General features: G+C 61.2%; 102 protein-coding genes and 1 pseudogene. 40 read left to right on the top strand and 63 right to left on the bottom strand.

Annotated features, from left to right (window positions below; all coding sequences use genetic code 11):
• Window positions 1–73 precede the first annotated feature (73 nt).
• Together HB676_RS26980 and HB676_RS26985 are read right to left on the bottom strand one after the other, a co-directional pair.
• Window positions 74–817, bottom strand: coding sequence for a hypothetical protein (locus tag HB676_RS26980; RefSeq protein ID WP_213741525.1), 744 nt, complete (start codon window positions 815–817; stop codon window positions 74–76).
• 26 nt (window positions 818–843) lie between these two features.
• A complete protein-coding gene (locus tag HB676_RS26985; RefSeq protein WP_213741526.1) occupies window positions 844–1,821 on the bottom strand; it encodes a tripartite tricarboxylate transporter substrate binding protein in 978 nt (325 codons plus the stop codon).
• Between the two features lie 169 nt (window positions 1,822–1,990).
• Between HB676_RS26985 and HB676_RS26990 the strand changes: the two genes are divergently transcribed.
• The 7 genes from HB676_RS26990 to HB676_RS27020 all read left to right on the top strand — a co-directional run bounded on the left by HB676_RS26990 (window position 1,991) and on the right by HB676_RS27020 (window position 9,630).
• On the top strand, window positions 1,991–2,806 hold the full coding sequence (locus tag HB676_RS26990) for an alpha/beta hydrolase family protein (RefSeq protein ID WP_213741527.1): 816 nt from the start codon (window positions 1,991–1,993) through the stop codon (window positions 2,804–2,806).
• Between the two features lie 421 nt (window positions 2,807–3,227).
• Window positions 3,228–4,529 carry a beta-propeller fold lactonase family protein gene (locus HB676_RS26995; protein ID WP_213741528.1) on the top strand — a complete coding sequence of 434 codons (1,302 nt, stop codon included), beginning with the start codon at window positions 3,228–3,230 and terminating at the stop codon, window positions 4,527–4,529.
• Window positions 4,530–4,589: 60 nt separating this feature from the next.
• Complete coding sequence (locus HB676_RS27000; RefSeq protein ID WP_213741529.1) at window positions 4,590–5,366, top strand: cyclase family protein; 777 nt, start codon at window positions 4,590–4,592, stop codon at window positions 5,364–5,366.
• Window positions 5,367–5,617: 251 nt separating this feature from the next.
• Window positions 5,618–6,388 carry a glucose-1-phosphate cytidylyltransferase gene (gene rfbF / locus HB676_RS27005; protein WP_213741530.1) on the top strand — a complete coding sequence of 257 codons (771 nt, stop codon included), beginning with the start codon at window positions 5,618–5,620 and terminating at the stop codon, window positions 6,386–6,388.
• Window positions 6,373–7,461: a CDP-glucose 4,6-dehydratase gene (gene rfbG, locus HB676_RS27010; RefSeq protein WP_213741531.1), complete on the top strand. Its 1,089-nt coding sequence runs from the start codon at window positions 6,373–6,375 to the stop codon at window positions 7,459–7,461. Before rfbF ends, rfbG begins: the two co-directional genes overlap by 16 nt.
• Window positions 7,462–7,471: 10 nt before the next feature.
• On the top strand, window positions 7,472–8,701 hold the full coding sequence (locus HB676_RS27015) for a class I SAM-dependent methyltransferase (protein ID WP_213741532.1): 1,230 nt from the start codon (window positions 7,472–7,474) through the stop codon (window positions 8,699–8,701).
• 20 nt (window positions 8,702–8,721) lie between these two features.
• Complete coding sequence (locus HB676_RS27020; protein ID WP_213741533.1) at window positions 8,722–9,630, top strand: Gfo/Idh/MocA family oxidoreductase; 909 nt, start codon at window positions 8,722–8,724, stop codon at window positions 9,628–9,630.
• Window positions 9,631–9,758: 128 nt separating this feature from the next.
• On the opposite strand, the gene HB676_RS27025 is transcribed toward HB676_RS27020, so the two are convergent.
• Window positions 9,759–11,936 (bottom strand): tetratricopeptide repeat protein, encoded by a 2,178-nt coding sequence (locus HB676_RS27025; RefSeq protein WP_213741534.1) that lies wholly within the window; start codon window positions 11,934–11,936, stop codon window positions 9,759–9,761.
• Between the two features lie 7 nt (window positions 11,937–11,943).
• The gene (locus tag HB676_RS27030) at window positions 11,944–14,265 is read right to left on the bottom strand and encodes a tetratricopeptide repeat protein (RefSeq protein WP_213741535.1); all 2,322 of its coding nucleotides are present in this window, start codon (window positions 14,263–14,265) and stop codon (window positions 11,944–11,946) included.
• Window positions 14,266–14,595: 330 nt separating this feature from the next.
• Between HB676_RS27030 and HB676_RS27035 the strand changes: the two genes are divergently transcribed.
• The 5 genes from HB676_RS27035 to HB676_RS27055 all read left to right on the top strand — a co-directional run bounded on the left by HB676_RS27035 (window position 14,596) and on the right by HB676_RS27055 (window position 21,323).
• A complete protein-coding gene (locus HB676_RS27035; RefSeq protein ID WP_346347439.1) occupies window positions 14,596–16,383 on the top strand; it encodes a tetratricopeptide repeat-containing glycosyltransferase family protein in 1,788 nt (595 codons plus the stop codon).
• A 279-nt stretch (window positions 16,384–16,662) separates the two neighbouring features.
• Window positions 16,663–17,922, top strand: coding sequence for an ABC transporter substrate-binding protein (locus HB676_RS27040; RefSeq protein ID WP_213741537.1), 1,260 nt, complete (start codon window positions 16,663–16,665; stop codon window positions 17,920–17,922).
• A gap of 115 nt (window positions 17,923–18,037) precedes the next feature.
• Window positions 18,038–18,913 carry a branched-chain amino acid ABC transporter permease gene (locus tag HB676_RS27045; protein WP_213741538.1) on the top strand — a complete coding sequence of 292 codons (876 nt, stop codon included), beginning with the start codon at window positions 18,038–18,040 and terminating at the stop codon, window positions 18,911–18,913.
• A 2-nt stretch (window positions 18,914–18,915) separates the two neighbouring features.
• Window positions 18,916–19,842 (top strand): branched-chain amino acid ABC transporter permease, encoded by a 927-nt coding sequence (locus tag HB676_RS27050; protein ID WP_213741539.1) that lies wholly within the window; start codon window positions 18,916–18,918, stop codon window positions 19,840–19,842.
• A complete protein-coding gene (locus tag HB676_RS27055; RefSeq protein WP_213741540.1) occupies window positions 19,842–21,323 on the top strand; it encodes an ATP-binding cassette domain-containing protein in 1,482 nt (493 codons plus the stop codon). Before HB676_RS27050 ends, HB676_RS27055 begins: the two co-directional genes overlap by 1 nt.
• A 40-nt stretch (window positions 21,324–21,363) precedes the next feature.
• Here HB676_RS27055 and HB676_RS27060 read toward each other — a convergent pair whose 3' ends face one another.
• Window positions 21,364–21,612, bottom strand: a complete 249-nt coding sequence (locus HB676_RS27060) for a hypothetical protein (RefSeq protein ID WP_213741541.1) — start codon at window positions 21,610–21,612, stop codon at window positions 21,364–21,366.
• 291 nt (window positions 21,613–21,903) lie between these two features.
• Window positions 21,904–22,632 carry a cyclic nucleotide-binding domain-containing protein gene (locus HB676_RS27065; protein WP_213741652.1) on the bottom strand — a complete coding sequence of 243 codons (729 nt, stop codon included), beginning with the start codon at window positions 22,630–22,632 and terminating at the stop codon, window positions 21,904–21,906.
• 323 nt (window positions 22,633–22,955) lie between these two features.
• On the opposite strand from HB676_RS27065, the gene HB676_RS27070 reads away from it, so the two are divergent.
• On the top strand, window positions 22,956–23,267 hold the full coding sequence (locus HB676_RS27070; protein ID WP_213741542.1) for a hypothetical protein: 312 nt from the start codon (window positions 22,956–22,958) through the stop codon (window positions 23,265–23,267).
• A gap of 281 nt (window positions 23,268–23,548) precedes the next feature.
• Window positions 23,549–24,394, top strand: coding sequence for a CHAD domain-containing protein (locus HB676_RS27075; RefSeq protein ID WP_249780495.1), 846 nt, complete (start codon window positions 23,549–23,551; stop codon window positions 24,392–24,394).
• A 4-nt stretch (window positions 24,395–24,398) separates the two neighbouring features.
• On the opposite strand, the gene HB676_RS27080 is transcribed toward HB676_RS27075, so the two are convergent.
• The 4 genes from HB676_RS27080 to HB676_RS27095 all read right to left on the bottom strand — a co-directional run bounded on the left by HB676_RS27080 (window position 24,399) and on the right by HB676_RS27095 (window position 28,289).
• Window positions 24,399–24,857 (bottom strand): RidA family protein, encoded by a 459-nt coding sequence (locus tag HB676_RS27080; protein ID WP_346347434.1) that lies wholly within the window; start codon window positions 24,855–24,857, stop codon window positions 24,399–24,401.
• A gap of 120 nt (window positions 24,858–24,977) precedes the next feature.
• Window positions 24,978–26,657, bottom strand: a complete 1,680-nt coding sequence (locus tag HB676_RS27085; protein ID WP_213741544.1) for an AMP-binding protein — start codon at window positions 26,655–26,657, stop codon at window positions 24,978–24,980.
• 301 nt (window positions 26,658–26,958) lie between these two features.
• Entirely contained in the window at window positions 26,959–27,792 is an 834-nt protein-coding gene (locus HB676_RS27090; RefSeq protein WP_213741545.1) for an alpha/beta hydrolase, read from the bottom strand.
• Window positions 27,789–28,289 (bottom strand): MarR family transcriptional regulator, encoded by a 501-nt coding sequence (locus HB676_RS27095; RefSeq protein ID WP_213741546.1) that lies wholly within the window; start codon window positions 28,287–28,289, stop codon window positions 27,789–27,791. The genes HB676_RS27090 and HB676_RS27095 overlap by 4 nt, the downstream gene beginning before the upstream one ends.
• 302 nt (window positions 28,290–28,591) lie before the next feature.
• Here HB676_RS27095 and HB676_RS27100 point away from each other — a divergent pair, with 302 nt between their 5' ends.
• On the top strand, window positions 28,592–29,767 hold the full coding sequence (locus HB676_RS27100) for an ABC transporter substrate-binding protein (RefSeq protein ID WP_213741547.1): 1,176 nt from the start codon (window positions 28,592–28,594) through the stop codon (window positions 29,765–29,767).
• Window positions 29,768–29,817: 50 nt separating this feature from the next.
• Entirely contained in the window at window positions 29,818–30,273 is a 456-nt protein-coding gene (locus HB676_RS27105) for a cupin domain-containing protein (RefSeq protein WP_213741548.1), read from the top strand.
• A 248-nt stretch (window positions 30,274–30,521) separates the two neighbouring features.
• Here HB676_RS27105 and HB676_RS27110 read toward each other — a convergent pair whose 3' ends face one another.
• The 4 genes from HB676_RS27110 to HB676_RS27125 all read right to left on the bottom strand — a co-directional run bounded on the left by HB676_RS27110 (window position 30,522) and on the right by HB676_RS27125 (window position 36,244).
• Window positions 30,522–31,772: a flavin-dependent oxidoreductase gene (locus tag HB676_RS27110; protein ID WP_213741549.1), complete on the bottom strand. Its 1,251-nt coding sequence runs from the start codon at window positions 31,770–31,772 to the stop codon at window positions 30,522–30,524.
• Window positions 31,773–31,843: 71 nt separating this feature from the next.
• A complete protein-coding gene (locus HB676_RS27115) occupies window positions 31,844–34,195 on the bottom strand; it encodes a bifunctional salicylyl-CoA 5-hydroxylase/oxidoreductase (RefSeq protein ID WP_213741550.1) in 2,352 nt (783 codons plus the stop codon).
• A 315-nt stretch (window positions 34,196–34,510) separates the two neighbouring features.
• The gene (locus HB676_RS27120) at window positions 34,511–35,347 is read right to left on the bottom strand and encodes an enoyl-CoA hydratase family protein (RefSeq protein ID WP_213741551.1); all 837 of its coding nucleotides are present in this window, start codon (window positions 35,345–35,347) and stop codon (window positions 34,511–34,513) included.
• Window positions 35,348–35,482: 135 nt separating this feature from the next.
• Window positions 35,483–36,244 carry an SDR family oxidoreductase gene (locus HB676_RS27125; RefSeq protein ID WP_213741552.1) on the bottom strand — a complete coding sequence of 254 codons (762 nt, stop codon included), beginning with the start codon at window positions 36,242–36,244 and terminating at the stop codon, window positions 35,483–35,485.
• Between the two features lie 163 nt (window positions 36,245–36,407).
• On the opposite strand from HB676_RS27125, the gene HB676_RS27130 reads away from it, so the two are divergent.
• Window positions 36,408–36,857, top strand: a complete 450-nt coding sequence (locus HB676_RS27130; RefSeq protein WP_213741553.1) for a cupin domain-containing protein — start codon at window positions 36,408–36,410, stop codon at window positions 36,855–36,857.
• 175 nt (window positions 36,858–37,032) lie between these two features.
• Window positions 37,033–38,286, top strand: a complete 1,254-nt coding sequence (locus HB676_RS27135) for an alpha-hydroxy acid oxidase (RefSeq protein ID WP_213741554.1) — start codon at window positions 37,033–37,035, stop codon at window positions 38,284–38,286.
• A gap of 108 nt (window positions 38,287–38,394) precedes the next feature.
• Here HB676_RS27135 and HB676_RS27140 read toward each other — a convergent pair whose 3' ends face one another.
• From HB676_RS27140 to HB676_RS27175, 8 genes are all read right to left on the bottom strand, one after another.
• On the bottom strand, window positions 38,395–39,132 hold the full coding sequence (locus HB676_RS27140) for an ABC transporter ATP-binding protein (RefSeq protein WP_213741555.1): 738 nt from the start codon (window positions 39,130–39,132) through the stop codon (window positions 38,395–38,397).
• Window positions 39,122–39,898 (bottom strand): ABC transporter ATP-binding protein, encoded by a 777-nt coding sequence (locus HB676_RS27145; protein ID WP_249780496.1) that lies wholly within the window; start codon window positions 39,896–39,898, stop codon window positions 39,122–39,124. Before HB676_RS27145 ends, HB676_RS27140 begins: the two co-directional genes overlap by 11 nt.
• Window positions 39,895–40,854 carry a branched-chain amino acid ABC transporter permease gene (locus HB676_RS27150; RefSeq protein WP_213741556.1) on the bottom strand — a complete coding sequence of 320 codons (960 nt, stop codon included), beginning with the start codon at window positions 40,852–40,854 and terminating at the stop codon, window positions 39,895–39,897. Before HB676_RS27150 ends, HB676_RS27145 begins: the two co-directional genes overlap by 4 nt.
• Window positions 40,851–41,732, bottom strand: a complete 882-nt coding sequence (locus tag HB676_RS27155) for a branched-chain amino acid ABC transporter permease (protein ID WP_213741557.1) — start codon at window positions 41,730–41,732, stop codon at window positions 40,851–40,853. Before HB676_RS27155 ends, HB676_RS27150 begins: the two co-directional genes overlap by 4 nt.
• Window positions 41,733–41,871: 139 nt before the next feature.
• Window positions 41,872–43,116, bottom strand: a complete 1,245-nt coding sequence (locus HB676_RS27160) for an amino acid ABC transporter substrate-binding protein (RefSeq protein ID WP_213741558.1) — start codon at window positions 43,114–43,116, stop codon at window positions 41,872–41,874.
• Between the two features lie 127 nt (window positions 43,117–43,243).
• Complete coding sequence (locus HB676_RS27165) at window positions 43,244–45,637, bottom strand: xanthine dehydrogenase family protein molybdopterin-binding subunit (protein ID WP_213741559.1); 2,394 nt, start codon at window positions 45,635–45,637, stop codon at window positions 43,244–43,246.
• Window positions 45,634–46,119 (bottom strand): (2Fe-2S)-binding protein, encoded by a 486-nt coding sequence (locus HB676_RS27170; RefSeq protein WP_346347435.1) that lies wholly within the window; start codon window positions 46,117–46,119, stop codon window positions 45,634–45,636. The genes HB676_RS27165 and HB676_RS27170 overlap by 4 nt, the downstream gene beginning before the upstream one ends.
• Window positions 46,116–46,997, bottom strand: coding sequence for a xanthine dehydrogenase family protein subunit M (locus HB676_RS27175; RefSeq protein WP_213741560.1), 882 nt, complete (start codon window positions 46,995–46,997; stop codon window positions 46,116–46,118). The genes HB676_RS27170 and HB676_RS27175 overlap by 4 nt, the downstream gene beginning before the upstream one ends.
• Window positions 46,998–47,182: 185 nt before the next feature.
• On the opposite strand from HB676_RS27175, the gene HB676_RS27180 reads away from it, so the two are divergent.
• Genes HB676_RS27180 through HB676_RS27190 form a run of 3 tightly spaced genes read left to right on the top strand, consistent with a single transcriptional unit; the run spans window position 47,183 to window position 50,250 of the window.
• Window positions 47,183–48,289, top strand: coding sequence for an LLM class flavin-dependent oxidoreductase (locus HB676_RS27180; protein ID WP_213741561.1), 1,107 nt, complete (start codon window positions 47,183–47,185; stop codon window positions 48,287–48,289).
• 54 nt (window positions 48,290–48,343) lie between these two features.
• On the top strand, window positions 48,344–49,222 hold the full coding sequence (locus HB676_RS27185) for a polysaccharide deacetylase family protein (protein ID WP_213741562.1): 879 nt from the start codon (window positions 48,344–48,346) through the stop codon (window positions 49,220–49,222).
• Between the two features lie 38 nt (window positions 49,223–49,260).
• The gene (locus HB676_RS27190) at window positions 49,261–50,250 is read left to right on the top strand and encodes a Gfo/Idh/MocA family oxidoreductase (RefSeq protein WP_213741563.1); all 990 of its coding nucleotides are present in this window, start codon (window positions 49,261–49,263) and stop codon (window positions 50,248–50,250) included.
• Window positions 50,251–50,598: 348 nt separating this feature from the next.
• Here HB676_RS27190 and HB676_RS27195 read toward each other — a convergent pair whose 3' ends face one another.
• The 5 genes from HB676_RS27195 to HB676_RS27215 form a co-directional block, all read right to left on the bottom strand.
• Window positions 50,599–51,285 carry a TetR/AcrR family transcriptional regulator gene (locus HB676_RS27195; RefSeq protein ID WP_213741564.1) on the bottom strand — a complete coding sequence of 229 codons (687 nt, stop codon included), beginning with the start codon at window positions 51,283–51,285 and terminating at the stop codon, window positions 50,599–50,601.
• Window positions 51,282–51,851 (bottom strand): flavin reductase family protein, encoded by a 570-nt coding sequence (locus HB676_RS27200; RefSeq protein ID WP_213741565.1) that lies wholly within the window; start codon window positions 51,849–51,851, stop codon window positions 51,282–51,284. The genes HB676_RS27195 and HB676_RS27200 overlap by 4 nt, the downstream gene beginning before the upstream one ends.
• A 9-nt stretch (window positions 51,852–51,860) precedes the next feature.
• Window positions 51,861–53,018: an acyl-CoA dehydrogenase family protein gene (locus HB676_RS27205; protein ID WP_249780501.1), complete on the bottom strand. Its 1,158-nt coding sequence runs from the start codon at window positions 53,016–53,018 to the stop codon at window positions 51,861–51,863.
• Window positions 53,019–53,136: 118 nt separating this feature from the next.
• A complete protein-coding gene (locus tag HB676_RS27210; protein WP_213741567.1) occupies window positions 53,137–53,631 on the bottom strand; it encodes a VOC family protein in 495 nt (164 codons plus the stop codon).
• 99 nt (window positions 53,632–53,730) lie between these two features.
• Complete coding sequence (locus tag HB676_RS27215; RefSeq protein ID WP_213741568.1) at window positions 53,731–55,023, bottom strand: glycoside hydrolase family 3 N-terminal domain-containing protein; 1,293 nt, start codon at window positions 55,021–55,023, stop codon at window positions 53,731–53,733.
• A gap of 263 nt (window positions 55,024–55,286) precedes the next feature.
• On the opposite strand from HB676_RS27215, the gene HB676_RS27220 reads away from it, so the two are divergent.
• From HB676_RS27220 to HB676_RS27255, 8 genes and pseudogenes are all read left to right on the top strand, one after another.
• Complete coding sequence (locus tag HB676_RS27220; RefSeq protein ID WP_213741569.1) at window positions 55,287–56,171, top strand: NAD(P)-dependent oxidoreductase; 885 nt, start codon at window positions 55,287–55,289, stop codon at window positions 56,169–56,171.
• Between the two features lie 235 nt (window positions 56,172–56,406).
• Window positions 56,407–57,654, top strand: coding sequence for an ABC transporter substrate-binding protein (locus HB676_RS27225; RefSeq protein WP_213741570.1), 1,248 nt, complete (start codon window positions 56,407–56,409; stop codon window positions 57,652–57,654).
• 57 nt (window positions 57,655–57,711) lie between these two features.
• A complete protein-coding gene (locus HB676_RS27230; RefSeq protein WP_213741571.1) occupies window positions 57,712–58,578 on the top strand; it encodes a branched-chain amino acid ABC transporter permease in 867 nt (288 codons plus the stop codon).
• Window positions 58,575–59,501, top strand: coding sequence for a branched-chain amino acid ABC transporter permease (locus tag HB676_RS27235; protein WP_213741572.1), 927 nt, complete (start codon window positions 58,575–58,577; stop codon window positions 59,499–59,501). Before HB676_RS27230 ends, HB676_RS27235 begins: the two co-directional genes overlap by 4 nt.
• Complete coding sequence (locus HB676_RS27240) at window positions 59,498–60,253, top strand: ABC transporter ATP-binding protein (protein ID WP_213741573.1); 756 nt, start codon at window positions 59,498–59,500, stop codon at window positions 60,251–60,253. Before HB676_RS27235 ends, HB676_RS27240 begins: the two co-directional genes overlap by 4 nt.
• Window positions 60,243–60,962, top strand: coding sequence for an ABC transporter ATP-binding protein (locus tag HB676_RS27245; RefSeq protein ID WP_346347436.1), 720 nt, complete (start codon window positions 60,243–60,245; stop codon window positions 60,960–60,962). Before HB676_RS27240 ends, HB676_RS27245 begins: the two co-directional genes overlap by 11 nt.
• Window positions 60,963–60,980: 18 nt before the next feature.
• Window positions 60,981–61,883 (top strand): annotated as a pseudogene (locus HB676_RS34295) (NAD(P)-dependent oxidoreductase); the annotation flags it as partial.
• A gap of 56 nt (window positions 61,884–61,939) precedes the next feature.
• Complete coding sequence (locus HB676_RS27255; RefSeq protein WP_213741576.1) at window positions 61,940–63,013, top strand: amidohydrolase family protein; 1,074 nt, start codon at window positions 61,940–61,942, stop codon at window positions 63,011–63,013.
• Window positions 63,014–63,206: 193 nt separating this feature from the next.
• Here HB676_RS27255 and maiA read toward each other — a convergent pair whose 3' ends face one another.
• From maiA to HB676_RS27320, 13 genes are all read right to left on the bottom strand, one after another.
• Window positions 63,207–63,866: a maleylacetoacetate isomerase gene (maiA, locus tag HB676_RS27260; protein ID WP_213741577.1), complete on the bottom strand. Its 660-nt coding sequence runs from the start codon at window positions 63,864–63,866 to the stop codon at window positions 63,207–63,209.
• A gap of 144 nt (window positions 63,867–64,010) precedes the next feature.
• On the bottom strand, window positions 64,011–64,985 hold the full coding sequence (locus HB676_RS27265) for a quinone oxidoreductase (RefSeq protein ID WP_213741578.1): 975 nt from the start codon (window positions 64,983–64,985) through the stop codon (window positions 64,011–64,013).
• A gap of 280 nt (window positions 64,986–65,265) precedes the next feature.
• On the bottom strand, window positions 65,266–66,540 hold the full coding sequence (locus HB676_RS27270; protein ID WP_213741579.1) for a CoA transferase: 1,275 nt from the start codon (window positions 66,538–66,540) through the stop codon (window positions 65,266–65,268).
• 219 nt (window positions 66,541–66,759) lie between these two features.
• A complete protein-coding gene (locus tag HB676_RS27275; RefSeq protein WP_213741580.1) occupies window positions 66,760–67,188 on the bottom strand; it encodes a GNAT family N-acetyltransferase in 429 nt (142 codons plus the stop codon).
• 80 nt (window positions 67,189–67,268) lie between these two features.
• Window positions 67,269–68,156 (bottom strand): hypothetical protein, encoded by an 888-nt coding sequence (locus HB676_RS27280; RefSeq protein WP_213741581.1) that lies wholly within the window; start codon window positions 68,154–68,156, stop codon window positions 67,269–67,271.
• 8 nt (window positions 68,157–68,164) lie between these two features.
• Window positions 68,165–69,529 (bottom strand): MBOAT family O-acyltransferase, encoded by a 1,365-nt coding sequence (locus HB676_RS27285; protein WP_213741582.1) that lies wholly within the window; start codon window positions 69,527–69,529, stop codon window positions 68,165–68,167.
• A gap of 162 nt (window positions 69,530–69,691) precedes the next feature.
• Window positions 69,692–70,093 (bottom strand): phage terminase large subunit, encoded by a 402-nt coding sequence (locus tag HB676_RS27290; RefSeq protein ID WP_213741583.1) that lies wholly within the window; start codon window positions 70,091–70,093, stop codon window positions 69,692–69,694.
• The gene (locus HB676_RS27295) at window positions 70,056–70,319 is read right to left on the bottom strand and encodes a hypothetical protein (RefSeq protein WP_213741584.1); all 264 of its coding nucleotides are present in this window, start codon (window positions 70,317–70,319) and stop codon (window positions 70,056–70,058) included. Before HB676_RS27295 ends, HB676_RS27290 begins: the two co-directional genes overlap by 38 nt.
• On the bottom strand, window positions 70,312–70,491 hold the full coding sequence (locus HB676_RS27300) for a hypothetical protein (protein ID WP_213741585.1): 180 nt from the start codon (window positions 70,489–70,491) through the stop codon (window positions 70,312–70,314). The genes HB676_RS27295 and HB676_RS27300 overlap by 8 nt, the downstream gene beginning before the upstream one ends.
• A 333-nt stretch (window positions 70,492–70,824) precedes the next feature.
• Window positions 70,825–72,393, bottom strand: coding sequence for a hypothetical protein (locus HB676_RS27305; protein WP_213741586.1), 1,569 nt, complete (start codon window positions 72,391–72,393; stop codon window positions 70,825–70,827).
• Between the two features lie 55 nt (window positions 72,394–72,448).
• The gene (locus tag HB676_RS27310) at window positions 72,449–73,576 is read right to left on the bottom strand and encodes a hypothetical protein (protein ID WP_213741587.1); all 1,128 of its coding nucleotides are present in this window, start codon (window positions 73,574–73,576) and stop codon (window positions 72,449–72,451) included.
• Window positions 73,577–73,823: 247 nt separating this feature from the next.
• Window positions 73,824–74,963, bottom strand: coding sequence for a hypothetical protein (locus HB676_RS27315; RefSeq protein WP_213741588.1), 1,140 nt, complete (start codon window positions 74,961–74,963; stop codon window positions 73,824–73,826).
• A gap of 104 nt (window positions 74,964–75,067) precedes the next feature.
• A complete protein-coding gene (locus HB676_RS27320) occupies window positions 75,068–75,535 on the bottom strand; it encodes a hypothetical protein (protein WP_213741589.1) in 468 nt (155 codons plus the stop codon).
• Between the two features lie 428 nt (window positions 75,536–75,963).
• Here HB676_RS27320 and HB676_RS27325 point away from each other — a divergent pair, with 428 nt between their 5' ends.
• On the top strand, window positions 75,964–77,253 hold the full coding sequence (locus tag HB676_RS27325) for a divalent metal cation transporter (protein WP_213741590.1): 1,290 nt from the start codon (window positions 75,964–75,966) through the stop codon (window positions 77,251–77,253).
• Window positions 77,254–77,261: 8 nt separating this feature from the next.
• On the opposite strand, the gene HB676_RS27330 is transcribed toward HB676_RS27325, so the two are convergent.
• Window positions 77,262–79,100: a potassium transporter Kup gene (locus tag HB676_RS27330; protein ID WP_213741656.1), complete on the bottom strand. Its 1,839-nt coding sequence runs from the start codon at window positions 79,098–79,100 to the stop codon at window positions 77,262–77,264.
• Between the two features lie 417 nt (window positions 79,101–79,517).
• On the opposite strand from HB676_RS27330, the gene HB676_RS27335 reads away from it, so the two are divergent.
• Window positions 79,518–79,757 carry a hypothetical protein gene (locus HB676_RS27335; protein WP_213741591.1) on the top strand — a complete coding sequence of 80 codons (240 nt, stop codon included), beginning with the start codon at window positions 79,518–79,520 and terminating at the stop codon, window positions 79,755–79,757.
• A 753-nt stretch (window positions 79,758–80,510) separates the two neighbouring features.
• Window positions 80,511–82,106 (top strand): porin, encoded by a 1,596-nt coding sequence (locus tag HB676_RS27340; RefSeq protein ID WP_213741592.1) that lies wholly within the window; start codon window positions 80,511–80,513, stop codon window positions 82,104–82,106.
• Between the two features lie 147 nt (window positions 82,107–82,253).
• On the opposite strand, the gene HB676_RS27345 is transcribed toward HB676_RS27340, so the two are convergent.
• From HB676_RS27345 to HB676_RS27395, 11 genes are all read right to left on the bottom strand, one after another.
• Complete coding sequence (locus HB676_RS27345) at window positions 82,254–83,555, bottom strand: MFS transporter (protein ID WP_213741593.1); 1,302 nt, start codon at window positions 83,553–83,555, stop codon at window positions 82,254–82,256.
• Window positions 83,556–83,736: 181 nt separating this feature from the next.
• A complete protein-coding gene (locus tag HB676_RS27350; protein ID WP_213741594.1) occupies window positions 83,737–86,145 on the bottom strand; it encodes an EAL domain-containing protein in 2,409 nt (802 codons plus the stop codon).
• 133 nt (window positions 86,146–86,278) lie between these two features.
• Window positions 86,279–87,472, bottom strand: coding sequence for a DUF1501 domain-containing protein (locus tag HB676_RS27355; RefSeq protein ID WP_213741595.1), 1,194 nt, complete (start codon window positions 87,470–87,472; stop codon window positions 86,279–86,281).
• A 33-nt stretch (window positions 87,473–87,505) separates the two neighbouring features.
• Window positions 87,506–89,011, bottom strand: coding sequence for a DUF1800 domain-containing protein (locus tag HB676_RS27360; protein WP_213741657.1), 1,506 nt, complete (start codon window positions 89,009–89,011; stop codon window positions 87,506–87,508).
• 1,178 nt (window positions 89,012–90,189) lie between these two features.
• Window positions 90,190–90,879 carry an antibiotic biosynthesis monooxygenase gene (locus HB676_RS27365; protein ID WP_213741596.1) on the bottom strand — a complete coding sequence of 230 codons (690 nt, stop codon included), beginning with the start codon at window positions 90,877–90,879 and terminating at the stop codon, window positions 90,190–90,192.
• A gap of 243 nt (window positions 90,880–91,122) precedes the next feature.
• On the bottom strand, window positions 91,123–91,452 hold the full coding sequence (locus tag HB676_RS27370; protein WP_213741597.1) for a putative quinol monooxygenase: 330 nt from the start codon (window positions 91,450–91,452) through the stop codon (window positions 91,123–91,125).
• 97 nt (window positions 91,453–91,549) lie between these two features.
• Window positions 91,550–92,914: an ATP-binding protein gene (locus tag HB676_RS27375; RefSeq protein WP_346347437.1), complete on the bottom strand. Its 1,365-nt coding sequence runs from the start codon at window positions 92,912–92,914 to the stop codon at window positions 91,550–91,552.
• On the bottom strand, window positions 92,901–93,587 hold the full coding sequence (locus HB676_RS27380; RefSeq protein ID WP_213741598.1) for a response regulator transcription factor: 687 nt from the start codon (window positions 93,585–93,587) through the stop codon (window positions 92,901–92,903). The genes HB676_RS27375 and HB676_RS27380 overlap by 14 nt, the downstream gene beginning before the upstream one ends.
• A gap of 602 nt (window positions 93,588–94,189) precedes the next feature.
• Window positions 94,190–94,351 (bottom strand): Flp family type IVb pilin, encoded by a 162-nt coding sequence (locus HB676_RS27385; protein WP_213741599.1) that lies wholly within the window; start codon window positions 94,349–94,351, stop codon window positions 94,190–94,192.
• 317 nt (window positions 94,352–94,668) lie between these two features.
• On the bottom strand, window positions 94,669–95,289 hold the full coding sequence (locus HB676_RS27390) for an SCO family protein (protein WP_213741600.1): 621 nt from the start codon (window positions 95,287–95,289) through the stop codon (window positions 94,669–94,671).
• 15 nt (window positions 95,290–95,304) lie between these two features.
• Entirely contained in the window at window positions 95,305–96,405 is a 1,101-nt protein-coding gene (locus HB676_RS27395; protein WP_213741601.1) for an MBL fold metallo-hydrolase, read from the bottom strand.
• A 162-nt stretch (window positions 96,406–96,567) separates the two neighbouring features.
• Here HB676_RS27395 and HB676_RS27400 point away from each other — a divergent pair, with 162 nt between their 5' ends.
• Window positions 96,568–98,001, top strand: a complete 1,434-nt coding sequence (locus tag HB676_RS27400) for a multicopper oxidase domain-containing protein (RefSeq protein WP_213741602.1) — start codon at window positions 96,568–96,570, stop codon at window positions 97,999–98,001.
• Between the two features lie 22 nt (window positions 98,002–98,023).
• Here HB676_RS27400 and HB676_RS27405 read toward each other — a convergent pair whose 3' ends face one another.
• On the bottom strand, window positions 98,024–98,509 hold the full coding sequence (locus tag HB676_RS27405) for an SRPBCC family protein (RefSeq protein WP_213741603.1): 486 nt from the start codon (window positions 98,507–98,509) through the stop codon (window positions 98,024–98,026).
• Window positions 98,510–98,519: 10 nt separating this feature from the next.
• The gene (locus tag HB676_RS27410) at window positions 98,520–98,882 is read right to left on the bottom strand and encodes a metalloregulator ArsR/SmtB family transcription factor (protein WP_213741604.1); all 363 of its coding nucleotides are present in this window, start codon (window positions 98,880–98,882) and stop codon (window positions 98,520–98,522) included.
• A 173-nt stretch (window positions 98,883–99,055) separates the two neighbouring features.
• Between HB676_RS27410 and HB676_RS27415 the strand changes: the two genes are divergently transcribed.
• From HB676_RS27415 to HB676_RS27425, 3 genes are read left to right on the top strand one after another with little or no spacing between them, the layout of a single operon-like run.
• The gene (locus HB676_RS27415; RefSeq protein ID WP_213741605.1) at window positions 99,056–100,048 is read left to right on the top strand and encodes a tripartite tricarboxylate transporter substrate binding protein; all 993 of its coding nucleotides are present in this window, start codon (window positions 99,056–99,058) and stop codon (window positions 100,046–100,048) included.
• Window positions 100,049–100,103: 55 nt separating this feature from the next.
• Window positions 100,104–101,051 (top strand): NAD(P)-dependent oxidoreductase, encoded by a 948-nt coding sequence (locus HB676_RS27420; RefSeq protein WP_213741606.1) that lies wholly within the window; start codon window positions 100,104–100,106, stop codon window positions 101,049–101,051.
• Window positions 101,052–101,972 carry an amidohydrolase family protein gene (locus tag HB676_RS27425; RefSeq protein WP_213741607.1) on the top strand — a complete coding sequence of 307 codons (921 nt, stop codon included), beginning with the start codon at window positions 101,052–101,054 and terminating at the stop codon, window positions 101,970–101,972.
• Between the two features lie 68 nt (window positions 101,973–102,040).
• Here the strand turns inward: HB676_RS27425 and HB676_RS27430 are convergent, their stop codons facing one another.
• From HB676_RS27430 to HB676_RS27450, 5 genes are all read right to left on the bottom strand, one after another.
• Window positions 102,041–102,220 carry a hypothetical protein gene (locus HB676_RS27430; RefSeq protein WP_213741659.1) on the bottom strand — a complete coding sequence of 60 codons (180 nt, stop codon included), beginning with the start codon at window positions 102,218–102,220 and terminating at the stop codon, window positions 102,041–102,043.
• 218 nt (window positions 102,221–102,438) lie between these two features.
• Window positions 102,439–104,004 carry a SpoVR family protein gene (locus HB676_RS27435; protein ID WP_213741608.1) on the bottom strand — a complete coding sequence of 522 codons (1,566 nt, stop codon included), beginning with the start codon at window positions 104,002–104,004 and terminating at the stop codon, window positions 102,439–102,441.
• On the bottom strand, window positions 104,001–105,278 hold the full coding sequence (locus HB676_RS27440) for a YeaH/YhbH family protein (protein ID WP_213741609.1): 1,278 nt from the start codon (window positions 105,276–105,278) through the stop codon (window positions 104,001–104,003). The genes HB676_RS27435 and HB676_RS27440 overlap by 4 nt, the downstream gene beginning before the upstream one ends.
• A 25-nt stretch (window positions 105,279–105,303) precedes the next feature.
• Window positions 105,304–107,247, bottom strand: coding sequence for a PrkA family serine protein kinase (locus HB676_RS27445; protein WP_213741610.1), 1,944 nt, complete (start codon window positions 107,245–107,247; stop codon window positions 105,304–105,306).
• Between the two features lie 564 nt (window positions 107,248–107,811).
• Window positions 107,812–108,183, bottom strand: a complete 372-nt coding sequence (locus HB676_RS27450; protein ID WP_213741611.1) for a cyclic nucleotide-binding domain-containing protein — start codon at window positions 108,181–108,183, stop codon at window positions 107,812–107,814.
• A 474-nt stretch (window positions 108,184–108,657) separates the two neighbouring features.
• On the opposite strand from HB676_RS27450, the gene HB676_RS27455 reads away from it, so the two are divergent.
• The 3 genes from HB676_RS27455 (at window position 108,658) to HB676_RS27465 (ending at window position 111,870) form a co-directional block, all read left to right on the top strand.
• Window positions 108,658–109,977, top strand: a complete 1,320-nt coding sequence (locus HB676_RS27455; protein ID WP_213741612.1) for a TAXI family TRAP transporter solute-binding subunit — start codon at window positions 108,658–108,660, stop codon at window positions 109,975–109,977.
• A gap of 39 nt (window positions 109,978–110,016) precedes the next feature.
• On the top strand, window positions 110,017–110,778 hold the full coding sequence (locus HB676_RS27460) for a DUF4239 domain-containing protein (protein WP_213741613.1): 762 nt from the start codon (window positions 110,017–110,019) through the stop codon (window positions 110,776–110,778).
• 252 nt (window positions 110,779–111,030) lie between these two features.
• Window positions 111,031–111,870: a cyclic nucleotide-binding domain-containing protein gene (locus HB676_RS27465; protein ID WP_213741614.1), complete on the top strand. Its 840-nt coding sequence runs from the start codon at window positions 111,031–111,033 to the stop codon at window positions 111,868–111,870.
• Between the two features lie 34 nt (window positions 111,871–111,904).
• Here the strand turns inward: HB676_RS27465 and HB676_RS27470 are convergent, their stop codons facing one another.
• Window positions 111,905–112,195: a hypothetical protein gene (locus HB676_RS27470; RefSeq protein ID WP_213741615.1), complete on the bottom strand. Its 291-nt coding sequence runs from the start codon at window positions 112,193–112,195 to the stop codon at window positions 111,905–111,907.
• Between the two features lie 301 nt (window positions 112,196–112,496).
• Between HB676_RS27470 and HB676_RS27475 the strand changes: the two genes are divergently transcribed.
• The gene (locus HB676_RS27475) at window positions 112,497–112,682 is read left to right on the top strand and encodes a hypothetical protein (protein ID WP_213741616.1); all 186 of its coding nucleotides are present in this window, start codon (window positions 112,497–112,499) and stop codon (window positions 112,680–112,682) included.
• An 87-nt stretch (window positions 112,683–112,769) separates the two neighbouring features.
• Here HB676_RS27475 and HB676_RS27480 read toward each other — a convergent pair whose 3' ends face one another.
• The 3 genes from HB676_RS27480 to HB676_RS27490 all read right to left on the bottom strand — a co-directional run bounded on the left by HB676_RS27480 (window position 112,770) and on the right by HB676_RS27490 (window position 115,107).
• Complete coding sequence (locus HB676_RS27480; RefSeq protein ID WP_213741617.1) at window positions 112,770–113,003, bottom strand: hypothetical protein; 234 nt, start codon at window positions 113,001–113,003, stop codon at window positions 112,770–112,772.
• A gap of 134 nt (window positions 113,004–113,137) precedes the next feature.
• Entirely contained in the window at window positions 113,138–114,109 is a 972-nt protein-coding gene (rocF, locus tag HB676_RS27485; RefSeq protein ID WP_213741618.1) for an arginase, read from the bottom strand.
• A 158-nt stretch (window positions 114,110–114,267) separates the two neighbouring features.
• Entirely contained in the window at window positions 114,268–115,107 is an 840-nt protein-coding gene (locus HB676_RS27490; RefSeq protein WP_213741619.1) for an outer membrane beta-barrel protein, read from the bottom strand.
• Between the last annotated feature and the right edge of the window lie 236 nt (window positions 115,108–115,343).

The following is a 115,343-nucleotide window of genomic DNA, read 5'->3' on the forward strand; positions in this document are numbered from 1 at the left end:
CGCGGAAGCACCCCCACCCCGGCCCTCCCCCGCAAGCGGGAGGGGGAGTGCACTTCCGTCGTTGCTACACCGACTACTTCACCACCGAGAGCGTTCCGCCGACCGCCATCAGGTCGGCCTTCACCCCGGCGTCCGTCACGATCTCCGTGGCCTTTGCCAGATAGCTGAGGATTTGCTTGCGGTCGTCGGGCAGCAAATACGTTGCCCAGATATCGCGCGTGTCCTTCAGCGCGGCGCTCATCAGGCGCGCATTGTCCGGCCCCACTCCTTGCGCCACGATGCCGATCGCACTGGCCAGCAATTCCGCGGCGCCGCTGCGGGCCTTCAACAAGCCGGCTTCGCGGACCGGCGTGCGCTGTTCCGGCGTCAGCGCTTCCATGAACAGATCCAGCGCACGCGACTCGCGCGCCGCCACCCGGATCATGAAATTCATCGCCTGGGCATATTGGTTCTCATATTCCTTGAGATTGCGCAGCACGGTCATTTCATCGGGATCCGGGCCGGGCTTGGTGCCGAAATAGACGATCTGCTTGTTGGCGAGGCTTGCCGCCGTGAACCACTGCACCAGCCAGCCGACATCGGAAGCCGTGGGCGGCGGCAGCGCGCTCAGTTGCGCCAGATCGAAGACTTTTTGCAACAGATCGGATGCCGGCGGCTTGGTGTAATCGGGACGGCCGCCCTCCTTGGCGACACCGTCGAGATAGACCTGCAGCGCCTGCGCGGCTTCTTTCGCACTGGCCGCGCCTTGCGAGCCATCCTCCGCGAAGGCCGGCGACAGCAGCGCGATCAATAACACCAGGGATCGGAGAATCGGCATGGATGATATTTCCAACAATCAGGACTTCAGATCGGCGTGATCTTCGCGAACCTGACGACCTTAGCCCACTTCTCGGTTTCCTCGGAAATAAGCGAACCCAGATCAGACGGCGAGCCGCCCAGCATCGCGCCACCGAGATCGGCGAGCTTCGCCTTGAATGCCGGGTCGGCCAGCACCGTATTGGTCTCGATGTTGAGCCTCTCGATGATTGCGGCCGGCGTGTTTTTGGGTGCGCCGAGACCATACCAAGTGCTCATCTCATAGCCCGGCACGAAATCGACCAGCGGGGGAATATCGGGCAGCGTCGCCGAGCGCGTCGTCGTCGTGACCGCCAGCGGCCGCAATTGACCGGCCGCGATATAGCCGATCGACGAGGGAATGCTCGCGAACACCACCTGCACCTGTCCGCCGAGCAGATCGGTCAGCGCGGCGGATTCGCCGCGATACGGCACATGCGCCAGATTGACCTCCGCCAGCATCTTGAACAATTCACCGGCCATATGGACCGGACCGCCATTGCCGCCGGAACCCATATTGACCTTGGCCGGATTGGCCCTTGCATAGGCGATGAACTCGGGAACGGTTTTGGCCGGCACCGACGGATGCACCAGCATGACATTGGGCGCGCGCAATAGCCCCACGACCGGCATGATGTCGCGCGCAAAATCGAAGCCGAGCTTGTCGTAAAGCGTCGCATTGACCGCGTTCGCGGTTGTCGTCAACAGCAACGTGTGTCCATCGGCCGGCGCGTTCACGACGGTCTCGGTGGCGATGTTGCTTCCGGCGCCGGTCCTGTTTTCAACGACAAAGGGCTTGCCGAGCCGCTCGGCCAGCCCCTGCCCGGTCAACCGCGCGACAATGTCGCTGCCGCCACCGGCGTTGAAACCGACGATCAGCCGCACCGAGCGCGACGGATAGGCTTGCGCCGATGCCCGCCGCGCGAGCGCCGGCAGCGCAACGGCGCTGGCAGCGAGATGGAGAAACTGACGGCGCGGTAATTTCATGACGCAAACCTAGCCCAATCGCCCACGGATGCGAAAGGGTCCGTGACCACAGGGCTGCGGCGCTCTGCAGGAAGTGACATTCGCGAGGTAGACGATCACCGCTTCGCTCGGTATCGTCCCGCGCCAGTGTGGAAGGCCTGCAACAGAAAAGGCCAGCGAGGAAATGCCCATGTCTGAAAAAGACGCCAGTAAAGATTTTGAAATAACCCGCCGGAGCGCTCTCGGCGCGATGACTGCTGTAAGCGCCATGATCGCGAGCGGCGCCGCGCAGGCTCAAGCTGCCCCAAAAACCTTCGTGCTTGTTCACGGCACCTGGCACGGCGGCTGGTGCTGGCGCCGCGTCGCCGATGCGCTGGAGCGCAAGGGGCATAAAGTCTATGCGGAATCGTTGACCGGGCTTGGCGACCGCTCGCATCTCCTGACCAGGGACGTCAATCTCACGACGCATGTCAACGACGTGGTCAATCTCATCAAATGGGAAGACCTGAAGGACATCGTGCTGGTCGGTCACTCCTCAGCGGGGTTCGTGATCACGCAGGCCGTCGAGCAGATCGCCCCGTCCGTGGCCTCGATCGTCTATCTCGACGCCTTCGTGCCGCAGCCCGGCGACAATCTGATCTCGCTCGCCAACCCCGGGCCTCGCAAGGCGCTCGAAGAAGCCGTCGCGCGCGGCGATCTCGTGGCGAAACCTGTTCCGTCGGCGGCCTTCAAGGTCAACATCAAGGATCAGCCCTGGGTCGATGCCAAATGCACGCCACACCCATTGGCGGCCGTGGCCGAGAAAGTTACGGCCGTCGGTGCCCACGAGACAATCGCGCGCAAGACCTACATTCGCGCCAGGGGTTTCGACAGTCCGGTGTTCGACCAGACATTGGCGAAGATGAAGACGATGCCCGGCTGGAAAACCTATGAAGTGCCGTCGGGCCACGATGTGATGGTCGATATGCCCGACCGGTTGGTCGAAATCCTGCTCGAAGTAGCGTAGCGCCGTTATCGCGCATTTCGGAAGGGAAACCTCATGTCGCTCCGATACCGGACCGCAATCGTCGGATTGTTCGTATTGACCGGGAGTCTTGCTCTCGACATCGGATCTGCCTTTGCGGCCGATCTGCCGCTGATCCCCCGGCATTCCCGAACGCAACACAAGTCCACACCTGCAGCCGACACGGGCCGGCTCGAGGATTTTGCGAAAGGAGCCAACGCAGGCTGCACGGCGTGGACCGATGACTGCCGTTCGTGCGGCAAAAATCCCGAGGGTGTGGTCTGCTCGAATGTTGGTATCGCGTGCCTGCCGGCCCGGCCGCACTGCACGCGACCGTAACGCCGCATGCCTCGTCTGTCGGGAACGGCGTTGCGTGAGTTCGCCTGCGATGCAAATCTAAACAAAAATAACAACGGAGGAAAAAATGGTCGACCGTCGTACCTTCACCACCCTTCTCGCCGGAGCAATTATCGCCGCACCGAAAGCCTCGTTCGGACAGGGCGCCATGACTTCAAAAGCCATGACTTCCAAATCTGCGAAATCCAAAGATGTGTTTTATGCCAGCACCGGACCCGAGCTGACGCTCTATGACGTCGATGTCGATGGCGCCACCCTCACCAAGCGCGGTACGGTATCGACCGCGGCGAATATCCAGTACGCTTGGCCGCATCCGTCGAAACAATATCTTTATGTCGTCTCCAGCGATGGCGGCCCGGGCTCAGCAAGCGCGGTGGGCATGTCGGCGGGCGCCGTCGGCAACAAGCATGTCGCGACTGCCTTCAAGATCGATCCGGCAAGCGGGGCGCTGACGCCCCATGGCTCAACAGTGGCGCTGCCTTCGCGCCCGATTCACACCAGCGTCAATTTATCAGGCGAATATCTCCTGATCGCCTATAACAATCCCAGTAACGTCACCGTACATCGCATCAACAAAGATGGCACGATTGGCGACCGCGTCAACCAGCCCGAGGGTCTCGACACCGGCAAAATCGCTCACCAGATTCGCGTCACGCCGGACGACAAGAACGTCATCCTGGTCACGCGTGGCAATAACGCGGCGACCGACAAGAACATCGATCCGGGCTCGATCAAGTTTTTCAATTTCAAGGACGGCGTACTCTCCAACGTGGCCGCGATCCAGCCCGGCGATGGCATGCATTTCGGACCACGGCATCTCGACTTTCATCCGACCCAGCCATGGGTCTATGTCTCGATCGAGAGCCAGAACAAGCTCTATGTCTACAAGCGCGATCCCGTGACCGGCCTGTCGCGCGATCCTATCTTCATGACCGAGACGCTGGCCGATCCCGCATCGAAATTCGAACAGCAGGCGGGACCGATCCATATTCATCCCAACGGCCACTTCGTCTATCTCACCAACCGCGCCTATACGACTACGGAGGTCGAGGGCAAACAGGTGCTCGCGGGCGGTGAGAACTCAGTGACAGCGTATGCCATCGACCAGAAAACCGGAGAGCCGAAGCTGCTCAAAAGCGTCGAAGCCCACGCCAATTACCTGCGTACTTTCGGGATCGATCACAGCGGGCGTTTGCTCGTGACCGCTTCGGTCTGGCCGATGCCGCTGCGCGACGGGACGACCCAGCCTGCTGCACTCGGCGTGTTCCGGATCGGCGACGACGGCAAGCTGACCTTCGTACGCAATTACGAGGTTGACGCCTCGGCGAAGAAACAGCAGTTCTGGTCCGGGATGGTCACGCTGGCTTAAGTCGACAGCGGCGCGGACGGAATTAAGAATAGACTTTCAAGGAACCGCTAGGGAACCACTATGGCCAGACGCCTGATCGATATCTCCGTGCCGCTGCAAAACGATGTCCCGGCGGATCCGCCGGGCATCAACCCGCGTATCGAGTACCATGACCACCAGCAGAGCCTGCCGCGAATGCTGGGTTTCTTCGACGGTCTCAAGGCTGCCGATCTGCCGGAGGGACAGGCCTGGGCGATGGAAACCGTCCAGCTCTCGACCCATAATGGCACCCATCTCGATGCGCCCTATCACTATCACCCGACCATGAATCGCGGCGAGCGCGCCTGGACCATCGACGAGGTGCCGCTGGAATGGTGCCTGCAGCCGGGCGTCAAACTCGACTTCCGCCATTTTGCTGATGGCTATGTCGTGACCGCCAAGGATGTCGAGGCCGAACTCAAGCGCATCGGCCACACGCTGTCGCCGCTCGAAATCGTGGTGGTCAACACCAGCGCCGGCGCCAAATACGGCCAGCCGGATTTCGTCAATTCCGGCTGCGGCATGGGCTATGAAGCCACGATGTATCTGTTGGAACGCGGTGTGCGGCTGACCGGCATCGACGGTTGGAGCTGGGACGCGCCCTTCGTCTATACCGCGAAGAAATTCGCCGAAACCAAAGACGCCAGCCTGATCTGGGAAGGCCACAAGGCCGGGCGCCACATCGGCTATTGCCACATCGAGAAGCTGCACAATCTGGAACAGCTTCCCTCGACCGGGTTCACCGTGTCCTGCTTCCCGGTCAAGATCGAACGCGCCTCGGCGGGCTGGACCCGGGCGGTCGCCATCATCGACGGATAAGGTTGCCGTACCCGCCGCAGACGCCTGCCAGCAGCTTCGTCTGCTAGAGCCCTATCGGTTCTGACTAAATCAGAACCGATAGGGCTCTAGTCTTTTGTTTTGACGCGTTTTCTACCGCAGATAAGTCTACGCAATCTGCGTGAACTTGATTGCTATGCGAACCGGCGTCCACTTCGCTCGAAAACGCTCTAGTATCGCGCATCGCCACGCGCTGATTCGCGGTCCAGGCGTCTCACAACGGCGGCATCCGCATGAAGATCGTCATTCTGGCCGGAGGTCTCGGGACCCGGATTTCCGAGGAAACCGCGGTCCGGCCCAAGCCCATGATCGAGATCGGCGGCAAGCCGATCCTCTGGCACATCATGAAAATCTACAGCCATTACGGCTTCACGGATTTCATCATCTGCCTCGGCTACCGCGGCTACCTGATCAAGGAATATTTCGCGAACTACTTTCTGCACACCTCCGACGTGACCTTTCATCTGGCGGAAAACCGCATGGAAGTTCACCGGGAGACCGCCGAGCCGTGGCGGGTGACGCTGGTCGAAACCGGCGAACACACCCAGACCGGCGGCCGCGTCAAGCGCGTGCTTCATCATGTCGAAAAGGACGAGATCTTCGCGCTGACTTACGGCGACGGCGTCGCCGATATCGATATCGCGGCGCAACTGGCCTTTCACCGCGCCCATGGCCGCAAGGCGACTGTGACCGCGGTGCGTCCGGCGCGGCGCTTCGGCGCCATCGCGGTCGAGGGCGACCGGGTCCTGACGTTTCAGGAAAAGCCCGAAGACGATGGCGGCTGGATCAATGGCGGATTCTTTCTGCTGTCGCCTCAGATAGGCGAGTTGATCGCCGACGACGCGACCGTGTGGGAAGACCTGCCGATGCAGTCGCTCGCGCGCAGCGACGATCTTCGCGCCTATGTCCATCGCGGCTTCTGGCATCCGATGGACACCATCCGCGACAAGAACTTCCTTGAACAATGCTGGGCGTCGGGCGACGCCAAATGGAGAAAATGGTGATCGACCGGGCGTTCTGGCGCGGCCGGCGCGTTCTGCTGACGGGCCATACCGGATTCAAGGGCGCATGGGCGACGCTCCTGCTGCGTATGCTCGGCGCCGAGGTCTGCGGATTTGCGCTGCCGCCGGAATATGATGACGGGCTGTTCAACGTGGCTGGAATTGCCAACGATCTGCGGCACACGATCGGCGATATCAATCATGCCACCGCGCTGCCGCCGCTATTCGCAAGCTTCCGCCCCGAGATCGTGCTGCACATGGCGGCGCAGTCGCTGGTTCGACGCTCCTACCTTCAGCCGGCCGAGACCTACATGACCAACGTCATGGGCACCGTTCATGTGCTGGAAGCGATCCGGCACGCCGACAGCGTGCGCGCGGCCGTCATCGTCAGCAGCGACAAATGCTACGAGAATGCCGGCCTTGCACGCGGCTATGTCGAGAGCGACCCGCTCGGCGGATCGGACCCCTATAGCAGCAGCAAGGCCGGCACCGAGCTGGTCACGCAGAGCTATCGCCGCAGCTATTTTTCCGATGCCTCCGGGCCGCAAGTCGCCTCCGCGCGCGCCGGCAATGTGATCGGCGGCGGCGACTGGTGCGCCGACCGGCTGGTACCCGATGCCATCCGCGCGTTCCGCAACGGCGAAACGCTAAATATCCGAAACGCGCGCTCGGTCCGGCCCTGGCAGCACGTGCTGGATCCCTTGCTCGGCTATCTCCTCCTCGCCGAAGCGCTGATCAAGCAAGGGCCGCGCTTTGCCGAAGGCTGGAATTTCGGCCCGGGCCCCCGGAGCGAAGTCACCGTCGGCGAAGTCGCCGATCATCTCGTGCGCCGCTGGGGCGCTGACGCCAGTTGGGTCAGAGACACCGGCGAACATCCCCATGAAGCCGCGTATCTGCGCCTCGATTGCACCAAGGCCAATACCCAACTCGGCTGGAATCCCACCCTCCCGCTGGAACAGGCGCTGGACCTGACGGTCGAGTGGTACAAGCGCTTCAACGAGGGAGCTTCGATGCGCGATGTGACGATCGCGCAGATCAATCGGGTTCTGGATCGTTCAGAAACACCACCATCATGAAAAGCAACCGATGACCCATTCCGGCCTTACCGAAATCAGCCGATGCGAAGTGTGCGGTTCTGCAGCGCTGCGGCCGGTGCTCGATCTCGGCCGGCACCCGATGTGCGACGACCTCGTTGCGATCGGCGACGATCGTGTCTGCAGGGAATATCCGATCGAAATCCTGTTCTGCGATACCTGCCGCACCGCGCATCAACGGTTTCAGGTTCCAAAGCAGGATCTGTTTCCATCGACCTATCATTACCGCTCTCGCCAGACGCTCGACGTACTCAATGGCATGCGCCGCCTGGTCTCAGCCTGCGTGGAAAGATACGGCGACCTCCGGGCCAAGAAAGTGCTGGATGTCGGCTGCAACGACGGCAGTCTTCTTTCGATCTTCGCCGAGCATGGCGCCGAAACATTCGGCATTGAGCCGACCGGGGCCGCAGCGGATGCTTCTGCGGCGGGGCATCAGGTTTTGAATGCGTTTTTCGGCGAGGATGTCGCAGCCAGCTTTTCCGCTCAATTCGGGCAGCCTGATATTATCACTTTTACAAATGTGTTTGCGCATATCGAGGATCTCGCCGCCGTGATCCGCGCGCTGCGCATCCTGACCAAGCCCGCGACCCACATCGTGATCGAGAACCATTATCTTGGATCGATCATCGCCAAGCGGCAATTCGACACGTTCTATCATGAGCATCCGCGCACCTACAGCGCGACGTCCTTCGAGTTCATCGCACGGTCGCTCGGCATGTCCGTGTCGCATGTCGAGTTTCCCGATCGCTATGGCGGCAACATCAGGGTGTTTCTCAGCCGCGCGGAACACGACGGCGAAAGCAACAGCGCGCTGTTCGAACGCGAGCGCGGTTATGGCGACGAGCTGTCGCGGATGCCGCAGGAGATCGCGCGCTGGCACACCAAAAAGCTGGATGAAATCAAATCCGCCGTCGCCCGACATGGCCCGCTGGCCGGCAAGGCGTTTCCCGGCCGCGCGGCGATCCCGATCAAGATGCTGGGCCTCGATCGGAATCTTATCGACGCGGTCTATGAAAAGCCGGGTTCGGGCAAAATTGGACAGATGGTCCCGGGCACACGGATTCCCATTCTTTCGGATGACGCCTTTCCGGCCGCGAACCGTGCCCTGCCCCTGATCAACATGGCCTGGCATATCGCCGAGGAAATCGAGACCTATCTGCGCGGCCGCGGTTTTAGCGGAGAGATCATCAACATCATCTCGCCCCGCGATTTCGCCGCATGAATGGCGCGATGAAAGCCGGGATGAACGTTGCGATTCTTGGTTCCGGCTTTGGACTCTATGGCTACCTCCCTGCCCTCGCGGCGCTGCCATGCCGCGTCCTGCTCCCCGAGCGCTATCGCGCTGTGGTCGCGACCCGCGCGGAATTATCGGGCTTTGCCGCCGGGATCGATTGGGTCGCGGACGAGCACGCCGCGATCGATCGCGCGCAAGCCCTCGTCATTGCGCGCCGGCCCGCCGACCAGGCCGGCCTGATCGCGGAAATTCTCCGCCAGGACAAACTGGAGCGCCTGCTGCTGGAAAAACCGTTGGCGCCGACGCCCGCGCTTGCCGCGCAGGTGCAAGACCAGATTGAAGTCTCCGGGAAAATGCTTCGCATGGGATATATGTTCGGCTTCACCGATTGGGGCCGCGATCTCATGGGTCGATCGCCGACCGGCAACCTTCAGATCAAATGGACATTCCGCGCGCATCACTACAAGGCTAATCTGTCGAACTGGAAACGATCCAGTGCCGAAGGCGGCGGCGCGTTACGGTTCTACGGCATCCAGCTCATCAGCCTGTTGGCCGATTTGGGATTTGATCGCGTATTGGCGTCGGGTACGGTCGCCGCGCAGCCTGATGAAGCTGAAGTCTGGCGCGCGACGCTCTCGAACCACCAGGGCGCGCGCTGCGAGGTTGAGGTGGATTCGAATTCCGCACAGACGGAATTTTTGGTCCGTGCGCCTACGCTTTCCCTGGCGATATCGCTGCCCGACCCGTTTGGCGAAGCGTCTGACGCCACGCAGGATCGGCGGGTGCCGATCCTGTCGTCGCTGTGCCGGGATCTGCTGACATCAGAGCAAACGCCACATTTCTCCTATCGGAAAACAATCGCGCTGTGGCAGGCGATCGAGGACGTCACGGTTCACAGGATCGGTGAGCGGGGATAGAATGTCTGTGTTACTTCATGGTTCGAGACGCGCGAAGACGCGCTCCTCACCATGAGGTCCGAGTTTTTCCTGGCTCAGACCTCATCCTGAGGAGCAGCGCGAAGCGATGCGTCTCGAAGGATGGAACATCACCCCCTCGCTGGCTGCTTCGCGCACCAAGCCTGCCACATGCCGCGATAGGCGGCTTCCATATCGCGGGCGAAGGCCGGGTAGTCCATGATCGGGCTGTCGCTCATTTTTTGCCGCAGATCGTGCCTGATCGCCCGCAGCCGCGACGGATCGGTCGCGAGGCCCGCCGCGATGTCGATGTAGGCCTTCTCGTCCGCGGCCGACAATTCCGGCAAGCCCATATTGTTCATGATCGTCACCCCCATCCGCGCCGTGAAGTAAGCCCCGGCAAGCGAGACCACGGGAACGCCCATCCACAACGCGTCCAGCGACGTGGTGCCGCCGTTGAAAGGGAATGGATCCAGCGCGATGTCGATCTTGTTGTAGAGAACGTATTGGTTGGAAGGCTTGCGTGGCTCCAGGATCACGCGATCGAGCGGCAGGCCGAGACGCGCCAGACGCGCCTCTGTCTCGCTGCGAAATTCGGCGCCATCGATACCGGGAATCTCCAGCAACAGATGCGCATCGGTCACGCGCTTGAGGATTTCGGCCCAGCACCGCAAGGCCCCGTCGGTGACCTTGGTGAAATTGTTGAAGCAGCCGAATGTCGTAAATCCGTTGTCGTCGCGCGGCGGATGGTCTATCGGATCGGGGATGCCGGCACGGGGCTGATAGCAGCAGAATGTCGCCGGCAGGCGCCACAGTGTCTCGGTGTTGAGATGTTCGGTCATCCCGGGCGGATCGGCGTAGATATCGGTGATCCGGTAGTCGATCGCCTGAACACCCGTTGTCGTGGTGAAACCAAGCCACGTCGCCTGGATCGGTGCCGGCTTGCGCGCGAATACCAGTATCCGGTTGCGGAAGCTGTGGCCGGACATGTCGATGAGAATATCGATGCCGTCGGCCTCGATCAGATCGGCTGCGGCGTCATCGTTCAGCCCGCAGATATCGCGCCAATGGTCGAAGTGCGGCTTCAACCGCGCGGTGACCCCATCCTCGGCAGGCATATTGGCATAGGCAAAGAATTCGAAATCGTCTTTCCGGTGATGCGTCAGCAGCGGTTCAAAGAAATAATTGACCGCGTGAGTGCGAAAATCGCCGGACACATAACCGATCCTTAAGCGCCGGGCGGGATCTAGCGTGTTGGTGAAGGCGCGCGTTCGCAACAGCGGCGCCGCGACGGCAACGTTGAACTGGCGCGCCTGATCGACCAGCACTTCGTGCGGCACCTCGGCCGAATAGCCAAGCGTCATGACCAGATTGCTGTGGGCAAGCAAACAACCGGGATCGAGGCGCAGCGCGGTTCGATAGTTTGCGATCGCCTCCGTGATCTTGCCCTGAGCTTTGAGCGCGTTGGCCAGGTTGTTCCAGCCCATCGCGTAGTCCGGATTGAGCGCAAGCGCCTCCCGATAGTGCCGGATCGCTTCGTCCAGTCTGTTGGTCTCCATCAACGCGTTGGCGAGGTTGTTATGGGCTTCCGCGAGACCGGGATCCTGACGCAGCGCGGCGGTTGCGTGCGCGATGGCTTCAAGCGGCTTGCCCAGATCGTTCAGAAGCATACTCAGATTGTTATGCGCGTGGACATGCTCGGGATTTTGACGAAGCGCCGCGGTCAACTGAGCCAAGGCTTGGGCCGGGCGGCCCAGATCGATTAAAAGCGCACCGAAATTGGCCTGCGCGTCCGCTACGTTGACGCCAGCCGCGATCAATTGATCGATCATGCGGGAACTCTCGACATGACCGGGATCCGCCGGCAAGACCGCGGCATAAAGCTTTTCGGATTCCGCCGAACGCCCCTCTCTTTGCAGCGTCAGCGCATTCCAATAAACATTGGCGCGGTCGATCCGGGGTTTCAGTGCGTCCATCTCAGGCGATGAAAACCCGCGCGTCGCCGCATTCTCGAAGATCGTCCGGGCATCGCCGGCCTGACCTGCCAGCAGCAACGCTTCCGCGAACGAAAGCCAGTGCTGGCCCCGTTGCGGGTCCGCCTTCAGCGCCGCGGTCAGGAAGGCAATCGCGGATTTAGGCTTGCCTTGCCGGACCACCAAAGTGCCAAGCGCGTGATTGGCCTCGGCGTTACCGGGCTCCGATTGCAGGACGCTACGGAACAGCCGCTCGGCGCTGTCGGTGCGCCCGGCCTCGAGATGAGCCAGGCCCTTGCGAACCGCCTTATTGCCGGGGCGAGCGTTCATGTTCATCCGCGGCTCACGCTTTCTCTGATTGTTTTGTGCACCAGGCCTGCCACATGCCGCGGTAGGCGCTCTCGATATCGCGGGCAAACGCCGCGTAATCCATGATTGGGCTGCCGCTCATCCTTTGCCGCAGATTGTGCCGGATCGCCCGCAGCCGCGACGGATCGGTCGCGAGGTTCGCGGCGATGTCGACGTAGGTCTTCTCGTCCGCGGCCGACAATTCCGGCAAGCCGATGTTGTTCATGATCGTCACCCCCATTCGGGCGGTGAAATATTTCCCGGCCAACGACACGACGGGAACGCCCATCCACGTGGCGTCCAGCGTGGTCGCGCCGCCATTGAAGGGAAATGGATCGAGCGCGATGTCGATCTTGTTGTAGAGCACATACTGGTTGGATCTCTTGCGTGGCTCCAGGATCACACGATCGAGCGGCAGGCCGAGACGCGCCAGCCGTGCTTGCGTCTCCGCGCGGAATTCCGCGCCGTCGATGCCGGGGATCTCGAGCAGCAGGCGCGCATCGCCGACACGTTGGAGGATTTCGGCCCAGCACTCCAATGTGCCGTCAGTCACCTTGGTGAAATTGTTGAAACAGCCGAATGTCGTAAACCCGTTGTCGTCCCGTGGCGGATGATCGATCGGGTCGGCAATGCCGGCGCGGGCCTGATAGCAGCAGAACGTCGCCGGCAGGCGCCACAATGTCTCGGTGTTGAGATGTTCGGTCATCCCGGGTGGATCGGCATAGATATCGGTGATCCGGTAGTCGATCGCCTTGACGCCCGTCGTCGTGGTGAAGCCCAACCATGTCGCCTGAACCGGCGCGGGCTTGCGCGCGAACAGCAGCATCCGGTTGCCGGCCATATGGCCGGACATGTCGATGAGGATATCGATGCCATCGGCCTCGATCAGATCGGCGGCAGCATCGTCGCTCAAGGCGCGGATATCGCGCCAATGGTCGAAGTGCTGCTTCAAGCGCCCCGTGACGTCATCTTCGGCATGCATGTTGGCATAGGCAAAGAACTCGAAATCGTCTTTGGCGTGATGCGCCAGCAACGGCTCGAAGAAATAATTGACTACATGATTGCGAAAATCGCCGGAGACATAGCCGATCCGCAACCGCCGGCCCGGGTCAGGCACGTTCGCGAACGCGCGCGTCCGCAACAGCGGTACCGCGACGGCGTCGTTGAACTGGCGCGCCTGTTCGACCAGCATTTCGTGCGGCACCTCGGCCGAATAGCCGAGCGTCATGATCAGGTTGCTATGGGCCGGGAAAAAACCGGGATCGAGGCTGATCGCAGTCCGGAAGTTCGCGATCGCCTCAGTGAGCTTGCCCTGGCTCTTCAGCGCGTTGCCGATATTATTCCACGCTGGCGCATAGCCCGGCTTGAGCCGGAGCGCTTCGCGATAATGCCGCAGCGCTTCATCGAGCCGGCCGGTCTCCCGGTAGACATTGCCGAGGTTGTTGTGCGCTTCTGCGAGGTCGGGATTCTGACGCAACGCTTCCATGCCGTGGACCGCCGCTTCGTCCAGCCGGTTGAGATCGAACAGCAGCGCACCGAGGTTGTTATGGGCGTCAGCGGTATTCACGCCTGCCGCGATGACGGCGCTGTATCGCCTGATGGCTTCGTCGACCTGGCCGAGCGATCGATAGACATAGCCAAGACCGGTCTGGGCTTCGGGACTGCCCGGCTGCAGCGCGAGCGCGCGCTCAAAGCATTGCTTGGCCTCTTCGAGGCGCCCGGACTCGGCCAGCACGATGCCGAGACTGCAATGAAATTCGGCGACATCGCCCTTCAGGCGGATCGCCTCGCTGATCAACCGGATGGCGGCCTCGGCGCGGCTGGTCTGATGCGCGAGCTGGCCGAACATGTGAAGGCTATCGGCGTGACCGGGATCGGCCGACAGGATCGCGGTATAAAGCTTTTCGGCCTCCGTAAACCGCCCGGCTTTGTGGTGATCGCGCGCATGATGATGAAGTTCGGCGTGGTCGATCCGGATTTTCAAGGCGGGCGATGAAAATCCGCGTGCGATTGCACGGTCGAGAACAGCGCGCGCGTCGCCAACCGCGCCGGTCAGTAATAGCGCTTCCGCAAAGGAAAGCCAGTGCTGGCCCTGTTGCGGGTCCGCTTGCAGCGCCGCGGTCAGGAACGAAAGCGCGGATTGCGGCTTGCCCTGCCGAACCGCCAAGGCGCCGAGCGCGTGGTTGGCTTCAGCGTTACGGGGTTCGGATAGCAGGACACCGCGGAACAGCCGCTCCGCGCTGTCGATGCGGCCGGCCTCGAGATGAGCCATGCCTTTGCGAACCGCCTTGTTGCTGATGCGAGCGTCTGCGGTCATCCGCGGGGCACAACCTGTCGAAAACGATGCGCCATGCTTATCACTGATTCGGCAGCGCTTGATCTTCACACCCGTTCATGCCTGTGAGGTGGCTCCCGGCAAATATGACGATGGAAACACCTGCCGGTGTTGCCTCGCGCCAAACAACTTTTCCGGCGGAGGAGAATCATCTAGAGGTTGTCGTGCGGGAAACGTTGAAATTTACCGATGAATCGTCTTGAACGCCGGGCAGCCGCTCGCAAATCCGGGGCCGGTTCCAGCGGTAGCACCCCAACTATACCTGCTCCAAATATACCTGCTGCAAATACGCCCGCCGCAAATACGTCTGCCATAAGTACACCTGCTGCGCTTTGCGAGGCTGGCCTCAATCACATACGGGCCGGGCGCTATCTCGACGCGCAAACCTGCTGCCAGCAAGCGCTCGCCATAGATTCCAATCACGCAGACACCCTCTATCTGATGGGGCTGTTATCCTTCCAGGCCAAACAATACGATTTGGCCGTAGAGTGGATCGCCCGCGCCATTCGGCAGAATCCCCAACCGAAATTTCTTCTGACGCTCGGCGCGGCATTATGGCAGTCGGGGCGACGCGAAGAGGCCCTCAAGGCCTACGAGAAAGCGGCGCAGATCAACCCTGAAAATGCCGATTTGTGGAAGAATCTCGGCGATGCCCTCGTCGAGGCAGGGCGTCCGGCGGACGCGCTGCTGAGCTTTCAGCAGGCGCTCAAACTCGATCCCCATCGTTGGGACGTAATGCAGAACAGCGCAATCATCCTCCACAGATTGGGGCGGCTGGAAGAGGCGCTCTCCTGCTTCAATCTGTGCGACGCGTTGCAGCCAAACCACGTTCCGACATTGAGCATCCGCGCGATGTGCCTGTACGGCCTCAAAAGGTTCGCGGAAGCCTTGACCGACACGCGACGAGCGCAAGCGCTCGATCCGACCAATGCCGAGCCATGCAACAATATCGGCATTCTCCTTCGATCGCATGGCCGGGATGAAGAGGCGCTGGAATGGTTCGACCGGGCGCTCGTGCTTCGTCCGAATTTTCCGGATGCTCTTCACAACAAAGCCGTCGCGTTCACACAGACCAGGCGGTTCCACGACGCTTTCGCGATCTATGACGGTTTAAAGGCAGCAGATCCGAACGATGCCGTGGCGCATTTGGGGTCGGCCCATCTTCACATGCTGACCGGAAATTTCGAAGCCGGCTGGGCGGGACGCGAGGCGCGGTGGAAGGTTCCGCCGCTCTCGACCACCTATCCCAAATTCTTGCAACCCCTGTGGCTCGGAGATGGAGCCATTGAGGGCAAGACCATCCTCGTCGCCGCGGATGAGGGATTTGGAGATACAATCCAGTTCGCGCGGTACCTGCCGATGCTGGCAGAACGCGGCGCGCGCGTCGTGTTTGTTGTCCAGGACGCGTTGCGCCTTCTGTTGTCGGATCTCCCCGGAGTTTCCCACTGTATTGCGACCTCAACGATGAATACGTCAGCCGTGAATGCGCTGCCGGCGTTCGACATCCATTGCCCCATGATGAGCTTGCCTCTGGCCTTCGGGACCCGGCTCGACACCATTCCGTCGCCGGCATCGTATCTGCCTCGCCCTGCGGAGAGCCGCGTGCAAGCCTGGGAAGAGCGCCTTGGCCGGCACGACAAATTGCGGGTCGGCCTGGTCTGGTCCGGTAACCCAAACCACGCGAACGACCATAACCGGTCGCTACCCCTGCGCGCGCTGGCGCCTCTTTTCGACGTCGACGCAACATTTGTGAGTCTGCAAAAGGACCCGAGACCTGCGGACAAGGCGACGCTGCTCGAACGGGCCGACATTATCGACCTGACCGCTCATCTTACGGATTTCACCGAGACGGCTGCCTTGGTGTCCTGCCTTGATCTGGTGATTACCGTGGACACCAGTGTTGCCCATCTCGCCGCCGCCCTTGGATGCCCGACCTGGATTCTGCTGCCTTACACGCCCGATTATCGTTGGCTGCTCGATCGTGACGACAGCCCCTGGTATCCCGACGCGCGTCTGTTCCGGCAGACGAAAACCCGCGATTACGGCGAAGCGGTCGGCCGGGCACGCGACGCATTGCTCCCGCTTGCTTTCGCCCAATAGACCTTTCGTGGTTGCGGGAATTTTCCATCTTCGTGCAAGCATTTGAAAAATATCAACAAAACATCCACCGCTCGCTATTGCCTGTAAAATACCCACCGCTCTGCAGCGATTTCCCGCGCTAACGAATGCTCGACCGCGCCTCCCTACTTTAGTTTCGCCGACATGAACGAGCCGCCGCGGTGTTTCGCTTGCTGAGGACGCAGGCACCGCTAGAATGCCCCCAACATTAATGAACAAGGCCGATCAACAAGGCCATCAGTTACAGTGGAGAGAAACGACATGACAAAAACATCCCGATCGCCCCTATCCCGGTCCTTGTCGAGGCTGCTCGGCGCGACCGCGCTGGGCCTGCTCGCGACGGCGTCCGGTCAGGCCCTGGCCGCGGACCCGATCAAGATCGGCGTCATCGCCGAAGCGCAGGCCATCGCCGGCGCATCGATCCCGCAGGCCGCGCAGATGGCCGCCGACGAAATCAACGCCAAGGGCGGCGTCGACGGCCGCAAGATCGAAATCGTCACCTATGACAACCACTCCTCCTCGGCCGACTCGGTTCGCGCATTCCAGCGCGCGGTCAATGAGGACAAGGTCCACATGGTGATCGCCAGCTACATCAGCGAAGTGGTGCTGGCGCTGGAGCCCTGGGCGTCGCGCCTCAAGACGCCGTTCATCACGCCGGGCGCTGCGTCCAACGAGATCAGCAAGAGCGTCCACAATGATTACGAGAAGAACAAATACACCTTCCACGGCTATCTGACTTCCGCCGCGCTGGCGCTGTCGGTCTGCGACGCCGCCAAGGAGTTGCTGGCCGAGCAGAAGAACATGAAGACCGCCGTCATCATGAGCGAGGACGCCGCCTGGACCAAGCCGCTCGACATCGGCTACGAGGAATGCCTGCCCAAGGCCGGGCTGAAGGTACTCGATCACATCCGCTTCTCGCCCGACACCACCGACTTCACGCCGATCTTCAACAAGATCGAGGGCTCCAAGCCCGACGTGATCATCACCGGTATTTCACATGTCGGCGTGCAGCCCACCGTGCAGTGGAAGAACCAGCAGGTGCCGATCCCGATGCTCGGCATCGCCTCGCAGGCCACCAACGAAACCTTCGGCAAGGACACCAACGACGCATCCAATGGCGTGCTCTATCAGGGCGTCTCCGGCCCCGGCGTTCCTGTGACGCCGAAGTCGATCCCCTTTGCCGACGGCTTCAAGGCCAAGTTCGGCAATTATCCGTCCTATGCCGGCTACACGGCCTATGACGAAGTCTATTTTATCGCCGACGCCGTCAAGCGCGCCGGCACCACCGACGCCGACAAGCTGGTCGACGCGCTGGAAAAGACCGACTGGGAAGGCACCATCGGCCGCGTCCAGTTCTACGGCAAGGACGACCCGTTCACCCATTCGATCAAATACGGCAAGGGCCTGATCACCGGACTGATGCTGCAGTGGCAGGATGGCAAGCAGGTCAGCGTCTGGCCCAAGGAAGTCGCCAAGGGCACGCTGAAGTTCCCAAGCTTCATCAAGGTCACCTCGAACTGAACTCCGAACGATCATGCTCCCGGGTTTTTCCCCCGGGAGCTTTTTCGTATGTGCAGCTTTCCCCGGAAGTGAGGCAGCGGTGCTGCGGCCAATTTAGATGCTTGGGCCAATTTAAATGCTTGCCTTTCAGATTCTGATCGATGGTTTTGCCATCAGCGCTTTGTACGCGCTGGGCGCGACCGGATTCACCCTCATCTTCGGCGTCTCCGGCGTGCTTAACCTGTCGCACGGCGCCATCATGGTGCTGGCGGCGGTGGCCGCATGGGCCGCGGCCAGCGTATTTCATGTCAACACCTATGCCGGCGCGCTGATCGGCGTCGGCGTCGCGCTGATCGCCGCCATCGTCACCTATTTCGCGGTGGTGCAGCCGATCCAGAAATCGACGCGGATTCCCAACGAGGAGAAAGAAATCTTCGTTCTCACCGGCACACTGCTGTGGGGGATCATGATCCAGGAACTGATCGCGTATTTCTTCACCAACAACGCCAAGACGGTGCTGCCGATCGTCGAGGGCGTGGTCGCGATCCTCGGTGTGCGCACGCCGCGCAACGAAATCTTCACCGCCGTGGTCTGCTGCCTCGTGATCGGCCTGCTGTGGCTACTCGTGAACCGCACCCGCACCGGCAAGGCGGTGCTGGCAGCCTCGATGAATCCGCGCGGCGTCACGCTGCTCGGGCTTGAACTCACCAACATCTATGTCGTGGTCTGGGCGATCTACGGCATCCTGGCCGGTATCGCCGGCGTATTGCTCGGCATGTTCCTCGGCGTCAGCTCCTACAGCGTCGGGCCGCTGACCGCGAGCGCGTTCTCGATCGTGGTGCTGGGCGGCCTCGGCAGCGTGTCCGGCTCGCTGATCGCGGCGTTTGTCGTGGGCTATCTCGAGACCTTCACGGCCTATCTGATTTCGCCGGCCTACCGGACCATTCCGGCGCTGCTGCTGCTGGTCATCGTGATGTACATCCGGCCGCAAGGCCTGCTCGGGAGGCGATGAGCGTGGCGAATTTCTTCAAATCGCGATTGTTCTTTATCTCGCTCATTATCGTGATCATCGCCTCGACGCTGCCGCTTTACGTTTCCGGCTACATCCTCGGCCTGCTCACGGTCGCCTATTATTTCGGCGTGTTCGCGATGGCATGGGACCTGCTGTTCGGCTTCGCCGGTGAAGTCAATTTCGGCCCGACCTTCCTGATCGGTGTCGGCGCCTACACGGCCGGGATTCTCAACAATCAATATGGCTGGTCGGTTTATCTCTGCATTGTGCTCGGCGCGCTGGCCTCGGTCATCGCCGGCTTTGTGCTGGCGCTGCCGGCGCTGCGGGTGCGCGGGCCTTATTTCGGGCTGACCACGCTGGTTGCGGTGCTGATGCTGCAGAACTTCATCGTGGTGTTCGCTGATCTGACCGGCGGCGAAATCGGTCTCACCATTCCCGATGTCATCTCGATCGACGCCGGCGTCAATTACTGGATTGCGCTCGGTTTCATGACCATCAGCGCGATCATCCTCTACGGGCTGTCGCAATCGCCGATCGGTCTGGTGCTGCAGGCCAGCGGACAGGACCCGGTTCAGGCCGGCGCGCTCGGCTTCAACATCGTCAAGCACAAGCTCGCGGCCTTCATCGTCAGCGCTTTCTTCTCGGGGCTATCGGGCGCGCTGTTGGTGTTTTACTTCGGCACCGCCTCGGTCGGCACCGTCGTCGACGTCGCGGTCGGGGTCAACGTGATCGTCGCCGCGGTGCTCGGCGGCCGGCGCACGGTTCTGGGCGCCGCACTCGGCGCGATCTTCCTGATCGTGGCCGGTGAATTCCTGCGGCCGACCGGCGAACTTGCGACCTTCATCGTCTCGGCGGTTGCGCTATTGGTGGTGCTGTTCTTCCCCGGCGGCTTCCTCGGAGCGGCCCTGTCCCGCGAGGCGCGCTCGTGATGGACGCTGTGACCAACAATCCGCCTGTGCTCGAAGTCCGCGGCCTCGTGAAACGCTTCGGCGGCCTCACCGCCGTGAAGAACCTCAGCCTCGATCTGCGCGCCGGCGAGATTTTTGGCCTGATCGGGCCCAATGGTTCCGGCAAATCGACCGCGATGAAGTCGATCATGGGGATCGAACGCCCGACCGCGGGCGAAGTGATCTTCCAGGGCGAGAACGTCGCCGGCCTGCCCGCGCACAAGATTGCGCGCAAGGGCTTTGGGATGGTGTTCCAGCACTCGCGGCCGCTGAACCGGCAGACCGTGCTGGAGAACATCATGGTCGCGCTGTTGCCGGACAGCCTGTTCATGCTGTTCGCCGACAAGGCGCTGACCGAGCGCGCCAGATGGATCGCCAACCGCGTCGGTCTCGGCGCCGTGATAGATCGCCGCCCGCCGACCTTGCCGTTTGCCGATTTGCGCCGGCTCGAACTCGCCAAGGCGATCGCGCGCGACCCGAAAGTCGTGCTGGTCGACGAGCCCTTTGCCGGGCTGACGCTGGCCGAAGTCGGCACGTTCTCGGAACTGATCAGAAGTTTCCGCGACGAGGGCCGCGCGGTGTTACTGGTCGATCACAACGTCAAGAGCGTCGCCGCCCTGGTCGATCGCGTGCTCGCGATGTATCTCGGCGAGGAAATCGTCACTGGCCGCGCCGACGAAGTGATGCGCAACGAAACCGTGCGGCGGGTCTATCTTGGCGGCGCGATCGAGACGTCGGCGCGTCCGGAAACCAGCTTCAAGGACAAGGTGCCGCTGCTGCAGGTCGAGAATGTCAGCGTGCACTACGGAAAGGCGCAGGCGCTGGAGAACGTATCGATCCATGTCCATCAAGGCGAGTTCGTCTCGGTGGTGGGATTGAACGGCGCCGGCAAGACCACGCTGTTCAATACGATCTCTGGCTTCCTGCCCTATAGCGGCGAAATCGTCCGCGACGGCGAGAAACTCCGCGGCACCAGCCCGGCGCGGATCGCCCGCAGCGGTATCGTGCAATGCCCGGAATCGCGCGAATTGTTCGGCGAGATGAGCGTGCGCGAAAATCTCGATCTCGGCGGCCAGCACCTCACGGACGAGGCGCGGCAGAAGCAGCTCGAATGGCTGTTCGACCTGTTCCCGATTCTCAGGGAGCGCCAGGGCCAGATGGCGCAGACGCTATCCGGCGGCGAACAGCAGATGCTGGCGATCGGCCGCGCGCTGATGATGCAGCCGAAAATCCTGATCCTGGACGAACCGACGCTCGGCCTGGCACCTGTCATTCTCGAGCTGTTGTCGAAGGCGCTGGAAAAGCTGCGCCAGACCACGCCGATCACGGTACTGCTCGGCGAGCAGAACGTCACCTTCGCGCTGCCGCATGCCGACCGGGTCTATGTGCTGGAACATGCGCGGATCGTGTGGGAAGGCGATCCCGGCCGTTTCGCCGCCGAAGCCGGCGAAGGCTATCTCTGAAAAATTTAGTAAAACTTGGATGGTTCGAGGCCTTCTAGCCTCAATAGGCTTTGACGGTCCGGATTTCCATGGCCGGCCGCGCGAGCTGTGTTGGACCGGAGTCCGGCATCGCATAGACACCCGCAAATTCCGATTGCGCGGCTTCCGATATCCATTTGGATGAGGCCGGCTCCAGGATCGCCAGCGCGATTAGCGCCGCCGCCAGCACCACGGGGAACACAAAGAACCCGATACGCCAGCGATCGGAGAAACTCTCGCTCTTGCCTGATCTCTCGAACGAACCGTGCATGGTCGCCTCCACATTGAGGATGTACCCCACGCATGTCTAGCGCATGACGCGCCGGATGAATGTGAGATGCTTCACACCGAGGGAAATCAATGGTTGCCGCGAACCAGCGAATGCCCGCTGCTCCATCCTTCGAGACGCATCGCTTCGCGATGCTCCTCAGGATGAGGACCTCAGACCCTCAGGACGAGGTCTTTAATCCTCATGGTGAGGAGCGCTTCGGAGTTTATCATCGGGCCGCGCTTCGCGCGGACCCGTTGGCGCGTCTCGAACCATGAGAGCCACCGTCTCCCGCTAATCGTCTTCCCCGCCGGCACCGGCCAGCGTCAGCAGCGACTCGGCATCCAGCACCACGATGGCGCCGTGCTCGAGGCGGACCCAGTTGCGGGCGGCCCAGGCGCGCAGTTGCTTGTTGATGCTTTCCCGGGTCATGCCGACCATTTCGCTGATTTCCTGCTGGGTGATCGCGATGGTGCGGCCTTCGGGCGCGAGCTTGTGTTTTTCGGTCAGGCGAATGAGCGCACTGGCGAGCCGGCCCGGCAGATCCTGCAGAATCACCTGTTCGACCTGATCGCTGGTCCAGCGCACGCGCGCGCATAACAGCTCGATGAATTTCATTGCCAGCGCCGGCTGGCTGCGCACGAAGGGAATAAATTCGCGGCGGTCGATCACGAAAATCTCGCAAGAGGAATTGGCGGTGGCGTCGGCGGTTCGCGCCAGGCCATCGAGCAGCGCGACTTCGCCGAAAATCTCGCCGGGGCCGATCAGGTTGAGGATCGCACTGCGGCCCTCGGCCGAGGAAATACTGATCTTGACCGTGCCGCGGATCACCGCGATCAGGCTGTTGCCGGGGTCGCCCTTGGAAAAGATTGTTTCACCGCGCTTGAGCGTGGCGTGCTTGGCATAGCGGCAGAGCTGGTCGAACGCCTCGGGATCGAGGTCGCAGAAAATCGGGTGCTTGCGCAGCACCGTCAACTTGTTGCCCGAGCTTCCCCGCGCTTCAGCCGTCTTGTCCTGGGCCACGCCCATCAAATCTCCAGCAGCAAAGCCGGCACGACTCCGCAAAAAAGGGCAAATCACCGCATTCGGGCAGAGATGTGGGGCAGCACGCCGATGTTGCCGTTATCCAAACCCTAGACTAGCGAAAGATCATGACCGGACAAGCGTTTGGACGTTGCTCGGGCGCCGAATGGCAAAGTATTCGCAAATCATCAACCATGAATTTCGCGGGATAAATACTATTAAAAGTTGTTTTGATTAAATTTATCTATCTTGAGAGAGCGGGGACGGAAACGTCGTATTCATCAAGTTGGGGCAGCGTGCTTTTGCTTTACGGAGACAGCACGATGCCGCAGATCTGGATGACATATGACGAGATCGCGGGCCTGCTCGGCTGCTCCGCGGACGCGGCCCGCGCCAAGGCGGTGTATCGATCACTCGATCGCAAGAAAAGCCGCGATGGCCTGACGCGGGTCAAGCTCGATACGGAATGGATCGCACATTTCGTGGCCGCAATCCGCGGGAGCGATCCGGCGCTGGACCAGGCCGTCCGCGGCCTGCACACGATCCATGGCGAAATGGCCCGCGACGCCGGCCGGATCGCCGGCCTGGAAGCTGCACCCGATCAGGCCGGCTTTGCCGCCAAGCACGGCAGGTGACGCAAGGCTTGCGATAAAACAAGGCCGGAATAAAACCCGGATATCATCTCTCCGGGTAAAGCCTTAAAGCCCCACTCGTGGTTGCCGAATGGTTGCCAAGCCTTTTGGTGATAAAGCTTTTGGTGATCAGGTTACCAAGCGTTTTGGTTGCCAAGCTTTGGGCAAACGGGCAATTTACCCTCATGGTGTCGTCGCCATCGCGAAAACCTGCCGCCAAATCCCCTGCCCGCGCCACGCGAACACAACCGCGGCGTCCGCTTGCTGTGCGGCTCGAGGCCACAATGCCATGCGACGCGGCTTTCCGGGTTATCACGCGCCGCGGCCTGAAGGATTTGACCACCCATCACGCCGCGACCTGCTTGGGCGACGCCGACGCCTTGCATCACATGCGGATTGCGGTCACACGGTTGCGCACCGCGATGTCGTTCTTCTCGCCGATGGTGGCCGGCCCGCAACAGACGCGAATACGGGATGAGTTGAAGTGGTTGAACTCCCATCTCGGCGTCGTGCGCGACCTCGATGTCGCGATCGAGCGGCTAAAGGAAATCAATCAACAAAGCCAGCAGGCGGACGATCGATCCTGGAAACGGGAACGCGCCGTAAGCCAGCGGCATCTGGCGCGTGTGCTTCGATCGACCCGCTATCAGCGGCTGGTCAAAAGCACCGCCGCCTGGGTCGAAAAGGGAGCCTGGTGCAGGAAGACCGGCGCGCAAGCCGCCCAACAACGCGCCTGTCCGGTCGCCGACTACAGTACGCGGCAATTGGCGCGGTGGCAGAAGAAACTCGTGAAGAAGAGCCGCAAGCTGCGGGAATTCGGCACCAAAAAACGCCATCGGCTGCGCCTCCTGAACAAGAAGCTCAATTACGCCATCGAGTCCGTCACCGATCTGATTTCGGGCGATGAGATCAAGAAGCAGCAGGCGACGGTGAAATGCCTGCGCGAGGCGCAAAAATCCCTCGGGCAGTTGAATGACGATGCGCGGGGCCGGTCGCTGGCGGCGACGGTGGGGCGCGGCGGGGCGCTGGCGTCGGAGCCGTTTCTCAGCCCCAAGCGCGAGAAACGCCTGCTGCGAAATGCGGCTGCGGCTTACAAGCGACTTGCTGAGTTGAAGCCGTTGCGGATTTGAGAAGCTAACGCGGCACCACCGCGGTCGCCTCGATCTCGACCTTGGCGGTTTTCTCGACCAGCCGCACCACCTGGACCAGCGCCATCGCCGGATAATGCGCGCCGAAAATCTCGCGATAGATCGCGCCGAGCGCCTTCAGGCTCCCGAGATATTCGTCCATGTCGACGACATACCAGGTGAGACGCACGAGATGTTCGGGCCGCGCGCCGCCCTCGGCGAGGATGGCCGAAATGTTGCTCAGCGCCTGACGGACCTGCGCGATGAAATCCGCCGGCAAATGTCCCAGAACATCCCAGCCGATCACGCCACCGGTCACGACAAGGCGGCCATCGGCGGCGATGCCGTTGGCGTAGCCTCTCGGCATCGGCCAGCCACTCGGCTGCAGGATCTGCAAGCCCGTGGGCGGCGTCTCGTCCTTGGTCGCAGGCCGGACAGCGAGGCTGGGCCCTTTCGGCATGCTCACGGGTCATTCTCCTTCATTCAAGAATTCCGCCATTGCGAGCGCAGCGAAGCAATCCATCTCTCATACACAAAGGTTATGGATTGCTTCGTCGCTTCGCTCCTCGCAATGACGATCAAAAAATCATTCCGCGGCCATGCCGGATGAGGACGCACCGGTCTGCGCCATCTGCCGCAGCGTAAATCGCTGAAGCTTGCCGGTTTGCGTCTTCGGCAACTGGGTCACGAATTCGATCGCACGCGGATATTTATAGGGCGCGATCTCGCGCTTAACGTGATCCTGCAGCGCTGTCGCGAGTTCAGCATCGCCTGTGACAGTTGCGGTCAGCACCACATAGGCCTTGACGATCATGCCGCGCGCTTCGTCGGGCGCGCCGACTACGCCGCATTCGGCCACCGCCGGATGGGTCAGCAACGCGGCTTCGATTTCGGGACCGGCGATGTTGTAGCCCGAAGAAACAATCATGTCGTCGGAGCGGGCCACGAACGACAAACGTCCCTGCGCGTCACTCACGAAGGTATCACCGGTCAGGTTCCAGCCGTCGCGCGCGTAAGTCGTCTGCCGCGCATCCGCCAGATAACGGCAACCCGTGGGGCCACGCACCGCGAGCTTGCCCGGAGTGCCCACGGGCAATTCCTTCATCTCGTCGTCGACGATCTTCGCTTCATACCCCGTGACCGGACGACCGGTGGTGCCGGCAGCGGCATCACCGATCCGGTTGGTGATGAAGATATGCAGCATCTCGGTGCTGCCGATACCATCAAGAATGGTCTTGCCGGTCTTGCGGGTCCAGTCTTCGAACACCGGCGCCGGCAAGGTCTCGCCGGCCGAAACCGCCAGACGCAACGACGACAGATCCGCGCCCTTGTCCATCGCGCCCATCATCGCGCGGTACGCTGTTGGCGACGTAAAGCAGATCGTTGCTTTATAATTCTCGATGATCCTGACCATCTCGGCCGGTGACGCGTTTTCGAGCAGCGTCGCGGTAGCGCCGAAGCGCAACGGAAAGATCGCAAGCCCCCCGAGCCCGAACGTAAAGGCCAGCGGCGGCGATCCCACGAACACGTCGTCCGGCGTGACGCCAAGGGTTTCCCTCGCATAGCCATCGGCGATGATCAGGAGATCGCGATGGAAGTGCATCGTCGCTTTCGGTTCGCCTGTCGTGCCCGAGGTGAATCCCAATAGCGCGACATCGTCGCGGCCGGTCTTGACGGCGTCGAACTTCACGGATTTGCCGAGCGCAATCCGGTCGAGTTCGGCGTCATGGTTCGAGGTGCCGTCGAAATTCACGACTTGTTTGAGAAACTTGCTGGTCTTGGCGCAGGCCACCAGTTCATCGGCGATGCGGCTGTCGGTCAGCGCCAGCGCGATCTCGGCCTTGTCGATGATCTTGGTCAATTCGCCGGCGCGCAGCATCGGCATGGTGTTGACGACAACGGCGCCGGCCTTGGTCGCGGCCAGCCATGCGGCCACCAGCGCCGGGTTGTTGCCGGAACGGATCAGAACGCGGTTGCCGGGCTTGACGCCGTAATTCTCCACCAGCGCATGCGCCAGGCGGTTCGACCAATCGGCAAGTTCTTTATAGGTGCGCTGGCGGCCGTTGCCGATCAGCGCGACACGATCGCCATATCCCTTTTCGACGATCCGGTCGGTCAGTTCGACGCCGGCATTGATATAGTCGGGATACTGAAACTCCGGCCGGTCCAGCAGCAAGTCCGGCCATTGCTCGAACGGCGGCAGATTTCGCCGCGTGAAATCGTCGACATGCCCTGATGGGCCCAAGCTGGAAGTTTTACCCGACATTTCGCTCGTCTCCATCGTCCCGTCATTTCAGGATCAAAGGCTCAAGAAATCCAGGGCGTCCGGCAGCGCTCCATAGTCAATCATTTTATACTTAAAGTAATTTTGCGCAATGGGCCAAATCCGGCCGATCACACGCTTTTTGGATCGCAAATTCGCATTGCTTCCCATCCTTCGAGACGGCCGCTCGCGGCCTCCGCAGGATGAGGACCTAAGGTGTTGAAACAACACGCACCCTCATGCTGAGGAGCGAGCATCGCGAGCGTCTCGAAGCATGGCAACGGGCGGTTTATTGAGACTTGTACTAGCCCGCCGCCAATTCGCGCAGGCGCGAGACCATCAGCGATTCCGGATCGGCCAGCGGCGCAATCGCGGTGAAGTGATTGGCGCCGGGAACCGTGCCGAACCGGGTCGCAATCCCGGCCTTGCCCCAGACATCGACGACGGTCTGGCTCTGGCGGAAATATTCCGCGCTTTCATTGCCGCCGACCACCGCGTCGAGGCGGCCGTGTTTTGGCGCCGGCCACAACAGCGGACTCGCGGCCCTCGCCGTGGTCTGGTCGAGACCCAGCGCCTTGTTGATGGAAGTGCCGACCAGCGGTCCCAGATCAAACAGGCCCGAAATCGAGTAGGCTGCAATCACGAGATCGGCCGGCAATGACGCATCGAGCGCCGGCCAGTCGGTCGCCAGCATGCAGCCCGCCAGATGGCCACCGGCGGAATGGCCGCTGATGACCAATGGCCGCCCCAGCCGCGCCAGTTCACGCGTCGCCATCCGCATCTGTCCGATGATGTCTGCGACACTCACCTGGGGGCAGAGATCGTAACCGGGAATGGCAACGTCGATGCCATGGGCGTTCAGCCCAATGGCCAGATGACTGAAAAACGAAGTATCCAGCGATTGCCAGTAACCGCCATGGATGAAGACGACGATCGGGGCATTATTGCCTGCGGGGCTTTGGCCATCGCCGGCAAAGAAATCGATAAGGTTGCGTGCGCTCGGGCCATAGGACGTGGTGCGCGGCGCATGTTTGTCACGATAGGCGGCGGCGTCCTTTGCCCACCCCGCGATCAGCGCCGGATTTTCCGGAACCCGCGCCCGGTTGTTGTATTCGACCTCGTAATCGATGCCGGTCACGCGATGCCCGCCCGCTTCTGCGCGGACTTCTGCGCCGAGGCCTTGGTCTTGGCCAGCAGGCGCATCAATTCGCGGACATCCTTGGGGCCGAGATCGGCGAAAAGATCAGCGATCCAGCTTTCATGTTCGGTGGCCATCTTGCGAAATTCGGCGCGGCCGGCTTTGGTCAGCCGGATCACCTGGACGCGGCGATCGGTATCCGACGTGCGCCGGTCGAGATGGCCGGATTCAACGAGCCGCTCGACCAGCCCGGTGACATTGCCGTTGGAAACCATCATCCGCTTCGAGACATCCGACAGCGTCATGCCTTCCGGCACCTTGTCGAGCTGCGCCATCAGATCGAAACGCGGCAGCGTGACGTCGAAGCCCTCGCGCAGCCGGCTGCGCACCTCGCCCTCGATCAGGGTGGTACAGGTCAGGAGCCGCAGCCACAGCCGAAGCTCGTTGCCGTGATCTTCCGGGAGTTCGACGGCCTTGGTCTCGGAATCAAGGATCATGTTGCAATCATACCTGCTTCGAACCGAAACGGGGCCCGGAACGATCTTTTGACCTTCAAATAATTCAGGGGATGCCGCAAGTCAAAACGCCGTTGGGCAGCCCCGATTGACGGGGTGAACAGCGGGTTTCCCAGTTGCTTTAAGGTTCAAACAATTGGCGCGCCGCTTGCATGGTTTACCCCAGACTTCGCAAGGTGGCGGCGCTGCTTGCGGCGACCGCCATCCTCAGAATAAGCTTCCGGCCCGAAGGCCCGGATCGTGTGACGCGGACCCGGCCACCTCGGCCGATCAGGAGAGAGATCATGAAACAGCAGTTGGGATTGGCCGGATTTGCGCTCGCGTTCGCTCTATCCGCCCATGCGGCGGCTGCGCAGGAAAAGATCAAGGTCGGCGTGATCCTCACTCTGTCCGGTCCGGCCGCAGGGCTCGGCCAGCAGGCCCGCGACGGCTTCGCGCTCGCGGTCAAGGATCTCGGCGGCAAGATGGGCGGCCGGGATGTCGAGGTCGTGGTGGCCGACGACGAACTCAAGCCCGACGGCGCGGTGAGCAAGGTCAAGGGCCTTCTGGAACGCGACAAGGTCGATTTCGTGGTGGGGCCGATCTTCTCCAATATCCTGCAGGCGATCCACAAGCCGGTGACGGACAACAAGACCTTCCTGATCAGCCCGAATGCCGGTCCCTCAAGCTATGCCGGCAAGAACTGCAACCCGTATTTCTATGTGACTTCGTACCAGAACGACCAGGTGCATGAGATCCTCGGCAAGGTCGCGCAGGATCGCGGCTACAAGCGCGTCTACATCATGGTGCCGAACTATCAGGCCGGCAAGGATTCCGTCGCCGGCTTCAAGCTCGACTACAAGGGCGAGATCGTCGAGGAATCCTACATTCCGCTCGGCACCCTGGATTTCCAGGTCGAGCTCTCAAAGATCGCCTCGCTCAAGCCCGACGCGGTGTTCACCTTCATGCCGGGCGGCATGGGCGTGGGTCTGGTAAAACAGTTCAAGCAGGCTGGCCTCGCCGATCAGATCCCGGTGCTTTCCGCTTTCACCGTCGATGAATCGACGCTGCCGGCGCAGCAGGATGCGGCGGTCGGCATGTTCGGCGGTGCCGACTGGGCGCCCAATCTCGACAATCCGCAGAACAAGAAATTCGTCGCGGGCTATGAAGCCGCCTATAACAGCGTGCCCGGCACCTACGCGATGCAGGGCTATGATGCGGCCTTGCTGATCGATAGCGCGGTCAAGGCGGTGAAGGGCGACCTGTCGAACAAGGATGCCGTGATCGCGGCGCTGAAGAAGGCCGACTTCACCTCATTGCGCGGCGGCTTCAAGTTCAACACCAACGGCTATCCGATCCAGGACTTCTATCTGACCAAGGTGGCCAAGCGCCCCGACGGCAAATTCCAGACCGAAATCGTCCAGAAGGTGTTCGAGAATTACGGCGACCGCTACGCCAAGGAATGCACACCGGGCAACTGAACAGGACAGCGCTTTTTGGCGTCCAGATAAATGATTGGAAGGGAACATCAATGAAGAGCGAAATCACCGGCATCACCCGGGCCAATGAGGGCATGCAGGGCATTTCCTGGAATATCCTCGGCCAGACCTATGTGCCGAAAAGCTGCACCGATCATTCCTTCTCCTGGCACGCGACATTCCCGCCCGGCACCTTCGTGCCGCCACACATCCATCCCGACCAGGACGAATATCTCTACATACTGGAAGGCAAGCTCGACTTCATGCTGGCCGGCGCCGAAGCGCAGGCCACGCCGGGCGATCTCATTCGCCTGGGAATGGGCATCCCGCACGGCATTTTCAACAAATCGGACCAGACCGCGAAAGTGCTGTTCTGGGTGTCGCCGAGCCAGAAGCTGTACGATCTGTTCTGGGCCCTCAACAACATGAAGGAACAGAAACCGGACGAGGTGGTGGCCTTGGCCGCCGAATACAACATCCACTTCCTGCCGCCCCCTCCGGGGGCGTGAGCGATCCCGTCATTCCGGGGCGATGCGCAGCATCGAACCCGGAATCTCGATATTCCGGGTCTGGTCCTTCGGACTATCCCGGAATGACGGCTTAGAGATTGAAGATCGTCATTGCGAGCCAACGGGTCGCGCGAATGCGCGCCCGATGATAAACTCCGCGAAGCAATCCATCGCGCAGCGTATGACGATGGGTGGATTGCTTCGTCGCTTCGCTCCTCGCAATGACGAGGAGCGAGTAACGCGAAAGCCTAAGCCCTCACCGCCGCCAGTCCCGGCAACGCCGCAAATCCCGCCTTGCTCGCATAGCCCTTCACAATCGCTTCACGCTGGCTGTAGCTCAGCACTTGGTCGATATCGGTGAATCCATCCGGCGCGATCTGTTCGACGGCGTCGATCACGCCTTCGGGGCCGCCGCGGCGGTTGGAGCGGACGACTTCCGCGGTCATCGGCAGGCGCTTTTGTTCGTAGGCCAGCAAGGCCTGGCGCGGATGTTCGGAGCGGGCCAGCAAGTCGGCGAGGCAACGCGCATCGAGAATAGCCTGCGAGGCGCCGTTCGAGCCGACCGGATACATCGGATGCGCGGCGTCGCCGAGCAGCGTGACGCGGCCGCTGGTCCAATAAGGCAACGGATCGCGGTCGCAGGTCGGATATTCGTAGAATTCGGACGTCGCCGAAATAAGACCGGGCACGTCAACATAAGGCACCGAGAACCGCGCGACATGCGGCATCAATTCGTCGCGCCGGCCCGGCCGCGACCAGTCCTCGCGGCGCGGCGGCGGCGTGTTGCTGTCGCCGACCTTCACCAGCACGGCCCAATTGGTCAAGCGGTTGGACGGGCTCGAGCCCTCCGCGATTGGATAGACCACGACCTTGGCATTGAGACCGCCGGCGACGATCATCGATTTTCCGGTGAGGAATTTCGGCCAGTCGCGTGCGCCGCGCCACAGCATCAGGCCGTTCCAGCACGGCGGGCCTTCGTTCGGGAATAATGTCTCGCGCACCCGCGAGTGAATGCCATCAGCACCAATGAGAATGTCGCCGCGCACGGTCGTGGTATGGCTGCCGGTGCGATCGAAGAAATGCGCGGTAACACCGCCCTCGTCCTGGCTGAAGGCGCCGAGTCGGCAACCGGTGTGGATCGCGTCAGGTCCGAGACGTTCTTCGACAGCGCTGTGAATCACGCTCTGCAGGCGGCCGCGATGAATCGAGAATTGCGGCACGTCATGGCCGGCATCGACGCCGCGGGATTCACGCCAGACTTCCTGGCCGTGGCGATTGAGATAATACAGATCGTCGGTACGGATCGCGATGTCGTCGAGCTTCTGCAGAAGACCGAGCCCGGCGAGTTCACGGATCGCATGCGGCAGCGTGTTGATGCCGACGCCGAGTTCGCGGATGGTGTCCGCCTGCTCAAACAATTCGCATCCGATGCCGCGGGCTCGCAGCATCAGCGCCGTGGTCAGGCCCCCGATACCACCTCCGACGATAATCGCCTTCATCGCACTACTCCACTCATACTTAACGCGCGCCGACAGGGCCTTTATCTTCTATGGTAAGTTCGCATAGCGCCTTACTCCGCCGCAAGCGGCTTTGTCGCCTCCGCCTTCAACTCCGCGCGGGTCTTGGGCTTAGCCTTAATTTTCAGGTCGTCGAAGTCCTGCCGATCGCGAACGGAGTTGCGGAAAATCTGCTCCTTGCCGGGCAAATAAGGCGGCGGGCAGAAAATATCATCGGCGCGGTACCACGCCGCCGCTTTCATCGTAAACGCGGGGTCAACGAGATGCGGCCGCCCCAGCGCCACCAGATCGGCGCGGCCGGCCGCGAGGATGGTGTTAACCTGATCTGATGTCGTGATGTTGCCGACGCACATGGTCGCGACGCGGGCTTCGTTGCGGACTTGCTCGGAGAATGGCGTCTGGAACATGCGGCCATAGACCGGGCGGGAATCACGCACGGTCTGCCCGGTCGAGACATCCACCAGATCGACACCGGCTTCGGCGAAGGCGCGCGCGATCTGCACCGCGTCGTCGCCGACGATGCCGCCATCGGCCCAATCGGTCGCGGAGATGCGCACCGACATCGGCTTGTGCGAAGGCCACACCGCGCGCAGCGCCTCGAATATTTCGAGCGGAAAGCGCAGACGATTTTCCAGCGAGCCGCCGTAATCATCCGTGCGCGTATTGGTGAGCGGTGAAATGAAGCTCGCCAAGAGATAACCGTGCGCGCAATGCAGTTCCAGCATATCGAAGCCGGCGCGCTCGCCGCGTTCCGCGGCCTGCACGAATTCCGCCTTCACGGCCTGCATCGCGGCGCGGTCCATCTCGCGCGGCACTTGGCTGTCCGGATAATAGGGAATCGGCGACGCCGACAGCACGTCCCAGCCGCCTTGTTCGAGCGGACGGTCCATGCCGTCCCACATCAGTTTGGTGGCGCCCTTGCGCCCGGCATGGCCGAGTTGCAGGCAAATTTTTGCCGCGGAATTAGTATGAACGAAATCGACAATGCGCCGCCACGCGGATTCCTGCTCGTCATTCCACAGGCCGGTGCAGCCGGGCGTGATGCGCGCATCGCGGCCGACGCAGGTCATTTCGGTGAAGATCAACCCGGCGCCGCCGATCGCGCGCGATCCGTAATGCACCAGATGGAAATCGCCGGGCACGCCTTCGGTCGCGGAATACATGCACATCGGCGACAACACGGCGCGGTTGGCGAGCGTCATCTCGCGCAATTTCAACGGCTGGAACATCGGCGCCGCGGGCTTCTCGACATCTACGTCGAGTCCGCCGGCGCGAACCTGTTTGGCAAAGGCCTTGTCGACCTCGCCGACGAAGTCCGGCGCGCGCAGCATCAGATTGTCGTAGGTGATCGCCTTGGCGCGCGTCATCACGCCGAAAGCGAACTGCACCGGATCGAAATCCCAGAACCGGTCGACATGCTCGAACCAGACCAGCGAGACATCTGCGGCGTGCTGGGTCTTCTCGACCTCCTCGCGCCGCCCCTCTTCATATTGCTTCAGCGCGGCCTCGACCGTCGGCGCGCGCAGCATCGCATCGGATAGCGCGATGGCGTCTTCCATCGCCAGCTTGGTACCCGAGCCGATCGAGAAATGCGCGGTCGCCTTAGCGTCGCCGAGCAGCACCATGTTGCCCTTGACCCAGCGCTTGCTGCGGATCATCGGGAAATTGCGCCACATCGAGCGATTGGTCAGGAGCGGATGGCCCTCGAGGAACCAGCCGAAAATCTCGGCCATGCGATCGGCCGATTGCTTTTCGCTGAGGCCCTTGAGCCCGGCGCGCTCAAAGGTTTCCGGATCGGTCTCGAAGATCCAGGTCGAGCGTCCGGCCTCATATTGATAGGCGTGGGCGATGAACGGGCCCCACTCGGTCTCCTGAAAGATGAACGTGAAGGCATCGAGCGGCCGGGTCGAGCCCATCCAGGCGAACACGTTGGAGCGCATGTCCACTTCGGGCTGGAAATGCTCGACATATTTGTCGCGGAAGCGGCTGTTGATACCGTCAGCCAGCACCACCAGATCGGCGTCGGCAAAGCGCGCTTCATCGTCGATGTCGGCCTCGAAGATCAGCGTGACGCCGAGTTCGCGCGCCCGCTGCTGCAGGATCAGCAGCAGTTGGCGGCGCGAGCAGCCGCAAAAACCGTTGCCGCCGACCCGGTGCACGGTGCCGCGGAAATGCACGGCGATATCGTCCCAATAGGCGAATTCCTGGGTGATGCGGCGATAGCTCGGGGAATCGTATTTCTCGAAATTGTCGAGCGTGGCGTCGGAGAACACCACGCCGAAACCGAAAGTATCGTCGGCGCGGTTGCGCTCATAGACCGTGATCTCGGCTTCCGGCCGCTGCTTTTTAAGCAAAATCGCCGAATAAAGACCCGCCGGTCCGCCACCGATGATCGCGATCTTCATGAGAGCCTCCGGTGCATCAGTTGAACCGTCCGAGATATTTTAAACCTAAAACAATTTCCCGGCAAGCCCCTTTGCCTGCAAGTTCTTCACCTGATTGTAACCGGCCGGAAGGCACCGGCGAAGATGGTTCGAGACGGCGCTATCGCGCCTCCTCACCATGAGGGAGGGGTGGGTGTGCCCCTGTAACAGCCCGCAAGTTGCTCATCCCACGACAGGTCCTCATCCTGAGGAGGCCGCAAAGCGGCCGTCTCGAAGGATGGCCGCAAACTCATGGTTCGAGACGGCGCTACGCGCCTCCTCACCATGAGGAGCCCCTCAATTCCCCTGAAACGCCGGTTTCACCTTGTTCGAGAACGCCTCGAAGGCGCGGGCGAAATCGGCTGTGGTCATGCACAGCGCCTGCGAGATCGCCTCGGCCTCGATCGCCTCTTCGATCGACATGGCCCATTCCATCGCCAGCATCCGCTTGGTCATGGTGTTGGCGAAGGTCGGCCCTTCCGACACCTGTTTGGCCAGAAGCTGCGCCTGCGACAGCACATGCTCCGGCGCGACGATGCGGCTGAAGAAGCCCCAGCGCTCGCCCTCCTCCGCGGTCATGAAGCGGCCGGTGTAAAGCAGTTCCGAAGCACGCGACTGGCCGATGATGCGCGGCAGGATCGCGCAGGCGCCCATGTCGCATCCCGCAAGCCCCACCTTGTTGAACAGGAACGCAACCTTGGCGCCCACAGCCGCGAGGCGCATGTCGGAGGCCATCGCGATGATGGCGCCGGCGCCGGCGCAGATGCCGTCGACCGCCGCGATGATCGGCTGCGGCGCGGCGCGCATCGCCTTGACCAGTTCGCCGGTCATGCGGGTGAACGCCGTGAGGCCTTTGGTGTCCATTTTCACCAGCGGGCCGATGATCTCGAACACATCGCCACCCGACGAGAAATTGCCGCCCGCGCCGGACACCACGATGGTCTTGACCTGATCGTCGAACGCGCAGGCGCGAAAGAAATCCGACAATTCGCGGTAGCTCTCGAAGGTCAGCGGGTTTTTTCGCTCGGGCCGGTTCAGCGTCACCGTCGCAACGCTGCCATCCACCTTGAGCAGGAAATGCTGCGGCGAGAAATCTGCCAGCGGCAGCGTGACGGGATTGGCTGGTTTGGTCATGGGATTTTCCTTCCTTCGATTCTTCCCGTCATTCCGGGGCGATGCGAAAGCATCGAACCCGGAATCTCGAGATTCCGGGTTCGTGCTTCGCACGCCCCGGAATGACGGTTGTTATAACCCGCGCACGACGCGCTCTTATACCTCTCCGCCGGCCACCGCGATCGCCTGTCCGGTGATCGCGCCGGCGCCCTCGCCGCTCAGCCACAACACGGTATCTGCGACTTCCGCCGGTGACACCAGCCGCCCCTGCGGATTGTGTTTAGCGAGTTCAGCCACCGCCTGCTCATGGCTGCGGCCGGTTTTTTTCATGATGTTCTCGATGCTGCCGGCGACCAGATCGGTATCGGTGAAACCGGGACATACCGCATTGACCGTCACCTTCGTCGTCGCGAGTTCCAGCGCCAGCGAACGCACCAGGCCGACCACCGCGTGCTTGGCCGCGCTGTAGGCGCTGACGTAAGCGTAGCCTTTCAGCCCGGCCGTCGAGGCCACCGCGACGATGCGGCCATAAGGACGCTGGCGCATCGACGGCAACACCGCCTGAATGGTGTGCACCACGCCCATGAAATTGACGTCGATCATGCGCCTGAACAACGCCACGTCGGACTTTGCGAAGGGCGCGGATTCAGCGGCTCCGGCATTGGCGACGAGAATATCGATCGGCTGCCGCGCGGCGGCCTGCGCGATCGCCGCATTGACGGCGGCCTGATCCGCGACATCGGCCACCACTGCGAAATGCGCCGCGCCCTGGGCGACCGCGTCATCCAGCGTGGCGCGGTCGCGGCCGAGCACCGTAACGGTGACGCCGGCGCGCGCCAGCCCGGCTGCGATCTCGCGGCCGATGCCACGTCCACCGCCGGTGACGAGCGCATGCAGGGAATGCGGCAGTGCGGGCATGCGCAGTTCTCCCCGAATGAATTCACCGGTGCGACGATTTTGCAGCGGACCGGATTGCATATATTTTAAACTTCAAGCTTTTGCAACTTGCAAGCTTTTGCAACTTGACAGCCCCTGCCCCGCAGGTAGCTTTTGCGCAGGTACGCAACAAGGGAGGACGATTATGGCGGCTCTCGAAAAAGGCATCACCAAGAACGGCACCGGTTATTCCGGCAAGACCTGGAATATCCTCGGACAGGTTTATTTCCCCAAGGCAGTCACCGATTCCACCTTCGCATTCGAGACCAATAGCGATCCCGGCCAGTTCGTCCCGGTCCACATCCATCCCACCCAGGAAGAATTCATTCTGGTGCAGGACGGCATTCTGGATCTGAAACTGGACGGCGTCTGGGTGCAGGCCCAGGCCGGCGATCTGGTCCGCCTGCCCCGCGGCATTCCGCATGGCTATTTCAACAAATCGGACAAGCCGGCACGGGCGCTGTTCTGGGTGTCGCCGACGCAGAAGCTCGAGGCGCTGTTCAATCGGCTGCACAATCTGACCGACGTCGCCGAAATCGTCCGCATCTCGGCCGAGCACGAAGTGAACTTCCTGCCGCCGGAGGCCAACGAGTAATACGTCACACGCGCGCCGCTGGCCGCCTGTTGTTGCTTGATATGACGAGTGGCCCCTTAACCGGGGCCATTTTTATGGGGCATTGCCGCCAAGACATTGCTTTCATGGCTTCCGGGCGCCCTCACCGGCTGCTATCGTCTCCCGATAATAAAAACAGTTCAGGGAGAAACTTCCAATGACAACCGTGCGCGACACCAACCGCCGCCGCTTCCTCCAATACCTCGCAACCAGTCCCTTGATGGCCTCCGGCGCTCTGTCGGCCTACGGCGCGGAAACCCCGTCCAAACTGCCCGATCCGAGACTGTGGGCGCCGCCCGGCAGCGGCGACCTCATCAAAAGCCCGAAAGACGCGATCAACGTGTTCGAGTTCGAACCGGTCGCTTTCCAGAACACCCCACCGGCGCATTTCGGCTACATGGCGTCCGGTCTGGACGACGAAGTCACGCTGCGCGCCAATCGCGAGGGCTTCCAGAAATTCCAGCTCAATCCGCGCCGCCTCGTCGACGTGTCCAAGGTCGATATGAGCGTCGAATTGTTCGGCATCAAATATGACTCGCCGATCTTCGTGTGCCCGACCGGCGGCAACCAGTTCTTTCACCCGGATGGCGAGATTGCGGTCGCCAAGGCGGCCAAGGTCGGCAATCACATGCAGATGCTGTCGACCTCGTCGAACTATTCGGTCGAAGACGTCACCAAGGCGCGCGGCGCACCGATCTGGTTCCAGCTTTATGCGTCGCCGCGCTGGGAAGTCGCCCAGGCGCTGATCAAGCGCGCCGATGCCGCCGGCTGTCCGGTGCTGGCGGTCACGGTGGATCGCGTTGCGGGCCGCAATCAGGAAACCATGTTCCGGCTGCGGCGCACCGATACGCGCGAATGCTCGGATTGCCACGACCGCAGCAGTTTTGCGGGGCGCTCGAACCGGCGGCATAATTACGACGGCATCGATCTCTCCGGCATTACCGGCGGCGGCGAATCCTCGAATCTGAACTGGGATACCGTCAAGCGGATGCGCGACGTCACCAAGATGAAGATCATCCTCAAGGGCATCGTAACCGCCGAGGATGCCGAATTGGCCGTGCAGAACGGCATGGACGGCATTCTCGTCTCGAACCACGGCGGTCGCGGCGAGGATTACGGCCGCTCCACCATCGATGCGCTGCCGGAAATCATCAAGGCGGTGAACGGCCGCTTCCCCGTGATCGTCGACAGCGGTTTTCGCCGCGGCACCGACGCGGTCAAGGCGCTTGCGATGGGCGCACAGGCCGTCGGCATCGGCCGGCCGTATCTGTGGGGTCTAGGCGCATTCGGCCAGGAAGGTGTCGAGCGCGTGCTCGAACTCGTCCGCACCGAAACCCGCGCCGCCATGCAGCAATGCGGCGTGCGCTCGGTGAAGGAGCTCAACCCGAGCTTTGTGCGCCGGACGGCCTGAGGCGTTCAGGCTGCTCTATGCTCGTCATGGCCGGGCATAGGCGAGCGGTAGCGACGCCGTCCTTCGGACGGCAATGCCCTGCTATGACAATGCGAGACGCGCCGTCTTTTAGACGACCCCGCCGAGATAAAGCCGCTTGACGATGTCGTTGCCCTTCAATTCATCGACCGAACCGGCCGCAACGACGATCTCGCCATGAACGATGATGTAACCGCGATCGGCAATCCGGATCGTCTGGTTGAAGTTCTGCTCCGCCATCAATACCGTCAGGCCAAGCTGCTTATTGAGTTCGCCGATCTTGGTGATGGTCTGCGAGACCAGCAGCGGCGAAAGGCCGACCGAGGGCTCATCGACCAGCAACAGCCGCGGCGACGACATCAGCGCGCGTGCGATAGCCAGCATCTGCTGCTGCCCGCCCGACATGGTGCCGGCGAGCTGGCCCTGCAGGCCTTTGAGGGTCGGGAACGTCTCGAAGGCGAGCGCAAGATTGCGGTCGATATTACGCCGGGCAGCCTTGCGGAAGGCGCCGAGCATCAGGTTTTCCAGCACGGTCTGCCGCGGAAACAGCCGCCGTCCCTCGGGCACCATCGCGACGCCGAGATCAACGATCGCCTCGGCTGACAATTTGGTCAGATCGTGCGCTTCGCCGTCGATCGTGAGCACCATGCTGCCGCGCTGCGGCCGGACCAGGCCCGCGATGCATTTCATCAGCGTGCTCTTGCCGTTGCCGTTGGTACCGAGCAGAGCGACGGTTTCGCCGGCCTCGACATCGAGCGAGACGCCGCGCAGCGCCTTCACGGCGCCGTAGCCTGCATCGAGGTTCTTGATGGCGAGGCTAAGTGCCAAGATAGGCCTCCTGCACGCGCGGGTTGGCCATGACTTCTTCAGGCTTGCCGATCGCGATGATCTTGCCGGCTTCGAGGCACATCACCCGGTCCGAGAAACGCATCACCGCCTGCATGATGTGTTCGATCATGATGATGGTGATGTTCTGCGCCGCAAGGCTCATCAGGAGATCCAGCACCTCGTCGACTTCCGAATTGGACAGGCCTGCCATGGCCTCGTCGGAAACCAGGAGCTTCGGGTGCGTCGCCAGCGCGCGGGCGAGCTCCATCTTGCGCAATTCCACCTGACTCAATTTTGCGGTCGACACATCGGCCTTCGAGGCGAGACCCATCCGCGTCAGGATCGACATCATGGTGTCGCGTTCCCGCCCGGCCGAGACCACCTCGTCCGCGCGCCCCGCAAAATCGAGCCCGACCATCAGGTTTTCGGCGACCGTCATGCTTCGAAACGGCCGCGGAATCTGGAAGCTGCGCGCAATGCCGCGGCGGGTGCGGATATGCGGCGGCAACCGCGTGATGTCCTCGCCACCGAATGTCACGGTGCCGGGCTCGGTGCGGAACGCGCCGGAAATGCAGTTTATCAGCGTGGTCTTGCCCGAGCCGTTCGGGCCGATCAGGCCGAAGCGCTCGCCCGGACGAATGTCGACGCTCACATTGTCGAGCGCGGTGAAGCCACCGAATTTCTTGGTCAGCGCGGATATCCGCAGCAGCGGCGGCTGCGCTTCAGATGTCTTGGCTTCAGGTGTCTGGATCTCCGGGGACATCATGCTTCGCCCTCGCCGCGATTGCCACGCGCCTTCCGGATGAGGCCGATAATGCCCTCCGGCGCGCCGACCACGAACAACACCAGCATCACGCCGAGTATCAGTACGTTCACCTCCGACGAGATGGTCACGGTCAGTAATTGCTGTGTCGCGCCCAGCAAAATTGCGCCAATGATCGGCCCCGCCCAATGCGCGGTGCCCCCGATCAGCGACATCGCGAGCACCGAGACCGAGTAATTCAGATTGAACGCCGACGACGGGTCGGCATATTGCAGATACATCGCGGCAGGCGCGCCGGCCGCGCACATCAGCGCTCCCGAGATCACACAGGCCAGCAGCTTCAGCCTCAGCGTCGGCACGCCGGTGCATTCGGCGGCGAGTTCGTCGTCCTTGAGCGCCTGCAAGCCGCGGCCGATCCATGAATTCTGAATGTAACGCGAGATCGCGACCGCCAGCACCACGAGCAGCGCCTGGACGAAAAACAGCATCTGGACATAGCTGGTGAACGGCGCCATCGGCGCCGGCTGCTGCATCTGGATGCCGGCCGCGCCGCCGACATATCGCCAGTTGGTGATCGCGGTCTCGATCACGATGGTCAGCGCGATCGTCGCGATCGAAAAGAAGATACCCTGCATGCGCAAAGTCAAAAGACCAAGCGCGAACCCCATCAGCGCGCCGACGATGGCCGCGGCGGCGATCTGGACGACGAGCGGCGCGCCAATCGACTTGAACAGAAATACCGCCGTGTAGACGCCAACGCCGAAAAACGCGCTGGTGCCGAAATTGACGTAACCGGCATAGCCGCCGAGCACATTCCACGCGATCGCGAGCACGATAAACTGCAGAATCACATAGCAGGCAAAGAACGGATATTGGTTGCCGATGAGCTGCGTCATCGCAAAGGCGGCGGCGAGAAACAGGATCGCCCCGATCCAGAAAGTGGTGCCGCCGCGATTCATGATCGTCTTCCGAACAGGCCCTGCGGCCGGACGGCGAGAACGCCGAGCAGCATCGCGAACGAAATCGCCGGCGCCCAGGAAGCGCCGAACATAGTCAGGACAACAGCCTCGACGACACCGAGGATGATCGCGGTGACGAGCGTCCCGCTCATGCTGCCGAGCCCGGCCATCACCACGACGCAGAATGTCCGCCCGATATAGGAACGGTCGAGGGTCGGATTGACGGGCGCGACGATGATCAGGAGCGCACCCGAGATCCCCAGCACGGCCGTTGAGATGCCGAACGCCCATTGCTTGATCCGGATCGGGTCGGCGCCCATCAGTCGCAGCGCCTCCTGATCCTGCGCCACCGCGCGGATCGCCCGTCCCATGAATGTTTTCGACAGATACAGTGTCAGCAGGATCGTCAGCCCGGCGGCGACCGCGAACGCGACCAGGAGCCGGTACGGAATCCGCATACCGGCGATCCGCCAGGCCTTGCCGATATAGGACGCGGTGACCGATTGCTGGTCCACGCCGAACTGCAGGATCAGCAGCACCTCGATGATGAAGGCAATGCCGAAGAAGAAGGCGATGCCGCGCACGCCGGCGTCGCTGCCGCGCTTTTCGAACGTCTCGTAATACAGCCGGTAGGCGACAAGGCCGAACACGAACAGCAGCGGCGTGATCAACAGCCCCGCCAGCAGCGGATCGACGCCAAATTTGTCATTGAGGTAAAACACGCCATAGGACGCCATCACCAGAAAAGCCGGATGCGCTACGTTGGGCACATCCAGCAGGCCAAAGGACAGCGACAGACCAAGGCTTACGGCGGCATAAAAGCAGCCGAGCAGCACGCCGCTCACCAGCGCATCCTGCAGCAGGTCAAGTGAAAACAAGTGAGGTCCCCCGTGACCTGATCTTACGCCGCTTCGCCGCGTTACGCACGCCCGACAACCCTAATTCCCGTGATGTAGGACGCATGGTGCGGCCAACTCCCAAGTCAGCCGTACCATGGTCAGAGATAAACCGTGAAGTCTAGTTCCGCGCAGCTTCAAACGGCGTAATCAGTTCGCCGGACTTCAATTTCGCCGGATACAGGATCACCTGTTTGCCCGACTTGCGAAACTGATCCATGTTCTTGTCGACAATGCCACGGAACTGGGCTTGCAGCGTCGCGTTTTCCTTGCGTTCGCCGTCCGCGGAAAATGCGATCGGGCCGACGATGGTTTGGTGGGTATTCTCGCGCAGATATTTGGCGATCGCCTTCTGGTCCAGCGATCCCGCCGCCTTGACGGCCTGCTCGATGAGCTGACCGCTGGCGAAGCCGAACGGCGCCAGATAATAGCCGAGCGGATCGACCTTCGCTTCCGGGGCCCGCTTCGAATAGGTTTCGAAGAACGCCTTGGTGCCGTCGAAAAACATCGTCGGTTCGGGGAGCCATGAATTGTAATTGACCACGCCATTGAGCAGCGAGCCCAAATTTTCCATGACCGCGCCGAATTGCAGGCCAACCATGCCGCCGCCGAAAATCTTGACGTTGTCGCCGACCCCGATCTCGTTCACGGCGCGCAAAATTCCGGCCGAATCCGGCGGATAGGACGCGACATAGACGATATCGGGCTTGGCGGCATTGAGCGCGCGAAGAATGCCGGAGAATTCCACCGTCGTTGGCGGATAGGATTGGTCGAACACGATCGGCATGTTCATCTTTTTCGCGACGTCGCGCGCGGTCAGTGCCAGGTTCTGGGCGAATTCCTGGTCCGCCGCGAGAAGTGCTACGGTCTTGCCGCCGGCCTTCTGGCCGAGATCGAGGAACGAGGCGGCCCAGCTGTCGGCCGGCCCCCATGGGGCGACGTTGAACCACATGTCGTGGCCCACTTTGCTGTTCACCTGGAACGCAAAATTGCCGATCAGGACCATGCCGCGTTGCTTGACCAGCGGCATGATCGGCGCGGTCGGCACGGTGGCATAGGGCCCGAACAACAGATCGACCTTGTCGACGTCCAACAGCTTCGAGTAGATCGCGGGCGTTTCCGAGGCGCTCGATTTGTCGTCATAGACGACAAGCTCGACCTTGCGGCCGAGCAGACCACCCCGGGCGTTGATATCGTCCCGCCAGATCTCGGTGCCGAGCAGCGAGGCCTTGCCGCCGCCCGCCAGACCGCCGGTCAGGGCCATGCTCATGCCGATCTTGATCGGCGCCTGCTGCGCGCCGGCGCCCGAGGTCAGCCCAAGCGTGGTGACGGCGATCGTTCCGCCGAGAAATGTCCTGCGTTTCATTGATGGTCCTCCCATTTGTCCCGTTTCTTGAGGCTATATTGGATGAACAAAGCGGACATCACAACATACCCTTGATCCCCTTTGGCCCCCTGAGCCCTTAGCATTTGGTTTACTGGCATGGGCCGCGTCAAATTCGCCCCAACGCCGACAGGATAACCTGCGGCGTCAGGGGGATCTCGGTAATAAAGGCGCCAAACGGCTTCAGCGCATCGTTAACTGCGTTGGATACCGCCGCCGCGGCCCCCGCGGTGCCGGCCTCGCCGGCCCCCTTGGCGCCAAGTTCGGTCTCAAAGGTCGGCGAAACCACGTGGCCGATATCGATATCGGGCATCTCGCCGGACATCGGCACCAGGTAATCGGCCATATTGGCGTTGGTGAGCTGGCCGCGCTCGTCATAGATGCATTTTTCGAACAGCGCAGCGCCGAGCCCCTGCACCACGCCGCCCCGGATCTGCTCATCGACCAGTTGCGGGTTGATGATGGTGCCGCAATCCTCGACCACCCAGTGCCGCAGCAGCTTGACGAATCCCGTATCGGTATCGACCTCGACCCAGGCCGCCTGCACGCCATTGGTGAAGGCGAACGGATATTCACGGGGCACGAAATGGCGCGTCGCCATCAATTCGGGCTGGATGCCCGGTGGCAGCGTATCAGGACGGAAATAGACGATACGACACAGTTCGCGCAATTCGATGCGCACAGCGCCGTCGTCCAGATTCACGATCGCATTGTTGACGATGTCGAGTTCGGCCGGCGAGGCCTGCAGGATCGCGGCGGCTACATCGAGAACATTCCGGCGCAATACTTTGGCGGCCTGCAGCGCGGCCTCGCCGCCGATCCCGGCCCCGCGCGAGGCCCAGGTTCCGCCGCCATAGGGCGTATTGTCCGTGTCGCCGAGAATGACGCGGACTTTTCCCATCGAGACGCCGAGAACGCTGCCGACGATCTGCGCGGTCAGCGATTCCGAGCCCTGCCCCTGTTCGGTGATGCTGGTCTGACAGATCACCGAGCCCTGGGCATCGAGCCGCACCGCAACGCCATCCTGCGAGGATATTTTTGCGCCGCCGACGCCGTAAAACGCCGCGCTGGGATTGGTGACCTCGATGAAGCTCGCAATGCCGATGCCGCGGTGAATGTTCTTCTTGCGCAGCGCCGCCTGCTCGGCGCGCAGTGCGTCGTAATTCATCATGCCGATCAGCTTGTCCATGGAAGCATGATGCGACAATAGCTCGAATTTCAGGCCCGACGGCGAGGCGCAGGGATAGGCATCATCTGCAATGAGATTGCGGCGGCGGATTTCCACCGGGTCCATGTCGATCTTCATCGCCGCGAGATCGACCAGGCCCTCGGTGACCGAGCAGGCGATGGGATGCCCGACGCCGCGGTATTGGCACATCACGTTTTTGTTCTGGAACACCACACGCGTGCGCGCGCGATAATTTTTGGTCGTGTATTGCCCGCCGACGAGATTGACGACCTGGTTGGCCTCGATCGCGCTGGTGCGCGGATACATCGAATACGGCCCGATGCCGGTGATATCGTCGATCTCGAACGCCATGATGGTGCCGTCACGCTTGACGCCGATCTTGCCTTTGCAGCGATGATCGCGGGCATGAATATCGGTATTGAAGCTCTCGATCCGGTCGGCGACATATTTGATCGGCCGGCGCAGCAACTTGGTCAGCGCATAGGTGGCCATTTCATCGGCGTAAACGTGAACTTTTATGCCGAAGGAGCCGCCGACATCCTTGCACACCACGCGAATCTGCGACTCTTCGAGGCCCAGATGAAGCGCCGCGATGTTCTGCACCATGTGCGGCGCCTGGGTGCCCTGATAGATCGTCAGCCGCGAATCTCCAGGATTCCAGTCTGCGACGACCGCGCGCGGCTCCAGCGTCACGCCGGTGTGGCGACCGAACACAAACTCCGCTTCGACCACCGCATCGGACTCGGCAAACGCCGCATCGACGGTACCGGCATCGAGACTGCGCTCGAACGCCAGATTATCGCCGAGCGAGGCATGAATCACCGGCGTCTGCGGATCGAGCGCGGTGCGCATATCCGTCACCGCGTCCAGTTCTTCATAGTCAACGGCCACCAGTTCAGCGGCGTCTTCCGCGACCGCGCGGCTGGTCGCGACGATGGCCGCGACGGCTTCGCCCTGCCAGCACACCCGATCGATCGCGATCGCGCTTTGCGGCGCGGATTTAAGGCCCTTGAGATGCGTGAGTACGCCGACCCATGGCGTGATGACGGCGGCAAGCTCCGGGCCGGTCACCACAGCGATGACGCCGGGCAATTGCTTCGCGGCAGCCGCGTCGATGCCGATAATCTTCGCATGGGCATAGGGCGAGCGCAGATACACCACATGGGCCATGCGCGGCAGTTCCATGTCGCTGACATAAAGCCCGCGACCCTGCGTCAGCCGATCGAGATTGGGCCGCGGGACCGTTTTGCCGATATAGGAATTCGGCCGGTCGAGCACCGAGAGTGTTTCGGGATTGGTTGTTGTTGACGTCATGCGCCGCGGCCCGTGCGCGCCCGCGCGGTGGACGCAACCGCATCGACGATGGCCTGATAACCGGTACAGCGGCAGTAATTGCCGGAGAGATGCTCGCGGATACGCTCGCGATCAGGTTCGGCTTCCTGCAGCAGCAGGTCCTGCGCCGTCACCAGCATCCCGGGGGTACAGAAGCCGCATTGCAGCGCGTTACGCTCGCGGAACGCGGCTTGCAAATCTGATATTTCGCCGCTGTCGGACAGTCCCTCGATGGTCTCGATCGAGGCGCCATTGGTTTGCGCCGCCAGCATCAGGCAGGAGCGAACGATGTCGCCGTTGACGCGCACCGTGCAGGCGCCGCACACGCCGTGTTCGCATCCGACATGCGTGCCTGTCAGCTTCAGATGCTCGCGCAAGAAATCCGCCAGATTAAGCCGCGGCAACACATGCGCCTCGATGCGCTCGCCGTTCACCTGTAACGAGATCGACACAGCCGGGATCACAAGACTTCCCCCGCGCTGAGTTCGGGACGGCCCAGCAGCGTGGCGACGCAGCGCGCCAGCAACACCTTGGCTAGATGCCGGCGCATCGACACGCTGGCTTGTTGATCTTCCTGCGGATCGAGCTCTTCACCGAGGGTCTCAGAAGCTTCCAGCAGCACCGCCGGCGTGACGGCAACGTTGAGCAGTTTTGTTGCCGCCATGGCCAATACCGGCCTGTCGCCAACCGAAAAATAGGCCAGCCGCAGATCGGTCAGGATATCGCCATCGACGACCGCCTGTGCGGCGAGGCCGACGATGCCGTAATCGCCGTGCCGTCTTGCGAACTCGGAGAAGTAATGCGCGGAATTCCGTTGCGCGACGGGCACCTCGACGGCCACCAACAACTCATCCACCTCCAGCGCCGTCTCATAAATCCCCGTAAAGAAATCCTCGGCGGCAATTTGTCGTTCACCCGCCGGGCCTTCGACGATAATTGTAGCCTTCAACGCCACCATGGAGGCCGGCAGTTCCGCCGCGGGATCGGCATGCGCGAGGCTGCCACCGATGGTGCCGCGATTTCGAATCGCGGCATGCGCGACATGGGTGATGGCTTCGCTGATCAGCGGCGCGTGTTTGGCCACATCTGCCGAGTTCAGGAGATCGACATGGCGCGTCAAGGCGCCGATCCGCAACCTGTCGCCGGTCACGGCAATGCCGCGCAGTTCCGTGAGGTCGCCGATATCGACAATGAGTTCCGGAGAAATCAGACGCAGATTCATCGCGGGCATCAGGCTCTGGCCGCCCGAAAGCACCTTCGCCCTATCGCCATGCTCTGCGAGCAACTCGATCGCGTTTACAACACTGGTTGCACGGGCGTAGCTGAAAGCCGAGGCTTTCATGGATGTGACCTCCCCGGCCGAAAATTGGGTGTATTTTTTGTGATTAGACGGCGGTGCCCCCCAAAGGTCAAGTTTGTTTATCGAACGATTATTTCTGATGACTCGACTTTCGGATTAGTCATAATGTCGCAAACGCGCGCACGCTTTGGCGCACCGTAAAATTGGCTCCAGGGAGGAGCAGGCTCATGAATCTCGGTTTCTTTACCATGCCGATCCATCCGCTCGACAAGGATTGGCGGCAGTCGCTGCGCGAAGATCGCGAAGCCTTTCTGCTGGCCGACGAACTCGGGTTCACCGAGGCCTATGTCGGCGAACACGTCACCGACAAGGCCGAGAATATCACCTCCTGCGTCGCGTTCCTCGCCTGGATCGCCGCGGCCACCAAGCAGATCAAGCTCGGCACCGGCACCATCAACATGCCGAACACCCATCCGGCCACCATCGCGTCCAGCCTGGCGATGCTCGATCACATGCTCGACGGACGGCTGATTTTCGGAATCAGCCCCGGCGGATTGCTGTCGGATGCCGAATTGTTCGGCAATCTCGACGCCAACCGCAACGAGATGTTCCTGGAATCGATCAACCAGGTTCTGGAAATCTGGGCCAGCGAGCCGCCGTATAATCTGAAAGGCAAATACTGGAACGTCTCGACGGAAAGAACCCTGATCAAGGAAATCGGCCAGGGCTTTATTGCGCGCCCGCTGCAACGGCCGCATCCGCCCATCGTCGTCACCGCCGTGGCGCCGTTCTCCAAGGGCGTCACCGAAGCGGCCGTGCGCGGCTGGGAGCCGATTTCGGCGAACTTCCTGATGCCGGCCTGGGTCAAAAGCCATTGGCCGAAATATGTCGAGGGCTGCGAGCGCGGCGGCCGCCCGGCCGATCCCGCCAACTGGCGCGTGGCCAAGAGCGTGTTCGTCGCCAAGGATGCCGCGACCGCCAAGGCCTACGCGACCGACCCGGACGGGCCTTATTATTATTATTATCGCTCGCTGTTCACCAAGCTGAAGAGGAACGGCCGCATCGAACTGTTCAAGACCCGCCGCGACCAGCCCGACGAGGAAGTGACGCTGGAAATGGTCTGCGACAAGCTGATCATCTACGGCACGCCGGACAGCGTGGCTGATCAGTTGCTGGCATTCCAGGAAGAAGTCGGCCAGTTCGGCACGCTGTTGTATGCCGGCAAGGACTGGAAGGATCGCGAGCTTGGACGCCAGTCCATGATCCTGATGGCCGAGAAAGTCCTGCCGCAGATCAACGCCGGCGCCTCGAAAAAATCCAACGCGGCGGAATAATTCGCTAGCCGAAAATCCGCATCCAAAGAAACCATCTCACAAAGAAGATCAGCCGTGGCCCTTACCGATCGCATTCCCTATCAAGCGCAAATCGACCGTCCGAAACTGAAATTGCCCGGTGGCAAGAAACTCGCGGTGTGGGTCATCCTCAATGTCGAGGAGTGGCGGATCGAGAACGCGATGCCGCGCACCGTGCTGAGCCCGCCGATGGGTCAGCCGCTATTGCCTGACGTGCCCAACTGGTCCTGGCATGAATACGGCATGCGCGCCGGCTTCTGGCGCCAGTTCAAGGCGTTGACCGACCGCAACATGCCGGTGACGCTGGCCGCGAACGGCAGCGTCTGCACGTCCTATCCGCGCGTCGCCTCGGCCGCGCTCGAGGCCGGATTCGAATTCATGGGCCATGGGTTCCTGCAGGGCCCGATGCACAAACTGGAGAACCAGGGCGACGCGATCAAGCGCGCCGTTGACGCCATCGCCAAGTTCACCGGCAAGCAGCCGCGCTCCTGGGAAAGCCCGGGCCTGACGGAGACCAACGACACCATCGATCTGTTGCGCCTCAACGGCATCGAATATCTGGCGGACTGGGTGATCGACGACCTGCCGCAGGATATCGCCACACCCCATGGCACCATGACCACGATCCCCTATTCGGTCGAGACCAACGACATCGTGATCCATGCGCTGCAGCATCTGCCGTCCGAGCAGTTCCTCAAGCGCTGCACCGATCAGTTCGACCGGCTGTATCTGGAAGGCGACAGCAACGCGCGGATCATGGCGATCTCGGTGCATCCCTACATCACCGGTGTGCCGCACCGGATCAAATATCTGGAAGCGCTGCTAGACTATGTCATCAGCCATGACGGCGTGGCGTTGATGACCGCCAGCGAGATCGGCGACTGGTACCGCGCCGAAATGTCCAAAGCCAAATAGACATAATTGGAAAAACTATCAGGGATGGGAAACTGCGCATGATCAATGCCGCCGTGATCGGTTTGGGCTGGTGGGGACAGAACATCCTCCGGAATCTGCGCGACAGCGAGGTCATCAGGCCCATACTGGGCGTCGATCCCCTGGACTCCGCGCGTGCCTCGGCCGCGGACATCGGCGTCGAGACCGCGGCTAGTTTCGAGGACGCGCTGGCCAATCCCAAAGTTCAGGCCGTCATTCTCTCGACGCCGCAGGAACGCCACGCCGAACAGATCATCGCGGCTGCCAAATCAGGACGTCATGTGTTCTGCGAAAAGCCGCTGTGCACCACATCAGCCGATGCGGAAGCCGCAATCGCGGCCGTCAGCAAGGCCGGCGTCCAACTGGGCATCGGCCACGAGCGCCGGTTCGAGCCTGCCGTGATCGAGATGCGCAAGCGTTTCGCGGCCGGCGAATTCGGCAATCCGCTACTGGTGGAAGGCAATTTCAGCCAGGACCTGTTCCTGAAACTCCCGCCCGACAATTGGCGGTTATCCAAGGCCATCAATCCGGCCGGGCCGCTGTCGGCCACCGGCATTCACGTGGTCGATCTATCGATTGCGCTATTGGGCCGGCCGACCAGCGTCTGGGCGCGGCTGGGGCAACTCGGCAGCCATTTCGAGAACGGCGATACGCTCGCGATCACGATCGGTTTCGAGAACGGCGCCACCGCGCTCCTTGGCGCCGTGCTGGCGACGCCGTTCATGGGACGGCTGGCGCTGCTGGGCTCGAAAGGCTGGATGGAAATTCGCGACCGCAGCCATCCGCAGAACTCGACGGGATGGGACGTAACCCGCGTGCTGCAGAATGCCGAGCCGGTCACCTCGTTCTTCGGGCCGCATCCGGCAGTGCGTTCCAACCTCGAGGCCTTCGGCCGCGCGATAGCGGGTGAAGCCGCCTATCCGGTGACGCATCAGGAGATGCTCTCGAACGTACGCAGTTTTGAGGCGATCCAGCGATCGATCGTGAGCGGGAATATCGAGAAGATTTGAGGTCGCTGCTTGCTCCGGGGCCTTCATGGTTCGAGACGCGCGAAGACGCGCTCCTCACCATGAGGGTCTGACATTCACCCCAGTTCGAAGCTGACGCAAACTCCGGCCTCATCCTAAGAGCCTGACTGATAATTCGCAGGAGCCACCGTGTGTGGCTTTAAGTACCGGTTCCCGCGTAACTTTAGAATCGATTAGCGTGTGGTTCTGAAATTTTAGAATCAAGAGAAGCGAAGCCAAATCGACTGCCGCAGGACAAAAATGCCAAAGTGCGGCCGTCCTGCGAATTATGAGTCAGACTCTAAGGAGCGCGCACTTGCGCGCGTCTCGAAGGATGCAGCAACCGGGCTCCTACCCCACCACTTTCACCGGCGCGCGGCTGATCGCTACCGTGGCGCCGAACACACGCTCGAAGCCGGCCAGGAAGGCATCCAGCGCGTCCGAGATCATCTGCTCTTTGCTTTCAAGCACGGGCGATTCGTAGATGTATTTGCGGACGCCGTAATAGAAAATTCCGCTGTGAAACACCCAGGCCATTTCAAGCTCGGCCGCGGTCGGCTTGGTTTGCAGCGGCATGCCCGCTTCGTGACGGCATTCCCGGACGATGCGGGTCAGAATCTTGTCCCTGACGACGCCGACATACCAGCGGTTGATGTCGAGGCCCTTCAGGCCCGAATAGAGATAGATCCGTAGCCATTTGCGGTTGAAGATAACGTTGGTGTAGGCGTTGTAGAATTCGTAGAGCCGGTCGCGGATCGGCTTGGAACGATCGGCCAGCAGCTTTTCCCATCCGGTATCGAACGGCTCCAGATAGACCGTGCGATAGACTTCCTTGATCAAGTCGTCCTTGCTCGGGAAATAGCGATACAGCAGCGGCTGGGTCACGCCGAGCCGGCGCGCCAGATCGCGGGTGCCGCCGCCAAATCCCTCTTCCGAGAAGAATTCGGTGGCCTTGGCGACGAATTCCTTGCGGCGATCGTCCGGCGATAATCGTTTCTGCTTGGTACGCGCGCGCTTGGGCGTGGCTTTCTTTTTCATGATCCCGAAGTCACTGGAAAATTGTCCGCTCCAATAAATCGCCCGTAACCGCCGCGGGCAAACAAGAGCGGCTCCTGCTTATTATACGCATAGGCCTCGACCGCGCCGAGGAAAATGACATGGTCGCCGCCGTAATAGCGGCTGGCGGCACGACACTGGAAATTGGCCACACAGTCGGCCAGCAGCGGCGCATTGCCGAGGCCCGGCACCCATTCGACACCCTCGAACTTGTCCGCCGAGGATTTGGCGAACTTGTTCGACAGCGCTTGTTGCGACGCACCGAGAACATTGACCGCGAAATGGCTGGCGTTCTGGAAGATCGGCAACCCCTGCGAAAACATGCCGAGGCTCCATAGCACCAGCGGCGGATTGAGCGATACTGACGCAAACGAATTGCAGGTCAACCCGTAAGGTTTTCCATCCGCCGTCATCGCCGTGATGATGGTGACGCCGGTGGCATAGGTGCCGAGCGCGTTGCGGAAATCCCGGGGATCGATCGCCGAAGCGTCGCTGGACAATTCATTGGCCGGATCGGGCGTAATCGGATGCTTTGAGGCGTCGTTCATTCCCGGGCCTCAAAGCGTCAGGTTTTCGGATGGCAGGCCGAGCGCGACCCGTCCGTAATTGGTGCCGGCGGCGTCGAAGTTGAACGCAATGTGCGAATTGATCGCATGGGCATCGCGAAATTGCCGCTGCAACGCGCCTGATGTCGCGAGGCCCCGCGCGCCGCTCGCTGCAAACAGCAGCGACACGGCTTCGGTGCACAGATTGACCGAGAAAGCGCCGTCGCGCCGCATCCGGGTCTTGGCGGCGGTATCGGGCACATGGCCGCGCCGCGCATCGGCCATCGCGGCAATGCAGGTCGAGCGCATGATCAGGCGGGCGGCGTCGATCTTGGCGGACGCCTCGGCGATCTTGATTTGCGTGCTCTGGAGATCACCCAGTTTGGCGCGATTATAGGTCGAGGCGCGATGGCTCGCGAGTTCGACATAATCATCCAGACACGCCTGCGCGTTGCCTAGCGCGACGCCTGACAGCACATAGGGAAACAGCGAGAACACCGGGAGCGCGTACAATGCATTCGGATTAACGGCGCTGCCGGGTGTTGGGCCGCCGGCGAGTTCATGCACCCCGATCGTCATCGGCTCGGCCACGAAGGCGTCATTGACCTCGACGTCGTTCGAGCCGGTGCCGCGCAAACCCGTCGCGTTCCAGGTGTCTTTGATGGTGTAGTCGCTCTTGTTGAGCAGAAACACGCGGTATTCGATGCCGTCGGCCTCGTCATCGGAAGAGACCACGCTGGCCAGCATGTTCCATTCGCTGGAATCCACCCCCGACGAGAACGGCCAGCTTCCGCTCAGCACATAACCACCATCGACCTTCCTGGCGCGGCCGGCGGGAAAGATAAAGGACGACGCGATCAGCGCATTGGCGTCCTTATTCCACACCAAATCCTGCGCGCGCTTGTCGAACATCGCGAGCATCCAGTGATGGCTGGAGAGGTTGGCAAAATTCCACGCCGCTGACGCATCCGCCTGCCCGATCGCATCGGCGCAATCGACCAGGGCGACGTAATCGAATTCGGAGCCGCCGACGCGCTTGGGCTGCAGGATTCGAAAAAGACCCGCCTCGTGCAGATCGCGCTCGGTCTCGGTCGGCAACCGGCGCAGATCCTCGGTCCTGGACGCGCGGTCGCGCAGTTGCGGAACGAGTGCCCTGGCCTTGGCGATCATGGCCGCATAGGCGCTGCTGCCGGCGTCCGTTGCCGACGGCAGGCTGGAATTTGGCTTCAGACCGGTACCTGCCATCTCAGGCTCCCGCAATTACGCTCGCTTCCCTAAGCTCGCTTCCCTAAGCTCGCTGCTTGGCCTTCATATGCGGCCGATCCAGATAAAGCGAGGCCGCCAAGCCTTCCTGGTCCTGTTCGGCAAACTCCGTCAACAGCTTCATCTCGGGAATCCGCGAACGATCCAGCGTATTGACGTCGGGCCAGTCGATCTCGATCAGGTTACCCGAGGGGTCGCGCAAATACATCTGCACACAGCCATCCGGAAGCTCGTTGACCGGATTGCGAAAGGCCTTGGCGTCCAGCGCGCCCATCGCCTTGGCGGCGTCATAGGCGGCATGGAAATCATCCACATCCAGCGCGAAGTGCTGGTAGAGCGGAACCTGGTCCTCCAGCTCGAAGATATGCAATTGCAGATCGCCGCAGCGCAGATATTTGGTCTTGAAACCGAAATTGTAGCTGGGAATGGTCTGCATGCCCAACACGGTTTCGTAGAACTTGACGGACTCCGCGAGATTCTTGGTGCCGATCGACAGATGATTGAAGCCCGTGACTTTCATTATTCGCTCCCTTTAACCGTTGTTTATCGACCGATCACTTATTAAGGCGCGGTCCGCGATATCAGTCAATGAAATTCGACAGCGGGAACAACCGGTGCGTCAATCCGCCGGCAAAGCCTGCTTCAATCTGACCTCGCTGTCATGCAGCATGGCCATATCGAGACCCTGCCGGTCCAGCGCATCGGACGCGCACGTAAAAAGCCGATAGAACTGGGAGCCGTCATAGGCAACCAGCAATAAATCCACGCTGGCGTTAAGGGCCTCCACCACGGCCATGCAGACATTGTGGTTGTAAATCGCGCCCATCACCAGATCGTCTGTGATAACGACACCCCGGAAATTCCATTTCTGGCGAATGATGCCATCGACAACGCGCTTGGAGTGCGATGCGGGACGATCCGGGTCGATCGCCGTCACGGTGACGTGACCGATCATCAACTGCGCGTTCGAGCCTGCCAGAACTTCCCGGAACGGCCGCCAGTCGAACGCCTCCAGTTCCGCGAGCGGCGCGTCCAGATTGGCGCTGAAATGATGGGTATCGGCGCGCACACGGCAGAGGCCCGGGAAATGTTTCACGGTGCCGCGCACGCCCGATGCCTCGAGGCCCCGCACATAGGCCAGACCGATCTCAGCCACCGTGGCCGGGTCATCGGATATTGCGCGCTGGCCGGTCAGCGTGTTGAAATCAAGCCGGTTGCGCGTGGCTGCAGGCCGAAGATCAAGCACCGGGGCAAAATTCTGGTTCACACCGATTTGCGCCAATTCCTGCCCGTGGATATGCCCAAACGCTTTTGCTTCTTTCACCCTGATATCTGGCGGACGACCGGCCAACGTGGCCAGGGCCGGCAGTTCCGTCAAAGGCGGCGACAGATGCGAGACGATGCCGCCCTCCTGATCGGCAGCCACGATCAGAGGCGGCAAGCCCGCGACCCGCCGCCGCTCCTGAAGCGCTGCGATCTCGGATTTGAGCGTATCGGTCGTTCGCCCTGTGATATTGTGCCGGGCGACATAGATGCCGGCGATCAGGCCTTGTTCGGCGAGCGGCGCGACTTCGTCGAAGGACGTATAGCCCACCACAAAATGCGGCCCCAGCAAGTGTGCCTGCGCGACATCCGTGTGCAGGACATTTCGCTTGCAGACTTCAAACGCGGCGTGAGCGTAGAGCATCGACGGGAATGGCAGGCACCACAGCAGGATCAATAACCGTCCCGCTTTGCCGGCGCGCCAATAGCCCCGCCTGATCAGAAAATAGACAGCGAAGCCTGCGATCAGGAAAATCGCGACAGCGACGCCGTGCAGAAAATTCACATAAGGCTCGTGAATATTGAAGCCCGCGAAAACAAAAGCCGCACCGAACAGCCAGAGCGCGAGGGTGCCAGCGGTTTTTATCATCTGAACGAAACGATCATGGGGGCGAGGTTTCAGCGGATCGATCGCCGGTACCAAACCTGTTTGCGCGGCGCCAGTGCATCGGGGGCGACTGCACGGTAATTGCACAAAACTTCCGGCATTCTCCGAAAACCTCGACAGCATCTGCACATCTGCGAGCGATCTTCGATCACGCGATGATGATTGCGCATCGTCCGATCACTGGCTATTCAGGAATTGGACACGGCGTCCCAAGACAGCGATCAGGTTTGCAAGGAGAGATTTTCATGGACAAGACCGTTGGAATTGTCGGGCTTGGCATCATGGGCGGCGCGATCGCCGTCAACCTGATTGAGCGCGGATGGCGGGTAATCGGCTTCGATACTGACGCGGCCAAGCGGGCCGAGCTGGCGGCCGCCGGTGTTGTGATTGCTGACGACGTGGCGCATGTGGCGCGCGATACGCCGATCCTGATGACGAGCCTGCCCACGCCCGCCGCGGTCGAGAAGGTCGCGCAGGCCATCGCCGATTCCGGGCAGACGCCGCGGATCGTGGTCGAGCTGTCCACCCTCACCCTCGCCGACAAGCTGCAGTTTGAAACCATCCTGAAAAAAGCCGGCCACGTCCCGCTGGACTGCCCGCTGAGCGGAACCGGCGCGCAGGCCAAGATGCGCGATCTCATCGTCTATGCCAGCGGCGACAGCGCGGCCATCGCCCGCTGCACGCCATTGTTCGCGGATTTTTCCAAGCAGAGCGCCGATCTCGGTACGTTCGGCAATGGCAGCCGGATGAAATTCGTCGCCAATCATCTGGTGGCGATCCACAATGTCGCGACCGCCGAGGCAATGGTGCTGGCGGAACGCGCCGGGCTCGACCCGAAGATGGTGGTCGACCTGGTCGGCCCCGGCGCCGGTGGCTCGCGGATGTTCCAGATGCGCGCGCCGATGATGGTCAAGGGCGTCTACGAACCCGCCACCATGAAAGTCTCGACCTGGAAAAAGGACATGGCGATCATCGCGGAGTTTGCCGATGATGTCGGCTGCGTCACGCCGTTGTTCACACTGACACAGCCGGTTTACACCCAGGCGATGGCGATGGGGCTGGCCGATCAGGACACCGCCTCGGTGTTCGAGGTGCTGAAAAAAACCATCGTTAGCACGCCCAAATCCTAGCGGCCTAAGGCCGCATCCCAGCGATACCGCACTGCATCAAAAGCGGATTTGCAAGCAGATTGCGAGTGATCCGGCGTGATGGACACCCATAACCCCGGACCCGCAAGGCCGAAGATATCGACCGATTGCGTGGTTATCACTTGATCATTTAAGACTTCCGTCCGATAAATCGGTCGTCAAAAAACAAGAGCGACAAAAAGCCCAATCCAGTTTCAGCGTCCCGGGGGGAGTATCCATGACGATATCACGACGACAATTTGTCAGCGGTGTTGCAGGTGCAGGGTTCGCCAGCCTGGCGGCGCCAAATCTCGCTTTCGCGCAAGGCGCCGGGCCGATCCGGATCGGGCTTCTCGCCGCCAAGACCGGCCCGCTCGCCTCCGGCGGCATCGACATGGAACTGGCCCTGACGATGTTCCTAAAGGAGCGCGACAGCACGCTCGCCGGCCGCAAGGTCGAACTGATATCGGCGGATACCGCCGGCGTTCCCGCCACCGCGCGCACCAAGGCGCAGGAGCTGGTCGAAAAGAACAACGTCCATTGCATCATCGGCCCGCTCGCGGCCTTTGAGGCGCTGGCGATTGCCGACTATCTCACCGAAAAGGAAATCCCGACGCTTGGCGTCGCCGCGGCCGAGGACATGACGCAGCGGCACCCGAGCCCCTGGTTCGCCCGGGTCAGTTCGACCTCGTCGCAATGCGCCTATCCGCTGGCGGAATATTCGGTCAAGGAATTGAAGTACAAGAAGATCGTCACCATCGGCGACGATTTCGCCTATGGCCACGAAATGTGCGGCGGCTTCCAGCGCGTGTTCGAGGACAATGGCGGCAAGATCATCCAAAAGATCTTCACGCCGCTGGCGACGCCCGACTACGGCAGCTACGTCGCCCAGGTGAAGAGCGCGGACGCGATCTTCCTCGCCACCGCCGGCTCCAACGGCTTCCGCTTCCTGCGCCAGTTCATCGAATACGGCCTCAAGGACAAGATGGCCGTGATCGGCGGCATGACCGCGCTCGACGAATCCGTGCTGCGCAACATGGGCGACGAGGCGCTGGGGATCGTCACCACGAGCTGGTATTCGGCCGAACTCGACAATCCCGCCAACAAGATCTTCGCGCCGGCGTTCCGCAAGCAGTTCAAATACGACCCCGGCTATTACGCCGCCAGCACCTACGTCTCGGGCGAGGTGCTGGAAGCCGCATTGAAGGCCACCAAGGCCAATGTGGAAGACAAGAAGGGGTTGATGACGGCGATCCGCGGCAGCACCGTGAACACGGTGCGCGGCACGATCAAATTCGACGAATTCGGCGATGCGATCGGCGACGTCTACATCCGCAAGGTCACACGCAGCGACGGACGGCTGGTCAATTCGGTGATCAAGGACTATCCGAATGTCAGCCAGTTCTGGACCTACGACAAGGCCGAGTTCCTGAAAAATCCGGTCTACTCGCGCGACTTCCCGCCGGCCAAGAATCTGGAGCCGTAAGCCTGCTTTCGTTGCGGGCCGACCACCTCGCAACTTTTCGAACGAGATCGGCCGCCGATGCAATTTTGGATTATCCAGGGTCTTAACAGCCTGTCGCTCGGCGGCCTGCTGTTTCTGCTCTCGTCGGGCTTCTCGCTGATCTTCGGCCTGATGCGGCTGGCGAACCTGACGCATGGCGCGTTCTTCATGCTCGGAACCTATTTCGGGGCGATCTCGCTGCGGAATTACAGCGGGCTGAATATCTGGGTGGCGGCGCTCGGCGCCGGCATCGCGGTCGCCGCGATCGGTGGCCTGTTCGAGCGGCTGATACTGACCCGGCTGAAGACCAATCCGCTTGGGCAGGTGCTGGTGACGCTCGGCATGTCCTTCATCATATCCGATGCCTGCCTGATGTTCTGGGGCGGCGATTCGATTCCGGTGCCGACGCCGCAGAGCCTGCAGGCGCCGACCCGGGTATTCGGTTTCGTGTTTCCGACCTACCGGCTGGTGCTGGTGGGATGCGCCATCGCGGCTGCGATCGCGCTGTACTTTCTGCTGGAGCGAACACGTTTGGGCGCGATGATCCGTGCTGGCGTCGATGACCGGCAGATGGCGCGCGCGGTCGGCATTCCCGTCTCGAGATTGTTCACGATCGTGTTCTGTCTGGGCGCTGGAATCGCCGGCGCCGGCGGCGTGCTCGGTGGCCCGATCCTGTCGGCCTATCCCGGGCTCGACGGCGACATGCTGCCGCTGGCGCTGATCGTCGTCATTCTCGGCGGCATCGGCAGTCTTCTTGGGGCCTTTGTCGGCAGCTTCATCATCGGCTTCATCTATACGTTCGGCTCGGCGCTGTTTCCGGAGCTGGCTTATATCATCCTGTTCCTGCCGATGATCTTTGTGATCGCGTTCCGGCCGCAGGGTCTGTTTGGGCGTGTTGGCGCATGAAGTGGATTGCCGCTGCCCTGCTCGCCGTCGCGCTCGTACTGCTGCCATTTTTCGCGGGCGATTTCTACGTCAACCTAGCGAGCCAGATGCTGATCGCGGCGATCTTCGCGCTCAGCCTCAATTTGCTGGTCGGTTATGGCGGCATGACCTCGCTCGGACACGCCTCCTATCTCGGCGTCGCGGCCTATATGTCCGCGCTGCTGACGTCTCGATATGGCTGGGGGCACGGCGCGTCTGCCGTGTTCTCGATTCTGGGCACCACGGCGATGGCAGGTTTTTTCGGCGTTATCGCGCTGCGTGCGACCGGGCTCGGCTTTCTCATGATCACGCTGGCGCTGTCGCAGGTGCTGTGGGGGCTGGCCTATCGCATGTCCGGCGTGACCAACGGCGATAACGGTATCGGTGGCCTTACCCGCCCGATGCCGTTCGGCATCTCGCTCGATAGCGCGGCGGCGTTCTACTGGTTCGCGCTAATTGTGGCGTCATTCTCGTTCCTGATGATGACGGTTTTCGCGGCGTCATCGTTCGGCTCGTCCCTGAAGGGCGTGCGCGACCAGCCGCGCCGGATGGCGGCGCTCGGCTTCAATCCCTGGATGATCCGCTGGATCACCTTTGTCTATGCAGGTTTTTGGGGCGGCGTGTCCGGCCTGCTCTACGTCTATTACAACAAATACATCCATCCGACGTCGCTCTCGACCACGAGCTCGGCCGAAGCGTTGCTCGGCGTGATCGCCGGCGGATCGGGTACAGCAGCCGGTCCCGCCGTCGGCGCGGCGCTGGTGCTGCTGTTGAAGAATTACGTCTCGGCCTATCTCGACCGCTGGAACATGCTGCTCGGCGCAGTGTTCGTGTTCATCGTACTGGTGATGCCGACGGGCATCGTTCCCGGCCTGACCAAGCTGTTGCAAAGGAGGCCGCGATGACCTCCGTTGCGGCTGACCATGCGCTCGAAGTCATCAACCTGAAAAAGGCGTTCGGCGGCCTTGCCGTGACACAAAACGTGTCGCTCACGATCCGGCCCGGCGAACGCCGCCTGATTATCGGCCCGAACGGCGCCGGCAAGACCACGCTGTTCAACCAGATCAGCGGCGACATGCGGCCGAACTCCGGCCAGATCAAACTATTCGGCAACGACGTCACGACGCTGGCGCCCTATCAGCGCGCGCATCGGGGGTTGTCGCGGACCTACCAGATCATCACGCTGTTCGCCGGCGATACGCTGGAGCACAATGTGACGCTCGGCCTGCTCGGCCTGCGGCCCTCGCGCTGGCAGATGTGGCGGCCATTGGCGTTCTACAGCGATCTCGCCACCGAAGCGCGCCGGACCCTCGATGCGGTGGGACTGCTGCATCTGGCCGATCATCCCATCTCCGAGATCGCTTACGGTGAAAAACGCCGGGTGGAGCTCGCAATGGCGCTGGCGCAAAAGCCGCGCGTGCTGCTGCTGGACGAACCGCTGGCGGGTCTTTCCGACACCGAGCGCTCGACCGTCAAATCGCTGATCGCGTCGATCTCAAGGGAAACCGCCGTGATCATGATCGAACACGACATGGATACCGCGCTCGACCTGGCGGAGACCGTGACGCTGTTGAACTATGGCCGGGTGATCGTCGATGGGGAGCGCGATACCGTGATTGCGGATGAACGAACGCGCGAGGTCTATCTTGGCGTCTGACGCACTCAGCCTGACCAACGTGCATGCATTTTATGGCGACAGCCATATCCTGCACGGCGTCAGCTTTTCGCTGCGGCCGGGCGGCGTGCTAGCGCTATTGGGACGCAACGGCGCCGGCAAGACCACCTGCATCTCGACTGTGGTGGGTTTTCTCACCCCCCGAGAAGGCGAAATAAAATTGTTCGGGGAATCGATCGCTGGACTCAGCCCCGAGCGCATCTCACGGCTCGGGATCGGATTAGTCCCGCAAGGACGCCGAATCTTTCCCTCGCTGACGGTTCGGGAGAACCTGATCGTGGCGGGGCAGCGCGAGAACAAAAGCGAAAAGCCGTGGAATATCGAGCGGATTTATTCCATGTTTCCCCGCCTTCAGGAACGTCACACCCAGCTTGCGGGTACGCTTTCGGGCGGCGAGCAACAGATGCTGGCGATCGGACGCGCTTTGATGGGAAATCCCCGCGTGCTGCTGCTCGACGAACCGTCAGAGGGCCTGGCGCCGCTGATCGTCGCGGAAGTCGGCCGCACCATCAAGCGGCTGAAGGAGGAAGGGCAATCCATCGTGCTGGTCGAACAAAATCGCCAGCTCGCGCTCGAGGTCGCGGATCAGGCGGTCATTCTCAACACCGGACGCTGCGTGTTCGCCGGCGAGGCCAGCGAACTCAACGAAGATCTGATTGCGCAAAATCTCGGCGTCTTTCGCGCGCATTAAAACAACTATCCATCCCTTGAGGGCAGCAACATGAAAATCGGCGTATGCGGAACTGGACGAATGGGTGCGGGAATCGCGCAGCGATTGATTGCGGTCGGCCATGAAGTCGGTGTCTGGAATCGCGACGCCAAAAAGACCAAACCGCTGACCGACGCCGGCGCGAAGCTCTACGCTTCGCCGGCCGAACTCGCCGACGGTTGCGAGACCGTGGTCGTGATGTTGCTGAACGATGCCGCGGCCGAAGCGGTCTATCGTGGGCCGAACGGCCTGCTGAAAGCCGAACTTGGCGGCAAGCTCATCATCGACATGAGCACGTTGCGCCCGGACACCATGATCTCTCTCGGCGCAGCCGCAACTCAAAAAGGCGCGGGTTTTGTCGACTGCCCGGTCGGCGGCAGCACCCTGCCGGCCAGGGAAGGCAAGCTGCTCGGCCTGCTCGGCGGCGCCGACGCCGATGTGGCAAGGGCGATGCCGCTGCTCGAGCAGCTATGCCGCCGCATCGAACATGTAGGCGCGCTCGGCGCGGGCTCCACGATTAAACTAGCCGTCAATCTCCCGCTATTGGTGTATTGGCAGGCGTTGGGTGAATCCCTCACCATCTGCAAACCGCTCAATCTTCCGGCCGACCGGCTGATCGATATCCTCACGGACACCTCCGGCGCACCGCCCGCCATGAAAGGCCGCGGACCGGCGATCGCAAAGGCATTGGGCGGCGCACCTTCAGGTGAAACCGCATTCTCCCTCAGCGGGGCCAAAAAGGACCTCGCCACTGCCGTGCAATTCGCGGCCTCGATCCATGCGGAATTGCCGGTCGCGGCGAGCGCGCTGGCGTGCTTTGAGGAAGCCGAAGCCGCCGGCCTTGGCGACGCCGACGCCACCACCGTTTCCGTTCGCTGGCCCCAGCGTCCGGCAAAAAAATAATTGATGCCCGTTCCGTAATCACCCCCGAACAACAACGCAACAACAGAGAAAATTCAATGATCGACAGCATGAACCGCTACGGCCGCACCGCCGCCCGCAACCACGATGCCGACGGCCTCGCCCGCCGTCCCTCCTCCATCACGATCGATATCCACGCCCATATCGTGGTGCCGCAGGCCGCCAAGCTGGCGCAGCCGCATGTCGATCTCAGCCGCGTTCCGCTGGCGCATTTCGCCAACGCCGAGACCAAGGCCATCAACGCCCAGCAGGAAAAGGACGTCGGCGAGGTCATGACCACGATCGACCGCCGCCTGTTCGATCTCGACAAGATGGGCATCGACATCCAGGTCGTCGCACCAGCGCCGCCGCAATGCTATTATTCGGTCGATCCCAAAATCGCCGAACAGGCGCATCGCCTTGCCAATGACGGCGTCGCGGAATATTGCGCACGCAAGCCGGACCGCTTTGTCGGACTCGGCGTGGTGACGCTGCAGGAGCCCGAGATCGCGGTTCGCGAGCTCGACTACATCATGAATAACCTCAAGCTGAAGGGCGTCGAAATCCTGACCAATGTCGACGGCCAGGAATTGTCCGATCCGAAATTCCGTCCGTTCTGGGCCAAGGCCGAACAGCTCGGCGCCTTCGTCATGATGCATCCGAATGGCTTCACGCAGGGCGATCGCCTGACCGACTTCTATTTCAACAACGTGCTCGGCAATCCGCTTGAGACCACGCTGGCGCTGCACAAGCTGATCTTCTCGGGAACGCTGGCGCGCTTCCCCGATCTGAAGCTGATGGCGGTGCATGGCGGCGGCTATCTGCCGGGCTATTCAGGCCGCATCGATCACGCCTGGGGCGCGCGCAAGGACTCGCACGCCGATTTGCCGCTACCGCCGACGACCTATCTGCGGCAGGTCTATCTCGACACCGTCGTGTTCAGCTATCACCAGCTCGCCTATCTGATCGACGTGTTCGGCCCGGATCGCATCGTGATGGGAACTGATTATCCCTTCGACATGGCCGAATACAATCCGATCGGTCACGTCGCCGGCGTGCAGGGCATGGATGAGATTACGCTGGCCCAGATCGCCGGCGGCAATGCTGCACGGATTCTTGGATTGGATGTGTAGGCCGGGTTAGGCTTCCCGCCAGATGGTTCGAGACGCGCGGCGGCGCCGCGCTCCTCACCATGAGGGAATGGTGGATATCATCCCGAAGAATCCACGGACCTCATCCTGAGATACCCACAGTCCTCATCCTGAGGAGGCGCTCTTGCGCCGTCTCGAAGGATGAAGCGACAGTCACGCAAGACCGCCGGCGCGCTCAATGCTGCGCGCTGGCGGTCTTGTATCCCTCCTGCTCGAACGGATGCGACGACTTGAATGCCGGGATCGCAAAGCAGCGGTCGGCAAGACCGGCGACCAGCGGAAAATCCGTCAGTGGAATTTTGAGAAAATGCGCGCTGACCACCTGGCCGGCGATGCAAATATCAGCCAGACCCGGCTCTGCCCCCAGCGCAAATGGCGCCGGTGCGCGGCGCGCGAGCAGCCGTTCGTAGGTCGCGAGACCCTCAATGGTCCAATGCTTGCCCCACTCCTCGATCGCGTGGGCATCGGCGCCAAAGGCCTTGGCGAGATGCTTGCGGACCCGCGGCACCACCAGCGGATGGGCATCGGCGACCGTCATCAGCGCCAGCGAGCGGGCATAGGCGCGCTCCTTGGCGTCCTCGGGCAACAGCCGCGGCTTGGGCTGGATATCGTCGAGATATTCGATGATCGCGAGCGATTGAAACAGCGAATGGCCGTCGTGAATGAAGGTCGGCACCACGCGTTCGGGATTTACGGCCACATAGCCGGGCTCGAATTGCTCGCCGACGAGAATGTCGATCGGGGTTTCCTCGAACGGCAATCCCTTGAGTTTCAGCGCGACCCTGATGCGAAATGAAGCAATCGACCGCCAGAACCCGTAGACCTGTATGCTCATCGAAGAGACCTCTTAAATGCCCGACATTCAGCTTCGAAGCATTCATAGGCCAAAACCAGCCATCAAGGCTAGCCAGCTTCACAACACCCATGCCGGCTCGATCAATAAGCCGGCACAGGTCTTTTTCGAAAGACGCGCGCAGCCCTAGACCAGCAGCACCGTCGAGCCCGTGGTCTTGCGCGCCGCGAGATCGGCATGGGCCTTGGCCGCGTCCTTGAGCGGATAGGTCTGGTTGACTTCGATCTTCACCGCGCCGGATTGCACGACATCGAACAACTCCTTCGCCATCGCCACCAGGCTCTCGCGCTTGGCCGCATAAGTGTTCAGTGTCGGACGGGTAACGTACAGCGAGCCTTTTTGGGCCAGGATGCCGAGATTAAGCGGATCGACAGCGCCGGAGGACTGACCGAACAGCGCGGCGACGCCGAGCGGGGCCAGACAATCGAGCGATTTGAGGAAAGTGTCCTTGCCGACGGAGTCGTACACCACCGGCACCTTCTTGCCATCGGTGATCTCCTCGACGCGCTTCACAAAGTCCTCGCGCGAATAAACGATGGTGTGTGCAGATCCATGAGCCTTGGCGAGCGCGGCCTTCTCGTCACTGCCGACGGTGCCGACGACGGTGGCGCCGAGATGCTTGGCCCATTGACCGAGGATGAGACCGACGCCGCCGGCGGCAGCATGGAGCAGGATCGTGTCACCGGCTTTGACGCGGTAGGTCTGGCGGATCAGATATTGCGTGGTCAGACCCTTCAGCATCATCGCGGCCGCGGTCTTGTCATCGATCCCGTCGGGCAGCTTGAGCAGCCGATCGGCCGCAATCAGCCGCGCTTCGGAATAGGCCCCGACCGGGGCGGCGCCATAGGCCACACGGTCGCCCGGCTTCAGATCCGTGACGCCAGGACCGACTTCCTCGACCACGCCAGCCGCCTCGCTACCCAGGCTGCCTGGCAACTGCGCGGGATAAAGCCCCGAGCGATTGTAGATATCGACAAAGTTCAGTCCCACCGCGGTATGACGGATCCGCGCCTCGCCGGCTCCCGGCTTGCCCACGGGGACTTCCTCCCAAACCAGAACTTCGGGCCCACCGGTTTTGTGATAGCGGATGGCGTGCGTCATGAAACTACTCCTCACCTGAGATGACAAAAGCGAAAGACGTCTAAAAGCTGAAGACACGGCAACCGAACGGTAGCCGGCAACCCTGTGTACAATATGTCCCCGGTAGCGGCTACATCGGTGTGCCGGCGATTGCCTCATGTAGCGGCGGCCCCGCATGCGTTGTTCTACTGCACGCCCCTTAAACGCAAAAAAAGCCCGATGGCCGTGAGGCCACCGGGCGGATTTCACTATGTCGAAAATTTGCTACACGGCCTTGTGAAGGCCGGATCAAACACTCAGATCATCCACTCGTTCCTGAGCCCGATTTCGCACCCGCACTAAAAACGCCGGCCTTGGCGAGTGCTGCAATGCGGCCTTCGTCATAACCGAGGGTTTTGCGCAGGACGTCGCTGGTGTGTGCGCCCAGCATGGGCGCCGCGACGGGGTCCGCGGCCGGTGTCAGGCCAAGATGGATCGGCGTTTCGATGTTGGGGACGAAGCCTGCGGCCGGATGCGGAATCTGGCTGACGCGACGGCGCTCGCGAACTTCCGGAGAATTGAAGGCTTCCTCGACGGTGCGAAGATAGCCGACGGGAATATTGGCCGCCTTCATCCGTGCCATCCAGTTTTCGCGCTGATCCGAAGCAAAGATCCCGTTGAGGATCGCGCGCAACTTGTCCTTGTTGGCCGAACGCAACCGCCGGTCGACGAATTCGCCGCTGGCGAGGTCGGGACGGCCAAGCACCTCGACGACAAGACGCCGATACAGCCGGTCGTTGGCGCAGGCAATATAGAATGGCGCATCGGAAGCTTCGTAGAGGCCGACCGAGGGCGAGCCGTTCGGCGAATTGCCCTGACGGCTCGGATTCTTTCCGGTCATCAAATAGGCCATGCCGTAAAACTGGGTCATCGCTACCGCGATATCGAACAGCGCGACCTCGACATGCTGGCCGCGGCCGAGCCGATCGCGCGCATACAGCGCCAGCAGGATCGCGTTGCAGGCGGCCATGCCCGTCATCATGTCGACTGCGGGCGGTCCGGTCCGCACCGGCGGTCCATCCGAAAAGCCGTTAAGCGACATGAATCCGCTTTCGGCCTGCGTGATCGGATCAAAGCCCGGGCGCGTGGCGGACGGCCCCTGGCGGCCATAGGCCGAGATCGAGCAATAGACCAGGCGGGGATTGGCCGGCGCAACCGATGCGTAATCGAGGCCATACTTCTTCATCACGCCGGAGGAGAAATTTTCCACCACCACATCGGCCCGCGCGATCAGTTCGAGTGCAACCTCGCGCGCTTCGGGTTTGGTGAGATCGAGCGCAATGCCGCGCTTGCCGCGATTGAGGCTGATATAGGCAGCGCTTTCGCCGGCGAGATCGGCGTGTTCATAGTGCCGGGAGTCATCGCCGCCCTCGGGGTTTTCGATCTTGATGACCTCCGCGCCGAAATCCGCCAGCGTCTGCGTACAGGCAGGACCCGCGACGACCCGGGTAAAATCCACCACCAGCAATCCGTCAAGCGCGGTCGGCGCTCCCTTTTTGCGTGGCACCCGGTCCGGCAATGGCGGTCTGGCAGTCATGATCGGCTGGTCCCTTCCCTGCATCGATTGACGGCCGTCGAGGGCCATCTTTGACCTTCCGGAAGCGATGGGCCACCGGCGGTGATCCCATATACAGCCCTTTGTGATTTCGCCCAAAAGACTTATGCCGTCAAAATCGAAGGGTGGTTACAGCCTTTTTGAATAGGTGCCGTCGAGGGCATGAAACCAATCTCACCGCCGCGCCGGTAGGATCGAACATCAAGCGATCATCTTGCGCCAATACAGCGTATTCGAATAGGCCCATGGACAGGGCGGCAGATACAACCGATAGCCGGCACGGATGAAATTATTGGCTGAAGCCGGATTGTCGATCGTATCCGAAACCACGCAACGCCAGCCATTGTACCGCGACCGTGACTCCATCGCACGCATCAGCCGTAATTGAAGCCTGTGTCCGCAGTGCTTTTCCAGCACGCCGACACGGCAGATGTATCCCGCGTTATGAGCATGTGTTGAGGGAACGAGGCCGGCAAAGGCCACCGGCGTCGCGCGGTGAAAGGCGAGCCACCAATGCCCCCAATCGAAATCCGGAAGGCCAGCGCCGTTGAAGAACGTTAGTTGATGCAGATCCCGCAACGTATCGGCGATGTCATCGTCCTGACCGTCGACCTCACGGATCTTGTACATGGAGGTTCCAGCCAAAGATGGAGCGGCCGGCAAACAATTCGGCATGATGTCGCCCCACATCGCGAGCAGCTACTGAAAATTTATTTCGATCCGAGAAGTGAAGGCAGGGTCCGATCGATCGATTGCGCCAGGATCACCGCCGAGCGTTCATCGAGATGAACGCCGTCCGCCCAGCGCAAATCGTTTCTGGCATATTCGATAGGCAGCCATCGATCGGGCGCTGGAAATCTGGCGTGAACGATCGCGCGGGTATTCTTCGCCAATTGCGACTCTTCGAGCGGCTGCGAATAGGGAAGCTCAAACAGCAATACGCGCGATCCACGCCGCTCAATTGCCGCGATCAATTGCTCAAGCCGGTTCACATTGGCTTGCGTGACGTTGGTCGAATCCTGGACGTTGAACTGTGCAAGCGCTCGATCGGCATAGATCCGATTGTCGAAATCACTCGGTGGTTCCTTCAATAGCCGCTCAAGCCCGGCGGAGACCTGCGCATGCGTCAATGGGGCATGAAGCCAGTTCTCATAGGCCGCGACCGCGGCCCTGACGGGACGAAAAAACAGCGGCTCGGCATCACTGCGCCTGGAGTATCTCTCGACCACCGCGTTGTCCGGCGCTTTCGCCAGAACATTCGTCTCGATCAGGATGAGCATGGGAAGACGCGGCTGGTTGGCCACGATCTCCAGCCCGGTCAGGGGGGACCCTCCGGCCAGCGCCAGGTTTCGGAGACGAGGCGTCGTGAAATATTCCTCCTTGAGCCGGAAGGTCAGCGAGCTGCCGACAAAAACAATATCGGGAATGGGTTCCCGGGCATACCGGTTCAATGTGATCAGCGTGCCGTCGCGCGTTGTCGTCGCCGGCAACTGCAGATTGTTTCCGAACAAGGCGGTCGCCAGGCCGCACGCCAGCAACAATAACGCGGCACTCACAGCGCATTTTGCCAACCAGCGAACCGCAGACATCTGATCCATGCCCGCGCTCAAAACTGGAAATAGATGAAGGAGGTTTCGGGACCGGCCTCAAGATACATCAGCGCAGCCATCGATCCATACAGATACGGCTCCGCGCGGCGCAGCGACCGCTCGAATACCCCGCCCGATATAAAATGCTGAACAATGACCGGCAGTGAATAGAGCAACGCCAGGCTATAAAACAGCTTCGGCGGACTTGGATTCGTGCTCGCCGCAAACATGCCGGAGAGATAGCTGACCGCATGGTCGAAATTCGGCAGCTTGAAGAAAATCCAGAGCATGCTTACGCACATGAAGATGAAACACATGCGGGCCGCCCGAAACAGTGTGGAATTGATCAACTCAAGCGGCGCCAGCAACGGCCGCTCGATCACAAGCAGCACGCCGTGCAATAGTCCCCACACCAGATAGCTCGGGCCGGCGCCGTGCCAGAGGCCGCCGAGCCCCATCACGATCATCAGGTTCAGGCAGGTGCGCAGCACACCATGGCGATTGCCGCCCAGTGGAATGTAGAGATAGGTACGCAGCCAAGTCGATAGCGAGATATGCCAGCGGGTCCAGAACTCCGAAAACGATTTCGATATATACGGCAGATTGAAGTTGACCGGCAGGCGATAGCCGAACAGCAATGCGAGGCCGATCGCGATCGCCGAATAGCCGAAAAAATCAGCATAGATCTGGTAGCTGTACAGAAACACCAGCAACCAGCGATCCTGGGTCTGCAGCGTCTCGTAGAGCGGGAAATCCATGTAGGATGTCATCTCGTCGAGATTGTTCGCGACGTACAGCTTGAAAAAGAATCCCGTCAGGATCCATTTCGCGGCCTCGACGAATACGACGTCCCCGAGATATTTCGGCACAATCTGCGGCATGAACATTTCGGCGCGCGTGATCGGTCCCGAAACCAGCTGCGGAAAGAAGATGATGTAGAGGAAGACGCTGGTCAGATCCGGCCGCGGACCCTGGCGCCGGGTCAGGTCGACCAGGAGGCTGATATTGTGAAAGACGAAAAACGAGATTCCGATCGGCAGCGGCAATCGCAGCAGAAAATCGACAGGCGCAACGCCGCTCAGGTTCGACGCGCCCGGATCGAAAAACAGGAATTTGTATTTGAAGAACGCCAACAGCGCGAGGTTGAAGGCGATGCCGACCGGCAGCCAGAGCCGGCGATTTCGCAACGCCTGGATCAGGAAAAGATAAGTCCCGAATACGGCGACCGCCAGAAGCGGCAAAAGCTGGGGCTGGCCATAGCCATAAAAAAACAGGCTCGCGATAACCAGCCATTGGACCTGGAGCGTCCGGAGCGGCGGAAGATAATAAATGGCGAATACAATAGTTACGAATACGCCGAATTGCCACGATGTGAAGGTCATGCCGCCCCGTTGGTGAGGACAGCGAATCTAACACTCCGCCTGGATCGGGTACAGCCTGAACCACAGTATCGACGGCAGGAGGCCGACGGCACAACCTTAACGCAAGTACGCCGAACCGCAGTCAGCCGGGCAATTTGAGGTATCGCCTCGCCACCAAGCGTGTCATTTGCCAAGCATCGCCTTGACGCCGAGCCATACCGCCCCGACGAATCCGCTGACGATGATCGTAATGACGGCCTTGAAAGTATAACCCTGAAGGCCACGGAAGATGATCACCCCATCGCCGGGCGTTGCGATCTTGTCGCTGAACACCTTGAACCGATGCCGCAGGCCAAGACCGGCGATCTTGCTTTCGATCAGCCGCTTGGAGGATTGCGCCAGCGTCTTCTGCGCCTCGCGAATGCACACCGCCGAGGTGCCGCGCTCGGCCTGGCAGATCTCGACCAGAAGCTCGCCGAAGAAATGCGATTTTCCCGATCCGCGCCCGCCATGCACCGCCTTGTAGCGGGCCGGCGCCAGCAGTGGCTCAAATATTTTTGCTGTCGGAATTTTCAGGATGGACAATGATGCGCTCGATTTTGTGAATCAGTTCAAGAGGGCCTTCGCCGCCATTCTCGATCGCCTGAACGGCCTTGCCCCAGCCGCGGTCCAGGATGGCATTGGCGGCGGTCACCTTCGCGGCCGCCGTCGCGTCCTTGCTGCGCATCACACCGACCAGAACGTTCAGCGCGGTGCGCGTATGGCTTCGCGCCAGCGAGCGGATTTCGGTGACAGCTTTGGCTCTAGGCATGGATGTTCTCGACGAATACGGCGTCGCCTTCTTCAGGCGCGACGTATTCACACGGCGCGGTATCAGCGTGATCCATCACGAGATCGTCCGGCGGCGGCGCCGGGATTGAAAAGCCTATCGTGTGGCGTTTTCGATCTCGGCGCGGCACGAATGGAATGATCAGGGCATTCATGGCATGGCCTCCCACAGCGCGATCGCGAGCAGACCAGCCAGAGCAAGCGATATCAGATACGCGGTCATTTCTGGTTCTCTCGTGATCGCTGGCATGAAGGTTCGGACGGCGGCGCGCTTGCGGACGCGTCTTGCGACAAGGCGCTGACATGGGGAGATGCTGCGTCCCGAATGCGGCCGCCGCCCGATTCACAAATTTCGATTTAAAGGAAGATGCAAAAAGCCCGCGGCCGGTTTCCCGGCGCGGGCGCGATTGGTGCGGTCAACTGCTGCGAGACTGACACTATGCCGGTGATTTGCCCGACATAGCAAGACTTACGATCGGCGTCGGAGATTAGCGCCGAACGAACCACGGCTGCGTCGGATCATCGCGGTAATATCCGCGCAGTTCGTCGTCTTGTGGCGGCGGCGCGAACTGGTCCGGGTTCGAGGGGTCGACACCCATCAAGGCGGCGAGCCGGCCGGGAAGGCCGCCCGATAAATTTGCATCAGCGGCAGGAACCAGCGGCGCGGCCGGCGCACTTGTGTCGAACGCGGATGCTTGCGGTGGGCTGGCATCCAGTTGCTTGCGATATTCGAGATAGGCATCCATCAAGGAAAGCGGTCCCTGGGGATTCTGCAGCGGCGGTGCCGAAGCGGCGCCACTGAGGCCGCCAGTGACACCATCCGGGGAAACAAACGGCACCGGCGGGGCGCCGGTATCGAACGCGGAAGCACGGGATGGGTTGGCCTCCAACGGCTTCAGACGTTGAATATAATCCATGATGAGGGAGGCCGGCGATTTCTGGGGTGGCTGCGCAGTCAACCCCGGCGGAATAATCCCGGCACCCGAACCGCTTTCCGGAGAAGCGGCACCATTGCTGAAGGACTCTTCACCATCAAGAACAGACGGTGCCGCCGGCGCACCCGCGGATGCTTTCGATTTTCCGCCACCCCATAAGAGGCCTCCCAGCATCGCGAACCGGTTTTGATCACCAACCGCATCGGAACGATCGCGCGTGTCGAAGATCGGTGGCGGGGTCGTCCAGAGCGGCATCGGCTTGCCGCTGAAGATTCCAAGAGGACTTCCAGGTAGGTTCTCGGCCTCCTGCGCCGAAACAGGTAAATTTCGATTGCGCGGGGAAATGCCACGAGGCGAAGAGGTCTGATTTTCGAACAGGCCTCCCGATGAGCCTTGGCCATCGCACGAAACGACTGGCATCGTGGGTGATGCGTTGGCATTTACACGGACCAATCTCCGCACCGGGCTGCCGTTGGTCAGCGGTAACGACGTTGGCTGTGCAAAATTCACGGGATCGACGCCGTCGGCAGATGAAGCTGAATTACCGACATCGCTGTCGCTGCTGTTCTGCGCGACGACGCGCCTGCCCAACATAGGCACGGTCCGGGCCTCGTTGGCCGAGCCGGACTGCTCCGCCACTACTCGGTTATCGCCATTGAGCGCCTGCGCTTGATAGGTATTTGCACCCGCGCCATTGGCGAAATTGATAGCGAGATTGGTCCCGGGCCCGAATTGCTGCGCCCAAAGACAGCCCTGTGCAATACCTCCCGTTTCTATCTGTCGCCCAGCAGTTCGATCCGCTTCGTATTGAGTTTCGTACCTTGAAGGTGGCACCGGTAGCCCGGCATAAGAGGGATCGTCTCCTACTTTTTTATATGCGTCCCCAAGCTCGTGAGCGAACGCGTTCAGTCCTTCTTCGTCGCGCGGAGGCCCGTACATCGCGCAGACATACGCCCTGTCTTCCGGGTCTGCGAATTCAATTCGATAAGCATAAGAAGGCTGCCCGGAATCGGGATTGAGCAACTCCGACTTTCCATATGACAGCGTAAATTCGATGGTTCGACCAGGAGAATTCTCGTTTGGAAATCCACCGCCCGTGGAAAATTTCTTTGTCGTTGCCATTATGCTCTCCAGATAAATGCGAAACTTTCAAGGTTGATCCAAGCTCCATCCGGCGTCACTTGATTTCGACGAGGTACGGCCCCCGAGGCGTTGCCGTAACCGAGCTTCTTCGCGCAAAATCCAGGATCTCTGGATCCCTGGCGACGGCCGCAGCCACATCCTTCTCGACGCGTTCAGAGACGCAATCCTCCGGATCGCAATAGATGATGCTCCAGCCCTCGAAGTCCTGGAGACTGACGCCAGAACAACGCAATCGAACGGTTACGGCGGGATACGATGAAGAATCATCTGTCATCGCAAACGTATGTTCCCGATCGCAATATTTGTTTTTCACGTCGGACCAGATCATCGCATCCGGAGGGTCCACAGATTCGCCGACGATCACGGCAGACCGCAGCGGACCGGTGGGGATCGAACCGCCCGGGCTCCGCGACAAACTAATCTGGCCTGACGGCAAAACCCTCGATTCAGGCAACTCGTACGGCGCGACAGTGAAGACGTCGAATTCGCCGGGCGGCGGCACACAGCGGGATATTGCTTCCATCAAAGGATGACCAGGAGACCTCTGACTCCGAATCCAGGCGCGAAATTCTGCCGCGTCAACCGTTCCAAATGAGGTCCATTCCACAGAAGCGAGCGCGTGCAATACAGAACCTTTTTCGTAGATCAAAGGCAGCGCCGCCAGCGAAATTGTGTCGGCATCTTCCGATTCCGGTTTATCGCCGGAAGGAGGCAGCGGCTTTGCAAAATATGCATTCATTCTGGCTGCACGTCCTATCACTTCATCATTAGGCAGGGAGCGCTGCAGGATGCCTTCCAGGGCTTGCGTGCAAATCGATTTTTCGCGTTCGATCTGGCGGGCCGTACTATTCACCGTCAGAAAGACACGCAGATCAGGTAAACGATAAGTTATTGGGACAGCGCTGCATAATCCGCCGGTTTTCCCAGGCACTTCCTCTAGAATGGTACCTGCCCACGTCTGCGAAAACACCAGGTGGCGCTGGATGGCCACGCGGTCCTGAAAGTCAGGTGGATTGAGCGCGATATGAAACAACCCGACGAATCGCTCATTCGGTTGCAGGTTATGGGTGCCATTCCGGGGGATACATTTTCCCTCCTCCGACAACGACGAACTCGCCGTTGCGAAAAATCCGAGCAGCGCCAGCGCCAATATTTTGAACACAAAATCTCCCCGCACGCGCCGCCTCCAATTTGTCTGCCGACGCGACCGCTCGCGTGCATCCGCTCAAAAATACCCGACCTTCGGCTTTTCAGTCTCGCACCAAGCATAGTCTAACTTGCGGTGGGAAAACGACCAACAGGTCGGCCGGTTCGTGTCGAGGAGGCCAAACGGCGTCAGCTATCGCCGATAATTCGAGGAGTTTCCGTGCAGAGGCAGCGACGCAAATTTCATCGCCATCTCCCGTCCTTCATTCGGGTGGCTCGCACTGCTGAGGCAGCAGAACATACAGGCCCTTCGATCCCTCCAGGCTGCCCCGCACCAAAGCGGCCACATCCGCATCCCACGTCAGGTCTTGCACCTGCCGGCAAAAATTCTCGTAGCTGGAGCTTTCCGACTTCCTTACAGCCAACCCCAACCAGAGATCGCCAAACAACAAAGAAGTGTCGCAGAATAAGCCGGAGATCGCAGGGGTGGCGGACCTGGCACCGAGAGGAGATGGCTTGCTCGTATCGCAAGCGAGGCGATCTCCCAGTTGCGGATCAAGCCTTTTCGGATCGCCGGGGTTGAGACTCAGCATGATGAGGGCCGAAACCCCGTGATGTTCACTGTCGAAAAACAACACGCCGGCAGGCACGCGCGACGACTTCAGGGGAGTGACCAGTTGCAAAATCATCGGGTCCGGCACCGGAAGGCCCAAAGACTCGAGCAGCGCACCTCTTCCTAAAAACGTGATCAGCTTTCGCTCCCGGCTGCGCTGCAACCACACATCAAATTCATCAAACGGAAGGTTGGAGAAATCGTCCGATCCAACCGAGTGGATTTGCTGGAGCGTGGAGTATTTTTCGTAGATTTTTTGAAGGGCCAGCGGCTGCGCATAGATATAGGCAGGCCACCCATATAATTCATAATAGGCCTTATTCTTGCGCGTCGATCGAAAATCGCTTTCATTGATCGTTTGCCGAAGCAGATAGTCGATGGCACCGCGAAGGCATTCAAGACGCCGGACCGAGTTCGGGTGGCTCACCCGGATTGAAAAATCCCCGAACACATCACCTCGTTGCACCCTCCAATCGCACGACCGGAGCCTCGGCGACTGATTAAGGGGGTTCCGCAACAGCGCGGCCAGGACTTCCTGATTGATGTACTGCTCGCGGATCGATGATCTCTCCGGCATCGCCAGATGAAATGCAATCCAGCTTTCCTCGATCTCCGGAGATTGTCGCTCGGCGGCGATCTCGGTTGGTGTGTTGAGTGACGGGACTTGCCGAGATAGCGACCGCGCCTCAGTGCTCAGAAAAACGAGCGAGGCCGCAAGCGAGGCTGGAAAAATAATGCTTCGCAACGTCGGCTTCTTCCTTGGCGCCATCGCTGATTCATTTCGAGCCATGTGCCGTCTCGCCTTGGGTACCTTTTCTGTCGATTTTGACAGGCAAGGCGTCGGGCCACATTACAAATGAGTAGCTAACCTGGCCCATTCAACACCCGAATCTATTAAAAGCCATGGCGCGACGGTTCGATGACGGGTCCGAGGGAAGTCGGCCTCACTATGGTGGTGAGGCCGTGGCCAACATACAGGACGATAATATCCCTCGCGGGCACATCCAGAATCATGAGCGCCTCTTTACAGGGGATAGCGAACTCAAAAACGCGACCTAATTCATATTTGAAAAACGTCGGACAGACATCTTTATCGCACGCCGCACTTTCAACGCGGGTGATCGACATCGCGGCGGCGCCGAGCTGAAGCTTGATGGACTTGATCGGCACCCTCGCGTCTGGTTTCAATCCGAGCAATTGCGTCCAACGCGCCACCTCTTCCGGCGTCGCAGGATTAAATGAGTTGATGCCCTCACTGAGAGCCACGCAGGGGCTGGAGCTGATCACCACAGCAAAACCGCGAGGGCGCGGACAAGGATTTTCACTTGCCTGCCAACACGTGACATTCTGGTAGCCGGCCAATTTCCGGTTTCATAAAACTGATCACGCTCGGGGGACATGGCCTCTCACTCCGGTTGTTACAGTTGCGTCAAACATTGCCTCGATGATCAGTATATATGCTCAGGATGTTTTTAAACCACGTCCCGCGTAATCTTCGCGCACGTGCAGCGCGTTAGTCGCAGATAATTCGAGGAGTTTCTGTGCAGAAGCAGCAGCGCAAAACGCCCGCGGCCGGTTTTCCGGCGCGGGCGCGATCGTCGCGGTCAATTGCTGCGAGGCTGACAATGTGCCGGTGATTTGCCCGACGTGTCAAATTTTTCTCCGGGCCACGTTGGCACCGCGCCGGAACCTATCGGTGCCTCACGAATTTGCTTGATCGATACTGCAAAACCGCGAATGTTCCGCGGTATATTTCCGCTGGTCATACCGACCCGGCGCCAAAGGAATTTATGGCCAAGCCCGTCCGCCCGCAGCCCGAGAAGCCCGCAAACATGCTGTTTCGGCTGCTTGGTCCGGGTCTGGTGACCGGCGCGGCCGACGACGATCCCTCCGGCATTGCCACCTATTCGCAGGCCGGCGCGCAGTTCGGCTACGGGCTGTTGTGGACGGTGTTTCTCACCACCCCGTTCATGATCGCGATCCAGCTCGTCAGCGGGCAGATCGGCCGGGTCACCGGCAAGGGCCTCGCCGCCAATGTGATGAAGCTGGCGCCGCGCTGGCTGGTGCTGGCGCTGGTGTTTCTGCTGGTCGTCGCCAACACCTTCAACATCGCGGCCGACATCGCCGCGATGGGCGAAGCGCTGTCGCTGGTGATCGGCGGTCTCAATCACGAGCACGCGCTGATCTTCGCGTCGACCTCGGTGCTGCTGCAGGTATTCGTGCCCTATCGCCGCTATGCGCCGGTGCTCAAATTCCTCACGCTCACGCTGTTTGCCTATGTCGCGACCGCGCTGACCGTGAACATTCCCTGGAGCACGGCGCTGCTGGCCGCGATCTGGCCCAGGCCCACCCTCAATACCGACTACTTCCTGATGGTGGTCGCGGTGCTCGGCACCACCATCAGTCCCTATCTGTTTTTCTGGCAGGCTTCGCAGGAAGTCGAGGAAATGAACCAGGGCAAGATCGATCCCCCGCTGCGCGATATGCGCAAGGGCGGCGATCCGGAAATCCATCGCATCCGGATCGACACCACGGTGGGCATGATCTTCTCCAACGCGATCGCCTTTTTCATCATCCTGACCACCGCGGCGGTACTCAACGCGCACGGCGTCACCAACATCAATTCGGCGACGCAGGCCGCCGAGGCGTTGCGGCCGCTGGCGGGCGATTTCACCTTCCTGCTGTTTGCGCTCGGGATCATCGGCACCGGCATGCTGGCTATCCCCGTGCTGGCCGGCTCGGCCGCCTATGGCGTGGCCGAAGCGTTCGGGTGGCACGCGACGCTGGAAGCCAAGGCGCCGGACGCCGTCGGTTTCTACACCATCATCGCGGCGGCCACCGCGATCGGCTTCGGCCTGACGTTTACCGGCATCGACGCCATTCACATGCTGGTGTGGAGTGCGGTGCTCAACGGTATTGTCGCGGTGCCGATGATGGCGATGATGATGGTGATCGTCACCAACGCCGAACTGATGGGAAGATTCCGGGCCAAGCCGCGGCTGGTCGCTCTGGGCTGGATCGGCACCGGCATCATGGGGCTGGCCGTGATCGCGCTGTTGTGGTCATCGGTCGCGGGATAATCGCTTCTCTAAATCGCCACCTGCCGCCCGATCTCGACGACCTGGTCGTTGGGCAGGCTGAAGAAGTCGCTGACATGAACCGCATTGCGCTCCATCACCGCGAAGAACCGTTCCTGCCAGCCCGGCAGTCCCAGGCCGTCCTCGCGGCTGACCACCGTTTCGTGCCCAACGTAATAGGTGACATCGCCGACGTCGACCGTACAACCCAGCGATTTGCTGTTCAGGAGCAGAGCCGGAATATGCGGCCGCTCCATGAATCCAAACCGCGCCTCCGCGCGCCAGAAATTCGGCGCGACTTCCGTAAGCGCGATCCGGTTGCGCGACGACACCCAGGGCACCGGCAGGATTTCGACGCGCAGCACGAACACATGCTCATGCAGCGCGCGGTTATGCCGGACATGCCAGATCATGACCGGCGGCGTATCCTGCGCGGTCCGGGTCAGGAACACCGCCGTTCCGGGCACCCGCGGTACATTGTTGGCGACAAGCCCGGCCATGAATTCCGGCACCGGGATCAATTCCTCATGCATGCGCATCGAGGTCGCGACCGCGCCGCGATGCCAGATCCACATCACGCCATAGACGCAGATCGCGAGAACCAGCGGCACATATCCGCCCTCGGCAACCTTGGTCAAATTCGCAAGGAAGAACGCGCTGTCGACCACCAGAAAGCAAACCGCGACCGAGCCCGCCGCGAGCAGGCTCCAGTTCCAGATCTCTCGCATCGCGATAAACAGCAACGCCGAGGTCATCAGCATCGTCAACGAGACCGCGATGCCATAGGCCGCCGCCAGATTATCCGATTTGCCGAACGCGATGGTCAGTCCGACGGTCACGATCATCAATAGCCAGTTGACGACGCCGACATAGATCTGGCCATAGCCATCCGAAGAAGTCTGCTTGATCTGCAATCTTGGCAGCCAGCCCAACTGGATCGCCTGCCGCGTCATCGAGAACGCGCCGGTGATGATCGACTGGCTGGCGATGATGGTCGCGATCGTCGCCAGCACGATCAGCGGGATCAGCAGCATCGGCGGACAAAGCCGGAAGAAGATGTTGCCGTCGGTCGGCGCCCCCTCCAGCACCAACGCGGCCTGCCCGGCATAGTTCAGGATCAGGCTCGGAAACACGATGCCGAACCAGGCCATCTTGATCGGCCCGCTGCCGAAATGCCCCATATCGGCATAGAGCGCCTCGGCGCCGGTGACACAGAGAAACACCGCGCCCAGCACCAGAAAACCGGTCGCGCCATGCGAGAACAGATAATGCAGGCCATAAAGCGGATTGAGGGCCGCGAATACGCCGGGATGCTGCACGATGCCGGCGATGCCCATCACCGCGATCACCAGAAACCACAAAAGCATGATCGGTCCGAAAAAGCGCCCGATCGCGGCGGTGCCCTGCGACTGGATCGCGAACAGCGCAAGCAGGATGGCGACCGCGGCGGGCACGACATAGGGCTGCAGCGCCGGCGTCGCCATGTTCAGTCCTTCCAGCGCCGACAGCACCGAAATCGCCGGCGTGATCGCGCCGTCGCCATAGATCAACGCCGCGCCGAACAGGCCGACCGCGACGATGGTCGGCCGCTGTTGCTTCTTGACGCCGAGCAGCGCCATCAGCGCAAGGATGCCGCCCTCGCCGTCATTATCGACCCGCATCGCGAACGAGACGTATTTGATCGTGGTGATGATGACCAGCGTCCACACCACCAGCGAAAGCGCGCCCAGCACCGTCGCTGGGTCCGACGGGGATGCCGCCGTGCCCAGAATGGTCTTGAACGTATAAAGCGGACTGGTGCCGATATCGCCGAACACGATGCCGAGCGCGGAGAGCGCCAGCACCGGCATCTTGCCCTGGGGCAATTCCCGCGCCGTCTTGCCGATATCCGTAGCCTGAATGTCGCTCACCAATGGGTCATCCGATCGGGGGATATCCTGTCTTACAAACTATCGCGGCAGATTGCGACACCCAAACGACCGGACAGGAAACGACCGGACAGCGACCTGACCGGCGCTCGGACGCCCGCGCAAGCCACAAGGCGGCCTCTCCTCATCATCGGGGCCGTTTGATTCGCGCCAGCGCAAAGATTCGCCGTGCTGAGCTTTCGTCGCGGGAGCCCGGCTGATCGTCGTTTTCAGCCGCATCAGCAACAATCAGTCACAAAACCGTCAACATAAACCGGCGCGGGAATTTCGGGGGGCCCTGGCGGAGTCTTTTCAATGCGAACCTGCAACGGCTTCGCCCACACGAACGGAGAAGACCAAATGACCAAGATCAAAACGCTGAGCGCGGTGATCATTTTTTCCGCCGCCATTGCCACGCCCGTGTTCGCCGGAGACGTTACTCCGATAAAGCCGCATCGGACCCATCATGCCCGGGCTCACGCGGTCTATCGCGGCGCCTTCAATCAGGCGAGCGAGACCACGATTGTCACCCCGCACCGGGACGTGTTTGGCTATGATGGCACCGAACAATACCCGCGCCTTCTCTACTCCGGAAACTAATGCCAGCCGGAGGACAATGGGGAGCACCTCGCAAAGAAGTGCTCCCCGTGCCCTTTGCCTGAAGCCAAACAATTCCGATTTTTTTTATAGACACCGCAAAACCGCGAATGCTTGCGCCGGTCGCATTGGCCTGCGCCGCGATGAGCTACGCGTCGGCAGTCAGCGGCTTCAATCCCAGTACGCGCTGATTTTGGCATCGACATCGCTTTGCTGCGGGTTCCCGGCGCCCTATCGCCGCGATGCGCCGGCAACTCCAATCCCATACACTCGTCTTCGCTTATATTGCAACCGCGCTGACGGTTGGACATTTCGATGCGACGCACCGCAATTTGATACGTCGATTTGAGTCAAAAATTATCCACGAAAACCGATCACGAAATTTTTTTCGAGATCGCGGGAATTTTTTTGGGTCCTGGCCGAGTCTGATCTTTGCGAACCGGAGATCGGTCTCGCGCGCATACGCGCTTACACGACAAAATGGGGAAGGCCAAATGACCAAAATGGAAACGCCAAGTGCTGTGACAATTCTTTTTGCCGCCGTTGCCGGACCATGCGGCGATGACCGGACGCTGCGTCACGCGGGCTAACTCAGCCCGCCGAACACGACACAAGACACTGCAAACGACACTGCGACACGGCGCAAGCCGGTGATCCCGCGCGTCCTTGTATCAAGCGTCCTTGTACCAGGTGTCCTTGCACGAAGCAGCCTCAATCGTTTCGCGGAGATTTGTTCCGCATTTTTGGAGAACCAAAGTGAGAAAGACTTTATTGTCAGCCGCCGCCGTACTGGCTTTTACGGCACCGGGTCACGCCGATGAGCTATCGGATATCCGGACGCAACAGCTTATCGACCAAAATCAGGCGTTGACGAAGCGTCTTGCCGATCTCGAAAAGCGTCAGCAGAAGCTTGAAAAGACCTCCGTGGCGCAAACCCAGCCCGTCGCCGTGAAGGGCAATATCGGCGATGCCATGGCCGCCGACCTGCCCTACAAGGCGGTCGTCAAGGCTCCCCCGCCGGCGAATGACGATCTGTGCTGGCGTGGCGTTTGTCTGTACGGCAACATCGACATGGGTCTGTCTTATGAAAGCCACGGCGCTCCGCTGAGCGCTCTCGCCGGCGCCCCGCTGGACTATCTGGTCTCGAAGAATGCCGGCGGCTCGTATTTCGGCGTCGGCCCCAACCAGATGAGCAATTCGTATATCGGCTTGCGAGGCAAGCAGGAAATCGCGGATAATCTGTATGCGGTGTTCAACCTGCAGACGCTGTTCAATCCGGAAAACGGGACGAACACCAACGGCGTTGGCTCTATTGCGCAGAACAACGGATTGCCGCTGGCCTTGCAGAACTCGTACGGCGACTCGTCGAAGGCCGGACAGATGTTCAACAATGCGGCCTACGCCGGTATTAGCTCGCCGATTTACGGCACGCTCACCTACGGCCGGCAATCTGCGCTGAGCTCGGACCTGGTCGTCAACTACGATCCGATCTCCGGCTCGAACGCCTTCTCCGTGATCACCTTCCAGGGCGCAAACGGCGGTGGCGGCGACACCGAAGATCGTGTCTATGACAACTCGTTCGAATATCGGGTCAATGTCGGCCCGGTTCGCTTTGCCGTGGAAACCCAGCTTCGAAACGGCGGCAATAGCGGCACCGGCAACGCCTTCCAGGGCAATGTCGGCTTCGACTACATGGGCCTGTCGATGGATTTCGTCGGCGGCAAAACCTATGACGCGGTGTCCTCAGCGCCCCTCAGTGCTGCGCAGGTCAGCGGTGTCGGTGGGCTGAGCACCTTCTCCGGACCTCAAGGACTGGGAGCTGTGGCCGCGACCATCTCCGACAACACCGTGTTCCAGCTTGGCGCCAGATACACCATCGGGGCGTTCAAGTTTTTTGCCGGCTATGAGTATATCGACTACGCCAATCCGAATAACCCGCTTTCTCCCGGCGCCTTCATCATAGGCGGTTACACGGTGTTCGCGCCCAACAACACCAACTTCACGACCGACAAGGTCCTGCAGACGGTGTGGGTCGGCGGGAAATATTCGGCCACAAAAGATCTCGATCTGACGGCGGCCTATTATCATGAAAGCCAGAACAGCTTCATCATCGGCAACGGCAGCAATCCAACGGGCACATGCAGCAGCGCGGTTTCGGCGGGCTGCAGTGGCCAACTGGATGCGGTGTCGTTTGTTGCCGATTGGCGCTTTGCGAAGCACTTCGACGCCTATGCCGGTGTGATGTGGTCGCAAGCGCGCAACGGTCTGATCAACGGCTTCCTGCTCGCTACACCGGGCGTGAGCAAAATATCGGTCTACGACCCCGGCGTAGGCCTGCGCTACCAGTTCTGATGTAAATTCCGATTATCGGTAGCAAGAAGAAAGTCAGGGACATTTTGAAATCGATCTCCCGCGATTCCAGAATGTCTCTGACTTTTTTGCTCTCCTTTTCGCCGGAATACGGTTGGTGCCGGCAAAGCCCGTCACCTCTCAAGTCTACTAGCCGCCATCCGCCGTCGCGGTCAGGCTCCTGGGCACCAGCAGCAGTGCCGGCAGGATCATCGCGTAGACGATCGTGATTGCGATGACGCATACGGTGAAGCCGCCATAGTGATCGTAGAGATTGGTCCCGAGCACATCGCCAAATCGCGTAACCGCGAAATAGAGACTGCCGCACATCATCAGCATCGAGCCCTGCAGGCCGCGGGGACATGACCGCATGATCAGGTCCAAATAGGCGCCGGTCGCAAGGCCGCCCATCAGGCCGATCGGAACCGCGGCGATCAGCGCCCCTGTCACCGAGTTGATGAACAGCAGCGGCACCATCTGCGGGACGGCCGCCACCGTGCCCCACAGCAGCAGCTTTTTGAGCGGAAACCGGCGGCAGAGCCATCCATAGAGGATGTAGGCCGGAATGAAGGAGGCCGCGAAGATCGCGTTCCACTGCCCCCACTGGGCGTCGGTGGCATGCAGCGCGTTCTGCAAGTGATATTGCAGCGGCGTGGTCGATCCCGGCGCGAAATTCCACAACAGCCAGATCAACAGCGCCGGATAGATCGGCCAATGGCCGAGCAGCCGTTTCATGTCCTTGAGCGGTTGACCATAGGCACTGTTCTCGACACTGACATTGTCGAACACGTCCTTTGGCTTCCACAGCGCATAGAACGCGATCGCGGCCATGATCGCCGCACCGACCAGAAACAGGATGCGGATCGCCCGATCGGGGCGCTCAGTTTCCAGCATGCCGCTGAGCACGCCGCCCATCAATAGCGCGCCGACGGTCGGGACCGACAGGAACACGTTCCACACCGCGCTGATCTGACCTGTCATCGCATGCTGCTGGCCGATCGTCGTCGTCAGGCCCTTCTGGGCGCTGGCGACGAACAGAAACGATGCCGTGAGCAGCACGACCGCGACGATCAGCATCGAATAGGTCGTCGGCGTAAAGGCGAAGATGACATAAAGCAAAGCGGAAGTGCCGCCGAACAGCAGCATGAAGCCGCGGTCGCGCATGCCAAAGGGATTCCAGACATCGCGGATGAACCCGAACACAAAGGACAGATAGAGCGGGATCGCGGCGATGAGGCGAAAATGCGCGACCTCATGCGCTTCCAGGTGCAGGCGGTTCTTGAGCAGGAAGCTGATCGGAATATCGATCAGGCCGCCTGAGGGGTCGCCAAAGGCCAGCAGCACGATCAAGAGGCCGAGATAAAGGAAGATGGTTCGGCGCGCGGACGGCGACAAAGGGCTGGGCGAGGTTACGACGTCGATGGCGTTGTCGGCGGCACGGTCCATCGTCATGACGCGAGATCTGTCCTCTGGCGGCGGCAACGCGAGATTTTAAGGGATGGTGCGTTCCGAGCGCGGCATCGTACTGGCTTGGCGTGCGCTTTAACAGGGCTGGAGTTCTAACCGACGTCCTCTCGCCGGAGCGAGATGGTGCTCCCTCGCCCCGCCTGCGAGGAGAGGTTTAAGTTCAGCCCTACGCGCTTTTCGCTGCCGGCACGATGACATCATCGCCGGCATCCAGCACGACATCCGAATGGGTGTATTGGCGGAAGCTGCCGATGGCGGCGGGGCGTCCGAGCAGATAGCCCTGCACCTCGTCGCACATCTCCGCCTTGAGGAATTCCAGCTCGTCACCGGTCTCGACACCTTCGGCGAGTACCGGCAGGCCGAGGCCGCGACCGAGGCCCAACACCGCCCGCACGATGGTTGCGGCCTGTCCGTTCGAATTGACCGACTTGATGAAGGAGCGATCGATCTTGATCCGGTCGAACGGAAACGCCCGCAGGTTGGACAGCGAGGAATAGCCGGTGCCGAAATCGTCCATCGCGATCGCAACGCCCAGCGCCTTGATCTGCCGCAGCATCGCCAGCGCCCGGTTGAAATCGCGCACCAGCGCGGTTTCGGTGATCTCGATCTCGAGGCGCCGCGGCGACAAACCAGTTTCGATCAGGACCTGATGCAGCTCCTGGAAGAAGCTCGCATTGTAGAGCTGCACGGCCGACACGTTGACCGCGATCTTCAGCGGCTGTGGCCAGGATGCCGCCTCGCGGCATGCGGTGCGCAATACCCAATCGCCGATCTGCAGAATCGCGCCGGTTTCTTCCGCAATCGGGATGAACACCGCCGGCGAAATCTCGCCGCGGATCGGGTGCTTCCAGCGCAGCAACGCCTCGAATCCGACCACGGCGCCGGTTTTGGCGTCCTGCTGGGGCTGATACGACAGCCGCAATTCGTCGCGCGCCATCGCCAGGCGCAGATCGTGCTCGAGCAGGCGGCGCTCGCGAACCTCGGCGCCCATCCTGGCTTCGAAGAAGCGGTAAGTGTTGCGGCCTTCGGTCTTGGCGCGATACAGCGCCGTATCGGCATGCGAGAGCAGCGACTGGCGATCGGGCGCGTCGTCGGGGCAAAGCGCGATACCGATGGAGGTCGCGATGTGGCTGTCGGACGGCTCGCCCGAACCCGGCGCACGAAGCGCTTCGAGAATGGTCTCGGCAAACCGGCCGGCCGCCGCGGGATCTGCAATGTCCGGCATCACGATGGCGAACTCGTCGCCGCCGAGGCGGGCCAGCATCTGCCGCTCGCCAAGCACCGCGGAGACGCGCGAGGCCACCAGTTGCAGCACCCTGTCGCCGGTGGCGTGACCGAACAGGTCGTTGACTTCCTTGAAGCGGTCGAGATCGAGACACAGCACCGCGAGGCGATGGCCCGGGGCCAATGCCGCGATTTCCTGATCGATCCGCGCGTTGAAATGACTGCGGTTGGGAAGCGAGGTGAGCGCGTCGTGATGCGCCAGAAAATAGATATGCTCCTCGGCGTCCTTGCGGGCCTTGAGATCGCGAACCGCGACGACGTGATGCGGACGTCCGGCAAAAACGATCGGCCGCAGGATCAATTCGACCGGCGTCAGCGAGCCGTCGCGGTGACGCAACTCCATCTCGACGGGCTGGTTCGGGCGTGACAGCAATTCGGTGCGGCCGGCCTGATCGGGAAAGCAGCTTTCGAGTGTCTTGCCGGCAAGATCAGCCGTCGTGAAACCGGTCAGGCTGGAAAAGCTCCGGTTGACCAAGACGATCATGTCGCCGTCGCACACCAGAAGTCCTTCGACCGAGGCGTCCGCAAGATCGCGCATCCGGTCGGTTTCCAATTCAGAGCGGCGATGGTCGCGGATATCGAGTACCACGGCTGCCAGCGCCAATCCGATCAGGGCTACGCTGGCGACCGCCACGCCGATCGCCAGCAATGCAGCCGGTATCGCCGATTGCGAAACCTCGATGCTCGGATAGGGAATGATCGACACCGCACCCATCGCGGTGAAGTGGTGGCTGCAGATCGCCAGCGTCAGCAGCAGCGCGCCGCCGATCTTCCACTTCTCGTGATCGCCGTGCAGCCCGACCGGCAGCGCGATAGCGCCGATGGCGACGCCGAGCACGATCGATGTGATGACAAGCACGGGATCCCAGAACACGATGCCCGCGACCTCAAACGCGGCCATGCCGGTGTAGTGCATGGCAGCTATACCGCCGGCAACAATCGCGCCACCGATCCACGGCCCGTGACGCCAGTCCGGCGTGAGCGACACGGCGAGACCCGCACCGGTCAGCCCGATGGCGGCGACCAGCGACAGCAGGGTTAACGTAATATTGTAGCCGCTCGGAATGCCCGGCGTGAACGCGAGCATCGCGACGAAATGCGTCGCCCAGATGCCGAAGCCGGTGGATATCGCAGATACCGCAATCCAAAGGCTTCGCATGCGTCCCTGGGATTTGCGGGCATGACGAAGCAGGTTGATCGCGGTAACCGACGCCAGCACGCAGATGAATGCCGCGAGGCCGACGAGCCTCAAATCATGCTCGGTGGCGATGCAATTGTAGACCTTCAACATCGGACGGCTCCGCAACGACGGAGAAAGCTCCGACACTGCGAGCACTAGCCGCCACTCTGTGAAGGTCGCGTGAAATTTTGCGGTTAAGCAAATCCTAGCCCAATTACCGGGCACACATCTGTAAGTGTACGTTTTAAACCAGCCCCAACTCCGCCGGGTGGACACCGGTAAAGATGCGCTGGACGCTTGCGGTCTCCAGTCCGAACATGCGCTGGAACAATCCGCCGAACATTGCGCGGTAATCGGTCAGCACCGGATAGTCGCGGTTCTGAAACAGGCTGGCCTGATCGACCTTGGCCTGTTCGCCGACCAGGCGGCCGCCATTGATGCCGCCGCCCATTACCCAGTAAACGCTGCCATGGCCGTGGTCGGTGCCGCGATCGCCATTCTCGCGAAAAGTGCGGCCGAACTCGGAGATCACCACCACCACGGTGTCGCGCCATCCGGCCGGGCCGACTTCCTCGGAAAAGCCCGCTAGCGCACGGCCGAGTTCGCCGAGGCGATCGGTGAGATAGCCGGTCGCGGCGCCCTGGTTGACATGGGTGTCCCAGCCGCCGACATCGACAAAGCCGAGGTTGAACTGCTCGCGCATCAATTTGCCGATCCGCCGCGCCGACAGTTCAAAGCCGCGCGGCGACACCGCGCCACGATTGGCCGCGGTCATTTCCTCCGAGATCGAGCGATAGACATCGTCGCGGATTCGAAACCCTTCCGACACCGAGGATGCGAGGTCGCTCTGCGCATACATCTCCTTGATCAGCCGGGCCTGGCGATCGTCGACGCCGGGCTTGCCGACGCTGTTCATGCCGATATTGGGGACCTGCGACTTGCCGCGAAAGATCAGCGGCAACTGGTCCGTGAAGGAAATCGGTTTGACGCGCGTGAGCTCACTGGCAAGCCGGCTCATGAAGCCGGAGCGATAATCGCGCGAACCGCCGGCGGCCTGACCGAGCTCGATCGTGTCCTGAGTCTCGAAATGGCTGCGCGTCAGATCGTCCGACGTGCCGGCAAACGGCACAAATGCGATCTCGCGCCTGGCCCACAACGGATAGATGCTGTCACGCAGAGATGGATGCAGTCCCCAGTCCGCATCGAGCGACAAAGCGGCGTTGGGATTGCCGGTTTCGGGCTTGGCGATGCCGAGCGTCGGGCGCGACGCATGATAGAAATCACTTCCGACGGGCACCACGACATTGGCGGCGTCATAGGCGCCGCGCAAAAACACCACCAGCAATTTGGCGTCGGTGGCAGGTGCGGCCCAAACCCGGCCCGCGACCGTCAGCGGCGTCATCGCAGCGAAAGCCTTGATCAGATCACGGCGGTTCATGGTGTGATCTCCTCGGTGTGCTTGAGCGCGATATCAACGCATGAACTCGGGCGACGACAAAAATAAAGTATTCCAGTCCTGCGGCGAAATCGCCTGATCGAGCGCGGCCAGCGTGGCCGGACCCAGCGTCTGGCGCAGGCCGCCGAAATAAAGCGAATTCTGAATCAGCGGAAATGCCGGCTGATCGACCGCGTTCGGCACATCCGGCTTGAACAATCCGGACGAACCCGAGCCGATCTGGCGCGCGATCTCAAATCGCAGCGTCATCTGTCCCGGCCCGTTCCAGGAGGCGGATGCCGTGGCGTAACCATCCGGCGTCTCGTGGTTGAACAATCCCTCGCCCAACCGATTGAGCCAGCCTTGAATGGGGTTGGTGTTGAGGATCACCTTCTCGTCGTAGGCGAGGCGGACCGCCGAGAACACATATTGCACGGGGTCCTTGAACTTTACGCCGGGCTTTAAGGACGCCGTGAACTCCGGCGCATGCACCATCGCTGCCAGCACCGCGGCGATATCGCCATCGGTGGTCTTGAAGATTTGCGCCATCCGCTGCACCAGCGCCTCGGGCGGATTGTCCGAGACGAAATAGGCCGCGATCTGCCGGCACAGATGCGTCGCGGTCGCCGGATGATGCACCAGAATATCGATGGCGTCGTCGACTTCGGCGAGCCCGCGCCCCTGGATGGGATGGCCGAGGAAAACCTTGTCGCCGTAATCATGCCGCGCCGGATTGAATTCGAACGCGCCGTCGCGCACGAGCTGCGATTGCAGTTCCGGCTTGAGCTTGGGATCTTCCGGCTTCAGATCGATGCCGACGCCGGTCAGGATGCGGGCCAGCGCCTCGACATCGGCCTGCGTATAGCCGGAGCCGACGCCCATGGTGTGCAGTTCCATGATCTCGCGCGCGTAGTTCTCGTTCAGATGTCCCGCCGCGTTATCGGAATTGTCGAGATAGCGCAGCATCGCCGGGTGATGCAGCGTGGCCATCAGGAGACCCCGGAATTTGCCGAGCGCCAGCGGGCGAATGGCGCGGTCCTGATAGTCGCCGATCAGAATGCGGATGTTGGCCTTGTATTGATGCACGTTGAAATGATTGAACCAGAACCACGCCATCCGCTCGCGCAACTGATCCGGCGCATAGAGCGCGTACAGGATGGTGCGCGCCGCGGCCTGCTTCCCGCGTTCGTTCATCGCCTGCTGATAGACCTGCTGCGCGGCTTTCTTCTGCTCGGGATCGATGACTTGATTGGCGCTCTTGGCCTGCTGGTCGAAAGCCACCGCGATATCGAACGGCAGTCTGTGCACATCGGCCATCGCCTCGATCTGGTTGCGGACGGCCTCGGGCAATGTAGTGGTGGAAGCCGGATGCAACTGCTCGTTAAGCCAGCGCTCGGCGCCGATGGCCTGGAAATGCGCGGCACTTGAGGCGTTGATGCCCCAGGTCAGGCGATCAATCAGGATCATGTCGCGCGGATTCAGCTCGGTGGCGTGAGCGGAGGTGATACCGAGAATCGCGGCCGCCAAAACCCCGATGGACATGACAAGCGCGGACACGACAAGCGCCACGCAATGGAGCGCGGCCGCCGGACAGCCAAGACGGAATCTCTTTGCAGTTTCCTGTTCCATCCGATTTTACCGAAGATCGCAGCCGCACGCGCGATGTTCCGCACAATCTGCCCGGGAGCGCATGAATATGTTCTGAACAGAAACAATAGAAATCGCGGCGGGTTCCCGCATCTTCGCCCTGCAAACGATCGATTAACCGGTCCCCAAGCCCATGCGTCCGCCTCTGCCGCGACGCAAAGCGCCCGGGTTGTGTCAAAATCATCCGCCCGTGAGGGCGTGGGGAATGCCGGGTGCTCGCGCACCCGCAGCCGCGCGTGGTGTGTAGGTAACACGCGCGTTAGTCACCACGGATACGCCGAAACACCCGGCATTCCCGCACGCAATGGTTTTAACGGCTTATATTCGTGCTCTCCCCGGTGATCGGGCTTCCTTGTCACCGTCACCCGCGTGATGCGAAGCATCATCGCGAACTTGACGCCGGCGTCGAGGCGTCAGGACCACACGACTTCGCCGTCCGCGAAAACGCCGTTCGTCTTTCGGCATCGTCGCGTCCATCGCATCCCTGCCCAACGTTCGTGACGACCGCGAAGCGCCCCTCTTTCGGGCAGGAACGGCGTGAATATGATTCTGATTTGGGTCAGAGACAAAACGGAATATTTTTACGCGTCCATCTGGACAGCTAGCATCAGCTTGAAGCGACTCCGTAAATTATTTTTTACGTGCAAGTCGGTTTGGTGCAGATTGGTGCCCAAGTGCAAAAGCGTTATGCCGTATCGCGACACAAATCCACCCTACGGGCTGTAAAAATGAAGTCAACAAGCCATTAAATTACTCTACGGGTCGGATACCGACCAGACGCCCGCTCGGGATTTCCTTCCAGAGACGAAACGCGCGCATTTTCACAGCCCGTAGGATGGGTTGAGCACTTGCGAAACCCATCACCTGCCGCATCTGCCATGACCACTCACCGAGGCCATGCCATCGGCTCGTCCACTATGTGATGGGTATCGCTGCGCTCCACCCATCCTACGGGCTTAGATCCGTTCGCAGGCTTGATGCAAAAGAAACCACCGAAAAAAATCGTGGCGGGAAGATTGGTTCCCGCCACGATCGGTAGCGAAGCCAGCCAATAAAGTTAACGCAAGCGCCGGTTATCTCAGCAGCCTGTAGGCGCGCTCGTCATAAAGACCGCCGCTCATCGGCTGCAATTCGGTACGGAAGGTGCGCGACACCGGCGAGGCGACGAACTTGCTTTTGTCGGACGGCGCGTTCCAGGCTTCGACGACCGTGAAATGATTCTTCCGGTTCGCCTGGATCAAATCATCGAAGCGGCGATTGCCCGGAGCGCTGCGGCCGGCCTCGACGAAGGCCTTGACCTTGGCGGTGCCCGGCTCGACCTGGGTCGGGATGATATCGACATGGGTCATGAGCACGATCGGATTGCCCGACAGCGGCGCCGTTGCGCCGACCGAGAAGGCGTTGTGAATGCGCTCGTCGTAAGGCGCGCTTTGCAGCGGCAGCAGCGCCGCGCGGTATTTGGTCGCGGTATCGGTGGCGGCAAAGGCCTGCTTGTCGGCCGGCGATTTCCACAGCTCGATCAGCCCGAAATGGCTGGGATCGGAAATCCGCTGCAGCGCCTCGATCTGGGTTGCGCCGGGAGCCTTCTTCGCCTCGGTTACGTAGCCGAGGATCAGCTTGCGCGCATCGGCCGTCGAACCCGGCGCGATTTCGACATAGGTGACAATGTAAACCGGTTGCGCAGCATCCTGCGCGCGCGCGGCGCTGCCATGGGCCAACAGACCGGCCATGATCATGACAGCCGCGACGAGGTATCGATGCATTGGGACTTCCTCCAGGTGGACGGACGGGACCTCATGGAGGTCTCCTTTATTGATTGCCCGCACAGTCCGTCACACATGCAGGGTTTTCACATCCGGGCGGGGATCGCCAGCGAACATGTTCCGCATTTTGATCGCACCAGGCGCCCCGGCGTCAAGGTGGTACCGGCGGGAATCGGCTCATCTTGTTGGAGAATGCTGGCGAAGCTCGCCGAAACCGGGCGATTCGTTAACCCGGGGTTGATTCTAGACCACCGTAAAAGGCACGAACGGAATACGTTCGCGGCGGGCCGCGCGCGGCACGAGGTCGCCGATCAGGGCCTTGAAATGCGCGCTTTCCTGATGCGCGCGCCAGCCATCCTCCGAAACGTAGAGTTCATAGATGAAAAACAGCAGCGGGTTGGCCGGCGAGCGATAGGGAATGAAAAGCTTCACCCCCGGCTCCGCCAAGGTCGGCGCGACCAGTTGCGCGATCAGCGCCGCGACCGCGTCGCCCTCGCCTTCCCGGGCCTCGATCATGACCGAAACCACAAAGCCGTCGTTCAGGTCGGCCGGCGTATAGCTGCTTTTCTTCATGGCTGATTCCTCGCGCTGGAATTCGTCCGTGCGGCTTGATAGCACGCCGTCAGCCGGGATGGTTCGCTAACAGCCGAAGTATCGCTGCAAAGACGGATCAGGCCGTCTTGTCGGCCGCAACAAAATGCAGCGAGAACTGCGCGCCGCCCAAGACCCGGTTCTCGACCGCGATGCTGGCGCCGTGCAGTTCGACAATGCGCTGCACGATCGAAAGCCCCAAACCCGTGCTGCCCTGCTGGTTGCGATCCCTGCGCCAGAAACGCTGAAAGATCAGCTCGCGCTCCTCGGGCGCGATGCCGGGGCCGCGGTCCAGCACCTTCACGGTGCCGCTTTCCTCGACCACGAATTCGACCACGGTTTCCGGCGGCGCATGCTTGATGGCGTTTTCCGCCAGATTGCGGATTGCGCGTTTCATCATCTCGGCATTGCCCTTGACCCATACGGGCGTGCTGACGCCGAGCAATGCGATTTCCCGGCCCTGCTCGAGCGCCAGCGGCGCGATGGATTCGGCCACTTCGGCGCAGACGCCCTGCGCATCCGCCCGCTCCGTGGGATCGATGGTGAACGCCTCGAGTTCGGCGATGTCGAGCAACTGGCCGACCACCCGGCTCATCGACTCGATATCCAGATGCAGCGCCTTGGCGATGCGCTGATCGTCCAGCGTTTCCACGCGGGTGCGTAAAATGCTCAGCGGCGTGCGCAATTCATGCGCGGCGTCGGCGGTGAATTCGCGCTGCACCCGAAATCCCTGGTCTAACCTATCCAGCGCCTGGTTGATCGCGGAGACCAGCGGGCGGACCTCGCTTGGAATCTCGCTCACCGGCAAACGCACATCGGTACGCGCGGGACTGATCTGCTGGGCGATCTCGGAAGCCTGCCGCAACGGCCGCAGCGCGCGGCGGAAGATCGCGATATCGGTGACCAGCAGCACCAATAATATCGGCAGCGTGATCCAGCCGACATTTTTATAGAAGTCATCGACGATATCGTCGATCAACACGTCACGGTTGGCCATGTCCTCGGCAGCCTGCACCCACACTGTTTTGCCGCCGACGGCGCGGCGCACACTGGCCCCTGAAATGACGGCGCCGGAATGATGGGTTTCCAGGAATTGAACCGCCGCCGCGCCCGGCTCTACGGAAAAGATCGGCGCATTATCCTTGAGCGACGAGAACAGCGTCTTGCCGCGCTCATCGACCACCGCATAGGAATAGCGGCCATAGGGCTGCGAATAGAGCCCTTGCAGATCGGGCGGCAATTCCAGCGCGAGGCTGCCATCGGGCCGCGCGACAAGATGATGCGCGACGGAAGCGGCCTGCTCTTCCATCGCATCATTGTGGATGTTGATGGTCGCGCGGTTGAGCAGCCATGACAGCGCCAGCGACATCAGGATCGACGTGATCGCCACCGCGATCACGTGCAGGATCACGATGCGTGAGATGATCGATTTAAACCGGATCACGCTTTTCCTCGGCGATGAGATATCCGACCCCGCGGATGGTGTGGATCTGGACCTTGGCGCCCTTGTCGGACAATTGCTTGCGCAGCCGATGAACATAGACCTCGATGGCATTCGAGGCGACGTCGCCGGCGAGGCCGAAGATGTGATCCTCGACCTGCTTCTTCGACACCACGCGTCCCTTGCTGCGCATCAATAATTCCAGCACCGCGGTTTCGCGCGACGACAACACCTGCGGCTGGTCGTCGATCGAGGCCTGGCGGTTGCGCAGATCGAATTCCAGATTGGCGATGTGCAGGGAGCTGCCGAGCTGCTGGCCGGGCCGGCGCAGTTGCGCCTCCAGCCGCGCGACCAGTTCTTCCAGCGCGAACGGCTTGACCAGATAATCGTCGGCGCCGCTGCGCAGGCCGTTGACGCGATCCTGCAAGCCGCCGCGCGCGGTCAGCACCAGCACCGGCGTCGGGTCCTTGCGATGGCGCAGCTCACGCAGGATCGCCAGGCCGTCGCCATCGGGCAGACCGAGATCGAGGATCACGGCCGCGTAGCTCGTCGTCAGCAATGCGCCGCGCGCCTCCGCGGCGGTGGCGAGAAGGTCGGTCTCATAGCCGGCGATCCCAAGGCCCTTGGCGAGCAGTTGGGAAAGTTGCGCATTATCTTCAACGACCAGCAATCGCATCGGCGGCCAACCAAAGGGGGCTATCGGGGTTTACCCGACCAGCTTTGCGGCCTTTTGCGGCGCCGGACAAGTTCGCAGATGTTAACGCAAGCGCCGTTGTAAGGCTGCTGTAAGCTGGGCCAGTCTAGCACGGCGGGATTGGATCCGATCTATGGCAAAAACGAAACTGCGCCCCCTCTCCCGCTTGCGGGGGAGGGCTATCGCATATGACTTTCCGCCGCGGTAATCGCCTGGGGCCTCATGGTTCGAGACGCCTCGAAGACGAGGCTCCTCACCATGAGGGTTCAAGATTTAGCCGCACAGAAAGTCCTCATCCTGAGGGGACGCCGCAGGCGGCCGTCTCGAAGGATGGCCGCACAAAGACTGCAGGCCCAATCTCTTTCTTCATATGCGATAGCCCTACGCTTGCGGGGGAGGGTTGGGGTGGGGGCTGCCGCAAACTCGCTGGTCGTGGGGATGATAGACTTCCCCCACCCGCCGCACTCAGGCGCGCAATTGCGCGCCGAGTGCGTCGACCTCCCCCGCAAGCGGGAGAGGTGAAAAGTAAGACGGCAAAAGGGCGCCAACCGCAGCCGATCGCCGCCATTTCCCGACCGAGATCCCTACTTCAGCGAGCTGTTGATGGCGGTGAACTTGCCGTTGAGCTTGGTGCCCAGGCCGTTCACGGCGCTGATGATCGCCAGCGCGATGCCCGCGGCGATCAAGCCATATTCGATCGCGGTGGCGCCGGTCTCATCCCGCCAGAATTTTGTGAGTAATCGCACGAACCCCTCCCCATTTCATATCCTGAACCTTCTGGATCGAAACGCGGGATTCTCTCGCGACTGGCTGTCTTTAGCGGGGGCGTATTGATCGAACTCTAACGAACAAGGTAAATGAAAATTAATGCTGGATGCGCCGTCAGCGCGAGCGCGTCGAATGATTGCTGCTTCTCGCGTGGCCTCATGATTCGAGGCGGCACTTCGCGCCTCCTCACCATGAGGGATCACCGGTCCTCATCCTGGCTCAGTCCTCATCCTGAGGAGCCGCGAAGCGGCGTCTCGAAGGATGGCGGCGATCATCAAGTGGAAATGCGCCCCGCTTACTTCCCCAGATACTTCCGCAAAATCTCCGTCAGCCGCTCCGGGCTCGTCTGCGGCGGCATGAAGCCGAGATACTCGCCGTCGCGGCCCATCAGATAGATCACACCGGTGTGGTCGATCGAGTAATCCCCGCCCTGCGCGTCCGGCACTTTGATGTAAAACGCCTTGTAGGCATTGGCGACCTTGCGGATTTCTTCCGGCGAACCCGTCAGGCCAACGAGGCTGTGGTGGAAGGCGCTGATATATTCCCCAAGCAGTTTGGTGTCGCGCTCCGGATCAACAGTGATGAAAACCGGCTGCACGCCTTCGGCCAAAGGCCCCAGCGCGTCCAGCGCCTGCGTGATCGCCATCAGATCGGCCGGGCACACATCGGGACAATACGTATAGCCGAAATAGACGATCATCAGCTTGCCGCGGAATTCGCTGTCGCTGCGCGGCTTGCCGGTTGTATCGGTCAGCGTAAACGGGCCGCCGACGGGGCCGCGGCCATACATCAGATCGTCCATCATCTGCGCGGCTGACGGCTGTTCCTCGGCTGCCGCCAAGCCGCCGCTGATGAACAAGCCACCAGCGAGCAAAAGCGCGACGACGATCAGCGCGCGCGCTCCCGAACGCCTCATGGCGTGCTTTCGCAATCAGATGCCGAACGTAATACGGGTGCCGGTGGTGGTGGTCAGCACCTTGCCCGGCAATTGCCGCTGCGCTTCCTGGGTGAAATTCAGCCCGCTGCAATGCATGGGAATCAGCACGTCCGGATTGAGCTTGCCGATCTCGCTGACCACCTGCGTCAGATAATCCGCCGGCGCCGGCCCCAGATGGAAGCCGCCCATGATGGCGTGAACTTTATCGACGCCGGAAACTTCCATCGCCTGCCGCACCGAATTGACGATGCCGACATGGCCGCAGGAGCTGATCACGATCAGGCCTTTGCCCTTTAAATTAAAGCAGGTCGCATGCTCGTGGATGTGCTCGTCGGGCACGATCTTGCCTTCCATCTCGGCCGGCAGATAGTGGCCCCAATTGCATCCGGCGCCGTCCTTTTGCTTGAACTCGACCATCGAGTTCGGCAGCACTTTCTCGATGCTTTTGCGTGCGATCTTTCCTGTGGTGAAAGCCTGACCGCCGATCACGACGGGGGATTCGCACAGCACCAGCTTGACGTTCTGCTTGGCGATGTCGCGGCGGTCGAGCATGCCGTAGTCGCTCAATTCGCCGCTGCCGCTGCGGGCATAACGCTGGCAGAAATTGTCCTCGCCGCCGGCATACATCGTGATGTCGGCCGGCAGGTCCTTGCGGTGCTTGTCGAGAAATCCAAGAAGCCCGCCCCAATGGTCGAAATGGCCATGGCTCATGATCATGGTGTCGATCTTGGAGGGATCGATTTTGAGCAATTCCATGTTGCCGTTGATGGCCTCGGGCGTCCAGCCGTAGTCGAGCAGGAAGGTGCGCTTGTCGTCGCCGCGCTGCGGCTCCAGCAGCAGCGACAGCCCCCATTCGCTGTGCAGCGGGCGCAGCGAATTCGAAGAGCGGCCGGGCTCGGTCTTGACGCCCGCCGCTTCCTGCGGGCGAAAGAAGATGTCGCTGGCGCTATCAACGATCACCCGCACCGAAAGCTTGTCGATCGTCGGCACCTCGATCGGTCCCGCCTTGGCGAACTCGATACAGGAAAATCCGCCGGCGGCGACCGCCAGACCGGCCGACATCTTCAGGGCGTCGCGTCGATTGAAATTCGGCATGGGATGCTCTCTCGGCTTGGCTGAAATTGCCGTCAGGGAATACAGGGCCGATCGGTCATGCTGTCAACATAAATGCCGTAACAGCCCCTGCTTTGACTATCCGTATCGGGAAACGATAGTAAGACAGGTGTTATTTTCTCTCACAAATAAAGGAGACAGCCGGTGACCTCCTCGTCCGAACGGCTGCAGGGTCAATCCTCCCTCACGGAAACGCGCTTCACCCGTCGCGACCTGCTGGTGGGAGCCGCAACTTCCGGCCTCGCTGCCGTCGCAGGCCGTGCCGGCCAGGCTCAGACAGCCACACAGCCTGCCGATCACACCATCCGGATCGCGCCGATTTCGCTGGAAATCGCGCCGAATAAAATCATCAAGACCACGGCCTACAACAATACGGTTCCGGGCCCGGCGCTGCGCCTCAGGGAAGGCCAACCAGCGACGATCAAAGTCGTCAACGATTCCGGCTATCCCAATCTGGTTCATTGGCATGGCCTGTTCATCCCGCCCGAGCAGGATGGCGCGATCGAAGAAGGTTCGCCGATCATTCAACCCGGAGAGTCGCTGCTTTATAATTTCACCCCGAAACCGTCGGGCACACGCTGGTACCACAGCCATGCGATGGCGATGACGGATCTGACCATCAGCACCTATTCGGGCGAGTACGGCTTTCTGATTGTCGATCCCGCGGCCGGCGATCCCGGACGCTACGATCGCGAGATCATGCTGGCCGCGCATCGCTGGGACGGGATGTGGGTCAGCGTGCAGGACCTTCGCAAGGGACCGCCGGCCGATAATGGTCTGGAGACCATGTATGGCAGTGCGACGCTCGGCGACCGCATGCTGGGGCATGGCGAGCCCATTCGCGTCCGCCAGGGCGAGCGCGTGCTGTTCCGGATGCTGAACGCCAGCGCCGCCATGAGCATCTCGCTGGCGTTGTCGGGACATCGATTTACGGTGATCGCGCTCGACGGCAATCCGGTGCCGAATCCGGTGAGTGTGAGCGCATTGAAGCTGGATGTTGCCGAACGCGCCGACGTCATCGTGGAAATGAACAATCCGGGGATCTGGGTGTTCGGATCGACCGACTACACGGATCGCAGCATGGGCATGGGCGTCGTCGTCGAATATGAGAACCGCACCGGCAAGCCGGTATGGGCGCCCGGCATCATCTCGCCGTGGGACTACACGATGTTCGCGCGCAAGGAACCGGCGGCGACGCCCGACGAGACCATCGATCTCAAATTCGAGAAGATCACCGGCGGCCGCGGCAAGTACAATCGCTGGACCATCAACGGCAAATCCTGGCCCGATACCAATCCGCTCATCACCGTGCAACGCGGCAAGCGATATCGCCTCGCGATGACCAACAAAAGCAATGACGAGCATCCGGTTCATCTGCACCGGCACTCTTTCGAGGTGACGAAGATCGGCGACAAGGCCACGTCAGGGTTGATGAAGGACACCATCAGCATGCCGCGCCAAACCACGGCCGAGATCGATTTCATCGCCGATAATCCCGGCGACAGCCTGTTCCACTGCCATCATCAGGACCACATGGACGAGGGTTTTATGGGGCTGATCACCTATGCGAAGACGTAAGAAACCGGGAACGCCTGCGACTTCATGACCTTCCCGGACTCGCGTCCAGGATAACCAGAAGCTCGTCCAGTTGCGCGAACGACTCGGGCATTCCATCCTCCATCCCGGCCATGGTACGATCAAGCGCTTCCTTCGAGGGATAGCGCTCGTGCAGCACCAGTATCGTCTTGCCAGCCTTTTCCTCGAAGGTCAGCGTGCTGATGGCCCCCTCGTCGCTCTCCTCATTGGTCCAGACCAGCCGCGCGTTCGGTATCACTTCGACGTACTTGCCGAAGAACGCCATGCGCTTTGATTCCCCGTGGCCGAACTCGAAGCGGTACCTGCCCCCGGCACGCACATCCGCCTCGCAGGAAAGCAGGACCATGCCGCTCGACTTTGGCACCCACCACCGCTTGAGCAGTTCGGGTGTAGTCCACGCTGCGAACACGATGCGCGCCGGCGCGTTGAAGGTTCGCGTAATGACCAGCTCATGCTCGGACTTGCGTTCCACCTTCGTGCCGTTATTCATGGCCGGCTCACTATCTCTTCCTGCGCCCATCGGCCTTCTCCTTTCGTTTCAGTTCCTCGACAACCTTGTCCAACTCGTCGAAGCGTGCGGCCCAGAGCTGACGATAGCCCTCGATCCACGCCGCCTCTTCCTCCAGCCCGCGCAGGCCGAGCCTGCAGGTCCGCACGCGCCCGACCTTTTCCGTGGTGACGAGCCCCGCCTGCTCCAGAACGCCGACATGCTTCTTCATGCCCGTGAGGGTCATGTGGAACTTGTCGGCAAGCTCCGTGATCGAAGCGTCTGCACGCCCGAGCTGCTCCAGAACGCCGCGCCGGGTGGCGTCCGAAAGCGCGGCGAACGAGGTATCGAAGCGGGTTTGATGATACTGAACCATATGGTTCAGTATGTAACACGCGCATTGGCGGCATGCAAGGAGCGGCCGGACGCGCGCCATTGGCCGCTGCCTGCACTCCCAAATCGACCTCATTTCGATGCAGATTCGGTCGACTCGGCGATCCCTACGCCCTAAGTGTTCACAGCCCGGATTAGAGCCTAAAAGGATTGTCCATGAGTTTTGTCGATCGCACTCTCCGCCGCCTGTTGCCCGTGCTTGGTCTGGCGGCATTGGCCGCCGCCGCGCCGCAGCAGGTTCGCGCGGAGGCCGCCTATCCGACACGGCCGGTGCGCATTGTCGTGCCGTTCGCGGTGGGCGGCGTCGCCGACACCACGGTGCGCACGATCGCGGAAAAGCTCGGCGACAAGCTCGGCCAGCGTTTTTACGTCGACAATTTGCCCGGCGCCGGCGGCATTGCCGCGGCGCGGGCCGTGATCGCCTCGCCGCCCGACGGCTATACGCTGACAATTCTCGTCAACGGCACCGCCGCCAGCGTGTCGCTGTTCCAGAAACTGCCGTTCGATCCGGTCAAGGATTTCGCGCCGATCTCGACGCTGGGCTTCTTCGACCTGGTGTTCTGCACCGGCGCAACATCGCCCTACAAAACCATTGCCGACTTCATCGCCGCGGCCAAGGCCAAACCCGGCGGGCTGAATGTCGGGACCATCAATATCGGCAGCACGCAAAACCTGTCGGCCGAATTGTTCAAGACCGCGGCCGGCATCGACTTCACGGTGATCCCGTTCCGCGGCACGCCCGAGGTCGAGGTCTCGCTGCTGCAAGGCAATATCGCGCTGATGATCGATATGTATGCGACGGTCAAAGGCAACCTCGCCGACGGCAAGATTCGCGCCCTGGCATCGTCGGCCAATGAGCGCTGGGAAAGCACGCCTGACGTCGCGACGTTACAGGAAAGCGGCGTCGCCAATTACGATGTGGTGTCTTGGAACGCGCTATTCGCGCCGGCCCGCACGCCGCCCGAGATCATCAAGACGCTCAACACCGCCCTGCAGGGCATCCTCGCCGATCCCGAGCTCAAAAAACGCCTGATCGATCTTGGCATCGAGGCCAAGGCGAGCACGCCGGAGCAACTCTCCGACCGGCTCAAATCCGATATCGACAAATGGGCCAAAGTGATCGAGAAGGCGGGAATCCCAAAACAATAGTTTCCCACGCAACAACGCCTCGCAAGATCCCGGTCCCAATTCGAAAGATCTGACCATGACCGCACCCAATCCCAAACAGTGGCATGTCGGCCTCGTCGGCTACGGCGAAGTCGGGCGCATTCTCGCCGAAGATCTGCGCAAGCAGGATGTCAGCGTCACGGCTTATGACCTCAAACTGCGCAGCGATCAGACCGGCGGCGCGCTGCGCGATCATGCCGGCGCGCATGGCGTCAAGCTCGTGTCGTCGCATGCCGACCTGGCCGCGCAGTCCGATTTCATCGTGTCGGCGGTTACCGCGAGCCAGGCCGTGCCGGTCGCGCAGGCCTGTGCGCCCACGGTGAAATCCGGCGCGTGGTTTCTCGATTTCAATTCGGCCTCGCCCGGCGCCAAGCAGCGCGCGGCCGCGCTGATCGACGGCAAGGGCGGGCGCTATGTCGAAGGGGCTGTCATGACCTCGATCCCGCCCTATCGCATCAAGGTGCCGCTGTTATTGGGCGGCGCCGGCGCGGGCGAATTGGCGCCGCTGCTCATTGAATTGGGCTTCGACGCCAAGAAAGCCAGCGACCGGCTTGGCGTCGCCTCGGCGGTGAAGATGTGCCGCAGCGTCATGATCAAGGGCCTCGAGGCGATGGTGATCGAAAGCTTCACCACCGCGCGCGCCTACGGCGTCGAGGATGCGGTGCTGGCGTCGCTGAAGGAGACGTTTCCGGGCATCGACTGGGAGAAGCAAGGCGCTTATTTCTTCCAGCGCGTGATCGAGCATGGCCGACGCCGCAGCGAGGAAGTCCGCGAAGTCGCCGAAACCGTGCGAGAGATCGGGCTGACGCCATGGTCGGCGCAGGGCACCGCCGAGCGCCAGGCCTTCGTCGCAGACTTGGCCGATGAAGGCGTGTTCGGCGCCAGGGGCACGGCAGAATTCGCCCGTAGCCCGAACTGGCGCACCGAAGCCGACCGCATCCTCGCCAGCTTCAAACAAAAGAACAACGAAAAGAAGAGCGACTGAATGAACGCGCCTGCAAAATTCGAGAAGACCCCGGGCTGGCTCGACTGGTACGCCGGCCCTTCAAAACCCCGCTTCAAGGTGCCGGAAGGCGCGGTCGACGCGCATTGTCATGTGTTCGGTCCCGGCGCCGAATTTCCCTATGTGCCTGAGCGCAAATACACGCCCTGCGATGCGTCGAAGCAGCAACTGTTTGCGCTGCGCGATCATCTCGGCTTTGCGCGCAACGTCGTCGTGCAGGCGACCTGCCACGGCGCCGACAACCGCGCGATGGTCGATGCGCTGAAGCATTCAGGCGGCAAAGCGCGCGGCGTCGCGACCGTGCGGCGCGACGTCAGCGACACGGATTTGCAGGCGCTGCATGCGGCCGGCGTGCGCGGCGTGCGCTTCAATTTCGTCAAGCGGCTGGTTGATTTTACGCCGCGCGACGAATTGATGGAGATCGCCGGCCGCATCGGCAAGCTCGGCTGGCATGTCGTGATCTATTTCGAGGCGGTCGATCTGCCGGAACTGTGGGATTTCTTCACGGCGCTGCCGACCACAATCGTGGTCGATCACATGGGCCGGCCCGATGTGAGCAAGCCGGTCGACGGGCCTGAATTTGCGCTGTTCATGAAATTCATGACGCAGCATCCCAACGTCTGGTCCAAGGTCACCTGTCCGGAACGGCTGTCGGTAGCGGGACCGCCGGCCTTGAACGGCGAGCAAAACGCCTATCGTGACGTGATCCCGTTCGCCCGGCGCATCGTCGAGACGTTTCCGGATCGCGTGCTGTGGGGCACCGACTGGCCGCATCCCAACCTGAAGGGCCACATGCCGGACGACGGCCTGCTGGTCGACTTCATCCCGCACATCGCGGTGACAGCCGAACTGCAGCGAAAGCTACTCGTCGACAATCCGATGCGGCTTTACTGGCGAGACTAAACTTGACCTGAATCTGACCGGCAACCCGAACAACAAACTCTGACGCGGAACGCTCTTGGTTCAGCGCGTCAGTGCATCGTCTCGCAGTATTCGTCCCGGCCGACAAATGAAACGGCTGCATAAAGCTGATGCAGTTCCGCTTCGAGATGCTCGTTGACGAGCAGCAGCGCTTCAAGCGCGCCGCGCATGTTGCCGTCGCACGCTGCGACGATCTTTTCGATAGCCATTTCAGTCCGTTTCGAGGCCATATCCCAAGTTCCCAAATAGTCGCCCAATAAATACCCTGGCCACTATCTTGCAGGGAATGGGGCGGAATTCGGCACCCAAAACGATGATTTGGTGACGCCACAGAATATCCACCGGGATTTTACGGGAGCCGGCCGAGGGGAACTTTTTCAGGGCGTTTTCGCACGAAAGCCAGGAGATTGGGGCCGCGGCGGGCCTTTTTTGGGTGGCCGCGACCGCCCTACGCGGCGGCCGCCATCGCCCGCGGATGGAGCACATACTCCTTCAAAACCGTGTCCTTGGTATCCACCTCAACCAGCGATACGTCATAGGTCCAGAGGTCTGCGAGGTGCTGGAGCACGCGCCTGGTTTCGGTCTCGTTCAACTGGGCGCCCTTCACCACCACATGCCGCAGCATCAGCCGGCGGTCGCCGGCGAGATCGACATCGACCACTTCGATATTGGGATCGATGTAGCCGACATCATATTGCCGCGCCAGTTCGCGGCGAATCCGGCGATAGCCGCGCGCATCGTGAATCGCGTCAACGAGAATGCCTTCGCTATCCGCGGGATCGTCGTGCAGATGAAACAGGCGCAGGTTTCGGATCAGCCGCGGGCTGAGAAACTGGCTGATGAAACTCTCATCGCGGTAATTGGCCCAGATATCGCGCAGCACGCCCATCACGTCGCCCTTGCCGGCGATTTCGGGAAACCACTCGCGGTCCTCGTCATCGGGATCGGTGACGATGCGCTCGATGTCCTGCATCATCGCAAAGCCGAGCGCATAGGGATTGAAGCCCGAGAAGCGCTGGTCGTCGAATTCCGGCTGAAACACCACATTGGTGTGCGACTGCAGAAATTCGAGGAAATTGCCGTCGGTGAGCCGGCCCTGCTCGTGCAGCCGCGTCATGATGCGGTAATGCACATAGGTCGCGGTACCCTCGTTCATCACCTTGGTCTGGCTCTGCGGATAGAAATACTGCGCGATGTGGCGCACGATCCGCAGGATTTCGCGTTGCCAGGATTGCAGGCGCGGCGCGGTCTTTTCCAGGAAGTACAGGATGTTTTCCTGCGGCAAACCTAAGAGCTTGCGGCGCCGTTCGACGTTGAGCAGTTCCGCGCTCTTGATCGGCCCGGTCGGAATGGTGCGCCACAGATCGTTGAACGCGCTCTCTTCATGGGCGCGGCGCTCGCCGGCGCGCTTTTCCTCGGCGCGCAGATCGAGATTCTTCTTGCCGGGATAGCGATCGATGCCATGCGACATCAGCGCATGCGCCGCATCCAGCGTCTGCTCCACCGCGACGCGGCCGTAACGCTCCTCGCATTGTGCGACATAGCTCTTGGCGAAATCGAGATAATCGAGAATGCCCTGCGCGTCGGTCCATTGCCGGAACAAATAATTGTTCTTGAAGAAATGATTGTGGCCGAACGCGGCATGCGCGATCACCAGCGTCTGCATGGTCGCGGTGTTTTCCTCCATCAGATAGGAAATGCACGGCGAGGAATTGATCACGATCTCATAGGCGAGTCCGCGAAGGCCCTTGCGATAGAACGCCTCGTGATGCGCGAAATGCTTTCCGAACGACCAGTGCTTGTAGAACAGCGGCATGCCGGACGAGGAATACGCATCCAGCATCTGCTCGGCGGTGATGATCTCGATCTGGTTGGGATAGACATCGAGCCCGAGTTCGTTCAGCGCGACTTCCTCGCAGGCGTCGTGAATCCGCTGCAGGGTCGGGAAATCCCAGTCCGCGCCCTCGAACAGGCGCTCGGCTGATGCCGTCTCGGCTGTCGCAGTGTCTGTCATGGCGCGGCTTTCTCCTGCGGTGCGCGGCGCTGGAACAAGTCATGAAACACCGGAAAGATTTCGCTGCGGTCGCTGACCTTGCGCATCGACAGCGGCGCGCCTTCGGCACGCAGCTTCTGATACAGCGACCACAGCGAGGAATCCGGCATCTCGAACGTGCTGCCATTGGACTCGCCGACTTCCAGATAAGCAAAGAACTGGCTGACCGGAAGGATCATTTCGGTCAAAAGCCGCCCGGTAACGGCGCCGTCGGAAATCGAATTGTCGCCGTCGGAGGCCTGCGCCGCGTAGATGTTCCAGTCATCGGGACGGAATCTTGAACGGACGATCTCATGCATCGCCTGCAGCGCGCTCGACACCATGGTGCCGCCCGAAGCCGGGCCATGGAAGAAGGTGTCCTCGTCGACCTCTTCGGCGCGGTCGGTGTGGCGAATGAAGACGATCTCGACATGCTTGTAGCGCCGGGTCAGGAACACGTAGAGCAGCATGTAGAAGCGCTTGGCGAGATCCTTCATGTGTTCGGACATCGAGCCTGAGACGTCCATCAGGCAGAACATCACGGCCTGCGCCACCGGCTTCGGCGTATTCTCGAAGCGGCGATAGCGGATGTCGATCGGATCGATGAACGGAATGCGCCGCATCTTGGCCTGCAGCGCTTCGAGCTGCGCCATCAGCTCGTCGCGGCGCGCGCCTTCACTCTCGGCAATTTCGGCCTCGAGTTCGGCAATGGTCTCCGGCCGCGGCCGCCGCAACGCCACCCGCCGCGCCATCGCAAGACGCACCGTGCGACTGACCGAAATATTCGCCGGCGAGCCTGACGTGGCGTAGCCTGCCCGTGACAGACTCGTACTTTCGACATCGGCGAGCTTGCGCTTGGCGAGATCGGGCAATTCGAGATCGTCGAGAAACAGATCGACAAATTCGTCGCGGCTGAGAACGAAGCGGAACGCATCCTCGCCGTCCCCCTCGCCTGGATCGGACGCCTTGCCGCGGCCCTCGCCGCCGCCGGAACGCGGCAGCCGGTCGCCTTCGATGAACTTCTTGTTGCCCGGCAGCACCATGTCGCGGGTGCCGCCTTCGCGGTGAAAGCGAGGCTCGTTCATTCCATCGAGGGGAATGGAAACCTCGCCGCCCTCCAGGACATCCTTGATGTCGCGGTCCTGGGAGGACTTCTTGACGGCGCCCTGCACCAGGGCCTTGGCACGGCGCAGGAAGCGTTGGCGGTTTTCCAGGCTCTTGCTGCCTGGATTTAGTCGCCGATCGACGATGTGCATGGCCACCCTTGCATCTGCCTCAGCCTCAGCCGGCTTGTTTCACACGCATGTACCATTCGACGAGCCTGCGAACCTGGCGCTCGGTATAACCGCGCTCCACCATTCGCGCGACGAACTCGCCGTGCTTCTTCTCGGTATCGCCGTCCTTCTTGGAACCGAACGAGATCACCGGAAGCAGATCCTCGACCTGGGAGAATATCCGCTTTTCGATCACTTCGCGGATTTTCTCGTAGGAGGTCCAGGACGGATTCTTGCCGCCGTGCTGGGCCCGCGAGCGCAGCGAGAACTTGACGACCTCGTTGCGGAAGTCCTTGGGGTTGGCGATCCCCGCGGGCTTCTCGATCTTGGTCAGTTCCTGGTTGAGCAGTTCCCGGTTGAGCAATTGGTTGGTGTCGGGGTCCTTGAAGTCCTGATCCTCGATCCAGGCGTCGGCGTAATCGACATAACGGTCGAACAGGTTCTGGCCGTAATCCGAATAGGATTCCAGATACGCCTTCTGGATTTCGTTGCCGATGAATTCCGCATAGCGCGGCACCAGCTCGGCCTTGATGAATTCGAGATAGCGCTTCTCGATTTCCTCGGGCAGTTGCTCGCGGCGGATCGACTGCTCCAGCGCATACATCAGATGCACGGGATCGGCGCCGAGTTCCGACGTGTCGTGGTTGAAGGTCGCGGCCAGCACCTTGAACGCGAACCGCGTCGAGACGCCGTCCATGCCTTCGTCGACGCCGGCGGCATCCTTGTACTCTTGAACGCTGCGCGCCTTGGGATCGGACTCCTTCAGGCTTTCGCCGTCATAGACCCGCATCTTGGCAAAGGTGGTCGAGTTCTCGTGCTTGCGCAGGCGCGACATCACCGAAAACCGCGCCAGCGTTTCCAGCGTCGCCGGCGCGCAGGGCGCGGCGGCGAGTTCGGAGCCCGAGATCAGCTTCTCGTAGATCTTCTGTTCTTCGGTGACCCGCAGGCAGTACGGCACCTTGATGACGCAGATACGGTCGATGAACGCTTCATTGTTCTTGTTGGACTTGAAGCTCTGCCATTCGGATTCGTTCGAATGCGCCAGGATCACGCCGGTGAAGGGGATCGCGCCGATATTCTCGGTGCCGATGTAGTTGCCTTCCTGGGTCGCGGTCAGAAGCGGATGCAGCATCTTGATCGGCGCCTTGAACATCTCGACGAATTCAAGCACGCCCTGGTTGGCGCGGTTAAGGCCGCCGGAGTAGCTGTAGGCGTCGGGATCGTTCTGGGCGTAGGTCTCGAGCTTGCGGATATCGACCTTGCCGACCAGCGAGGAGATGTCCTGGTTGTTCTCGTCGCCCGGCTCGGTCTTGGCGATCGCGATCTGGCGCAGCCGCGACGGCTGGATCTTGGCGACGCGAAAGCGCGAGATGTCGCCGCCGAAGGCTTCAAGCCGCTTGTAGCACCATGGGCTCATCAGTCCCGTGAGACGGCGGCGCGGAATGCCGTACTTCTCCTCGATCATCGGCCCGAGCTGGTCCGGGTCGAACAGGCTGAGCGGGCTCTCGAACACCGGGCTGAGTTCGTCGCCGGCCTTGAGCACATAGATGGGATGAACTTCCATCAGCGACTTCAGCCGCTCGGCGAGCGACGACTTGCCGCCGCCGACCGGGCCCAGCAGATAGAGAATCTGCTTGCGCTCTTCGAGACCTTGCGCGGCATGCCGGAAGAAGCCGACGATGCGCTCGATGGTTTCTTCCATGCCATGGAATCCGGCGAAGGCCGGATAGGCGCGCATGGTGCGGTTCAAAAAAATACGGCCAAGGCGGGGATCCTTGGCCGTGTCGATCATTTGAGGCTCACCGATCGCCGCCAACAACCTTTCGGCCGCATTGGCATATCGCATCGGATCTCCGCGACATGACTCCAGATATTCCGCCATCGACATGTCGGTCTCGCTACGGGCCTCGAAGGACCTAGCGAACGCATTGAACAGAGAATCGTTGTACATGAGTCCCTCTCCTCGTCTGGTTGGCTGCGCTACTGGACGGGCGTCATACTCCTGCGTCATTGGAGTGCTACCCGCCGCGAATCAGCATCAGCACATGAACGTATTGGACACGCGTCTGACTCTCTGACGCAATGCAATACTTGTGCTAGAGCTGTGGTGATCGACAAAAATAGATGGATTTTCTGCAAGATGTCACCGTGCCGCAACATCCGGATTACTACTGAAGTCCGGTTTTTGCGCGTTAAACGGTAACAATTAAGGCGTCTGCCGTTCGGCAACTCGACTCCTTCGGGAACTCTGGGGTGCGACACCCCGTCCCAACCTGCCATGATACGCAAAACAACGTACTCGCCTCGGGGGTGTTCCCCGCGCTTTGTCGTTAAAGCTTTCGACCCTCAAGCTTCTGGTCATCCAAGCTTCAGGCCGTTAACGTTTCAGCGTCGGCAACACCGCCTTGTTCATCAAACATATAGTGCCGCGATCAGGTCGCACTCATGGCCGCCGCACGCACGATCGCGTGAACTGACTAAAACCAGGGCGCGCGCTGCCGCGTATCTACGCCAGTCAGAACGATTTGCTGGTCGCCCTGAGCCTTCTTGCCAGGACGCGCATCACCTTGAGCGCAAAAAACGGAGTCTGGCCGACCAGAAAAAGAAATTGTTTTTCCGAGATGGGGACAAGCTCGACATCGGTCTTCGCCACCGCGGTCGCGCTGCGCGGCGCGTCGTCGATCAGCGCCATCTCGCCGAAGATTTCATTGGTCGAGAGCTCGGCCAGCTTTCGATTGCCCGACTGGATGGTGACCGCGCCGCTCTTGATGACAAAGAGCTGTTGAGCTTCGTCGCTTTCCCTGAAGATGACTTCACCGGCCTTGAACGAGTGCGCCTCAATTCCATTGCCGGTCAACACGCTAAAATCAATTTCCGAAATCGTCATGCCCCACCGCGCCCCGCGTGATGCTTTATTCGTTGCGTTCGATCGTCATATTTCTATCATACCGGACCGCGCTCGTCATCAGTGAGTATCGCCTCCTGCTCGCCGGTCACGAGGATCGATTGGCCCCTGTGAGTTTCCAGCTCGCGTCGCCGGGCGGGAGCGGCGTTGTGTCGTGTCGTCTCCTCTTGTCCTGGCCAGGCACGACGAGGCGCACAAGGAATTCAGCGGGTCTGACGGCACCGATTGAAACGCGATCGTCTGGCTGACTTTCCGCGCGTGCGACAACGAGGCTGCTTGCTCCCAAGTTGCATCGGCGGCAAAATCAGCCGGCAAACGTAAACAGCGAACCAGAGCGTCAGCATACCTGACTTGCTTCGTCTGAGGCGCTGCGGCGGTCGAGCCTGACGCGACGTTTGATCGGCGCGGGGGCGCTTTTTTCCAAAACAGCGTCCGTTACGGCTCAGGGGGACGACCATGACGTCGCTGAATCTGCCGCTATGGCTGCGTCTGGTTCTGCTTCTCGGCGCGATCGGTCTCGTTTCAGGCGCGAGCCTGCTGGCCTATCGGTACTATACGCGTCCGACGACATTGACCGTCGCGGCCGGTTCGATCGACGGCGAGGCGGCCAGGATGATGTCGGCGCTCGCCAGCCGCCTCGTTGCCACCAACGCACCGGTGCGGCTCAAGGTCGTCGACAGCGGCAACGCCATCGAAGCCGCCAAGGCGTTTGCGGCCGGCAAGGTGGATCTTGCTGTCGTTCGCGGTGATGTCGGCGACTTGTCGCAGGCCCAGGCCGTCGTCGTCGTGAGCCATGTGGTCGCGCTCCTTATCGCGCTGCCCGGCTCTTCCATCAGCAGCCCGGACAAGTTGAAAGGCCACCGCATCGGCGTGATCGGCGGCGACACCAATGCCAAAATCGCCGACGTGCTGAGCAAGGAATATGGGCTCGATCGCAACAAGACGTTCCGGGATATCGTCCCGCAGGACGCCCGGCGCGCGCTTGAATCAAAAGAAGTTGCCGCGCTGCTGGTCGTGATCCCGCTGACCGAAAAATATCTCTCCCAGGTTCGAAGCTTCCTGCAACAGGGACCAAAGGCGTTGCCGGTCCTGATCCCGATCGAATCCGCAGGTGCGATCGCAGAAATCGAGCGTGCTTACGAAAGTTTTGACGTGCCCAAGGGCACCCTGCGCGGCGCCCCGCCCGTTCCCGAAGATGACCTGACGACACTGCGCGCCACGCTCTATCTGGTCGCGAACAAGAAGCTCGGCACCGATCTGGTCACCAGCCTCACGCAGACGATCATGCGCGTGCGCCGTGATCTGCTGACCGAGCAACCGATTTTCGCGCAAATCACAGCACCCAGCACCGACGCGGACGCCTACCTTCCGCTGCACCCCGGCGCCGCCGCCTTCTACAACGGCACCCAGCAAAGCTTCATGGATGAATATGGCAACTGGATTTACCTGACGCCGATGTTGCTGGGAGGCGCGGCCACCGTACTGGCCGCCGCCTGGAAGTTTCTCGGCCTCGGCACGCCCATACCAACGCAAGGTCCGCTGGATTCGCTTTACGCGCTGGGACGCCGGATCCGCAAGGCCGGCACCGAGGCCGAGCTGTCGGATATCGAGGAGGAGATCGACGACATCCTCAAGGCGCAGCGCGCCAGATCCGCCGGTGGCGACGAGGACGCCGTCGATGACGCCACCCTGAATGTAACAGCCCATCGGCTGGAGAATTTGATTCACGACCGGCGATCGATGCTGGCAAGACCGGCAACCATGGCGGCGTCCTGACCAGGCGGCAATCGGCCACTGGAGACAACGGAGACATCGATGAACGACCTCCTGATCTCGCTGCTCGTTTTCGCGGTGATCTTTGGCGGCGCCCTTGCCGGGATGGCCATCCGGCCGCTGTTGGCGGAAAGCCATCTGCAACCGGACTCGAAAGACGTCGTGAAAATGGCAACCGGCCTGATCGGCACATTGGCCGCATTGGTATTGGGTCTGTTGATCGCATCGGCGAAGAGTTCGTTCGACCAGAAAACCACCCAGGTCAGGCAATTGACCGCCTCGGTCATCCTGCTCGACAATCTGCTTGCGCAATACGGGCCGGACGCAAAGCCGGTCCGTATTCGCCTGCGGCAGGCCGTCCAACCGGCGGCGGACCGCATCTGGAATGAACAGAAAGCTTCACTTGGCAGGCCCGTTCCGTTCGAATCCAGCGCCCAGTCGTCAACCTTTGAAACCGAGCTGGAACGTCTGTCGCCGGGCAACGACACGCAACGCGCGCTGCAATCGCGCGCCGTCGCAACCTTTGCCGAAGGCGCACAGACCCGGCTGCTGCTGTTTGCGCAGGCCGGCGGGTCGATCCCGGCGCCGTTTTTGATCATTCTGGTTTTCTGGCTCAGCGCGATTTTCGTCAGCTTCACCTTGTTTGCAAAAGCCAATCCGGTGGTGATGGCGTCGCTGTTGGTCTGCGCCGTGTCATTCGCCGGCGCGATCTTTCTGGTCCTGGAGCTGGATAACCCCTTCACCGGGCTGATGGGGATTTCGAGCGCGACCCTGCGCGACGCGCTTGCGCCGCTCAATCCGTAAAGGTTTGCCGCAAGGGTTCGCCGCAAGGGTTTGTGGGATGGCTCTCCCAGCCCGGTGTCGCCATCGGCCCGCAGAGCCCCTCCCCCGAACGGCCGATGGTCCTTCAGACCAATGGCGGGCGCCCCACCCGCCCGGTAAGAGTTGATCGGGAACACAGGTACCGTTAGTAACTGCCTTTATGGCTGCCAAACCCCTATGTTCGTCCAGTCCGGGATTTCAGGCGATTGCCGGTACTTTTGCCCGGGGGACCCGATGACGCCCAGCGCAGACCTGTCGCAGACGATGGACCGCATTCTCAATACTGCGGCGGACAATCTGCGGGTCGCCAAGATCCTGGTGCAGCTCGGGCTCGATCCCAACAACGTCACCTATGACGCGATCTTCAACCGCCTGCTGGAAATCTTTCTGGCCAACATCACCCTCGCCAACATGTTTGCGCTGATCGGCGCCATCTTCTTTGTCGCCACCTTGCTGACGCAGACCATGGTGCCGTTGCGGGTGGCGAACATGATCGGCTGCGCCTTTTTCGCCGCGTTCGGCGCGCTGGCCGGGAGCATCACAACGTTCTTTCTGTATCTCCTGATGGTCCCCATCAACGCCTATCGTCTGCGTCAAATGCTCAACCTCGTGAAGAAGGCGCGCACCGCGACCCAGGGCGATACCTCGATGGAATGGCTGAAGCCGTTCATGACCGAGCGCAAATACCGCAAGGGCGACGTGTTGTTCAAAAAGGACGAGGTCGCCGACGAAATGTTCATGACCTTGACCGGGATGTTCCTGGTCAAGGAAATCAACGTCGAGCTGCCGCCGGGACGGCTGATGGGCGAACTCGGATTCCTGTCACCCGACAACAAGCGCACCGCGACGGTGGAATGCATCGAAGACGGTCACGTGCTGACCATCACCTATGAGAAGCTTCTGGAGATTTATTTTCAGAACCCGCAATTCGGCTATTACTTCCTGGTCCTGACCAGCCATCGCTTGCTGGAAAACATCGGGCGGCTGGAAGATATCGTCGCGCAGAACAGGATCGCGCAAGCGAGCGCGGCCGCGAGCGATCCTGAAATCATGAAAAACACCAAGCAGAAATAAACGCGCCGCCAAAGCCCCTTCCAGGTGGACGACGTCACCACCAGGCGCTGTCCGATGACTTCGCAGGCGGTCGTGCAACGCTATTGCCGTTGCTCGCCGGTCCGGCGGTGACATGGGCATAGAGCGAGGCAAGCTGCGTCAGGCCGACGTCCTTGTAGGTCAGGATGGCGACCGCGCCTGAAAGCGTCAGAACAGTGATGTAAAACACCGCCACGCCGCGCAGCCACGCGCGGTAGGTGGCGCGCTCTTGCGGATTGGCGTCACGATAATTGGCCGCCGACAATCCGTTGGAACAGTGACCCGCATCGTCGCCATCACCAAGCATGCCAACCTCCATAGGCCGAAGTTGCCGCCGAGAATATGATCGGTGAATACCACTTTGCTCGGCTGGTGAATGTGAACTCGTTCACACCGGTGCAAACTCGTTGGTGCCCGGCCCCGCGACCGCCAATTCGAAAAAAATCCGTCGCACTTTTCGAAAATTGATGGCTATATTGAAAAGTTTTCTGATTTCATTTGCGAAATCGTAATATCGGCGTCCTCTGAATATTCCGATGCACAGGCCGCGAACCGACGCCGCCCGTGCCTGGAATTGCGCATGATCGTTCTTTCAGGGAGGATTTCGGATGAATTTCGTGGCCGCAGTGTTGCTTGTGCTGTCGGGCCTTTTCTACGCCGCCGATCATCATGAGATCGGCTCGCTCGGCGACCAGATGTGCCGTTATGGCAGCACGTTTTGCGATCACCCCAGTTGGGTTTTCGTCGGCGCCGTTCTCGCCGCGCTCTGGGGCACGTTCGTGAGCATTCGTTAGTTTACCAGTTCGCTCGGATCGCCGTGGTATCTGCGGTGCCCTGATGGTTCAGACCCGCGAAGGATGCAGCTACCGCGTCACGGCCCGCTACCGCGTGACGGGATCAGCGGGCTGTGCGGGCTTTGGGCCCGGCGGTGTGGGTTCGATTTCCCGCTTCGGTTCGGTCGGCGTCACCTGCGCGCCGACGGCGTGGGCGGCGGCGCCGGTGGTCTGGTAATTGGCGACTTCGGCAGGCTGCACCTGGGGATGGTTCCACGGCCCGTGATCGACAAGCAGCATCGCGAGCAGGCCGAACACGGCGACGGCAGACGCGACCGTCACGGGTTGAACACCCCTGTATCTCGGCTTCGGCTGTTTCTCTGGCTGTTTTCCGGCCATGCTTTCCTCACCTGAAGATTTCCCTTGTGAGGTCAATCGCGCGCGGCGGCGATGGTTCCAGGTTCCGTCGGCGTTCCCTACCGTCCGATCGCGTTGGTCGGCGTTGGCCGATCGGTGATCTGCTGGCCGAACAGGCTGCCGATCAGTTCGACCGCGGTGCGTGCGGTACGGCCGCGCTCGTCGAGGAACGGATTGAGCTCCACGATATCGACGGACCGCACCAGTCCGGAATCATGCAGCAACTCCATTATCAGATGCGCCTCGCGATAGGTCGCGCCCCCCGGCACCGTGGTGCCGACACCGGGCGCCAGACCCGGATCAAGGAAATCCACATCGAAGGAGACATGCAGCACGCCACCGCGCGCCTTCACCTTGTCGATGACGCGGCGGATCAGGACCCCGACGCCGAATTCGTCGATCTGGCGCATATCGGCGACGCTGATCCGGCGCTCGCGCAGCAGGTCCATTTCCAGCCGGTCGATCGAGCGCGCGCCGAAACATTCGAGCTGGTCGGGGTCGATCGAGGCGCGCGGCTCCTGCCCGAGAAGGCCGTCGAGCCCGGGCTCGCCGCACAGAAAGGCCGCCGACATCCCGTGCATATTGCCGGTGATCGTCGTCGCCGGCGTGTTGTAATCGGTATGCGCATCCAGCCACAGCACGAACAGCTCACGGTTCTGCTCGCGGCAATGACGCGCGATCCCGTTGACCGATCCCATCGAGAGCGAATGATCGCCGCCGAGAAAAATCGGGATCACACCGGTGCGCGCGAGCTGATAGGCCTGCGCGCTCAGGGTGCGTATCCAGCGCTGGATTTCCCGGTAGTGTTTTGTATTCTCGGGCACGGCGTCGTCGAGCTCGGTGACCGCGTCGATTCTGAGATCGCCGTGATCCCTGACCTCAAAGCCGAGCCCGCCAAGCAGCGTCACCAGTCCGGCGGTGCGCAACGCCGCCGGCCCCATCAGGGTGCCGCGCTGCGACGCGCCGATCTCGATCGGCGTGCCGAGCACGGCGATTTGCTTCGGCATGTCTGAGGTGTCGGCGTCGATCACGAAAGGACCTCCGGGCTGATCCAATACCTGCAACGAATCTTCGCCGGAGGACAGCGCGAAGTTTCAGCGTCCCGCCCACACTCCACCATAAAAAAAGCCCCGGACGATGCCGGGGCTTTTGGACTTTCAGGTTTTTGGACCGCAAGTTTCGGGAGAACTCAGTACTTCGCGACCACCGGGCCGTTGAAGATGTAGTTCAGGCCGACACGCACAATGTTGTCGGTGAAGTGCGACGAATAGGAGACTGCGCCGGTGGTGCGGACCGGCACCAGAATTCCGGTGGCGACGATCGGACCGGCGCTGACGGTGCCGAGATCCATGTAGAGATATTCGAGCTTCCAGGTCCAGTTGCTGACGATGCGGCCTTCGACGCCGGCACCGGCGGTCCAACCCGACCGGGTCGACGACGTGCCGGGGAACGTGACGGTGGTGGCAATGCCTGCGGCGGTGTTTCCGGTGACGCTGCCATCGGTCTTGACTTGACCGTAGGCAAAACCGCCGGTCCCGTACAGAAGCAGGTTCGGCGTCGCCAGGATGCCGGCGCGCGCGCGCGCGGTGCCGAACCAGTCCAGCTTCTGGGTCAGAGTGGATGTAATGTTGCTGCCATCATTGGCGCAGGCCACGCAGGTGAAGAGCGACGATCCACGCTCGCCACTGCCCTGAATGTCGGTTTCGAGGCCGAACAGCCAATTGGACATTTGCCAGTTGTAACCGAACTGGCCGCCGCCGATCACGCCATTAACGTCGTTGTTGGCCGAGCTGGTGACCAGGCCCACGCCGGTGGTCGCGCGCGAGAGCGTCTCGCTATTGTTCGACCTGCCCCAGCTATAGCCAACGTTGCCGCCGAGATAGAAGCCGCTCCAGTTGAAGCCGGGATCCACATAGACCGGCGCCTTGGTGTAGGTACGGGCGGGCAAATCCGCTGCCGATGCCGCGGTGACGCCAGCCAGCGCGAAGGCAACAAGGGCGGCTGCCGCAATGAATTTTGCATTTCGCATGATTTGATCTCCAATAAGAACGCCGTCGGAAAACTTGGAATTCACCGTAATCATCCAGCCGCGCGGCGCTATTGTTTCTCGATGTTTCCAGACAATATCGGGGCGGATTTTCGCCTTGTGTTGCATAAAAAGCGCGGAATGGAATCGGTCTAAACTGCTTATTTATCAATCATTTACCATCACAGAAATGTCGCACGAAGCGTGCGGTATTGCGTGACGGATGAGACGGCGCGGTC

The organism is Bradyrhizobium sp. dw_411 (assembly GCF_018449695.1).
GTDB lineage: Bacteria > Pseudomonadota > Alphaproteobacteria > Rhizobiales > Xanthobacteraceae > Bradyrhizobium.

What these genes read in the sequence shown, in the direction of transcription:
- HB676_RS26980 (WP_213741525.1), bottom strand. Translation starts at nt 817, where the DNA reads ATGCCGATTCTCCGATCCCTGGTGTTATTGATCGCGCTGCTGTCGCCG.
- HB676_RS26985 (WP_213741526.1), bottom strand. Translation starts at nt 1,821, where the DNA reads ATGAAATTACCGCGCCGTCAGTTTCTCCATCTCGCTGCCAGCGCCGTT.
- HB676_RS26990 (WP_213741527.1), top strand. Translation starts at nt 1,991, where the DNA reads ATGTCTGAAAAAGACGCCAGTAAAGATTTTGAAATAACCCGCCGGAGC.
- HB676_RS26995 (WP_213741528.1), top strand. Translation starts at nt 3,228, where the DNA reads ATGGTCGACCGTCGTACCTTCACCACCCTTCTCGCCGGAGCAATTATC.
- HB676_RS27000 (WP_213741529.1), top strand. Translation starts at nt 4,590, where the DNA reads ATGGCCAGACGCCTGATCGATATCTCCGTGCCGCTGCAAAACGATGTC.
- rfbF (WP_213741530.1), top strand. Translation starts at nt 5,618, where the DNA reads ATGAAGATCGTCATTCTGGCCGGAGGTCTCGGGACCCGGATTTCCGAG.
- rfbG (WP_213741531.1), top strand. Translation starts at nt 6,373, where the DNA reads ATGGAGAAAATGGTGATCGACCGGGCGTTCTGGCGCGGCCGGCGCGTT.
- HB676_RS27015 (WP_213741532.1), top strand. Translation starts at nt 7,472, where the DNA reads ATGACCCATTCCGGCCTTACCGAAATCAGCCGATGCGAAGTGTGCGGT.
- HB676_RS27020 (WP_213741533.1), top strand. Translation starts at nt 8,722, where the DNA reads ATGAACGTTGCGATTCTTGGTTCCGGCTTTGGACTCTATGGCTACCTC.
- HB676_RS27025 (WP_213741534.1), bottom strand. Translation starts at nt 11,936, where the DNA reads ATGAACATGAACGCTCGCCCCGGCAATAAGGCGGTTCGCAAGGGCCTG.
- HB676_RS27030 (WP_213741535.1), bottom strand. Translation starts at nt 14,265, where the DNA reads ATGACCGCAGACGCTCGCATCAGCAACAAGGCGGTTCGCAAAGGCATG.
- HB676_RS27040 (WP_213741537.1), top strand. Translation starts at nt 16,663, where the DNA reads ATGACAAAAACATCCCGATCGCCCCTATCCCGGTCCTTGTCGAGGCTG.
- HB676_RS27045 (WP_213741538.1), top strand. Translation starts at nt 18,038, where the DNA reads ATGCTTGCCTTTCAGATTCTGATCGATGGTTTTGCCATCAGCGCTTTG.
- HB676_RS27055 (WP_213741540.1), top strand. Translation starts at nt 19,842, where the DNA reads ATGGACGCTGTGACCAACAATCCGCCTGTGCTCGAAGTCCGCGGCCTC.
- HB676_RS27060 (WP_213741541.1), bottom strand. Translation starts at nt 21,612, where the DNA reads ATGCACGGTTCGTTCGAGAGATCAGGCAAGAGCGAGAGTTTCTCCGAT.
- HB676_RS27070 (WP_213741542.1), top strand. Translation starts at nt 22,956, where the DNA reads ATGCCGCAGATCTGGATGACATATGACGAGATCGCGGGCCTGCTCGGC.
- HB676_RS27075 (WP_249780495.1), top strand. Translation starts at nt 23,549, where the DNA reads ATGCCATGCGACGCGGCTTTCCGGGTTATCACGCGCCGCGGCCTGAAG.
- HB676_RS27085 (WP_213741544.1), bottom strand. Translation starts at nt 26,657, where the DNA reads ATGTCGGGTAAAACTTCCAGCTTGGGCCCATCAGGGCATGTCGACGAT.
- HB676_RS27095 (WP_213741546.1), bottom strand. Translation starts at nt 28,289, where the DNA reads ATGATCCTTGATTCCGAGACCAAGGCCGTCGAACTCCCGGAAGATCAC.
- HB676_RS27100 (WP_213741547.1), top strand. Translation starts at nt 28,592, where the DNA reads ATGAAACAGCAGTTGGGATTGGCCGGATTTGCGCTCGCGTTCGCTCTA.
- HB676_RS27105 (WP_213741548.1), top strand. Translation starts at nt 29,818, where the DNA reads ATGAAGAGCGAAATCACCGGCATCACCCGGGCCAATGAGGGCATGCAG.
- HB676_RS27110 (WP_213741549.1), bottom strand. Translation starts at nt 31,772, where the DNA reads ATGAAGGCGATTATCGTCGGAGGTGGTATCGGGGGCCTGACCACGGCG.
- HB676_RS27115 (WP_213741550.1), bottom strand. Translation starts at nt 34,195, where the DNA reads ATGAAGATCGCGATCATCGGTGGCGGACCGGCGGGTCTTTATTCGGCG.
- HB676_RS27120 (WP_213741551.1), bottom strand. Translation starts at nt 35,347, where the DNA reads ATGACCAAACCAGCCAATCCCGTCACGCTGCCGCTGGCAGATTTCTCG.
- HB676_RS27125 (WP_213741552.1), bottom strand. Translation starts at nt 36,244, where the DNA reads ATGCCCGCACTGCCGCATTCCCTGCATGCGCTCGTCACCGGCGGTGGA.
- HB676_RS27130 (WP_213741553.1), top strand. Translation starts at nt 36,408, where the DNA reads ATGGCGGCTCTCGAAAAAGGCATCACCAAGAACGGCACCGGTTATTCC.
- HB676_RS27135 (WP_213741554.1), top strand. Translation starts at nt 37,033, where the DNA reads ATGACAACCGTGCGCGACACCAACCGCCGCCGCTTCCTCCAATACCTC.
- HB676_RS27145 (WP_249780496.1), bottom strand. Translation starts at nt 39,898, where the DNA reads ATGATGTCCCCGGAGATCCAGACACCTGAAGCCAAGACATCTGAAGCG.
- HB676_RS27150 (WP_213741556.1), bottom strand. Translation starts at nt 40,854, where the DNA reads ATGAATCGCGGCGGCACCACTTTCTGGATCGGGGCGATCCTGTTTCTC.
- HB676_RS27160 (WP_213741558.1), bottom strand. Translation starts at nt 43,116, where the DNA reads ATGAAACGCAGGACATTTCTCGGCGGAACGATCGCCGTCACCACGCTT.
- HB676_RS27165 (WP_213741559.1), bottom strand. Translation starts at nt 45,637, where the DNA reads ATGACGTCAACAACAACCAATCCCGAAACACTCTCGGTGCTCGACCGG.
- HB676_RS27175 (WP_213741560.1), bottom strand. Translation starts at nt 46,997, where the DNA reads ATGAAAGCCTCGGCTTTCAGCTACGCCCGTGCAACCAGTGTTGTAAAC.
- HB676_RS27180 (WP_213741561.1), top strand. Translation starts at nt 47,183, where the DNA reads ATGAATCTCGGTTTCTTTACCATGCCGATCCATCCGCTCGACAAGGAT.
- HB676_RS27190 (WP_213741563.1), top strand. Translation starts at nt 49,261, where the DNA reads ATGATCAATGCCGCCGTGATCGGTTTGGGCTGGTGGGGACAGAACATC.
- HB676_RS27195 (WP_213741564.1), bottom strand. Translation starts at nt 51,285, where the DNA reads ATGAAAAAGAAAGCCACGCCCAAGCGCGCGCGTACCAAGCAGAAACGA.
- HB676_RS27200 (WP_213741565.1), bottom strand. Translation starts at nt 51,851, where the DNA reads ATGAACGACGCCTCAAAGCATCCGATTACGCCCGATCCGGCCAATGAA.
- HB676_RS27205 (WP_249780501.1), bottom strand. Translation starts at nt 53,018, where the DNA reads ATGATCGCCAAGGCCAGGGCACTCGTTCCGCAACTGCGCGACCGCGCG.
- HB676_RS27210 (WP_213741567.1), bottom strand. Translation starts at nt 53,631, where the DNA reads ATGAAAGTCACGGGCTTCAATCATCTGTCGATCGGCACCAAGAATCTC.
- HB676_RS27215 (WP_213741568.1), bottom strand. Translation starts at nt 55,023, where the DNA reads ATGATAAAAACCGCTGGCACCCTCGCGCTCTGGCTGTTCGGTGCGGCT.
- HB676_RS27220 (WP_213741569.1), top strand. Translation starts at nt 55,287, where the DNA reads ATGGACAAGACCGTTGGAATTGTCGGGCTTGGCATCATGGGCGGCGCG.
- HB676_RS27225 (WP_213741570.1), top strand. Translation starts at nt 56,407, where the DNA reads ATGACGATATCACGACGACAATTTGTCAGCGGTGTTGCAGGTGCAGGG.
- HB676_RS27230 (WP_213741571.1), top strand. Translation starts at nt 57,712, where the DNA reads ATGCAATTTTGGATTATCCAGGGTCTTAACAGCCTGTCGCTCGGCGGC.
- HB676_RS27235 (WP_213741572.1), top strand. Translation starts at nt 58,575, where the DNA reads ATGAAGTGGATTGCCGCTGCCCTGCTCGCCGTCGCGCTCGTACTGCTG.
- HB676_RS27240 (WP_213741573.1), top strand. Translation starts at nt 59,498, where the DNA reads ATGACCTCCGTTGCGGCTGACCATGCGCTCGAAGTCATCAACCTGAAA.
- HB676_RS27255 (WP_213741576.1), top strand. Translation starts at nt 61,940, where the DNA reads ATGATCGACAGCATGAACCGCTACGGCCGCACCGCCGCCCGCAACCAC.
- maiA (WP_213741577.1), bottom strand. Translation starts at nt 63,866, where the DNA reads ATGAGCATACAGGTCTACGGGTTCTGGCGGTCGATTGCTTCATTTCGC.
- HB676_RS27265 (WP_213741578.1), bottom strand. Translation starts at nt 64,985, where the DNA reads ATGACGCACGCCATCCGCTATCACAAAACCGGTGGGCCCGAAGTTCTG.
- HB676_RS27270 (WP_213741579.1), bottom strand. Translation starts at nt 66,540, where the DNA reads ATGACTGCCAGACCGCCATTGCCGGACCGGGTGCCACGCAAAAAGGGA.
- HB676_RS27275 (WP_213741580.1), bottom strand. Translation starts at nt 67,188, where the DNA reads ATGTACAAGATCCGTGAGGTCGACGGTCAGGACGATGACATCGCCGAT.
- HB676_RS27280 (WP_213741581.1), bottom strand. Translation starts at nt 68,156, where the DNA reads ATGGATCAGATGTCTGCGGTTCGCTGGTTGGCAAAATGCGCTGTGAGT.
- HB676_RS27285 (WP_213741582.1), bottom strand. Translation starts at nt 69,529, where the DNA reads ATGACCTTCACATCGTGGCAATTCGGCGTATTCGTAACTATTGTATTC.
- HB676_RS27295 (WP_213741584.1), bottom strand. Translation starts at nt 70,319, where the DNA reads ATGCCTAGAGCCAAAGCTGTCACCGAAATCCGCTCGCTGGCGCGAAGC.
- HB676_RS27300 (WP_213741585.1), bottom strand. Translation starts at nt 70,491, where the DNA reads ATGAATGCCCTGATCATTCCATTCGTGCCGCGCCGAGATCGAAAACGC.
- HB676_RS27305 (WP_213741586.1), bottom strand. Translation starts at nt 72,393, where the DNA reads ATGGCAACGACAAAGAAATTTTCCACGGGCGGTGGATTTCCAAACGAG.
- HB676_RS27315 (WP_213741588.1), bottom strand. Translation starts at nt 74,963, where the DNA reads ATGGCTCGAAATGAATCAGCGATGGCGCCAAGGAAGAAGCCGACGTTG.
- HB676_RS27325 (WP_213741590.1), top strand. Translation starts at nt 75,964, where the DNA reads ATGGCCAAGCCCGTCCGCCCGCAGCCCGAGAAGCCCGCAAACATGCTG.
- HB676_RS27330 (WP_213741656.1), bottom strand. Translation starts at nt 79,100, where the DNA reads ATGCCGGTGCTGGCGCTCTCCGCGCTCGGCATCGTGTTCGGCGATATC.
- HB676_RS27335 (WP_213741591.1), top strand. Translation starts at nt 79,518, where the DNA reads ATGACCAAGATCAAAACGCTGAGCGCGGTGATCATTTTTTCCGCCGCC.
- HB676_RS27345 (WP_213741593.1), bottom strand. Translation starts at nt 83,555, where the DNA reads ATGACGATGGACCGTGCCGCCGACAACGCCATCGACGTCGTAACCTCG.
- HB676_RS27350 (WP_213741594.1), bottom strand. Translation starts at nt 86,145, where the DNA reads ATGTTGAAGGTCTACAATTGCATCGCCACCGAGCATGATTTGAGGCTC.
- HB676_RS27355 (WP_213741595.1), bottom strand. Translation starts at nt 87,472, where the DNA reads ATGAACCGCCGTGATCTGATCAAGGCTTTCGCTGCGATGACGCCGCTG.
- HB676_RS27360 (WP_213741657.1), bottom strand. Translation starts at nt 89,011, where the DNA reads ATGTCCATCGGGGTTTTGGCGGCCGCGATTCTCGGTATCACCTCCGCT.
- HB676_RS27365 (WP_213741596.1), bottom strand. Translation starts at nt 90,879, where the DNA reads ATGCATCGATACCTCGTCGCGGCTGTCATGATCATGGCCGGTCTGTTG.
- HB676_RS27370 (WP_213741597.1), bottom strand. Translation starts at nt 91,452, where the DNA reads ATGAAGAAAAGCAGCTATACGCCGGCCGACCTGAACGACGGCTTTGTG.
- HB676_RS27380 (WP_213741598.1), bottom strand. Translation starts at nt 93,587, where the DNA reads ATGCGATTGCTGGTCGTTGAAGATAATGCGCAACTTTCCCAACTGCTC.
- HB676_RS27390 (WP_213741600.1), bottom strand. Translation starts at nt 95,289, where the DNA reads ATGAGGCGTTCGGGAGCGCGCGCGCTGATCGTCGTCGCGCTTTTGCTC.
- HB676_RS27395 (WP_213741601.1), bottom strand. Translation starts at nt 96,405, where the DNA reads ATGCCGAATTTCAATCGACGCGACGCCCTGAAGATGTCGGCCGGTCTG.
- HB676_RS27405 (WP_213741603.1), bottom strand. Translation starts at nt 98,509, where the DNA reads ATGAATAACGGCACGAAGGTGGAACGCAAGTCCGAGCATGAGCTGGTC.
- HB676_RS27410 (WP_213741604.1), bottom strand. Translation starts at nt 98,882, where the DNA reads ATGGTTCAGTATCATCAAACCCGCTTCGATACCTCGTTCGCCGCGCTT.
- HB676_RS27415 (WP_213741605.1), top strand. Translation starts at nt 99,056, where the DNA reads ATGAGTTTTGTCGATCGCACTCTCCGCCGCCTGTTGCCCGTGCTTGGT.
- HB676_RS27420 (WP_213741606.1), top strand. Translation starts at nt 100,104, where the DNA reads ATGACCGCACCCAATCCCAAACAGTGGCATGTCGGCCTCGTCGGCTAC.
- HB676_RS27425 (WP_213741607.1), top strand. Translation starts at nt 101,052, where the DNA reads ATGAACGCGCCTGCAAAATTCGAGAAGACCCCGGGCTGGCTCGACTGG.
- HB676_RS27430 (WP_213741659.1), bottom strand. Translation starts at nt 102,220, where the DNA reads ATGGCCTCGAAACGGACTGAAATGGCTATCGAAAAGATCGTCGCAGCG.
- HB676_RS27435 (WP_213741608.1), bottom strand. Translation starts at nt 104,004, where the DNA reads ATGACAGACACTGCGACAGCCGAGACGGCATCAGCCGAGCGCCTGTTC.
- HB676_RS27440 (WP_213741609.1), bottom strand. Translation starts at nt 105,278, where the DNA reads ATGCACATCGTCGATCGGCGACTAAATCCAGGCAGCAAGAGCCTGGAA.
- HB676_RS27445 (WP_213741610.1), bottom strand. Translation starts at nt 107,247, where the DNA reads ATGTACAACGATTCTCTGTTCAATGCGTTCGCTAGGTCCTTCGAGGCC.
- HB676_RS27450 (WP_213741611.1), bottom strand. Translation starts at nt 108,183, where the DNA reads ATGACGATTTCGGAAATTGATTTTAGCGTGTTGACCGGCAATGGAATT.
- HB676_RS27455 (WP_213741612.1), top strand. Translation starts at nt 108,658, where the DNA reads ATGACGTCGCTGAATCTGCCGCTATGGCTGCGTCTGGTTCTGCTTCTC.
- HB676_RS27460 (WP_213741613.1), top strand. Translation starts at nt 110,017, where the DNA reads ATGAACGACCTCCTGATCTCGCTGCTCGTTTTCGCGGTGATCTTTGGC.
- HB676_RS27465 (WP_213741614.1), top strand. Translation starts at nt 111,031, where the DNA reads ATGACGCCCAGCGCAGACCTGTCGCAGACGATGGACCGCATTCTCAAT.
- HB676_RS27470 (WP_213741615.1), bottom strand. Translation starts at nt 112,195, where the DNA reads ATGCTTGGTGATGGCGACGATGCGGGTCACTGTTCCAACGGATTGTCG.
- HB676_RS27475 (WP_213741616.1), top strand. Translation starts at nt 112,497, where the DNA reads ATGAATTTCGTGGCCGCAGTGTTGCTTGTGCTGTCGGGCCTTTTCTAC.
- HB676_RS27490 (WP_213741619.1), bottom strand. Translation starts at nt 115,107, where the DNA reads ATGCGAAATGCAAAATTCATTGCGGCAGCCGCCCTTGTTGCCTTCGCG.